The organism is Actinosynnema sp. NPDC050801 (assembly GCF_040673975.1).
Taxonomy (GTDB): Bacteria; Actinomycetota; Actinomycetes; order Mycobacteriales; family Pseudonocardiaceae; genus Actinosynnema.
Window position 1 is genome coordinate 1 of record NZ_JBFAQZ010000010.1, and the last position, 112,591, is coordinate 112,591.

Below are 112,591 nucleotides of genomic sequence, written 5' to 3' on the forward strand. Positions count from 1 at the left end.
GAGTTCAACGTTCAGAACAAGATCGACTGTTCTGAGCGTTGAACTCGGGGTACGCGAACGTAGGACACGCGCGACCTGAACGTAGGACACGCGCGTTCTGAAGGTACGACTCGCGGGTTCTGGAGGTAAGAGGGAAGGAGGGGTGGGGAGGAGGGGGAGGGGAAGGGGTTAGGGGAGGGCGCGGGAGAGGGAGAGGGCGAAGCGGGAGTCGGGGTCGGTCCACCAGTGGTGGAGGGCGAAGCCGGCGGCGGACAGTTCGCGCTCCACGCCCTCGCGGCGGAACTTGGCGGAGACCTCGGTGCGCAGTTCCTCGCCCTCGGCGAACTCGACGTCGAGGCCCAGGGCGGCGACGTGGGTCTTGACCGGGCGGAGCGCGCGCAGGCGCATCTCGATCCACTCCTCCTCGGCGTTCCAGAGGGCCACGTGCTCGAAGTCCGAAGGGGTGAAATCGGCATCGAGCTCGCGGTTCATCACGCGCAGCACGTTGCGGTTGAACTCCGCCGTCACGCCCTGCGCGTCGTCGTATGCACGCACCAGCACGTCGGGGTCCTTCACCAGGTCCGTGCCGAGCAGCAACCACTCCCCCGGCTCCAGCACGTCACGCACCGAGGTGAAGAACTTCTCCCGCTCCTCCGGGATCAGGTTGCCGATCGTCCCGCCCAGGAACGCCACCACCCGCGGCGGCGTGCCGGGCAGCAGGCCCAGGTGCTCGGTGAAGTCGCCGACCACCCCGTGCACCCGCAGGCCCGGGTACGAGGCCATGATCGCCTTCGCCGCCTCGGTCAACGCCGACGGCGACACGTCCAGCGGTACGAACTCGGTCAACGTGCCGTGCTCGCGCAACGCGCTGAGCAGCAGCCGCGTCTTCTCCGACGAGCCGGAACCCAGCTCGACCAACGAGTGCGCGCCCGTGAGCGACGCGATCTCCGCCGCCCGCGCCACCAGGATCTCCCGCTCCGCGCGGGTCGGGTAGTACTCGGGCAGCCGGGTGATCTCCTCGAACAGCTCGCTGCCGACCGCGTCGTAGAACCACTTCGGCGACACCCACTTCGGCCGGGCGGTCAGCCCCGCCTTCGCCTCGGCGCGCAGCGCGACCGCCGCGTCTTCCGGGGTCAGGTGCACGTCCAGCACGGGCTCGGTCATCCTCGTCCAATCGGTTGAACGTCCACAGTAGACACATCTGCCGTGACGACGTGCCCGTCGGGCACCTCCCGCCAGCGCGGGTCGTCGTCCAACGGCTCGGAGGCCAACGTCGCCGCACCGTCGCCCGCGCGCACCCACAACGAGTGGGTCCACGTCGTGCCGACGAGCACGGTTCCGTTGGTGAGCAACAGGTTCAGCCGCGATCCGGGTGCGGCGGCGGCCACTTCGGACACGACGGAGGCCAGTGCGGCGGCCGGCGCGGCGCCGGACGCGAGCCGGGACCGCACCAACGCCCACAGCAGTGCCGCGTCGGTCGGCGCGTCCAACGTCAGCAACGTCGCCACCGGCAACGTCGCGGCCACGTCCACCACCGACTCCGGCCAGTCGGCGACCCGGCCGTTGTGGCTGAACAGCCACTGCCCGTCGGTGAACGGCGCGCACGCGGTGTCGACCACCGGCATGCCGACCGTCGCCGACCGGACCGCGGCCAGCACCCCGCCGGACACCGTGACCCGGCTCAGCGCGAGCAGGTTCTCGTCCGACCAGATCGTGCCCGCACGGCGGTAGCGCAACGCCGGACCGCCCGGCGCCGGGTACCACCCGACGCCGTAGCCGTCCACGTTCACCGTGCCGCCGCCGCGCATGTCCCGCGGCGCGTACGACTGCCGGACCAACGAGTTCGGCGGGTCGTGCACGAGCGCGGTGACGGGCACGGCGGGGCCCAGGTAACCCAGGTGGCGGCACACCGTCAGGCCAACTCGTCCCGCGAGGCGTCCCGCGCGCAGCGGAAGCCGGCGAAGATCTGCCGCCGGATCGGGTAGTCCCAGTTCCGGAACGTCGAGCGCACCGCGGCCTGGTCGCTGCCGAACGACCCGCCCCGCAGCACCTTGTAGTCCGGGCCGAAGAACACCTGCGAGTACTCCTCGTACGGGAACACCTCGAACCCCGCGTAGCCGTGGAAGTCGGAGCTGGTCCACTCCCACACGTCACCGATGAGCTGGTGCACGCCCAACGCCGACGCGCCCGCCGGGTACGCCCCGACCGGCGCGGGCGCCAGGTGCCGCTGGTTCAGGTTCGCGTGCGCGTCGGTCGGGTCCTCGTCGCCCCACGGGTAGCGGCGGGACCGGCCGGTCCCCGGGTCGAACCGGGCCGCCTTCTCCCACTCCACCTCGGTGGGCAGCCGCTTGCCCGCCCACTTCGCGTACGCCTCGGCCTCGTAGTAGCAGACGTGCACCACCGGCTGGTCCTCGGCGATCGGCGCCGTGCGGCCGAACGCGGTGCGGTACCACCGGTCGCCGACCTGTTCCCAGAACCGGGGCGCGACCAGCGAGGCCTTCCGCACGTGCGCCCAGCCGGCCTCGCTCCACCACCGCGGGTCCCGGTAGCCGCCGTCGGCGATGAACGCCGCGTACGCGCCGTTGGTCACCGGCGTGGTGTCGATGAAGAACGGCTCGGTGACCACCTGGTGCGCCGGCCGTTCGTTGTCCAGCGCCCACGCCTCGGTGGACGTGCCCATGGTGAACGGGCCGCCGGGCACCAGCACCTCGGCCGGTCCGACCGGGCCGCCGCGCGGCGGCGGTGGCGCGTCCAGCACCGGCTCGCCGACGCGCAACTGGTGGGTGGCCAGCATGGTCTCGTCGTGCTGCTGCTCGTGCTGCACGATCATGCCGAACGCGAACGCGCCGTCGAGGAGCCGGTGGCCTTCCAGCGGGGTTCGCTCCAGCACGTCGAACACCTTGTCGCGGACCTCGCCGACGTACTTGCGCGCTTCGGCGGGCCCGAGCAGCGGCAGTTCCGGCCGGGCCGACCGGGCGTGCTTGAACGCGTCGTACAGCTCGTCGATGTCCGCGCGGACGGGCTCACGGCCGCCGACGTCGCGGACCAGCCACAGCTCTTCCTGGTTGCCGATGTGCGCGAGGTCCCACACCAGCGGTGACATCAGCTTGGAGTGCTGGCGGACGAGGTCGTGGTCGTCCACCGCGTCGGTGAGCAGCCTGCTGCGGTCGCGCGCCCTGGTGAGCTGGGCGGCGACCCGGTCGCGGATGCCCTCGGTGTGCGATGAGTCGGTGCTGGTCATGAACGGCCCCCTCCGGTCTTCTCAGCGAGCGTGCGGTGCAGTTCTTCGGCGATGGCCTCGGTCTGGCCGACCGACAGGTCGGTGTTGGACAGCGCGGCGCAGCCCAGCTCCACCACGTCGCGCGCCGCGCGGGCGAGCACCGGGTCGGCCAGGCCGTAGCGCGCGGCAGTGAGCCAGCGGTTCGCGACGGGTTCGCTCGCGGCGAGCGCGCCGTCCACCACCTGCGGCGTGCTGAACAACGCCGCCATCAGCACGACCGGAGGCAGCCACTGGCCGTGCGGTGGCGAGTCGAGGTAGCGGACCTCCAGGTACCCGCGCGGCCGGACCGGCGGGAACTGCAGGGTGAGGTGGTAGTCCAGGTCGTCGGCGGTGGGCGGCCGGTCGAGCGCGCCGCCCGCGACCCAGTCGGCGAACGTGAACGGGCGCGGTGGCAGCCAGTTCGACCCCGGCCTGCGCACCGCGATGACCGGCGTGTCGAGCACGCGCTTGGCCCAGGCGTCGGCCGGCCTCGCGCACACCGCCGCCGGCCGGGTGCGCACCGGGTCGGTGCCGTAGAGGGAGCGCATCCTCGCGCTGGCCCAGTCGGTTCGACGACCGTTGACGCCGGGGGAGTTGGCGAACAGGGCGGTCAGCACGGGGCCGAGCGCGTGCACCGCGGCCCAGCGCTTCGGCAGGTCCCGGGCCCAGCCGAAGTCCAGGCAGACCTGGAGGCCCGCGGTGCTGCACATCATCGTGATGCCATCGGGCCCGAGGGGGGCGAAGGCGTGTTCCATGGCCGCGTAGCGCGGGACCTGGAGCATCCGGCGCGGCGGGCGGAACGGGTCCGCGCCGTGCTGACCGAGCCGCAGACCGGCCGGTTCGAGCAGGTGCTGGAGGTGGTCGATGTCCGCCGCGACGGTCTTGAGCAGGTCGGTCAACGACTCGCGTGGCGGGGTGGATATCTCGACCTGGCCACCCGGTTCCACCGTCAGCGGGGTGCCGGAGGGCAGTGGCCGCTGGGGGCTGTCGGGGACGAGTGTCGGTGGTGCGTGGCGACCGAGCGCGGCCGCGAGGGTCTTCGCGTCGAGCGGTCGGGTGGGATCTTCGACGTGGTGGACGGTCCATTCCAATTCGACTCCGAACAGCCTCGGAGGTCCGTGCTTGAAGCAGACGGAGGCCACGTAGGCCTCGGCATCGGCTCTATCCCGGAACACCGCCGGGGTGGGCCCCGGAGGCGGGGCATTACGGACAGCAGTCACTGGTGGCACTCCCCGTGATCATTCTCGTCCGTTCGACGCTACACGCAGGCACCGACACTCGCAGCCAACCGAAAGCCTTACAGATCAACGACATGTCGACCACCGACCGCAGCCGCGACGGCCGGTCGGACGGAGCCCGACGGCGTTCCGGCCGCCGGTCGGTTGCTCCGAAGGGACGCCGCACGGGCTGCGCGCCGACGGGCCGGGTCGCGGGTGAACACCTCGTGGCGGCTCGGCAACCCGCCGCCGGCGCGCGAGCGGCGCACGTCCGCCCCGGCAACCGGACCCCGGCGGGCGGGCCGATCGGGCGAACGGGGGCTCAGGACCGCCGGTACTCGACGTCCACGTGCAGCACCCGGTCGTTGCCGACCACCTCGTCCAGGTCCCACGTGGTGGTCAGCCAGATGTCGCCCTCGCGGTCGACCTCGACCGTGCGCAGCCGCCCGTACGCGCCCTGGTAGAAGACCTCCTGCTCGACCAGCTCCGTGCCGTCGATGCGCATCCGGTAGAGCCGTTGACCGACCGTGGTCGCCACGAACACGTAGTCGTTGATGATCGTCAGACCGCTCGGCCCCGCGGCCGTGGTCGGCCACGTCGTCTTCGGCAGCTGGGTGCCCTCGCAGTACCCGACCGTGCCCTCGCAGCCCGGCCAGCCGTAGTTGCCGCCGCGCTCGACCAGGTTGACCTCGTCCCAGGAGTTGTTGCCGAACTCCGTCGCCCACAGCCTGCCCTGCGAGTCGAAGTCCAGGCCCTGCACGTTGCGGTGCCCGTAGCTCCAGATCGCCTTGCCCGGGAACGGGTTGTCCGGCGGGATCGACCCGTCCGGTCGGATGCGCAGGATCTTGCCCGCGTTGGTGTCCAGGTTCAGGCCGTGGCTGCCGTTCTGCGCGTCGCCGGTGGAGACGAACAGGTACCGGCCGTCCGGGCTGAACCGCAGCCGACCGCCGTTGTGGTAGCGGTTCTTGGGCATCCCGCCCAGGATCGTGGTCCAGCCGAAGAGCGTGTCGCCCACCAACCTGGCCCGCACGACCTGGTTGCCGCCCGCCGCGGTGTGGTAGACGAACACGTGCCCGTCGGTGGCGAAGGTGGGCGAGACCTCGATGCCCAGCACGCCGCCCTCGCCGTTGGTGCCCTGCGCGCCCGGCACCCGGCCGACGTCGATCCGCTCGCCGCCGGGGGTCAGGCGGTAGAGGGTGAACTGCTCCCGTTCGGACACCAGGGCCGAACCGTCGGGCAGGAACGCCGCGCCCCACGGCACGTCGGTGCCCTCGCGCAACGCGGTCACCGCGCCGGGGACCGGCTCGCCCGCCGGCGCCGTCCCGCCCGGTGCGGCGATGACCTCCTCGCTGAACGGCGAGAGGTTGCCCGCGGCGTCACGCGCCCGCACGGTGAACCGGTACCCGGTACCCGTGGTCAGGCCCGTGACGGTGGCGGACGGGCCGTCGGTCGTGACCGCCTGCGCGCCGTCGCGGTGCACCACGTAAGCGGTGACGCCGACGTTGTCCGCGGACGGCTCCCAGGCCAGGGACACGCTGGACGGGGACTTGCCGGTGGCGCGCAGCCGGCCGGGCGCGGTGGGCGCCTCGTTGTCCGGTGGCGCGGGGTCGGTGCGGACGACGACGCTGTTCCCCGCCGGCGAGACGTTGGGCGCGGCGTCGCGCGCGAAGACCGTCCAGTCGTACTCGGTGTCGGGGCGCAGGCCGGTGACGGTGGTGGCCAGGGTCGTGCCGGGCACGCTCGTCATGAGCTGACCGTGCTGGTAGACGTCGTAGCCGACCACGCCGACGTTGTCCGTGGCCGGCCTCCACGCCAACGACACGCTGGTCGCCGACTTGCCCGTGACGCGCAGGCTCCGCGGCGGGGTGGGCGGCTCGGTGTCGGCGGGTGCCGCGGCGAGGCGGTCGGGGGTCGGGCCGCCGTGCGCGGCGCCGGACGCGGTGAGCAGGGACAGCGCCGTCGCCGCGGCCACCACCAGCCGCCGTCGCGAGGTGTTCGAGCCGGCCGCGCGTGATCCCATGGGTCCTCCTCCGGCTACCGGTTGCGGTGGTGCTCGGCGCGACGGCGGAACTCCGCCCGCGAGGACGGCACGTCCAGCGCGATCCGGTCCAGCACCTCCGCCAGGCGGCGACCGTCGGGCAGGGTGAACGACGAGCGCAGCACGCCCGCGTGGCCGGCCGAGAACGGCACCAGGCGCACCGGCACGTCACCCCGGTCGGCGAGCGCGTCCCACTGGTCGGCCATGACCGCCTCGTCGCCGACGCGCACGTGCAGCACGGCCTCGTGCACGAAGAACCGCGCGGCGGTGTGCGGGAACCGGTCGAACCCGGTGCCGCCGCCGTCGTCACCGAGCGCCACGGCGTAGGCGGGTGTCCGCAGCGGCTCCGGGACGCACAACGTCTCGAACACCACGACGTCGCACTCGGCCGGGCTGTCCGCGATCTCCCCGGGTCGACGCCCGACGAGCCTGATCAGATCGATCAAGTCCGGTCCGTGCCGACTGCGGTCCACCGTGGACGGTCCACCCGACCAGCCTGATCCCGGCACCAGCCTCAGCGGCGGCCGGATGTCCTCACCTGCGGTCACGGTGCGCCACCGTAGTGACGTCGACCAGCGAGTTCGAGCGGAGACCGGGAACTCCACCCCAAAGTGGACGGGGCAAGCCGTACGTACTGATTGGATTTCGCCCGGCGGCCCTGACAACATCGACAGGTGCCCAGGGTGAGCCAGGACCACCTCGATGCCCGTCGCCGCCAGATCCTCGACGGCGCACGTGCGTGTTTCGCGCGTTTCGGCTACGAAGGAGCGACCGTGCGCCGCCTGGAAGAGGCTACCGGCCTGTCCAGGGGCGCGATCTTCCACCACTTCCGGGACAAGGAGTCGCTGTTCCTCGCCCTCGCCGAGGACGACGCGCTGCGCATGGCGGAGGTCGTCTCCCAACAGGGCCTCGTGCAGGTGATGCGCGACCTGCTGTACCCGCCCGACCCGAATGACGTCGAGCACCCGGCGGACTGGCTCGGCACCCGGCTGGAGGTGTCGCGGCGGCTGCGCACCGACCCGGAGTTCCGGGCCCGGTGGGCGGAGCGGTCGCGGCAGCTGACCGACGCGACCCGCCAGCGGCTGGAGCGCCAGCGCGAAGCGGGGAACCTGCGTGACGACGTGGACGTGGACGTGCTGACGTCGTTCCTGGAGCTGGTGCTGGAGGGCCTGGTGTCCCACCTGGCCATGGGCCTGCCCGCGGACGACCTCGAACCGGTGCTCGACCTCGTCGAGGAGAGCGTGCGCCGACACCGCCGGAAAGGCTGATGGGGCGGTACTACTGGGCCGCGGGCCTGGCCCGGCTGGCCGACGAGATGGTGGCCGTGGCGGTGGTGCTGCTGGCCCTGTCGCGCAGCGAGTCCACCGTGCTGTCGGGTGCGGTGATCGCCGCGTACACGGTGCCGTCGATCCTGTCCGGACCGCTGCTCGGCGCGTGGCTCGACCGGACCGGGCGGCCGGTGGCGGCGTTGGCGGCCAACCAGTTCACGCTCGCCGCGATGGCGGTGGCCATGGTGTTCGCGCCGGCGCCCTGGCTCGTTCCCGCCGCGTTCGTCGCGGGCATCACGCTGCCGATGACCAGCGGCGGGTTCACCAGCCTGGTCCCGCGCCTGGCCACCGACCTGCCCCGGGCCACCTCGCACGACGCCTTGCTGTTCAACGCGGCGGCGATCGGCGGACCGGGGCTGGCGGGCGTGCTGAGCACGGCCGCGTCGCCCGCCGTCGCGGTGGCCGTGGTGGCGGTGTTGTCGGCGGCGGGCGGGTTGTGCACGACGGCGCTGCGCGTGCCACCGCACCCACCGGCCGAACACCCGTCGCTGCGTGCGGCCATGAAGCAGGGCCTGCGGCACCTGGCCACCACTGCCCCGCTGCGCGGCGTGACCGTCGCGTCCGCGGTCGGGTACGGGTCGGTCGGCATGCTCACCACGGCGCTGCCACTGCACCTGGGAACCCTGGGTGTGGACGGGAACCAGGCCGGGATCGTCTGGGCGGCGTTCGAGGTCGGCTGCGTGGCGAGCATCCTCGCGGTGCGGCGGCGACTGCCCCGGTGGCGCCCCGAGCGGGTCGTGTTCACCACGGTCGCGCTGTACGGGGTGACGCTCGCGCTGTGGCCGCTCACCCCGCACTTCCCCGTGCTGCTCGGCCTTGCGCTGGTCAGCGGCCTGGCGCAGGGGCCGACCCTGACCGCCACGATCACCGCGCGGCAGCGGTACACGCCCGGCCCGCTGCTCGGGCAGGTCTCCACCACGGGCGCGAGCCTGAAGCTCGGCGCGTTCGCGGTGGGCGCGGCGGGCGGCGGCGCGCTGCTCACCGCGTGGCCGCCGGTGGCGGTGATCTTGCTGGTGGCGGTCGGCCAGCTCGTGGGATCGTCACTCGGAGCAGTCACCGCTAGGCCGACGCGGACCGCCGCGGTGACCCCATAGGATCGCCGCCATGGCTGACGCGCGACCTGCCCACGTGCACCGGGTGCGGGTGCGCCCGGTCGACTGCGACCGACAGGGGATCGTGCACGCCTCGCGCTACGCGGTCTTCTTCGAGTCCGCGATGGTGGAGACCCTGCGGTCGCTGCTCGGCTCCTACAAGGAGTTGGAGAAGCACGGCATCGACTTCGTGATGGCGGAGACCTCCATCCGGTACCTCCACCCGGCCCGGTTCGACGACCTGCTGCGGATCGCGGTGCGGGTGCGCACGCTCGGCACCACCACGTTGACCATGGGCTTCGACGCGGACGTGGACGGCACGCCGGTCGCCACCGGCTGGAACCGGTACGTCTCCTTCGGCACTCCGGAGCTGCGCACCACGCCCATCCCGGCCGACTTCCGCAAGGTGCTGGAACGCCGCCCGGCCACCGCGCGCCCGGCGGCTAGGTCCGCACCCGCGCCGCGGCGCTGACCGAGTGACCCGCGCCTGACCCCTCGGCGCGCGCCACGACCCGCCCGCGTTCGACGCGGATCGCGGTCTCGGTCTCGTCGCTCACCGACGGCACGCCGGCCGCGGCCGCCAACGCGCCGATCTCGTCGCACACCACCCGCAGGCGGGGCCACGCCGCGACCGGGAACGCCTGCCGCAGGCTCACGCACACCTGCGCCAACACCAGCCGTGCCAACGGGGCCAGCTCCCCCGGTGCGCCGGTCACCACCGCGAGCGTCACCCGCGCGCCGTTGCGCACCGCCTCCTCCACCGCGGCCAGGCGGTTGAGCCCGAGCACGACCACCACGCCGTCCTCGTCCGGCGTCACCTCCGAGCCCCGCACCAGGTCGACGACGGTCGGCGGCGCCCACGGCCGGTCCTGCTCGACCACCACCGCGCCGGGAGGCGCCGCCCACCAGTCGTTCAGCTCCAGGCCCGCGAGCCGTTCGCACGCGCTGATCACGTCGAACGGCTCCAGGAACCCGGGCGCGGCGGTGGCCATCCCGCTCGCGCCGTGCAGGGTGGCGAGCACGACCTCGGCCAGGCGGACCATCCTCATCGGCGGCGCGCCGGGTGGCGGCGCGACCGGGTCGACGGCTTCCATCGCGAGGCTGAGCAGCACCGCGTCCAGCTTCATCAACTGCGTGAACGGCCGGCGCGTCACCTCCTCGGCGGCCACCTCGGGCAGGAAGTCGCGGGCCAGCGGGTCGTGGGTGAGGGAGGTGACCCACGCGCGGGCCAGCGCGCCGAGTGCCTGCCGCCGGTCCGGTCCGCGTTGCGGGTCCGACGGCGCCACCGCGCGTTCGGCCAGGTCGGCCAGCACCGCGAAGTAGAGGGCGCGCTTGCCGGGGAAGTTCGAGTACACCGCGCCCCGGGTCAGCTCGGCGCGCTGCGCGATGGTGTCGATCTTGGCGTCCCGGAAGCCGCGTTCGGCGAACTCGGCGCGGGCCGCGTCCAGCACCCGTGCCCGGTTGCGCTCCTGGGTCTCCGCCCTGCTCAGCCGCACCGTCACGCTCCCCGTTTGCCAGGCGTCGGGTGGCCAAGATACCGTGACCATTCAGATGATGAGAACATCTGATGTCAACATTCGGAGGCCAGAGTTGACCGTTCCCGAGATCGACCCCACGAAGCCCGAGGTGCTGCTCGACCCGTTCACCGCCTACGGCGAGGCCCGCGAGCGCTGCCCCGTGGCGAAGATGCACCTGCCGGGCATGGGTGACATGTGGATCCTCACCCGGCACGAGGACGCCAAGGCGATGCTGGCCGACCCGCGCTTCGAGCTGAACGCGAACAGCTTCATGGGCCTGCCGGGCATCCCGGAGCACTGCAAGCCGTACCTGCGCACGATGTCGGAGATGAACGGCCCCGAGCACCTCCGGCTGCGCAGGCTGGCGGCGCCCGCGTTCACCGCGCGGCGGGCGGAGGAGTTCCGGCCGCGGATCGAGGCGATCGTGGCCGCGCTGCTCGACGCGCTGCCGGACGGCGACGCGGTCGACCTCATGGAGCACTTCGCCCGCCCGTTGCCGATGGACGTGATCTGCGAGCTGGTCGGCATCCCCGCCGAGCACCGGGCGCGGTGGCGCGAGTACGGCGTGGCCGTGGTGAGCGGTTACGGACCCGGGTTCCTCGCCGCGATCCCGGGCATCATCGAGGGCGCGATCGAGGCCGTCGAACTGCGCCGGACCTCACCGGGGGACGACCTGATCTCCCAGCTGCTGCGAGTGCGGGACGCCGACGGCGACCGGTTCACCGACGCGGAGCTGGTGACGCTGGTGTGGCAGCTGGTGATCGCCGGGCAGACGCCGACCAACCTCATCGTCAACGGCCTCGAAGCCCTGCTCACCCACCCCGACCAGCTCGCGGCGCTGCGGGCCGACCCGGGTCTGGTGCCGCGCGCGGTGGAGGAGCTGACCCGGTGGGTCGGCCCGCAGTTGCTCACCGTGCCCCGGTTCACCACGGAGGAGGTGACCTTCGGCGACGTGGTGATCGGCGAGGGCGAGCGGGTGATGACGGCGATCGTGTCGGCCAACCGCGACCCGCGCGTGTACACCGCGCCGGACGAGCTGGACGTCACGCGCGTGCCGTCGGCGGGCCACCTCGGCTACTCGCACGGCGCGCACTTCTGCCTCGGCGCCGCGTTCGCCCGGGTGCAGACGCAGGTGGCGCTCTCGGCCGTGCTGAAGCGGTTCCCGGACCTCGCACTGGCGGAGACGCCGCGCCGGACGCCGGACGGCGGCACGTGGCGGTTGGCCTCGCTGGTGGTCAGGGGCTGAAGACCCAGCCGAGGATCTCGTCCGCGATCGCCTCGACCGGCCGGCTGTCGGTGTCGAGCACGAGTTCCGCCGCCGCGGGCGCGGGCGTGGGGACGGCCAGGCGGCGCAGGTCTTCCTCGGGCAGGCCCCGGAGTTCGTCGCCGGGGATCGCGGGCCCCTTGCCCGCGCCACGCAGCAGCAGGCGCGCCACGAGCTCGTCCTGGCTCGCGTGCAGCCAGCACAACCTCGCGCCCGGCAGGAGGTCCGCGTGGTACTCCCCCGTGACGACCAGGTGCCGGGCGCCCGCGTCGAGGTAGACGCGCCGCACCGCGTCGAGTCGCCGGGCCTTGCCCGCCACGTCGAGCGGCGGCGTGGCGAAGGTGAGCTGGGCCAGGTCCAGGTATCCCGCCCTCGTGGTGGCGAAGAGCCGGCAGTAGACCTCCCAACCCACCGTCGACTTGCCCACCGCGCGCGGCCCGGCGATCCACAGGACGGTCACGCGATCCACCTCCCCCGGACCTCCGCGGCGATCGAGGCGGGGGTGCGCCCGTCGGTGTCCACGGTGAAGTCGGCGAAGTCGGTGGCGCGCTCCAGCTCCTCGGCCTCGTCGAGCACCCGGTCGACCTCCTCGGTGAGCCAACCGCGGCCGAGGAACCGGGTCCGCAGCTCGGCGCGCCGCACCCGCAACCGGCACAGCGTGATGTCGGCTCCGGGCAGGCGATCGGTGTACCGGCGGGCGTCTTCGGGTGTGTTGAGGAAGCCGGAGACGACGAGCGGGGAGCCCGTCAGCTCCGGCCACATCGCGCCCAGCGCGTCCGACTTGATCCGGTGGTTCTCCGGGTCGTCGTCGGTCGACGGGTAGCAGAGGCCGAGCTGGTCGGCGTCCACGTAGGAGGCGCGCTCCAGGAGGCGGTAGACCGCCCAGCCCACCGTCGACTTGCCGACGCCGGACGGGCCGAGGAGCCAGAGCACGGTGGTCATCGCGCGGGAGCCTATGCGGCCGGATCCCGCACGGCGATCGGTTTTCCGCGCCGCGACCGGCCGGGCTTGAACCTTTCTCGCGTTCACGCCACCGTGGTGGCATGCCGTCCACGGTGAAGAACGCGACGATGCTGTTCCTGGGGCGCACCGTCGTCCGGGCGCAGGCCCTGCTCGGCGATCCCGCCGCCCGGTTGCTCGGGCTCGACCCGACCCGCGACCCCTACCCCGTGTACGAGTCGGTGCGCGGGCAGGGCGTGCTGGTGAAGACCAGGATGGGGCTGTACCTCACCGCCTCGCACGAGTTGTGCTCGCAGTTGCTGCGCGACCCCGGTTTCGGGCCGCTGCCCGCGGGCGAGCTGTCCCCCGTCGACTCCTCCGTCCAGGCCGACGGGCGGCGGCTGGTCAACCCGGTCGAGGACTCGTTCCTGGTGCGCAACCCGCCCGACCACACCCGGTTGCGACGGCTGGTCGCGCCCTGGTTCACCCCGCGCGGTTTGCGCGCGCAGGCGGCGACCGTCGAGCGGGTCGTCGAGGAGTACCTGGACGAGGTGGCGGACCGGCGGACGTTCGACCTCGTCGGCGACTTCGCGGCCAGGGTGCCGATCCAGGTCATCGCCGACCTGCTCGGCGTGCCGGGCGCGGACCACGCGCCGTTCGCCCGGTGGGGCAGCGCGTTGGTCAACGCGCTCGACGGCGTGCGCGACCTGCGCGGGGTGCGGGCGTTGCAGGAGGCGCTGCGGGAGTTCGAGGCGTTCCTGGACGACCTGATCGAGCACCGGCGGCGCCACCCCGGCGGCGACGACATCGTGTCCGCGCTGGCCGCGCACGACGACCTGACCCGCGAGGACCTGATCGCCACCACGGAACTGCTGCTGGTGGCCGGGTTCGAGACCACGGTCAACCTGATCGGCAACTCGGTGCTCGCGGTGCTGGCCGATCCCGACGTGCGCGCCCGGCTGCTCGCCGACCCCGCGCACGCCGACGCCGTGGTGGAGGAGACGCTGCGCCACGACCCACCGGTGCAGTACACGGTGCGGGTGCCGTTCCGGTCGACCGAGGTCGCGGGCACCCGGCTGCCGAAGGGCACGCCGATCATGCTGATGCTCGCGGCGGCCAACCGCGACCCGGCGGTGTTCGCCGATCCGCACCGGTTCGACCCCGACCGCCCGGACGTGCGGGAGCACCTGGCGTTCTCGTCCGGCATCCACTTCTGCCTCGGTGCCGGACTGGCCCGGATGGAGGGCGCGGCGGCCCTGCGCGGTCTGTTCCGGCGCTTTCCGGACCTGAGGGCGGCGGGGCGGGTGCACCGCCGGCCTTCGCGCGTCATCAGGGGCGCGGCGAAGCTACCCGTTGCTACGAATGTGACAAAACAACACCCGATCGTGCAAACCATCAGCTGAGCCACAGGAATGTGGTGCATGCTGGTACCGCGCAACGACCCGCCGCACCGCCGCCGCGGCGGGTCGTTGCACCCTTTCCGCACTAATGCGGATTACCGCCGCTCACCGGCGCTCCGGCGACCACCTACGCGTTCTTTCGCGTCGTGGTCGAGCCGGGACCGCTCGACCTTTTCCAGGTTCGCCGAGGACCACTCCGCCAGTGTCGCGAACAACGGCGCGAGGCTGCGCCCGAGTTCGCTGATCTCGTACTCCACCCGGGGCGGGACTTCGGCGTAATAGGTGCGCACGACGAGCCCGTCGCGTTCCAGTTGGCGCAGCCGCTGGGTCAGCACCTTGGGCGTGATCGTGGTGATGAGGCGCGCCAACCCGACGAACCGCTGCCGCCCGTACTCGTTGAGCGCCCACAGGATCGGCGTCGTCCAGCGGCTGAACACGATGTCCACCACCGGCGAGATGGGGCAGGCCACCTCCGGATCGGCCGACCCCCTTGTGCCACCGGTCACACCAAGCCCCTTCCGCCGATACTTTCCTCTAGGTACCTACTACATCGATGAAACTAACGTCCCCGGTGCACGCGGAACTCGACATCGGGGAGTGATCATGATCGTGGTGACCGGGGCGACGGGCAACGTCGGGCGGACACTGGTGCGGGCGTTGGTCGAGGCAGGCGAGCAGGTGACCGCGGTGTCGCGCGGGGTCTCGGCGCGGGACATGCCCTCGGGTGTGCGCCACCTCAAGGCGGACCTGACGGAGCCGGCGAGCCTCACGCCCGCGTTCGAGGGCGCCGACGCGCTGTTCCTGCTGACGTCGGGCGACTTCACCGCCGCCGGCGGCAACGGCGCCGTGCTGGGCGACGTCCTCGACCTCGCCGGGGCCGGCGGGGTCCGGCGGGTCGTGCTGCTGTCCTCGCAGGGCGTCGGGACGGGGCGCCACTCGCCGGACCTGGAGGACGCCGTCACGCGCTCGGGCCTGGCGTGGACGGTGCTGCGGCCCGGCGGTTTCGACTCGAACGCCTTCGCGTGGGCCGGGACGATCCGCGAGCAGCGGGTGGCCGCCGCGCCGTTCGCCGACGTCGCGCTGCCCGCCGTCGACCCGGACGACATCGCCGAGGTCGCGGCCGCGGCGCTGCGGGAACCCGGGCACGGCGGCCGCACCTACGTGTTGACCGGGCCGGAGCAGATCTCGCCGCGGCGGCAGGTGGCGGCGATCGCGGACGCGCTGGGCGAGCCCGTCCGGTTCGTCGAGCAGACCCGGGACGAGGCCAGGGCGTCGATGCTCGCGTTCATGCCCGAGGTGATCGCCGACGCCACCCTCGCCATCCTGGGCGAGCCCACGGACGACGAGCGACGGGTGAGCCCGGACGTCGAACGGGTCCTCGGCCGCCCGGCCGGCTCCTTCGCCGACTGGGCGGCACGCCACGCCGCCGCCTTCAAGTGACCGCGCGGTGAGGGGCGCACTCCACGCGCCCCTCACCGAGGGGTCACGTCAGTCCACGCCCTGCATCAACCGGTGGATGGCCTTGGTCGCGATGATCAGCGCGACGCCGAGGCCGATCGCCACCGCGCCCAGCACGCCGAAGTACGCCACCGCGTTCTCGTCGCTGTACCAGCGCACCACGATCGCGCCGACACCCGAGCCCGCCGCCGTGGCCAGGAACCACAGGCCCATGGTCTGCGAGGCGAACGCGCGCGGCGCGAGCTTCGTCGTCACGGACAGACCCACCGGCGACAGGAGCAGCTCGCCGCAGGTCATGACCAGGTACATCAGCACCAGCCACAGGAAGCTCACCCGCACCGACGGGTCACCCTGGCCGGCGATCATCATCAGCAGGAACGACAGGCCGACCAGCAGCAGCGCGTAGCCGAACTTGCGCGGCGTCGACGGCTGGCGCTTGGCCAGCTTCACCCACAGCAGCGCGAACAGCGGCGCGATCGCGATGATCATCACCGGGTTGATCGACTGGACGAACGACGGCGGGAACGCCACGCCGAGGAACGTGGTGTCGACCCTGGTGTCGGCGAACGCGGCGATCACCGTGGCGCTCTGCTCGAACAGCAGCCAGAACATCGCCGCCGCGATGAACAGCGGGATGTAGCCGATCACCCGGGACCGCTCCACCGGCGTGGTGCGCGGGCTGCGGATCATCACCGCGAAGTAGCCGACCGGCAGCAGCACCGACAGCAGGCTGATCAGGTTGATGACACCCTCGGCGCCCAGCACGCCGAGCACCACCAGCAGCGCCACCACGGCCACCGAGCCCAGCGCGACGGCCGCGATCCGACCGATCACCCGGCCGCGCTCGGCCGCGGGCAGCGGGAACGGCGGCGCGGCGGCCGAGTCGCCCAGGCCGCGCCGACCGAGCCGGTACACGACCAGGCCCAGCGCCATGCCGACCGCCGCCGCGCCGAAGCCGAGGTGCCAGTCGTAGGTCTCGCCGAGGAAGCCGCACACCAGCGGCGCGAGGAAACCGCCGAGGTTGATCCCCATGTAGAAGATCGTGAAGCCCGAGTCGCGGCGCGGGTCGTCCCGGTCGTACAGCCCGCCGACCACCGTGGAGATGTTCGGCTTGAGCAGACCGGTGCCGAGCACGATCAGGATCAGGCCCGTGTAGACGCCCGCCACGCCGATCGGCAGCGCCAGCGCGACGTGCCCGAACATGATCAGCACGCCGCCGTGGAACACGGCCCGCTGCCCGCCGAGCACCCGGTCGGCCAGCCAGCCGCCCGCGACACCGGACATGTAGACCGAGGCGCCGTAGATGGCGACCAGCGACAGCGCGAAGCTCTTGTCGAGCCCGAGGCCGCCTTCGTCGGCGGTCTTGTACAGGTAGTAGGCGAGGATCGCCTTCATCCCGTAGTAGGAGAAGCGCTCCCAGAGTTCGGTGAAGAACAGCGTCGACAGTCCTCGGGGGTGCCCGAAGAAGCCCCGCTGCGGGCTGGAGACGGCGCTCGTGGCGCTCACTGGTTCCTCCTGTGTCAACGATGTCACCGCCGGCGTACCGGGTCACGCTACGCCGTACGGGTGTACTGGCCGAAATTCGCGTACGGCCGAGTGGCCCAGCGCACAGCCTCGGGGTGCGCTCCGGTTCAACCTTTGGTGCACTCGGGGGGTGGATCTGATCGAGGCTCACGGACGCGCGATGACGGAGTTCGACTCTCGGGTGCGGCAGGTGCGCCCCGAGCAGTGGGACTGGGGCACACCCTGCAAGGAGTGGTCGGTCCACGACCTGGTCAACCACCTGGTCCACGAGCAGCTGTGGGCACCCGAGCTGCTGGCCGGCTGCACGATCGAGCAGGTGGGCGACCGGTTCGACGGCGACCAGCTCGGCGACGACCCGCTGCACTCGTGGGTGCTGGCGGCGGCCGCGGCGCGCGAGGCGTGGATCGCGCCGAAGGCGCTGCTCAAGCCGGTGCACCTGAGCTACGGCAAGGCCACGTCGGTCGAGTACGGCTGGCAGATGACGTCCGACCTGGCCGTGCACGCCTGGGACCTGGCCCGCGCGATCGGGGTGGACGAGCGGATCGACCCGGACCTGGCCGAGGCGGTGCTGGACCACGTCGGGCGCGACGCCGAGTCGTGGGCGGCGAGCGGGGTGTTCGACCCGCCGGTGCCGGTGCCCGACGACGCGGACCCGCAGACCAGGCTGATCGCCCTCCTCGGTCGCACGCCGTAACGGGCGTCGCGGGCGGGTCCCACCGTGGGGAGAGCCCATCGGAAGCTCTCCCCGCGGCCCATTCCTTGGCACGGGCGGGGCCCCCGTGACCAAGCACCGTGGCGCACGCCCCGTCCCGCGCAGCTCCCCTACTACGCGGGACGGGGCGCACCTCCCCCTCGCAGCGTGCGGAGTCCCCGACGTCTCGACGCACAGGGCATTGATAGCCCACCGGGTGTTGTCAGCGGTCGGTCGGCCGCACCTGACAACACATCCCGGACAACGCGTCGGGTGCGGTCACGGACCGTTGACGCCGGGCTCCCAGCTCTCCGGCCGACCGCTCTCGGTCAGCAGCAGCTGCCAGTCGCCGAAGCCCATCGGCGCGTCGTGGTGCCACGGGAACCGACCTTCCGCGGTCGGCAGGATGATCTGCAGCGCGGCGAAGTCGCCCTTGCCGTAGAGCAGGAAGGCGCTGCCGAAGAACTCCGGGTAGAAGCCCTTGAAGACGCGCTCGAACGTGACCGGCACGCCGTCGAGGAAGTCGTAGTACAGCCTGCCCGGCACGAACCGCTCACCCCGGCGGGCCCGGTCGACGTAGGCGCGGATGAGCACCTGGGCGTGCTCGGGCGGCAGGCCCAGCACGACCGCCTCGGCGACGCCGAACCGGCGCCACGCGCCGACGGAGAACGCGTACCCGGCGCCCTCCTCGTCCTCGGGCACGGTGACCACGGCGTGGCCGTGCTGCTCGGCCTGCGCCAACAGCCAGTTGCGCAGGTTCAGGTCCTGGGCAGAGGGGGCGTTGGGGTTCGACACCCGGCCATTGTGCCCGTTGCTCCCGTCAAGCCCGCACAAGCCGCCGCGCCGGGTGCGGCGCATGGCACGACGGCTCCGCGCCGGCACCACCGACGCGGAGCCGCGCAACACTGGTGAGGGGTCAGCCGACCTCGGCCATCACCTCGTCGGTGACGTGGAATCTCACGCAGTGCGAACACGTTCCGCTAGGCGCCGACTTCCTCCGCCACCTCGTCGGTGACGTGGAATCTCACGCAGTGCGAACACGTTCCGCTACGCGCCGACTTCCTCCATCACCTCGTCGGTGACGTCGAAGTTCGCAAACACGTTCTGCACGTCGTCGCAGTCTTCGAGCGCGTCGATCAGCTTGAAGATCTTCCGCGCTCCCTCGACCTCCAGCTGCACGGTCACCGAGGGCAGGAAGTTCGCCTCCGCCGACTCGTAGTCGTACCCGGCGTCCTGCAGCGCCTTGCGCACCGCGACCAGGTCACCCGCCTCGGACACGACCTCGTAGCTCTCGCCCAGGTCGTTGACCTCCTCGGCGCCCGCGTCGAGCACGGCCATCAGCACGTCGTCCTCGGCCAGGTCACCCTTCGGCACGATCACCACGCCCTTGCGGGTGAACATGTAGGCCACCGAGCCGGGGTCGGCCATCGAGCCGCCGTTGCGGGTCATCGCGGTGCGGACCTCGGACGCGGCCCGGTTGCGGTTGTCGGTCAGGCACTCGACCAGCACCGCCACGCCGTTGGGCCCGTAGCCCTCGTACATGATGGTCTGCCAGTCCGCGCCGCCCGCCTCCTCACCACCGCCGCGCTTGCGGGCGCGCTCGATGTTGTCCAGCGGCACGGAGTTCTTCCGCGCCTTCTGGATGGCGTCGTACAGGGTCGGGTTGCCGTCGGGGTCGCTACCGCCGGTGCGGGCCGCCACCTCGATGTTCTTGATCAGCCGCGCGAAGAGCTTGCCGCGCTTGGCGTCGATTGCGGCCTTCTTGTGCTTGGTGGTCGCCCACTTTGAGTGGCCGCTCATTCGTCCTCCGTCAATACTCAGCCCGCGGCACGGACCATGTCCACGAATAGGCGGTGCACTCGCCCGTCACCGGTCAGTTCCGGGTGGAACGAGGTGGCGAGCACGTGCCCCTGCCGAACCGCGACGATCCTACCGGCGGCCCCTCCCGCGTCCTCCGATTCGGGCACCCGGGCGAGTACTTCCACGTCCGATCCCGCCGATTCCACCCACGGGGCGCGGATGAACACGGCGTGCACCTCGCCCACGTCGACGAAGTCGAGTTCGGCCTCGAAGGAATCGACCTGCCTGCCGAAGGCGTTGCGGCGCACCACGATGTCGAGACCGCCGAGCTGGTGCTGGTCCGGCCGCCCGTCCAGGACCCGGTCGGCCAGCAGGATCATCCCTGCGCACGACCCGTAGACGGGCATGCCGTCCTTGATGCGCGCGCGCAGCGGCTCCAGCAGGTCGAACGTGGCGAGCAGCCGGCTGATGGTCGTCGACTCGCCGCCCGGCAGCACCACGCCGTCGACCTCGGCCAGCTCCTCGGGCCGGCGGATCGGACGGGCGAGCACGTCGGCCTCGGCCAACGCGACGAGGTGCTCACGGACGTCGCCCTGCAGGGCGAGGACACCGACGACGGACACGGCTGGGCTTCCTCCTGGGTCAACTGCCACCAGCCTAGGTGACCGGGCCGGACGGGTGCTCGTGGCACCCGCCCGGCCGTTCGGTCTTCCCGCGGCGCGCCAGTCGCGCACCGCGACCCGCTCGTCGGCCTGGTGGGCCGCCGAACGACGGGCTCGGGCGGCTCGCCCGCACCGCGGCGGACGGCACGGCGAGCACTGGGAGGAGCCGGAACGCGATCCGCCCGACGGTCCGCCCGACCGGGGTCGGGCGGCGGGCGAAAATGGCCGGTCGGCCGAGCGGAATGCCGAATCGCGCCACGCCACTCCGGTGGCAACACGGCATTCATCGCGTTCACCGGTTTCCGGACACGGCTCGGGCGCCAGGCGTGCGATGACCCGTTGTAGCAGGTCCGGCAGCCGAACAGCCCGATTGGGGCATTCGACGGCGGCCGACTCGCGTGCTGCGCTCAAACCGTGACGGCGAAACGCTAGTGGCTCGCGGCGGGCTCGCGGAAATCGCTTGAGGAAGACTTGATGTAATCCTGTTCACAATGCCCGTGCAGGGCTCGGTCGAGGTCGTCCCAGATGTCCTCGACGTCCTCCAGGCCCACGCTCAGGCGCAGCAGGTTGGCGGGCACGCCGGACGCCTCGCGCGCGGTGTCGGGCACCAGCCGGTGGGTCAGCGCGGCGGGGTGCTCGATCAGCGAGTCGACCGAGCCGAGGCTCACCGCGGGCGTGACGAGCCGCAGCCTGCGCACCACGGCGGCCGGGTCCTCGCGGGTGGTGAACGCGAGCATCGCGCCCGGACCGCGCATCTGCGTGCCGAGCAGGCCGGCCGGGTCGGCGCCGGGCAGGCCCGGGTACCGCACCGGGCCCGTGCCGGGGTGCGCGTGGAGCCGTGCGGCCAGCTCGACCGCGCTCTTCTGCGCGGCCTCGACGCGCAGCGGCAGCGTGGCCAGGCCGCGGTGCATGAGGTAGCCGCCCAGCGGGTGCAGCACGGCCCCGGTGATGATCCGGACCTGGCGCAGCGGCCCGGCGTGCTCCTCGGCGCACGCCACCACGCCGCCGACCACGTCGCCGTGCCCGCCGAGGTACTTGGTGCCCGAGTGCAGCACGTAGGTCGCGCCGTGCGCCGCCGGGTTCTGCAGCACGGGTGTGGCGAACGTGTTGTCGACGACCACCGGCACGTCACCGGCCCCCGCGACGACGGCGGCGATGTCGAGCAGGTCCAGGTTGGGGTTGGCGGGCGTCTCCACCACGACGAGCCCGGTCTCGGCGGTGATCGCGTCGGCGACCCGGTCGGCCGCGGCGTACGTGGTGCGCACGCCGAGCAGGCCGGACGACAGCAGGTGGTCGGTGCCGCCGTAGATGGGGCGCACCGCGACCACGTGCGGCTTGCCGGTGAGCACGCACGCGGCCTGCACCACGGCGGTCACCGCGGCCATGCCGCTGCCGAACGCCACGGCGGCCGACGTGCCCTCCAGCGCGGCGAGGGCCTGCTCGAACCGGGCCACGGTCGGGTTGTGCAGCCGTGCGTAGACCGGCGAGGTGGCGTGCGCGGCGCCCTCGGCGAGGTGTTGCAGCGCGTCGCCGCCCTCGACCTGGTCGGGGATCGGGTAGGTGGTGGACAGGTCGATCGGCAGGGCGTGCACACCGAGGTCGGCGAGGTCGTCGCGCCCACCGTGCACCGCCGTCGTTCGCAACCGGGTCATGCGCGAATCTTGGACATATCGTCGGTCGTCGGGGGAAACTTCCGCAGGCTGTTCGGCGAGTGGAGGAGTTCGACGTGCTGGATTCGGTGGACGCGGCGATCGTGCAGGAGCTGCAGAAGGACGCTCGGTTGCCGAACAAGGACCTGGCCGACCGGGTCAACGTGGCCGCGTCCACGTGCGTGGTCCGGCACCGGTCGCTGCGCGAGCGCGGCGTGATCACCGGCTACCACGCCGAGGTCGACCTGACCGCGATGGGCCGGCCGGTGCAGGCGATCATCGCGGTCCGGGTCCGACCGCACACGAGGGCGATCGTGGAACCGTTCATGGACTACGTGCTGACGCTGCCCGAGGTGCTGGCGATGTCGCACGTGGCGGGACCGGAGGACTTCCTGGTGCACGTCGCCGTCGCCGACACGGCACACCTGCAACGCCTGGTCCTGGACCGCTTCACCACCCGCCGCGAGGTCAGCGAGGTGCAGACGAACCTGCTGTTCCAACACGTCCGCAAGCACACCGTGCCACCGACCGGCGGCGACCGGTGGTCGTGACGCGGGCCGGAGCCGCTTCCCCCGGCGACCGGACGCCGTGCACGGTGGAGGTGTCGGAGCCGCGCACCCGTTACCCCTGCCAGGGCCGCACGTTCCCCCAGTCCCACGTGGGCATCGGCTCGGCCGGGTTCCCCTGCGCGCCCGGCGTGGAGAAGATCACCGCCATCCGGGTGCCCCACTCCAGGTAGCCGACGAACGCCGAGCGGAACTCCGGGTCGCCCGGCAGGCCGACGTCGTCGGCGGTGTCGAGCAGGAGCGAGACCCACCGCCTGCGCTGCGGCTCGGTGATGCCCTTGCCGACGTGCCTGCCCACCATCCCCCGGTGCCCGCCGCGCGACGACGAGTAGGCCCGCGGTCCGCCGAAGACCTCGCCGAGCCAGTCCGCGACGTGGTGCGCGTGCTCGGGGTCCATGCCCGCGAACAGCGGCGCCAGCAGCTCGTCCTCGGGTACGCGCAGGTAGAAGGCGTGGAACAGCTTCTCGAACGCCTCCGCGCCGCCCGCCCACTCGTACAGCGTGGGCGTCGGCCTGCCGATGCCGACCGGCTCGTGCCGTCGCGGCGGTGACGCGTGCGCGGCGAAGTCCGCCAGTTCGGCGGTGAACGGGCCGAAGTGCGGCCCGGCGCGGAACCCCTCCGGGTCCGCCGCCCAGGTCAGCCGGGCGACGTGCTCCTCGCCGTCGCGGGTCAGCTCGAAGTCGTGGCACTCTGGCGCGGCGGCGAGGTGTGCGGCAGCACGGCGGTAGGCGGCCTCGAACGCCTCGGCGCGGTCGGCCGGCACGCGGTAGCGGGTGTACTCGATGATCACCCCGGCAGTCGAACACCTGTGGCAGCCGCCCACAAGTGCGCCGTCGAGCCCGCTCGGTGAACATGTGTTAACAATGACCATGGGGACCGAAGCGTTGCGTGACCTCCTCGACGGCAGGTGGGCGTCGGTGCGCCGCCGTTCGCTGGACCTGCTCGGCGAGCTCAAACCCGCGGCCGACCTGGAGCGCGAGGAGTACCGGGCCTGGGTGCTGGAGCAGCTGCACGCGTTGGCCGACGGCGGCCACCCGTTGATCGGGTTCCCCGCCGCGTACGGCGGCCGGGACGACGTGGGCGGCTCGGTGGTGGCGTTCGAGGTGCTCGGGTTCGGCGACCTGTCGCTGATGGTCAAGGCGGGCGTGCAGTGGGGCCTGTTCGGCGGCGCGGTGCAGGCGCTGGGCACGGCCGAGCACCACGACCGGTACCTGCCCGCGATCATGGGCATGGACCTGCCGGGTTGCTTCGCGATGACCGAGACCGGGCACGGGTCGGACGTGCAGCACCTGCGCACCACGGCGACCTACGACCCGGACACCGAGGAGTTCGTCGTGCACACGCCGGACCCTTCGGCGCGCAAGGACTACATCGGCAACGCGGCCCGTGACGGGCGGATGGCCGTGGTGTTCGCGCAGTTGGTCACCGGCGGTGTGACGCACGGCGTGCACGCGGTCCTCGTGCCGATCCGGGACGCCTCCGGCGCGCCGATGCCGGGCGTGCGGATCGAGGACTGCGGGCCGAAGGCGGGCCTCAACGGCGTGGACAACGGGCGGCTGTGGTTCGACCGCGTGCGCGTGCCCCGGGCGAACCTGCTCAACCGGTACGGCGACGTCGCGCCGGACGGCACGTACACCAGCCCGGTCGAGGGCGACGGCCGCCGGTTCTTCACCATGCTCGGCACGTTGGTGCGCGGGCGGATCAGCGTCGCGGGCGGCGCGGGGAGCGCGACCAAGAAGGCGCTGGCGGTGGCCGTCCGGTACGGCGACGCGCGGCGCCAGTTCACCCGGCCCGACACCGGCGCCGAGGTCGTGGTGCTCGACTACCTGGCGCACCAGCGGCGGCTGCTGCCCGCGCTGGCCACGTCGTACGCGCTGCACTTCGCGCAGGAGGAGCTGGTGTCGGCCCTGCACGACGTGGCCGACGACCGGCAGCAGCGGGAGCTGGAGTCGCGGGCGGCCGGGTTGAAGGCGGTGGCGACCTGGCACGCCACGCGGACCATCCAGACGTGCCGGGAGGCGTGCGGCGGCGCCGGGTACCTGTCGGAGAACCTGATCGCCGGGCTCAAGGCGGACACCGACGTGTTCACCACCTTCGAGGGCGACAACACGGTGCTGCTGCAACTGGTCGCGAAGGGCCTGCTGACCAGCTACCGCGACCACGTAGGCGACCTGGACCCGTGGGGCATGGCGAGGTTCGTGGCCGACCAGGCGGTAGGCGTGGTGATCGAGCGGACGGCGGCGCGCGCGATCATCGACCGGCTGGTGTCGGGCAGTTCGGACGCGCTGCTGGACCGGGGCTGGCAGGTGCGCCAGTTCGAGGACCGCGAGAAGCACGTGCTGGAGGGGTTGGCGCGGCGGTTGCGGCGCGCGTCCCGGGACGACGCGTTCGACGTGTTCAACGCCGCGCAGGACCACGTGCTGCACGCCGCACGGGTGCACGTGGACCGGGTGGTGCTGGAGGCGTTCGTGGCGGCGGTGGACCGGTGCGACGACCCGGAGGCGACGACCCTGCTGGACCAGGTGTGCGACCTGTACGCGTTGAGCACGATCGAGGCGGACCGGGCGTGGTTCCTGGAGCACGGCAGGCTCACGCCGCAGCGGGCCAAGGCGGTGTCGCAGGCGGTGAACGAGCTGTGCGGCCGGCTCCGCCCGCACGCCCGAGCCCTCGTGGACGCCTTCGGGATCCCGGAGACGTGGCTCACCGCACCGATCGCCCGCTGAGAGGAGTTGAATGGTGCTCATGGACGACAGCGCTCAAATCAGCCTCGGACTTGCCCGGTACGTGCAGGCGGTGGCCGAGGAGATCGGCGTGCCGCCCGAAGGCACGGAGTTCGAGGTCAGCGACACGGCCACCGCGTACCTGGGCCTGGAGGGGCCGGGACGTGACCTGATGCTGCTGTGGAACGAGCAGCGCGGCTGGTCGATCGCGGTGGAGACCGACCCGACCGAGAAGCCGCTCATCATCGCGCACCTCGGCCGGCCGCTCGTGCCCCCGCCGAACGCGGTGGCGCGGTTCGTGGACGACGTGCTGGCGGGCAGGGAGAGCGGCGCCGAGCCCGAGTTCGGCGCGGTGTCGGACCGCCACCGGCTCGCGGACCGGCTGAGCGCCTACCTGTAACCGATCACGATTCGCGGCCGGTGACCTTCGACCAGAACGAGCGCTTGCGCGGCTCGGTCCCGGCCGCCTGCTCGTGCTGTGCGGGCCGCGGTGCGGGCCGCGGGTTCGGCGCGGGAGGTCGGGTGATCGGCGACGGCAGCGAGTCGGGCTCGCCGATCACCGGCGGCGCGGCGCTCCACAGGCCGGCCTCCTCGTCCGCGTCGAGCAGGTACCGCCGATCGCCGTCACCGGCATCAGCACGCGGACCGGACGAGGGGGCGGACCTGGCGTCCGCCACCCCCGGGTCAACCGCCTGCGAGTGCCTGAACTGGCCGCGGCCTGCGCCCATGCCCCCGCCACCGGCTGGGAATGGTCGACCGGCCGTCGGTGGCGCCGCGGCCTGCGGGTGCACGAACTGACCGGCGGGCGGGACGCCGAGGAATCCCCCGGCCACGCGACCGGGTCGATCCGGCCCACCGGCCTGCGGTGGCGTCGCGTCCTGAGGTGTGGTCGCGGCCTGCGGTGGCACCGCGGCCTGCGGGTGGACGAACTGGCCGGTCTGACCCCCGCCGGGCTGCAAATAGTCGGGCGGGTTCTGCCCGGGCCCGGGAACCGGCCCGACCCGGTAGTCCGGCGCCGGGAATCCCCGCGGTGGCGTGCGGTCGGGGTCGTCATGCGTGGACACCACGTACCTCCCCTACGAGTGTGCCGACACGATTACGCTACGCGAGCCGGTGGCGTCCGGGGAGGGAGAACTGGTGCCGACCAGTGTGGTGGGGCTGGTGCTGTTCCTGATCCTGCTCGCGCCGGGCTTCGCGTTCGTGCTGCGCCAGGAGCGGGTGCGGTCCGGTCGCACGCAGTCGGCGTTCCGGGAGACCACCACCGTGGCGCTGGTGAGCGTGGTGGCCAACGGCGCCGTGCTCGCGCTGTTCGCGGTGCTGCGCATCGCGTTCCCGTCGTGGACACCGGACGTCGGCGCGATCGTGCGGACACCCCAGCGGTACGCGGTCGAGCACTACGCGCAGCTGCTGGGCTGGGGCATCGGGATGTTGGCAGTGGCGACGCTGGTGGCGTTCCTGGCCGGTGGTCGGCGGGTCAGGGAGCACGAGTCGAGCGTCTCGGCGTGGACGCTGCTGTTCACCGCGCACCCCGGCGCCGCGGTCTTCGTCGGCTGCGTGCTGGACGACGGGTCGTACGTGGCCGGTCGGCTGCTGTCGTTCAGCCGGGCGGCCGAGGACGTGGCCGATCGCGAGCTGACGCTCACCGGTCCGATCACCTACCGCGCACCGGAGAAGACCGGGACCTCCGTGCTGCCCGACGTGGGCGCGACGGCGATCAGCGCCCGCCGGATCGTGCTGCTGAACGTGTCGTACCTGTCCGAGGCCGCTTAGGGCACGCCGGCGAGCCGCAGGCAGGCGGTCGTCACGGCGGCCAGCACGACCGCCACCACGAACGGCGCCTTGCGCCAGGCCGCCACCCCGCCCACCAGCACGCCGATCGGCAGGGCGAGGCCCGCGAAGCCCTGCCCCTTGGTCAGCGAGGCCGTGACGACCAGGGCGAACAGCAGCACGGTCGCCGAGGTGGACATCAGCAGCTCGACCCGGGCGGACAGCCGGACGCGGTCGCGCAGCAGCGGTCCGGCCAGGCGGAACGCGTAGGTGCCCGCGGCGAGCACCAGTACGGCGGTCAGCGTCACGTCTTCACCCCCTGTCGTGCGGTGATCAGCAGGCCGCCCAGGGCGAACAGCACCGGGACGCCCGCGGGCAGCAGCGGCGTGGTGGCCAGCGCGATCGCGGCGCCGAGCAGCGCGGCGTGCCGGGTGGCCCGGTCCTTGAGCGCGGGCAGCAGGAGCGCGAGCAGCGCCGCCGGGAACGCCGCGTCGAGCCCGAACGCGTTGGGGTCGCCGATGTTGCGGCCGATCAGCGCGCCCGCGAGCACGGCGGCGTTCCAGGCGATGAACAGGGCGACGCCGCACGACCAGTAGGCGGCCTTGGCCTTGCGCGGGTCGCTCTGGGCCAGCGCGAACGCGGTCGTCTCGTCGATCAGCAGGTGGCTGCCGACGAGCCGGTGGAGCAGGCCCCTGCCCAGCACGTGGCCGACCGCCAGGCCGAACGGCAGGTGGCGGACGTTGAGCAGGAGGCCGGCGAGCACCGCGGCGGCCGGGCTGCCGCCGGCGGCCACCACCCCGACCGCCATGAACTGCGAGCCGCCCGCGAAGACCAGCAGCGACATCACCACGGGCAACCACCACGGCAGACCCGCGCCGGTGGAGATCGCCCCGAACGACGCTCCGCTGACCGCGGCGCCGGCGGCCACCGCGGCGACGTCACGCAGCAGCCGAGAATCCAATGTTCGCCATGTCGAACGCATCGTCTTCTACGATGAACAGTAAGAAGGCGTTCGTCAAGCCGAACGATTGGACTGTCATGTCGAACACAGGCGCTCCGCTGGAGGTCATCGCCGCCTCGCTGCGACGGGAGCGCGAGCGCGTCGGGCTGTCGTTGAGCGAGCTGGCCAAGCGGGCGGGCATCGCGAAGTCCACGCTGTCCCAGCTGGAGTCGGCGAGCGGCAACCCGAGCGTGGAGACGCTGTGGGCGCTCGGCGTGGCGTTGGGCGTGCCGTTCTCGCGGCTGGTCGACCCGCCGACACCCCGCGTCCGCGTGATCCGCGCGGGCGAGGGACCGGCCATCTACTCGGAACGCGCCAACTACACCGCGACCCTGCTGGCGTCCTGCCCACCGGGCGCCCGGCGCGACATCTACATGCTCCAACTGGAACCGGGCCCGGCCCGCGAGTCCGAGCCGCACATGCCGGGGACCCTGGAACACGTGATCGTCAGCAGTGGCCGCATGCTCGCCGGCCCGCAGACCGAGCCGGTCGAACTGGGCCCCGGCGACTACGTGCTCTACCCCGGCGACATCCCGCACACGGCCCAGGCACTCGAACGGGGGACGACCGCCCTGCTGGTCTCGGAGCACGTGTAGAACGCACGTTCGAGCGATCCAGTCGGTCCGCCGAACGGCCGATAGATCTTGCATGCAGACAGCAACCGCCCCACCTATAGTCGACGACATGAGCGAGCGCGACACGAAGCCGGTCCACATCCGCAACGTGCCCGCCGACGTGGTCGACATCCTCCAGTCCCGCGCCGGCGCTCGCGGGATGTCGCTCACCGCCTACCTCCGGAACCACCTGGTGGACATGGCTGCCAAACCCACCATGGAGGAGTGGGTCCAGGCCGCCACCGATCGCGACTGGGGAGTCACCAGCGAGACGATCCAGCGGACCATCAGCGAGATCCGCGAGGAGGAAAGGTGACGGCCATCGACATCGTCGTCGACTGCTCGGCGCTCATCGAGGTCGTGGCGGGCAAGGCGCCCGACCGGATGCTCCTGCGGCGACTGTCGAATGCGACCGCGGCGGCACCGGTCCTGCTCGATGTGGAAGCGATGCAGGTCTTGCGCCGGATGGAGCGCAGGGAGGAGCTGTCCAGCGAGCAGGCCGGCACAGCGTTCTCGTTCATCTGCACCGCGCCGGTCGAGCGGTTCGCCCTCCAGGGACTGGTCGAGCGCGCTTGGAGCCTGCGCGAATCGATCAGCACGAATGACTCGTTCTACGTCGCCCTCGCCGAGCGGTTGGGCGTGCCCTTGGTGACCACCGACGCGAAGTTGGCCGGTTCGAACGGGCATCAGGTCGACATCGACGTGTACCCCGTCTCCTGACACGGCCGCGGCCCGCCGGGAGTCCGGCGGGCCGCGGTCACGTCGGGGACTACCAGCCGCGCTCGGCCAGGCGGTGGGGCTCGGGGATCTCGTCCACGTTGATGCCGACCATCGCCTCGCCCAGGCCGCGCGACACCTTCGCGATCACGTCCGGGTCGTCGTAGAAGGTCGTCGCCTTCACGATCGCCTCCGCGCGCTGCGCCGGGTTGCCGGACTTGAAGATGCCCGACCCGACGAACACGCCCTCGGCGCCCAGCTGCATCATCATCGCCGCGTCGGCGGGGGTGGCGATGCCGCCCGCGGTGAACAGGACGACCGGCAGCTTGCCGGCCTCCGCCACCTCGCGGACCAGCTCGTACGGCGCCTGGAGCTCCTTCGCCGCGACGTACAGCTCGTCGGTCGGCAGGTTCTGCAGCCGCAGGAGCTCGGCGCGGATCTTGCGCATGTGCGTGGTGGCGTTGGAGACGTCGCCGGTGCCGGCCTCGCCCTTGGAGCGGATCATCGCCGCGCCCTCGGTGATGCGGCGCAGCGCCTCGCCCAGGTTGGTCGCACCGCACACGAACGGCACGGTGAACTGCCACTTGTCGATGTGGTTGGCGTAGTCGGCAGGGGTCAGCACCTCGGACTCGTCGACGTAGTCCACACCGAGGGACTGCAACACCTGCGCCTCGACGAAGTGGCCGATGCGGGCCTTGGCCATCACCGGGATGGAGACGGCCTCGATGATGCCGTCGATCATGTCCGGGTCGCTCATCCGGGACACGCCGCCCTGCGCGCGGATGTCGGCGGGCACCCGCTCCAGCGCCATGACGGCCACGGCGCCGGCGTCCTCGGCGATCTTGGCCTGCTCGGCGTTGACCACGTCCATGATCACGCCGCCCTTGAGCATCTCCGCCATGCCCCGCTTGACGCGGGAAGTGCCGGTGACCTGGGTGCCGGCGTCGGGTGAAGTGGTCACGACCAGCCTTTCTCGAAGTAGGGGGCGAACACCACCCATGGTACGGCCGACGTGGACCGCCGAAGCATGCCAATCAGGCACGTTCTCGGCAGGCCACTTCCACTTCCTTCGCAGGTAGTGGCGCACGCCACCCGCCGCAACGGCGGCACGGCCACCGACGGCGCGGTGACCGGCGTCCACCGTGGTGACGGCCGCCGACCGGATTCCTCCTGCCGGGTTGGGTGTGGCCGTTTGGGGTTGTCCCCCGCGCCACACGGGTGTGAGATCGGACACTAAATACTTGTGGAGGGTGGGTCCTATGGGCAGCAAACACTCCGACAACGGCCACTCGGCAGGCGCGGTCGCTGTGGACGACCCGGCCAAGGTCCGCAACGTCGTGCTGGTCGGCCCGTCCGGCTCCGGCAAGACGACGCTCGCCGAGGCCCTGCTCGCCAGCACCGGCGTGCTGACCCGACCGGGATCGGTCACCGAGGGCAACACGGTGTGCGACCACGACCCCGCCGCGGTCCGCCAGCAGCGGTCGGTCGGTCTCGCGGTCGCCCCGGTCCAGCACGGGGACATCAAGATCAACCTCATCGACACGCCCGGCTACGCGGACTTCGTCGGCGAGCTGCGGGCCGGTCTGCGCGCGGCCGACGCGGCGCTGTTCGTGGTCAGCGCGGCGGAAGGCGTCGACCCGGCCACCGTGGCGCTGTGGGAGGAGTGCGCGATGGTGGGCATGCCGCGCGCGGTCGTGGTCGCCCGCACCGACCACCAGCGCGCCGACGTGCTGAACGAGATCGCCTCGTGCCAGGCGGCGTTCGGCGCGGGCGTGGTTCCGCTGTACCTGCCGCTCCCGGACGAGCCCGACGGCCTGGTCAACCTGCTCGTCACCGACGACCCCCGCTTCGAGGAGCAGCGCAACGCGCTCATCGAGGGGATCATCGCGGAGAGCGAGGACGAGACCCTGATGGACCGCTACCTCGGCGGCGAGGAGATCGACCAGGCGACGCTCATCGCGGACCTGGAGACGGCGGTCGCGCGCGGCTCGTTCCACCCGGTGATGCCGGTGTGCGCGCTGAGCGGCCTCGGCCTGCCCGAGCTGCTCGACGGCATCGCCCGAGCGTTCCCCTCCCCCCTGGAACACCCGCTGCCCGAGGTGACCGGCGTGGACGGCATCCCGCAGCCCCGCATGGAGGCCGACCCGAACGGCCCGCTGGTGGCCGAGGTCGTCCGCACGGCGGTCGACTCGTACGTGGGCCGCGTCTCGCTGGTGCGCGTGTTCTCCGGGACGCTGCGCCCCGAAAGGCCGGTGCACGTGTCCGGGCACGGCATGGCCGATCGCGGTCACGAGGACCACGACGTGGACGAACGGGTGGCGCACGTCTACTCGCCGCTGGGCGCGAACCTGCGCGAGGTGCCGTACTGCGTGGCGGGCGACCTGTGCGCGTTGACCAAGCTCGGCTCCGCCGAGACCGGCGACACGGTGTCCGCGCCGGAGAAGCCGCTGCTGGTGGCGCCGTGGGAGATGCCGGAACCGCTGCTGCCGGTCGCCGTCGTCCCGCGCAGCCGCAGCGACGAGGACAACCTGGCGCGCAACCTCGGCAAGCTGGTGGCGGGCGACCCGACGCTGCGGCTGGAGCGCAACGCCGAGACCCACCAGCTGGTGTTGTGGTGCATGGGAGAGGCGCACGCGGACGTCGTGCTGGCCCGGCTGCGCGCGGGCGGCGCGGAGGTCGACACCGAGCCGGTGCGGGTGGCGTTGCGCGAGACGTTCGGAGGCGAGGCCAGGGGCCACGGGCGGCACGTGAAGCAGTCCGGCGGCCACGGCCAGTACGCGGTGTGCGACATCGTGGTCGAGCCGCTGCCGCGCGGGTCCGGCTTCGAGTTCGTGGACAAGATCGTCGGCGGCGCCGTGCCGCACCAGTTCATCCCGAGCGTCGAGAAGGGCGTGCGGGCGCAGCTCGAACGGGGGCTGCAGGGCGGGCACCCGGTGGTGGACATCCGCGTGACGCTGGTGGACGGCAAGGCGCACTCGGTCGACTCGTCGGACGCCGCGTTCCAGACCGCGGGCGCGCTGGCGCTCAAGGAGGCCGCCGCCAACGGCAAGACCGTGCTGCTCGAACCCCTGGACGAGGTGAGCGTGCGGCTGCCGGACGACCACCTCGGCACCGTGCTGGGCGACCTGTCCGGCCGGCGTGGCCGGGTGCTCGGCACCGAGGCGGAGAGCCCCGGCTACACGGTGATCCGCGCCGAGGTGCCCGCCACCGAACTGCTCCGGTACGCGGTGGAGCTGCGCTCGCTCACCTCGGGCACCGGCACCTACACGCGTCGGTTCAGCCGCTACGACCCCCTCCCCCAGGCACTGGCGGCGGCTCAGGCGAAGTAGCGATCACGATCAGCGGACGGGCCGGGCCGGATCTCGAACAGGCCCGGCTCGACCTCGACCGAGTCCTGCTCGACCCGCTCGCGCAGGTGCGGCGGCCAGGTGGTCGCGCGCGACCACCGGATACCGTCCAACACCACCCCGGACAGGTCGACCTCGCGCAGGTCGACGCCGGTCAGGTCGTCGAGCGCCTCCTGGATCGCCTCGAACTCCAGGTCTACGGTCGGAACCGGGTCGTCCGGCGTCCACGTCCAGCACGTCCGCCAGGCGCGACGTCACCTCGCCGTGCCTGGCCGGGATCAGCACCTCGCGCACCAACCGCTCGTGCGGCTCGAACCTCATGGCCGCTCCCCCATGAGCTCGGCCAGCCTGCGCCTGGCCTTCTTCAGGCTCGCCCGCACGGCGGCCGACTCAATCTTCAGCTGACCGGCGATCTCCGCCGCGTCGGCCAGCCGCGCGCCCTGCCACAGCAAGGAAGGCGACCAACCGCGCCAGGTCCGCCCGGTAGTAGGCGCTGAACCCGGCGACCACCTCGGTGGTCGACGCGTCGAGCAGCCGTTCACGCTCGTCCATGCTTCTCCTGCCGCGACAACGCCACCACCGCGCGCAGTCGCAGCCACAGGCCGACCAGGGACATGCCCCGCACGACGACCGCGGTCGCCAACGCCACCAGCATCGGATCCATCCCGGCGCCTTCCCTCGTGATCGAGTGTCACGAGTAAGAGCGCCGAGCACACGTCAGCGTGAACTATTCGTCGTCACTTGGGCCCGGGTGATCCGCCGGTGTCGGATCACCCGGCACCGGTTGCCTCAGGTGTTCTGCGGGAAACCCAGGTTGACCCCGCCGTGCGACGGGTCCAGCCACCGGCCGGTGACCACCTTGGTGCGGGTGAAGAAGTGCACGCCCTCGGGGCCGTACGCGTGCGAGTCGCCGAACAGCGAGTCCTTCCACCCGCCGAACGAGTAGTAGGCCACCGGCACCGGGATGGGCACGTTCACGCCCACCATGCCCACCTCGACCTCGTTCTGGAACCGCCGCGCCGCGCCGCCGTCGTTGGTGAAGATCGCGGTGCCGTTGCCGTACGGGTTGGCGTTGACCACATCGAGCGCGTCGTCGTACGCCGGCACCCGCAGCACCGACAGCACCGGCCCGAAGATCTCGTCGCGGTAGATCGACATGTCCGTACCGACGTGGTCGAACAGCGTCGGCCCGAGCCAGAACCCCTCGGACGCACCGTCGATTGCATGCAGTCGACCGTCTACGACCAGCGAGGCGCCTTCGGTTTGTCCATTGTCTACATAAGACAGCACACGATCGCGGTGCGCGCCCGTCACCAAAGGGCCCATCTCGCAGCCGGCACGGCGGCCGTCGCCGACATGCAGGTCTCGGATGCGATCCGCGATCTTCGAGACCAACTCGTCGCCGACCGGGTCGACCGCGACGACCACCGAGATCGCCATGCACCGCTCGCCCGCCGAGCCGAACCCGGCCGACACCGCCGCGTCCGCCGCCAGGTCGAGGTCCGCGTCCGGCAGCACGACCATGTGGTTCTTCGCACCGCCCAACGCCTGCACGCGCTTGCCGTGCCGCGTACCGGTCTCGTAGACGTACCGCGCGATGGGCGTCGACCCGACGAACGACACCGCCTTCACGTCCGGGTGCTCCAGGATCCGGTCGACCGCCACCTTGTCGCCGTGCACCACGTTCAGCACGCCGTCGGGCAACCCGGCCTCAGCGAACAGCTCCGCGATGAAGTTCGCCGCCGAGGGGTCCTTCTCCGACGGCTTGAGCACCACCGCGTTGCCGCACGCGATCGCGTTGGGCACGAACCACAGCGGCACCATGGCGGGGAAGTTGAACGGCGAGATCACCCCGACCACGCCCAGCGGCTGCTGGATCGAGTAGACGTCGACCCGGGTGGAGGCGTTCTCGCTGAACCCGCCCTTGAGCAGGTGCGGGATGCCGCACGCGAACTCCACGGACTCCAGCGCGCGCTGCACCTCCCCCGCCGCGTCGGACAGCACCTTGCCGTGCTCGGCGGTGACGATCGCGGCCAGGTCGCCCTTGCGGGCGTTGAGCAGCTCGCGGAACGCGAACATCACGTTCGACCGCTGCGCCAGCGACGCGTTGCGCCACGAGGCGAACGCCTCGCGCGCCGCCGTCACCGCCGCGTCCACGGTGGACTCGTCGGCGAAGTCGACCCGGCCGGCCACCTGCCCCGTCGCCGGGTCGTACACGTCGCCGTAGCGCGCGCTGTCGCCACTCCACGGCTTGCCACCGATCCAGTGGCCGACCTTCTTGGGCACGATCGTGTTCACAGCACGTCCTCCAGGATGCCGAGGGCTTCCTCGACCTCGTCCTCGGTCAGCGTCATCGGCGGGGCGAGGCGGATCACGTTGCCGTACAGGCCGCCCTTGCCCACCAGAAGCCCCCGTTCCCGCGTGCCCTCCAGCACCGCGACCGCCCGCGCCGGGTCCGGCGAGCCGTCCGGGCCGACCAGCTCGATGCCGACCATGAGGCCCTTGCCCCGCACGTCGCCCACGGCGGGGCGGTCCGCCGCGATGTCGCGCAACCCGTCGATCAGCCGTTCGCCCAGCTTGGCGGCGTTGGCCTGGAGGTCGTGGTCGAGCAGGTAGTCCACCGTGGCCAGGGCGCCCGCCGTGGCGATCGGGTTGCCGCCGAACGTGGACAGTGAGTGGGCTTTGAGGCAGTCCATCAGGTCGCCGCGCGCGACCACGCCACCGATCGCCAGGCCGTTGCCCAGGCCCTTCGCGAACGTCATCGCGTCCGGCGTCACGCCGTGCGCCTGGATGCCCCAGAAGTGCTCGCCGGTGCGGCCCCAACCGGTCTGCACCTCGTCCGACACGAACAGGATGCCGTACTCGTCCAGCACCTCCTTGAACGCGCCGAACAAGCCGTCCGGCGGCGACGAGAACCCGCCGACGCCCTGGATCGGCTCGGCGATCATGCACGCCACGTCGCCCGCGGTCGTCGTCTCGATCACCTCGCGCAGGTCCGCCACGCACGCCTTGACGTAGTCGGCGTCGGACAGGTCCTTGAACGGGCTGCGGTACCGGTAGCCACCGTGCACCCAGCTGACCTTCACCGGGCTGAGCGAGGACGCCGACCAGCCGCGGTTGCCGGTGATCGCCACGGTGGCGAACGCGCGGCCGTGGTAGGAGTTGCGCAGCGCGAGGACCTGGTCGCTGCGGCGGTACTGGGTGGCCAGCATGAGCGCCGTCTCGTTGGCCTCGGTGCCGGAATTGGTGAAGAACACCTTGGCGTCCTGGATCCCGGACAGCTCGGCGATCTTCTCGGCCAGCTCGACCTGCGAGCGGATCAGGTAGAGGGTGGAGCTGTGCAGCACGCCGGTCGAGAGCTGGGCCCGGATCGCCTCGGAGATCTCGGCGACGTCGTAGCCGACCGCGTTGGTCAGGATGCCGGCGAAGAAGTCCAGGTAGGTGCGGCCCTCGCGGTCGGTGACGCGGCGTCCGCTCGCGCTCGCCAGCTCGATCGGCCGTTCGTAGTAGAGGGCCATCCAGTCGGGCATCACCGCGCGGTGCCGGGCCAGCAACTCCTCGTGTCCCATCGCGTCCTCCGGTCGTAGGTCCCTGCGAGGAGTGTGGTCGGCGGTGCCGGGGGCCGCCATGGACAACCTGTACCCCTTTGCCGCCCGGCGCATTACGTTGTGTCCATGTACCCCACGGTGGCCGAAGCGCTCGCCCTGCCCGTGGTCCGGCGCGGCAAGCCGGCCGTGGTCGCCGGGGCCGCCGGGATGGGCCGCCGGGTGCGGTGGGTGCACGTCGCCGAGGTGGCCGACATCGCGCACCTGCTGCGCGGTGGCGAACTGGTGCTGACCACCGGCATCGCGCTGCCCGACGACCCGGACGGGTTGCGCCGCTACGTCGCCGACCTCGCGTCGGTGGGCGCGTCCGGGCTGGTGGTGGAGCTGGTGCGGCGGTGGAGCGACGAGGTGCCCGGTGCGTTGGTGGCCGCCGCCGAGCAGCACGAGCTGCCGCTGGTCACGCTGGCCGAGGAGACCCGGTTCGTGTCCGTGACCGAGGCCGTGGTGTCGCTGATCGTGGACGCCCAGCTCGCCGAGCTGCGGGCGGCCGAGCAGGTGCACGAGGCGTTCACCGCGTTGACCGTGGCCGGCGCGGAGCCCGCCGAGGTGCTGCGCGAGGTGGCCCGCACCGCCGGGCTGCCGGTGGTGCTGGAGACGTTGGGGCACGAGGTGCTGGCCTACGACGCGGCGGGGCAGGACCCGACCGCGCTGCTGGCCGACTGGGGCCAGCGGTCACGGGCGGTGGCCGTGTCGGAGCGCACCGCCTACCACGCGCAGGCCGGGTGGCTGGTGACGGTGGTCGGCGCGCGGGGCGCGGACTGGGGTCGGCTGGTGCTGCTGTCACCGGAGGCGCCGCCGCACCGGCACGTCGTGGTGGCCGAACGCGCCGCGTCGGCGTTGGCCGTGCACCGGCTGGTGGCGCGGGACCGCGAGTCGTTGGAACGGCAGACGCACCGCACGTTGCTCACCGAGCTGCTCGGGCAGCCGCCGCACGACCTGCCGACGCGTGCGGCCGCGCTCGGTGTGCCGTTGGAACGGCGTCAGCTCGTGGGGGTGGCGATCCGGCCGGGCACGGCGACCGCACCCGCGCAGGCGCTGGCCTCGCAGGAGGTGTTGCGCGACCTGGCCGAGGCGACGGCGTTGGCGGCGCGGCGGGTGCCCGTGCCCGCGCTCGTCGGCGTGGTGGACGACACGAGCGTGCGGGCGTTGCTGTCACTGCCGCCGCAGGCCGGTTTGGACGGTGTGCTGCGGCGGTTGGCGCGGGAGGTGCACCGGCGGGCGGCGGCGACGCAGCACGCGCTGCCCGTGGTGGTGGCCGTCGGCACGACCGTGAGCGCGCTGCCGGACGTGCGGCGGTCGTTGGGCGAGGCGGCGCACGTGGCGGGTGCGGCGCTGCGGTCACCCGGGACGCGGCTGTACCACCGGCTGGACGACGTGCGGCTGCGCGGGCTGCTGCACCTGCTGCGCGAGGACGAGCGGGTGGTGGCGTTCGCGGACCGCGAGCTGGGGCCGCTGCTGTCGCGTGACGCGAACCAGGGCACCCGGCTGGTGGAGCTGTTGCGGTGCTTCTGCGAGCACGGCGGCAACAAGTCCGCCGCGGCGGCCGCCGCGCACCTCTCCCGGACCGCGTACTACCAGCAGTTGAGCCGGATCGAGCAGGTGCTCGGGGTGTCCCTGGAGGACCCGGAGTCGGTGCTCTCGCTGTACGTGGCGTTGTTGGTGCAGGACATGGGCGAGCGGGACCCTCAGCTGCCCCGCCCGCCCACGTCGACGGCCTAGCCGAGCGGCATCGGCACCGGCAGCTTGTCCAGCTCCGCGAGGTCGGGCCCCTGCGCCGGACCCGTGACCGGGGGCGGTACGAGCGGGAGCGCCGGGGGCGTGGGCAGGGCGCGGGCCTGCGGTGCGAGGACGTCGTCGGCCTGCGGCAGCCCGGGCGCGGCCGGGGCCTTGAGCGCGGCGGGGGCGGCCACCTGCGGCGCCTTGACCTCCGACGCGCCACCGGGGAGCGGCGCGGGCAGCTGCACGGCCTGACCGCTGAGCAGGTCGGTCGCGGGCTTGGTGACGTCGATGCCGACCTCGGGGGCGTTGCGGATCTTGCCGTCCATGATCTCCGTGGGTGCCTCGGCTGCGGACGCGGCGGACGCGAGCAGCGGCGAGGTACCAACGGCGAGCAGGGCGGCGGCACGCAGGAGTCCGCGCGTGCGGTATCCAGACACGGTTTTCCTAACCTGGTTGGGGACCTGCAAGTTGACCTCCTACGCATCGACCACCAGACCCCCCACCCTTGACCGCTCGATCAGGTGACTGACGCTCCGTAAACCTGGGCCACTCGATCGAGTCACACTGGCTGTGTGACCGAGTTACCCAACCGCGTGGGCGGACCGGTGCACGGTCCGGTCGTGCAGGCCGGCGCCATCCACGGCGGCGTCCACGTCCACCCGCCCCGCCCGCCCCGATCAACCAACTACCGCCCGCCGTGCCGCACTTCGTCGGCCGTGCGCACGCCCTGGACTTCCTGTCCGCGCAGGTGGACCGGCAGTCCACCCTGCTGATCACCTCGATCGGGGGCACCGCGGGCATCGGGAAGACGACCTTGGCCGTCTACTGGGGCGATCGGGCACCCCGAGGCCGAGTCGGTGCGCGAGCGGTGGTGAGAGCCCCGCGGGTCCGGGGTCGGGGTACCGGAACCGCGGGGCCGCCCGCCCCCGTGGCGGATCGGGTGCCGCGCGGGCCCGTGTCGGGGAGACGAGGTGCGACACGGGCCCGCGGCGGTTTCTTCCCCCCGTGGCCGCTAGGGGTTGGTGACCCCCAGCGCGTAGTTGCCGGAGCCGCTGTACGCGTGCACGCGATACCGGTAGTAGCCGGGTGTGCCGTTGTAGTTCACGGTCTCGCTCGCGCCGGGGCTGTCGCCCTTCGCCACGACGGCCCACGAGCTGCCGTTCCACTTCTGCAGGTAGAGGTCGAAGTCGGCGCCGCTCGGGCCAGCCAGGCAGCCGACGTGCGCACCGGACACCGTGGACTGGTAGTAGCTGTTGTTCGGCTGGTACGCCTGCCCGCCCGCGGCCAGGGAGCCGTTGTGGGTGGTCTCGGAGTTGTCGCAGCCGGTGGGCGGGTCGGGGTCGCCGCCGCCGGAGGTGATCAGGGTCAGGCCGTAGACCTGGAGGATCTCGTTGACCGGCTGGAAGTACGTGGTGCCGCCGGTGCGGCAGTTGCCCGAACCGCCGGAGGTCACGCCCTGCGCCTGGGTGCCCGCCAGCAGCGAGCCGCCCGAGTCGCCGGGCTCCGCGCACACGGTGGTCTGGATCAGACCGCTCACCGTGCCCTGCGGGTAGGTCACCGACGAGTTGCGGGCCTGGATGGTGCCGCAGTGCCAACCGGTGGTGGAACCGGACCGGCACACCGTCGAACCGACCGGCGCGTCCTGGGAGCCCGCGACCGACACCGTGCCGCCGGAGTAGTTGTTGACCAGCCCGCGCGGCGTGTTGCCCGCCGCGACCTGCACCCACGCGTAGTCGTTGCCGGGGAAGCTGGAGCCGCGGAACGTGCCGCTCGGGTTGGACGTCGACGCGCCGGTCGAGCCGCAGTGCCCGGCGGTGACGAACCCGCCGTTGACCGAGAAGCCGACCGAGCAGCGCGTGCCGCTGCCGATGTTGTAGGCGTTGCCGCCGATCACGTCGATCAGGGGACGGGGCGCCTCGGTGGTGGCCACGTACCGGACCGCGGCGGCGTCGACGCCGGACGACGCGGCGAACGCGCGTGCGGCGGCGAGCTCCCCGGGCCGGGACTTGACCACGACGGTGTTCGTCGGCAGGTCCACGTACCAGCCGGGCACCGACCGCGGCGCCTTGGCCACGTTCGCGTCCAACGCCGCCTTCACCGCGTCCAGGTCGCCCTCGCTGCGCTGGACGAGCTTGGTGCGCACGCCGCCCTGGTCCGCGTCGGACACGCGGGTCACGCCGACGGTCAGCGTGCCGGAGGAGTCGATCCACGCGCCGCCGAACGAGCGGTCCAGCCGCTTGCGCAGGGCACGCGCGGCGTCGGCGGAGCGCTCGTCGGCGGCCAGCCGGGCACGCGCCTGGTCGGCGTCCAGGCCGAGGTCGCGCTGGATCGAGGACAGGACCTCCGCGTCCTGGCCGGCAGGGGCGGCCTGGGCGGTGGCTGTCGCGCCGGCGGGGGTCAGGAGTCCCGCCGCGACGAGCGCCGCGGCGAGCGCCAGTGGTCTCAACAGTGCTGACATGGGGAAATCTCCTCAAGGGAGGCAGGGATTCCCAGTGAAGGTAGGACCGCCGGCCCGGTCGCGGTAATACCGCTTAGGTCATAAGACGCAGTGATGGCCACCCGGCCGACGACGGACATCGCTTCGGCGACAACCGCCGGCCGGGTCGACGGCCGGACCGGTCGGCGACGGGTGTCCGGGGCTTCGGGCGGAGGTCGAGGGCGTGCGAAGGCCGAACGCCAAGGGCGGGGTGCGAGGTGCGGGGTGCAAGGTCGGGCCGACACCTGGTGCGGGCTCAGGCCGACACCTGGTGCGGGGTCGGGCCGACACCTGGTGCGGGGTCAGACCGGCGCGTGGTGCGGGATCGCGCCGTACTCGGGGTGACCCGGCAGCCAGCCCGTGTAGCGCGGGTTGCGTTCGGCGGTCTCCCGGTAGGCCTCGGCGGCGTACCGCAGCACCTGCGGGCCGAACGCGGCGGCCGGGCCCTCGGGGTCCCAGCCGATCAGGTGCCGCCACCGCAGCGGCGCGCCCGCCAGCGGCATCGAGACCAGGCCCGGGGTGCGGCGGAACGTCGGCTGGCACAGCGCGACCGCGTCACCGGACGAGGCCAGCTCGATGCAGCTGTTGATGTCGACCTCGTACATGGTGCGCGGGGTGAAGCCCGCCCGGCTGCACGCGGCCACGAAGCAGTCGCCGAAGCACCCGTCGCCCGGCACGACCGCCCACTGCATGTCCCTCAACGCACCCAGCTCCACCTCCTCCAGCAGCGTGAACGGGTGGTCCTCCGGCATCAGCACGAACACCGGGTCGACCGCGATCACGTGCCACGTCAGCCCGTGCTCCGACGGCGGCGGCGCGTCACCGCACACGCCGACCAGCACGTAGTCGAGCCGACCGGCGGCGACCATGGCGGACAGCTCCCGCCCCGACCAGGACACCTGCGTGGAGACGTGCGCGCCGGCGTGCGCCTCCGTCAGCCGGTGCACCAGCCCGCCGAGCATCGGGCCGTTCACCGCGCCCACCCGGTACCGGTCGCCGGGCACGTCGTCGTCCACCAGGCGCAGCGCGTCCTCCTGTAACCGGGAGAACGCGGGCAGCAGCACGCGCGCCCGCTCCAGCACCAGTTCGCCCAGCGTGGTGGGCCGGGCGCCCTTGTGGTCGCGCTCGAAGAGCTTGCCGCCGAGCAGGGACTCGATCCGGTTCAGCTGGGCCGTGAGGGCGGGTTGCGCCAGGCCCAGGAGGGAGGACGCCTTCGACAGGCTGCCCGCGTCCGCGATCGCGCAGACGACCCGCAGGTGCCGCAGTTCCAGCTTCATCCACCGGACGGTAGGTCACCGTCCACCACCAGTCGAGGGTCGGCCGGAGGTGCGCGCGACGGCCCGGACCAGCGACTCCGGAGGTCCGCGGACCGGCCCGGACCAGCGGCTGGAGTGGCAATGGACAGAGTGTGCCCTGATCATGTCAAGCGTGGACACTTTGACACTGCCCAGGCGCGCGGGCCGACCGGAGGATGCCGGGATGGAAATCGCGCCGAACCGCGCGTACGAAGGGTGTTTCACGAGCGTAACAGGGAAGTGACCGATGGCCCTTGACTCCGCAACCCAGGTCACAGCCGATCCCGACGGCCGCGTCGAGCTGCGTGATCACTCCGCGATCGCGGACAGCCCGCACTACAACTCCGACCTGGCGCCGGTGCCGCTGGAGCGGCGCACCTGGTCCACGTACAACTTCTTCGCGCTCTGGATGGGCATGGCGCACAACATCCCCAGCTACACGCTGGCCGCGTCGCTGGTGGCGTTGGGGATGGACTGGCTGCAGGCGTTCCTGACCATCACCCTGGGCAACCTGATCGTGCTGGTCCCGATGCTGCTCAACAGCCACGCGGGCACGAAGTACGGCATCCCGTTCCCGGTGTTCGCCCGCGCGTTCTACGGCATCCGGGGCGCGAACCTGGTGGCGTTGCTGCGGGCGTTCATCGCGTGCGCGTGGTTCGGCATCCAGACGTGGGTCGGCGGCAAGGCGCTGCACGTGATCGTGGGCAGGCTCGCGGGCGACGGGTGGGTGGACGCGCCGGTCGTGCTGGGTCAGGTGTGGACGCTGTGGCTGTGCTTCCTGGCGTTCTGGGTGGTGCAGATGCTGATCATCTGGCGTGGCATGGAGGCGATCCGCCGGTTCGAGAACTGGACCGCGCCGCTGGTCAGCGTCGGCTTCCTGGTGCTGCTCGGTTACGTGGCGGTGAAGGCGGGCGGGTTCGGCCCGATCCTGTCCGAGCCGTCCAAGCTCGGCTGGGGCGCGGACTTCTGGAAGGTGTTCTTCCCGTCGTTGATGGGCATGATCGCGTTCTGGTCCACGCTGTCGCTGAACATGCCGGACTTCACCCGCTTCGGCGGCAGCCAGCGCAAGCAGGTCGTCGGCCAGCTGCTCGGCCTGCCGACCACGATGTCGTTCATCGCCATCGTGGCGATCCTGACCACCTCCGGCGCGATGGCGCTGTACGGCGAGGCGATCTGGGACCCGGCGGAGCTGGCCAGCCGGTTCGACAGCACCGCGGTGGTGCTGGTGGCGCTGGTGGCGCTGGTGCTGGCGACGGTGTCGGCGAACCTCGCGGCGAACGTGGTGAGCCCGTCCTACGACTTCTCCAACGCGTTCCCGAAGAAGATCACCTTCGCGGTGGGCGGCCTGATCACCGGCGTGATCGGCATCCTGATCCAGCCCTGGCGGCTGATCTCCGACCCGGGCATCTACATCTTCGCCTGGCTCGGCTTCTACGGCGGCCTGCTGGCGTCCGTGGCGGGCGTGTTCGTCGCCGGCTACTGGATCCTGGCCAGGACGCGGCTGGAGCTGCCGGACCTCTACCTGGCCGGGCGGGGCGCGTACTGGTTCAAGGCGGGCTGGAACTGGCGGGCCGTGGCGGCCACGCTGGTGGGCTCGGTGCTCGCGGTCGGCGGCGCCTACAACGGGCCGTTCCCGGCCGACGGCCTGATCCCGTTCCTCAAGCCGCTCTACGACTACAACTGGGTCGTCGGCCTGGTCGGCGGCATGCTCGTCTACCTGGCGCTGGCGCCACGGAGGGAGAACGCGTGAGCAAGATCATCCGAGCAGGTCTGGTGCAGCAGAAGTGGACCGGCGACAAGGAGTCGATGATCGCGAACGCGGTCGAGGCGGTCCGCTCCGCCGCGTCGCAGGGCGCGCAGGTGGTGTGCCTGCAGGAGTTGTTCTACGGGCCGTACTTCTGCCAGGTGCAGGACGCGGACTACTACTCCTACACCGAGGGCATCCCCGACGGCCCGACCACCGACCTGATGTGCGAGTTGGCCGGGCAGCTCGGCGTGGTGCTCGTCGTGCCGATGTACGAGGAGGAGCAGCCGGGCATCTACTACAACACCGCCGCGGTGATCGACGCGGACGGCACCTACCTCGGCAAGCACCGCAAGAACCACATCCCGCAGGTCAAGGGGTTCTGGGAGAAGTTCTACTTCAAACCGGGCAACCTGGGCTACCCGGTGTTCGACACCGCCGTGGGCAAGGTGGGCGTCTACATCTGCTACGAGCGGCACTTCCCGGAGGGCTGGCGGGCGCTCGGGCTGAACGGCGCGCAGATCGTGTTCAACCCGTCGGCGACCAGCCGGGGCCTGTCGGAGTACCTGTGGCGGCTGGAGCAGACCGCGGCGGCCGTGGCGAACGAGTACTACGTGGGCACGATCAACCGGGTGGGCGTGGAACCGCTGGGTGACAACGACTTCTACGGCCAGTCGTACTTCGCCGACCCGCGCGGCCAACTGGTCGGCGAGGCGGCGTCCGACACGGAGGAGGAGGTCGTGGTCCGCGACCTCGACATGGACCTGCTGGCCGAGGTCCGCAACCTCTGGGCGTTCTACCGCGACCGCCGTCCCGACACCTACGAAGGGCTGGTCCGGCCGTGAGCACCCTGATCAAGGGCGGCAGGGTGGTCAACGCCACCGGCGCCGTCACGGCCGACGTGCTGGTGGACGGCGAGAAGATCGTCGCGCTGCTGGCGCCGGGCTTCCCGGTGCAGGCCGACGAGACGATCGACGCCGCGGGCAAGTACGTGATCCCCGGCGGCATCGACGGGCACACGCACATGGAGATGCCGTTCGGCGGCACGTTCTCCGCGGACACGTTCGAGACCGGCACGATCGCGGCGGCCTGGGGCGGCACCACCACGATCATCGACTTCGCCGTGCAGCCCAAGGGTTCTTCGCTGCTGTCCACCCTGGACAAGTGGCACGCCAAGGCGGACGGCCGGTGCGCGGTCGACTACGGGTTCCACATGATCGTCTCCGACGTCACCGACACGTCGTTGAAGGAGATGGAGTCCTGCATCGACGCGGGCGTGAACACGTTCAAGATGTTCATGGCCTACCCCGGTGTCTTCTACGCGACCGACGGCGAGATCCTGCGCGCCATGCAGAAGGCCCGGGAGACCGGCGCGACGATCATGATGCACGCGGAGAACGGCATCGCGATCGACCAGCTGGTCGCGCAGGCGCTCGCGCAGGGCCGCACGGACCCCGTCGAGCACGGCCTGACCCGGCCCGCCGAGCTGGAGGGCGAGGCCACGTCCCGCGCCATCGCGCTGGCCAAGGTCACCGGGTCGCCGCTGTACATCGTGCACCTGTCCGCCGCGCAGGCGTTGGACGCGGTGACGAAGGCGCGCGACACCGGGCAGAACGTGTTCGCCGAGACGTGCCCGCAGTACCTGTACCTGTCGCTGGAGGACATGGCGAAGCCGGACTTCGAGGGCTCGAAGTACGTCGCCTCTCCCCCGCTGCGGCCCAAGGAGCACCAGTCCGAGCTGTGGCGGGGCCTGCGCACCAACGACCTGTCGGTGGTCTCGACCGACCACTGCCCGTTCTGCTTCAAGGACCAGAAGGAGCTCGGGCGCGGCGACTTCTCCAAGATCCCCAACGGGATGCCGGGCGTGGAGCACCGGATGGACCTGCTGCACCAGGGCGTGGTCAAGGGCGAGATCAGCCTGGAGCGGTGGGTGGAGATCAGCTCCACCACGCCCGCGCGGATGTTCGGCCTGTACCCCCGCAAGGGTGTCATCGCGCCCGGAGCGGACGCCGACGTCGTGGTGTACGACCCGTCGGCGCGACAGGTCATCTCGGCGGCCACGCACCACATGAACGTCGACTACTCGGCGTATGAGGGCATGGAGATCACCGGCAAGGTCGACACGGTGCTCTCGCGCGGCCGGGTGGTCGTGGACGCGGGCGGTTTCCACGGCGCGGCCGGGCACGGGGAGTTCCTGTCCCGCGAGCTGAACCAGTACCTGGTGTAGGGGGCGGCAGTGGACTTCGGTGTGGTGCTCCAGACGGATCCGCCCGCGCGGGACGTGGTGGCGACGATGAAGGCCGCGGAGGACAACGGCTTCCGGTACGGCTGGACGTTCGACTCGGTGGTGCTGTGGCAGGAGCCGTTCGTCATCTACTCGCAGGTGTTGGCGGCGACCAAGGACCTGGTGGTCGGCCCCATGGTGACCAACCCGAGCACCAGGGACTGGTCGGTGACCGCGTCGCTGTTCGCCACGTTGAACGACATGTTCGGCAACCGCACGGTGTGCGGCATCGGGAGGGGCGACTCGGCCCGCCGGGTGATCGGGCAGAAACCCGCGACGCTGTCCACCCTGGGCCGCGCCATGACGGTGATCAAGGAGCTGGCCGAGGGGCGGGAGGTCGAGCACCACGGCACGCCGGTGCGCATACCGTGGGTGCACGACGGCAAGCTGGAGATGTGGATGGCCGCCTACGGGCCCAGGGCGTTGCGGCTGGTCGGCGAGCAGGCGGACGGGTTCATCCTGCAGACCGCGGACGTGGACATCGCGCGGTGGACGATCGGGTCGGTGCGCGAGGCGGCGGTGGCCGCGGGCCGCGACCCGTCGTCGATCACGATCTGCGTGGCCGCGCCCGCGTACGTGGGCGCGGACCTGCCGCACCAGCGCGACCAGCTGCGCTGGTTCGGCGGGATGGTCGGCAACCACGTGGCCGACCTGGTCGCGCGGTACGGCGACACGGGCGCGGTGCCGGCCGCGCTGACCGACTACATCAAGGGCCGCGAGGGCTACGACTACTCCCACCACGGCAAGGCGGGCAACCGGTCGGCCGACTTCGTGCCGGACTCGATCGTGGACCGGTTCTGCCTGCTCGGCCCGGCGTCCGCGCACGTGGACCGGTTGCAGGAGCTGCGGGAGCTCGGCGTGGACAACTTCGCGCTGTACCTGATGCACGACGACAAGGACGAGACGCTCGCGTCCTATGGCGACGAGGTGATCGGCCGGGTGTGACCCGATCGGGGGGTGTTCCGGGTGACCGGCGCACCCCCCGACCCCGGCGTTCCCCGATTGTCGTACCCCGTTGCTAGCGTCGCCGCATGACCCTTCCGACCGCTGCCGAAGAGGCCCGTTTCTGGGCGATGCTGGAGAACGCGTGGGCCACGCTCGGGCCCGGCCCGAACGAGGTGCGGCGCGCGTTGGCCAAGCGCGACGTGACCGCGGAGGCCTTCGAGGAGGCCGCCGAGCTGGAGGAGCACCTGCCGGCGGTGCTGCGGGCGCTGGTGGCGGCCTCCGCCGACCTGTCCGCCGAGGAGCTGACCGCGCTGGACCGGGTGGCCGAGCGCAAGCTGTACGAGATCGACCGGGCCGACGTGCAGGAGGTCACCGACGGCTCGGACGACGGCTTCCTCTACGCCCGCGGTTTCGTCCTCGTCCTGGGCCAGGAGTTCTACGAGGCCGTGGCCCGCGATCCGCGCGTGGCGGTGCCGGACGCCGAGTGCGAGGTGTTCTGCTACTTCTTCGCGCGGCTGCACGCCGACCGGTTCGGGGATCACCCGGACACGGGGTCGGGGATCTCCCGGGAATCGGTCTCGAACCCGGCGGGGTGGCCGAGGTAGCCGGTACCGTCGCGGGTGTGATCGACTTCGAGAAGCAGTCCGTCTTCAAGCTGGCGCCGTGCGCGCCCGAGGACATCGCGTCGCAGGTGTCGCCGATCCTGATCCAGGGCGAGCAGATCGTGTCGAGCTTCAAGACCGTGCGGGACTTCGTGGTGTTCACCAACAAGCGGGTGATCGCGGTGAACGTCCAGGGCATGACCGGCCGCAAGAAGGACTTCACGTCGCTGCCCTACAGCCGGGTGCAGGCGTTCTCCATCGAGACCGCGGGAACCTTCGACATGGACGCCGAGCTCGACCTGTGGTTCAGCGGCCTGGGTCAGGTGCGGCTGGAGTTCAAGGGCCACGCCGACGTGCGGCTGCTCGGGCAGATGATCGCGACGTTCATCCTCTGAGACGCCGCCGACCCGGGCGGCGCGGTCCGCCTCCTCGGGCCGTTCCACCGGCTGGTCGTGACTCGGCGGGTTCGCGGTCGCACGACCGGGAACCCGCCGGCCCACACCCCGATCCGGTCCACACCCGGCCCGGGCGGAACACCCGGGTTCACGCCACCTAGCCCCGCACGACGGCGAAGTGGCCGAGCCCGCCCGCGGCGACGGCGGACACGCCGGCGATCGCGGTCCGCACCGGCACGGTCGACCGGCACTCGTCCGACAACGGGATCCCGTCGCAGACGCCGGTCGTGCCGTTGCCCAGGTCCCCGGTCACGGAGTTGCGGCCCCACGCCCACACCGAGCCGTCCGCTTGGACGGCGAACGCGGTGCCGTGGGCACCCTCGATCGCGACGGCCCCGGTCAGCCCGGAGACCCGCACGGGGACCGCCTGCCGGCAGCGCGTGCCGGGGTCGGCGCAGACGGTGCCGGTGCCGAGCGCGCCCCAGTAGTCGGTGCCCCAGGCCCACACCCGGCCGTCCGCGGTGGCGGCGTACCCGACCTCCAGGCCACCGCCGATGGTGACGACGTCGGTCAGGTCGGCGACCGGGGTCGGGCTGACCTTGCCCGTGTGCGGTACGCCCGTGCCCGATTCGCCGTCGTAGTTGCGGCCCCACGCCCACGCCGTGCCGTCCGAGCGCAACGCGTACGCGGTCCGCCCCATGCCTGCCGCGGCGATCGCGATGAACGCGGTGCCTTCCGGCCGCGGCAACGCCACCCGCACCGGCGTGCCGGACCCGCAGTGCGGATCGGGCGGGCAGGTGCCGTCGCCCAGCGCCCCCAAGGAGCTGTCGCCCCAGGCCCAGACCGTGCCGTCGGACTTGAGCGCGTAGCCCGTGGCGCTGATCGCGGCGATCGCCGTCACGCCGGTGAGGCCGCGCACCGGCACCGGGACGTTCGAGTCGAGGCCGTACCAGTCCTGGCCGAGTTGGCCGTACTCGCCCTCGCCCCAGGCCCACACGGTGCCGTCGGACCTCAGCGCGTACCCGGTGCCGTCCCCGGCGGCGGCGATCGCGGTCACGCCGGTCAACCCGGTGACCGGGAGGGGCACCGTCGACGTGCCGCCGAAGACGCCGGTACCGAGCGCCCCGGCCTCGTTGTCGCCCCACGCCAGGACCGTGCCGTCGGACTTGAGCGCGTAGGCGACACCCTGGCCGGCGGCCACGTCGGTGATCCCGGACAGCCACGGGCGGCGGGACGGGGTCGAGCCGTAGCGCAGGTGGCCGCCCCAGCCGTGCACGCAGTCGGCCGTGCAGGGCGGCGGCGTGGCGAAGAAGCCCGCGAGGTCGACGACCAGGTCGGTCGAGCCGGCGTTGTTGTACAGGGCCATCCGCGCGTCGCCGCCGATCGCGACCACCGCGCCGTTCGCCGTGTCCTGCCCCGGCGACAGGTTCAGGTTCGACGCGGTCGGCCGGGTCGTGCCCGACCGGTACGCCGTGACGTGCGTCGCCGCCGTCACGTTGGTGCCGGTCAGGTTCACCACGGCGGCGACCGAGGAGAGCGGGATCCGGGTGCCCAGGTCGACCACCCTGGTCTGGCCCGCACCGAGAGGACCGCCCGCCTCACGCGTGTCCGCAGCACGGATCGGCGACACCGGGAAGAACCGGTGGCCGCGGTCGCCCGCGTAGTAGCCGGCCAGGTCCACGACCAGGTGCGTGGCGCCCGCGTTGTTGTAGAGGGAGATCCGGCGGTCGGTGCCCAACGCGACCGTCACGAGGTTCGAGCCGGTCTGGCCCGGCACCAGGTTCAGGTTCGACACCACGGGCCGCGTCGCGCCCGACGGGTGCGCGATCACGTGCGTCGTGGCGGTCGGTTCGGTGCCGGTCAGGGTGAACGTCACCGAGGTGGCCGAGGCGGGCACGTGCGCGGACAGGTCGACCTCGCGTGACGCGCGGGGCCCGAGGGCCGTGGTCGTGCGGGTGTCCAGCACGCGCGTCGGCGGCGTCGTGGTGAACCGCGACGCGTCGTCGGTGGTGTAGTACCCGGCCACGTCCGCGATCAGGTGCACCGTGCCCGCGTTGTTGTACAGGTGCAGCAGCCGCTGCCCGGCCGGCAGCGCGACGGTGACCAGGTTGGCCCTGGTCTCGCCCACGCCCAGGTTCAGGCTCGAGTTGGCCGGCTGGTCGTGCTGCGCCGCGGCGATCTTGACGTACGTGGCCGCCGTCGGCTCCGTGCCGGTCAGGTTGAACACCACCGCGGTGGCCGAGGCCGGCACGTGCGCGGACAGGTCGAGGGTCAGCCGGCTCTGGATCGGGCCGGCCGCGCCCCCGGTGCCGTCGCGGGTGTCCAGCACCCGGCGCGGCGCCACCGGGACGAACGTCGCGCCCTCGTCCACGGCCCGCGGGTTCACCGACCGGGCACCCGCGGACTGGCCCGCCACCGGCCGACCGGCCGGATCAGCCTGTGCCGCAACGGGTTGCACCCCGAGCACGGCCACCGCACACACCGACAACGCCACACGCCAACGCACGGTGTTCCCCCCAGGATCTCCGATGAGCCGGATCACCTTAAGCCGGCGGGTGTCCGAACGCGACACACCCACCGTTCGCGTGACGAGCCGATCACTCCGGGCGGGGTCGGGCTCAGCCCGGCACGACGGCGAAGTGACCGAGCCGCAGCTGCCCGCGGGAACGGGAACGCGATACACCGATCGGCCGTGCGACCGACGTGTCACGCCTGCTCGGGCACCGCGTTCCAGATCGCCTCGAACATCTCCCGCGGGATCGGCTTGATCGGGTCGTCGTGGGGGTCGAGCGGCTCGTCGGTGAGACAGCCGTAGGCGTCCTCCATCACCCGCCACGAGTACCGGTGCATGCCGCCGGCCGAGGGGAGCTCGATCTGCCGGATCGTGATCAGCTCGCCGTCGTACTCCACGGTCTCGTAGAGCGCACGGGCGCCCTCGTCCACCCAGCCCTCGGCGTCCACGAACTCGAAGCACGCGCGCGGCCGGTCGGAGGCCTCCAGCGCGCGGTAGAAGGCGACCACGTCGTCCAACCGGCTCGATATCCCGATCATCGGACCGAACGGGTCGTGCCGTCCCACTCGACCAGCGCGCCGGGCAGCACCTCGGCCAGCTGCACCGGGTACACCGTCGCGTCGGTCGACGCCAGTTCCGCGGCCGACCACCACCGGTGTCGGCGGATGGTCTGCTGCTCGATCTCGTTGAACCGCGAGGTGTCCACGTCGACTCCCTCCACCCTTGCCACGAAGAACCACTCGACCGCCGCGTAGTTCAAGCCGTCGAAGGCGAACACGGCGTGCCGCTTCCACACCGGACCGAGCAGCTCGTCGCCGGAGACCTCGACACCGGTCTCCTCGAACAGCTCCCGCGCCGCCGCGGTCCGGACGTCCTCCCCGGGCTCGACCCCGCCGCCGACGGTGAACCAGAACAGCTCGTCCGGCCGGTTGGGGTCGATGCCCTCGAACAACAGCACCCGGTCCTCGGCGTCCAGCAGCACGACCCGCGCGGACACGCGCTGGGTCAACGCGGACGCCTCGGCGTCACCGCCGGGTTCGGCGATCTCGAAGTAGGACGGCGTGGGCGCGGTGCCCGCGAGCCGGAGCCACCGCACGGACCTCCGCCTGCGCAGCGCCAACGTGTCGCGCACGGCGTCGTTGTGCACCCGCCGCGCCAGCACCACCCGCTGCTCGGCGTCGGACAGCTCGGCCGCCAGCTCGGGTTCCCACATCGACCGGTCCAGCCCCTCCAGCAACGCCGACAGCCGGTTCTCGGCCGCTTCCCGGTCCGACCGCGTCGACCGCTCGGCCCGGTCCGCCGCCGCGCGCAACTCCGGTTTGCCGCACACCGCGGCCACCGCCCGGGTCACCACCGCCCGTCGCGCCAGGGCCGCGTCGAGGGCCGCCCAGGCCGCGTCCGTGCGCACGTGCAGCCGGTCGAGCCGGTTCGCCGTGCCGAGCGTCCACGGCCCGACCAGCACCGCCAGCGCGAGCAGCACCAGGAACGTCGTCGCGACGCCGGAACTGGTCACGCCTCACCCACCCGACGCGGGTCCGCGGCCATGGCGCTCTCGTACACCCGCAGCACCTGGTGCGCGACGATCGACCAGTCGAACATCATCACGCGCTGCCGCGCGGCGTCCACGTAGTCCGCCCGGCGCGCCGGATCGGTCAGCAGCTCGCGCAGCGCCGCGGCCAGCGCGGCCGGGTCGCCGACCGGGGTCAGCACGCCCGCCTTGCCGTCGTCCAGCACGCGCCGGAACGCGTCCAGGTCGCCCGCCACCACCGCGGCGCCCGCCGACATGGCCTCGGTCAGGATGATGCCGAAGCTCTCGCCACCGGTGTTGGGCGCGCAGTAGACGTCGACGCTGCGCAGGGCGCGCGCCTTGGTCTCGTCGTCCACCATGCCCAGGAACACCATCCGGGACGCCAGCTCCGGCCCCGCCTGCTTGCGCAGCTCGTCGGAGTCGCCGCGCCCGACCACCAGCAGCCGCACGTCGGGCAGGTCGAGCAGGCGCAACGCGTCGAGCAGCACCGGCATGCCCTTGCGCGGCTCGGTGAACCGGCCGACGAAGCCGACCGTGCCGCCGGGGCGCGGGTAGCCCTCCAGGGGTGTCGCGTCGGCGAAGAACCCGACGTCCACACCGTTGGGGATCTCCACCGCGTCGCCGCCGAGGTGCTCCACCTGGACCCGTCGGGCCAGCGCGGACACCGCGATCCGGGCCGTGATCTTCTCCAGGAACGGCTGCAGCACCGCCTGGAACGCCGACAGCATCTTCGACCGCGGCGTGGACGTGTGGAAGGTGGCCACGATCGGGCCGTCGGCGACCATCAGCGCCAGCATCGACAACGACGGCGCGGTCGGCTCGTGCAGGTGCAGCACGTCGAAGTCGTGCTCGGCGATCCAGCGCCGGACGCGGGTGAAGGACACCGGTCCGAACGACAGTCTCGCCACCGAACCGTTGTACGGTATGCCGACCGCGCGGCCGGCCGAAGTGACGAATTCCGGCATCGGCGTGTCGTCGTCGGCGGGCGCCAGCACCTCCACCTCGTGCCCGAGGCCCCGCAGTGCCCGGGCCAGGTCGACCACGTGCGCCTGCACCCCTCCCGGCACGTCGAAGGAGTACGGGCAGACGATGCCGACCTTCACGCGGATTCCCCCCGGCGGGCCAGCACCCGGCGCAGCGCCTTCTGCCTGCTCTCCGGCAGGTCGGCCAGCCACAGCTGCTGCATCATGTGCCAGTCGGTGGGGTGGGCGGCGATGTCGGCGGCGAACACGTCGGCGATCTGCTGGGTCGCCGCGGGCACGCCCGCCGTGCCCGACACCCGGATCGGCGGGTGCAGCCGGATGACCCAGCCGTCCTCGGTGAACCACAGGCCCGCCGGGATCAGCGCCGCGCCGGTGGTCGCGGCCAGGTGCGCCGGACCGGCGGGCATCAGGGTGCGCTCGCCGAAGAACGTCACGGGCACGCCGCCCGCGGTCAGGTCGCGGTCGGCGAGCAGGCAGACGACCCGGTTGGCGCGCAGCCGGTCGGCGAGCACCAGCGCCGGGTTGCGGTCGCCGCCGGTCAGCGGCACCACCTCGAAGCCGAGGCTCTCCCGGAACGCGATGAACCGCCGGTACAGCGACTCGGGCTTGAGCCGCTCGGCGACGGTGGTGAACGTGCCGCAGTGCCCGACCAGCCAGACGCCCGCCATGTCCCAGTTGCCGCAGTGCGGCAGCGCGATGACGGCGCCGCGCCCCTCGGCCAGCGCCGCGTCCAGGTTCTCGACGCCGCTCATCGTCCGGTGGAGTTCGGCGTAGGCGTCCTTCAGGTCCAGCGACGGCATCCGGAACGCCTCGCGCCAGTAGCGGGCGTAGGAGCGCACGGCCAGCCGGACCAGCTCGTCCAGCTCCGCCTCGCCGGCCCGGGGCACGACCCGGCGCAGGTTCGCCCGCAGCTGCCCCACGCCGGCGCCGCCGCGCCTGGCCGCCCGGTCGGCGACCGCGTCGAACAGCACCCGCGCCGCCTGCTCCGGCAGCAACCGCACCAGCCGCCAGCCGGCCGCGTAGCCGAGGTCGGCCAACCGGTGCTTCACGTCGCGGGCCTTCACGTCCCGAGCTCCTTCGCGGCGCGGCTCACGGCCAGGACGCGCTGCACGACGGTGATCGTCACGAGCGCGGCGAGCAGGTACGACGTCACCGGCAGCACGTAGGGCACGCCCAGCCCGTGCAGGCCGACTCCGACCAGGGCCAGGATGAACCGCTCGGCGCGTTCGGCCAGCCCGCCGTCGGCGGAGAGCCCGGACGCCTCGGCGCGTGCCTTCACGTACGAGGTGACCTGGGCGCCGACCAGCGAGACCAGGGTCGCCGCGGCCAGCCCGTGCTCGTCCGCGCCGAACGCCCACCAGGCGATGGCGGCGAACAGCGCGCCGTCCGCGATCCGGTCGCAGCTCGCGTCCAGCACGGCGCCGAACTTGGTGCCGCCTCCCTGCGCGCGCGCCATCGCGCCGTCGATGAGGTCGAACAGCACGAACGCGGTCACCAGGGCCGCGCCCGTGAACAGCTGCCCGCGCGGGATGAACCACAGCGAGGCGGCGACGGAACCGACGGTGCCCAGCACCGTGACGGCGTTCGGGGTGAGGCCGCGGCGCAGCAGCCACGCCCCGATCGGATCGGTGACGCGCGAAACCGACGCGCGGGCGAAGATGTTCAGCATGGGGTGGCGGGGCACCTACCGACGGGGACGGAGTGGTCCTCGGCAGCGTAACCGCCCAGCTCAGCCGAGCTTGCGGTGGTCCCTGGAGATCTGCGCCAGCAGGTCCTCCAACGCATCACCACGCACCGCCAGCCGTTCCAGCCTGCCGAACAGGGCCAGGTACTCGCGGACGTCGTGCGGGTCGGTGATGGTCGCGTTGCCGGTCAGCACGCTCAACGTCACCACCCGCTCGTCGTAGACCTGGAACCCGTGCAGGGCCACCAGGTTCGCGTCCGTCGTCCACGGCACCACGCCGAGCTGCACGTTTGGTCTTCGCATGATCTGCACGAGGTGGTCGATCTGCTCGCACATCAGGTCGGCCGACCCCATGCGCCAGCGCAGCGCGCTCTCCGCGAGCAGGAACACGAACCGCTTGCCCAGGTCGTCCATGCGGGCCCGGCGGCTGCGCAGGGTGGCGACGGCGGTGTCCTGCTCGTGCGACGGTGTCGTGTCGAGCACCACCCGCAGGTAGTTCTCGCTCTGCAACAGCGCGGGCACACCCGCGTTCTGGAAGAAGCGGCTGGTGGTGGCGCGGGCCTCGATGCGGGCCACGGTCTGCTGGTGCCGGTGCGCCCCCCGGTGCAGCACCACGCGGCGGGTCTCCGCCTCGGCGTGCAACTGGCGGGCCAACTCGACCAGCTCGACCCTGGTCTCCCTGGTCGCGGACAGTTCGGCGACCAGGCGCTCCACGTCGGTCACGGAGGGGAGGAGCATGCCGTTCTCGATCTTCGACAGCTTGGACTGGCTCATCCCGGTAGCGCGCGCCGTGGCCGTGCCGGTCATCTTGGCCTCGGTGCGCAGCCTTCGTAACTCGCGCGAGAGCCGTTCTCGGGCCAGCCGCGAACGCTCAGGTGCGGTCATGCAACGCACCGTATCGACGCTCACCCCTCTTGACGATCGGCCAGGAAGGTGTTGCCGCCCCGTCCACGACCCCCGGATGGTGATCTCAAGCACGGTCGGTGACGCCGGGCGGGACGCACATGCATCCGGATGTGCAGGTGCGTTTGCGTCGGACCCCAGGGCCGCAGGTCAGCGCGCCACGAGGGGGGTCCGCACGCCCGGAACGGGCCTGCGGCCGCCCCGGCGGCGGGTCAGAAGTCGACCCGCAGCACGATCAGGTCGTTCTGCACCAATCTGATCTCGACGCCGGTGATGGCGGACCGGGTCAGCTCGGTGGTCGCGATCGGCCGGGTGGTGGAACCGGGACCGGCCGTCCAGGTCGCGACCCGCACGGCGGTGCCGTCGGCCGCGACCACGTGCAGGGAGTAGGCGAAGACCGGCGGCGGCGGGCCGTCCGGCACGGCGTAGGAGCACAGCACCTCGATCCGGGTGCCCCACGGCTCCTCCACCAGCCGCATCCTGGCCGTCACCGGGCTGGGCACGGTCTGGTGCATCGCCACCTCGGGCACGGGCGGCGGCACGTCGGAGCCCATCGAGGCGTCGGGGGCGGCGGGTCGCAGGACCAGCGCGACCACCGCCCCCGTCAACGCCGCGCCGACCAGGGCCGCGGCCACCCGCACCCGGGCACGCCGCCGACGTGACCGCTCGGCGGCCACCAGGCCGGGCAGCACCGTCACGGGCAGCTCGTCGGCCTCCGGCTCCGGCCCGAGCAGGTCGAGCGCCCGGTCACGCGGCACGGCCGAGAGGATGCCGGGCACGCCCGCGAAGGACGCCACGTCACCCGAGCACTCCGGGCACCCGGGCAGGTGCCCCTCGAACTCCCGCCGTTCGCCGGGCGACAGCGAACCCAGGACGTACGCGGCGGCCCAGTCCCGGTACGGATCGACTGGCGAGCTCAACGTCCGGTGACCCCTTTCTCCTGCAGCGCCAGCCGCAGCGCTCGCAGACCGTAGTGCAGCCGGGACTTCACGGTCCCCTCCGGGAGGTCCAGCGCGACGGCGAGCTCGGCGACCGACTGACCCATGTAGTACGCACGCACGATCACCGTGCGGTGCTCGGGCGTCAACTGGGTGAGCACATCGGCGACCAGCCAAGCGTCCAGGGCCGAGTCGCTGGGGTCGGACCGGGCCCGCTCGGGCGGCCGGGCGGACCCGACCTCCCAGCGGGCGCGGGCGCTGCGCCGCTCGTCGATCACCACGTTGCGCGCCACCGTGTAGAGCCACGCGCGGGCCGCCGTCGGGCCTTGTTCGAGCACCTTGGGGTTGCGCCACGCACGCAGGAGCGCTTCCTGCACCACGTCGCGGGACAGCTCGTCGTCCCCGGTCAGCCGGCGCACGTACCGCCACAGGGCGGGCGCGTGCTCGTCGTGGAGGGAGCGCAGCAGGGCGTTGTGACTGTCGTTGATCGCGCACCTCCTTGGCTAGTCGTGCGGCAGCGGTGCTCCGGCGGCGGCCGGTGGGGTCGCACTCGGGAACGAGGGCGTGCGCTTCGCGAGGAACGCCGCCGTGCCCTCGCGCATGTCGTCGGTGTGGAACGCCGCGCGGAACGCGTCGAGCTCGGCGGCCAGCCCGGCGGCGACGGTGGCGCCGTTCGAGGCGTTCACCGCGGTCTTGGCCAGCGACACCGCCGTGGCCGAGTTGCCCGCGATCCGACCGAGCACCGCCCGTGCGGCGGCAAGCATCTCATCACGGTCGTCGAAGACCGCGGTGACGAGCCCGAGCCGCAGCGCTTCCGGCGCGTCGACGTGCCTGCCGGTGTAGATCAGCTCCCGTGCGGTCGCGGGACCGACGAGGCGTTGCAGCCGGACGCACCCGCCGAAGCCGGGGATGAGGCCGAGCACGACCTCCGGCTGGCCGAACACCGAGCGCCGGGTCGCGTAGGCGAAGTCGCACGCGAGCACCAGCTCGCAGCCACCGCCGAGCGCGTACCCGTCGACGCACGCGACCACCGGGCACGACACCTCCTCCAGCAGCCGGGTGACGCGCTGGCCGAGCGCGCCGAACCGCTCGCCCTCCGCCGGCGTCATCGCGGCCATCTCGCGGATGTCCGCGCCCGCGACGAACGCCGGGCCGGGCGCTCCGGTGAGGATGATCCCGCGTGGCGCCCGTCCGGTGAGGACCCCGGACAGGAAGTGGTCGAGTTCGGCGAGGACCCGGCCGGACAACGCGTTGCGCGCCGTCGGCCGGGACACGGTGACCGTCGTGACACCGTCCTGTTCGCCGATGAGCAAGGTCGAGTAGTCCACGGAGTCTCCTCACGAGTCCCAGATGGCGCCGAACGCGGGCACGCCCCGCGCCTCCAGCTCCTCCACGACGTGCCAGGTCGTCTTCTTGTTCGAGATGCAGATCACCGCCTCGGCGTCGAACTCCCGGTGCGCGCGCAGGGCCAGTTCGACCAGGTCGGGTTTGCCGTCGCGGACGGTGTCCCAGACCAGCGCGTCCGGTTGCACGGCCTCGATCTCGTCCACCAGCTCGTCGCCGTAGGTGTCGCGCGGCGTGCGGGTGGACCACACCAGGCGCGACGGCGTCTCCCGCGACAGCAGGTGGGGCAGGCACGGACCGATGCCACTGCCGGTGGCCACCCACACCACCCTGGTGAACAGCTTGTCGATGTTGCCGACACCGGCGGTGGGGACGCCCTTGACCCACAGGTGCGTCGGCAGGTCGTCGATCAGCGAGCCGGTCCAGTCACCCGCGCGGGAGATGGTGAGCCGGAACCCGGTGCGGCCGGGCGTCGGCACGTTCGCGAACGAGTGCCACTCCAGCAGCGGGTTGCGGCTCACGGCGGTCGAGGAACCGGCGAACGGCGTCACGCCGTGGTCGAACGACACGAGCGCGACGTGGCGTGACGGCCGGGAGATCCGCACCGGCACGCGACGCAGGCGCGTCCACGGCAGCACGACGCTCGCGACCACCAGCAGGAGCAGCCAGAACTGGGTCGAGCCGACGAAACCCGGCTGCCGGGACGCGTGCACGGCGAACAGGGCCAGCACGGTCCAGCCGGCGAACCGGTGCACGCGCTCGAACACGTCGTGCCGCCGGGCGCGCAGGGCGGGCAGGGCGAACACGACCATGGCGGTCAGCAGGCCGAGGATCGTCCACGTGAGGGGGTCGGCCAGGACCCAGGCCAGCACCGCGAACCAGGCGGTGGCGCACAGCGCGGCGCCGACGTGCAGGCCACCGAAGTGGTAGACCTTGCCCAACGTCCAGCGGACCCGCAGCGGCCACGTCGTCGGCGCGCTCGTGGCGAGGCGGAACAGCAGGTTGATCACGTGCTGCTGGCGGACCAGGACGGCCAGGGCGACGTTGACCACGACCAGGTCCGCGAGCGCCGCCGCGGAGTCCACACCGAACGACGCGACCACGTTGGCCACGACCACGGCGGCGGCGAGTCGGTTGTGGTGGGTGAACGGGCGCCTCCTGAGCCTGAGCTGCCACGGCGGCGGGTCGGTGCGCGTGGTGGTCATGCGACCGTCACCAGCGACGACAGCGCGGCCCGGTCCACTTTGCCCCGTTCGGTCAGCGGCAGGTCGTCCACCGCGATGACCAGCGACGGCACGCAGTAGTACGGCAGGGCGCGCGCGACCGCGTCCCGGGCCGCGTCGGGCGCGACGGTGGCGGGGCTGACGAACCCGACGAGCCTGCCCTCGTGCAGCACGGTCGTCGCACGGGTGCAGCCGGGCGTCGTCTCCAGCGCCGACGTGACCGCGTCCAGCTCGACCCGGAAGCCGCGGACCTTGACCTGGTCGTCGGTGCGGCCGTGGTGCTCCAGCTCGCCTTCCGGCGTCCACCGGACCAGGTCACGGGTGCGGAACATCAGGTGGTCGCCGCCGAGGAAGGGGTCGGGGCGGTAGCGCTGGGCGGTCAGCACGTCGTTGCCCAGGTAGCCCGCCGTGACGCAGGCGCCGCCCGCCCACATCTCGCCGACCTCGCCGATCCGGCACGGCCGCAGGTCCTGGTCGAGCACGTAGACCGTGGTGTTGGGCACCGGGCGACCGATGGTCAGCCTGCCCACCCGCGGGTCGTAGCGCTGCACGGTGTTGACGATCGTGACCTCGGTGGGGCCGCAGGCGTTGTGGAACGCCGCCCGTGCGGACCAGGCGTCGGCCAGGGGCTTGGGGCAGCGCTCGCCCGCCACGGCGACCGCGCGCACGTCGGGGCACGCGTCGGGGTCCACTGTGGACAGGACGCCGGGGGTGGCGATGAGGACGGTGGCGGTGCTCGCCGCCGCCCCGATGTCGCGGCCGCGCAGGACGGACGTGGCGCCGTGGGCGAGGGCGCCGAAGATCTCCCAGACCGCCATGTCGAACGCGATGTTGAGCAGCTGCGCGACCCGGTCGCCCGGTCGGATGCCCAGGTTGCCGGGTGCGGTGAGCAGGACGTTGCACAGGTTGGCGTGGGTGACGCGGACGCCGTTGGGGACGCCGGTCGTGCCGGAGGTGAAGATGACGACGGCGGTGTCGCCGTGCTCGGTGCGGGGTGGGCCGACGCGGCGGTCCGGGAGGGTGTCGAGGGTCAGGACCGCGGGTGCGGTGAGTGCGGGCGCGTGCTCGCGGGTGGTGAGGACCACGTGGATGTCCGCGGTGCGCACGACGTGGTCGAGGTGGGGACGCGGGGTGATCCGGACGTCCTGGGGCACGTACGCCGCGCCGACCTTCAGCACGGCGAGGATGCCGACGACCAGGTGGATCGACCGGGTTAAGAAGAGGCCGACGTGATCGCCGGGGCGCACGCCCGCGTCGAGGAGCGCGGCGGCGGCGACGTTCGCGCGGTGGTCGAGTTCGCCGTAGGTCAGGCAATCGCCCTCGTGCTCGACCGCGCGCGCGTGAGGCGACCGTGCCGCGTGGTGCTCGAAGGCTTGGTGGATCCGGTGGTGCGGTGGGGTGGCGCGCGGCCCGCCACCGAATCGTCGGAACAGCGGACGATCGTCCGGGGGCAGGCCTTGCACAGCGGAGGGCTCGGTCATGGCCGTCACAGGGTGTGCACCTCTCGTCAGCCGGGCGCGGTCACCCGGTCTGAACGAGACAGCCCCGCCGTCCGTTCAAGCCGAACGGACAAAAGTTGAACTTTCTCCAATCCGCGAGTCGAACACCCGGCGCCCGCGTGTCGAACACTCAGGACCCACGTGTCGAACACTCAAGCCCCGCGAGTCGAACGCCCAGGACCCGCGTGTCGAACGCTCAGGTACTCCGGATTCGACACTCGGGTCGGGGCCGGCGGTACCCGAGCGTGGAACTCGGGGGACGCGAAGGTTCGACTCGCGGGTTCTGGAGGTTCGACTCGCGGGTTCTGGAGGTTCGACTCGCGGGTTCTGGAGGTTCGACTCGCGGGTTCTGGAGGTTCGACTCGCGGGTCAGGAGGTGGTGGTCCAGGCGTCGGCGAGGAGTTGGCGGGTCTCGCCGAGCAGTTGCGGCAGGACCTTCGTGTGGCCGATCACCGGCATGAAGTTCGCGTCACCGCCCCAGCGCGGCACGACGTGCTGGTGCAGGTGGGCCGCGATGCCCGCGCCCGCCACCACGCCCTGGTTCATGCCGATGTTGAACCCGTGCGGGTTCGCGGCCTGGCGCATCACCCGCATCGCCTTGCGGGTGAACTCGGCGAACTCGGCCGTCTCCGCCACGGTCAGGTCCGTGTAGTCGGGCACGTGCCGGTACGGCAGCACCATCAGGTGCCCCGGGTTGTACGGGTACAGGTTCAGCACCGCGAACACCAGCTCGCCGCGCGCCAGGATCAGGCCCTCGGCGTCGTCCAGCCCGATCACCCGGCAGAACGGGCACCCCTCGGGCTCGTCGCCGACGGCCTTGCCCTCACCGCGCACGTACGAGAGGCGGTGCGGGGTCCACAGCCGCTGCAACGCGTCGTCGACCCCGACCCCGTCCTGCTCCTCGTACTCGTTGGTCACTGGACCAGTTCCGCGGTGGGCGACGCGTTCTCGCGCCGCGCCACCCAGTCCACGACCGTCTCGACCGCCCGCTCGACCGGCACGCCGTTGATCTGCGTGCCGTCGCGGAACCGGAACGACACCGCGCCCTGCTCCACGTCCTTGCCGCCCGCGAGCAGCATGAACGGCACCTTCTGCGTGGTGTGGTTGCGGATCTTCTTCTGCATCCGGTCGTCGGAGGCGTCCACCTCCACCCGGATGCCCTTCGCCTTGAGCTGCTTCGCCACCGCCGACAGGTGGTCGACGTGCTCGTCCGCGATCGGGATGCCCACCACCTGCACGGGCGCCAGCCACGCCGGGAACGCGCCCGCGTAGTGCTCGGTCAGCACGCCGAAGAACCGCTCGATCGAGCCGAACAACGCGCGGTGGATCATGACCGGCCGCTGCCGGGTGCCGTCCGGGCCGGTGTACTCCAGCTCGAACCGCTCGGGCAGGTTGAAGTCCACCTGGATGGTCGACATCTGCCACGTGCGGCCCAGCGCATCCCTGGCCTGCACGGAGATCTTCGGCCCGTAGAACGCCGCGCCGCCCGGGTCGGGCACCAGCTCCAGGCCGGAGTCCTCGGCCGCGACGCGCAGCGCCTCCGTGGCCTTCTCCCAGATCTCGTCGGAGCCGACGGACTTCTCCGGGTTGCGGGTGGACAGCTCCAGGTAGAAGTCGTCCAAGCCGTAGTCGCGCAGCAACCCGAGCACGAAGGACAGCAGTGACTTCAGCTCGTCCTGGACCTGGTCGGGCGTGCAGAAGATGTGCGCGTCGTCCTGCGTCATGCCGCGCACCCGGGTGAGGCCGTGGATCACGCCGGACTTCTCGTACCGGTACACGCCGCCGAACTCGAACATGCGCAGCGGCAGCTCGCGGTAGGACCGCCCGCGTGACTTGAAGATCAGGTCGTGGAACGGGCAGTTCATCGGCTTGAGGTAGTAGTCCTGGCCGGGCTTGCGCAGCTTGCCGTCCTCGTCGTACTCGGCGTCGAGGTGCATCGCCGGGTACATGCCGTCCTTGTACCAGTCGAGGTGGCCGGACGTCTCGAACAGGTTGCCCTTGGTGATGTGCGGCGAGTAGACGAACTCGTAGCCCTCTTCGGAGTGCCGGGCGCGCGAGTAGTCCTCCATGGCCCTGCGGATGACCCCGCCACGCGGGTGGAACACCGCGAGGCCCGAGCCGATCTCGTCCGGGAAGCTGAACAGGTCCAGCTCGACGCCCAGCTTGCGGTGGTCGCGCCGCTCGGCCTCGGCCAGCAGCTCCAGGTGCGCGTCCAGCGCCTCCTGCGACTCCCACGCCGTGCCGTAGATGCGCTGCAGCTGCGGGTTCTTCTCGTTGCCGCGCCAGTACGCGGCGGCGACGCGGGTCAGCTTGAACGCCGGGATGTGCTTGGTCGTCGGCACGTGCGGGCCGCGGCACAGGTCGCCCCACACGCGTTCGCCGGAACGCGGGTCGAGGTTGTCGTAGATCGTCAGCTCACCGCCGCCGACCTCCATGATCTCCGAGGAGTCGACAGCGGTGTCGGACAATTCGGCTTTGATGTCCACGAGTTCCAGCTTGAACGGCTCGGCGGCCAGCTCGGCCTTGGCGGCGTCGACCGACTCGACCACGCGCCGGTTGAACCGCTGCGCGCCCTTGATGATCGCCTTCATGCGCTTCTCCAGCGCCTGGAGGTCTTCGGGCGTGAACGGCTTGTCGACCCGGAAGTCGTAGTAGAAGCCGTCCTTGACCGGCGGGCCGATGCCCAGCTTGGCCTCGGGGAACTGCTGCTGCACGGCCTGCGCCAGCACGTGGGCGGCGGAGTGCCGGATGACGCTGCGGCCGTCCGCGGTGTCGGCGGCGACCGCCTCGACCTCCACGTCGACCTGCGGCGTCCAGGACAGGTCGCGCAGGTGGCCCTCGGGGTCGCGCACGACCACGACGGCGTCGGAGCCCTTGCCCGGTAGCCCCGCCTCGCGCACCGCCGTCCCCGCGGTGGTCCCCGCCGGCACCACCACGCGTGGTGGGATCGGGGCGGCTGCGGGGCGCGGTAGGGACACGGTGACTCCTCGGTGTGTGGTACGTCCTTCGCCGGAGATGTTATCGGTGCTCACCGACTCCTTTTCCGGCGCACCGGGTCGACCGGGTCCGGCCCACCGCGAGCACCCGGTCGGGTCGCCCGTCAGCCGCGGATCAGGGCGGGCAGCGCGTCGACCGAGGTCACGGCCCGTCCGGTGGTGCGCTGGTAGCGGCGGACGAGGTCGCGCAGGCGCACGTGGTGGCCGAGCCGGCGTTCGGCGGTGAGCAGCGGGTTGCGGCGCGGGGGTGGGAAGGTCGCCGCCAGGTCGGCGAGCAGTGCCGGGCGGTCGACGCCGGCGGTCTTGAGCACCCAGGCGACGCCCGGGTCGAGGGCGGTGAGGGCGAGGGCCAGGTGCTCGGGGCGGTGCTCGCGTTCGCGCCGGGCCAGGGCGAGGCGCAGCGAGGCCGAGTAGGAGGCCTGCGCGTCGAGGCCGAGGGGTGGGTCGAGGCGGGCGCAGCGCCTGCGCGCGCGGGCCGCGCCAAACGGCAGCAGCGGTTCCCGGCCGGCGGGGCGGTCCAGCGCCGGTGCGCCACCCCGGCCCAGCAGGCGGTCGAGGTCGACGCCCAGCGGCGCGAGCACGACCCGGTCGGCCGCACCGCCCGCGCCGAGCGGCGCCGCGAGGTGCGCGGCGTCCCGGATCGCGGAGGGGGTCGCGCCGTGGCGACGCAGGACGGCGACGAGCGGGGCGTCGGTGCGCGGGCCGTCGGCTCCCAGGGCGTCGGCTCCCGGGGCGTCGGTGCGCGGGCCGTCGGTGCGCGGCTGGTCGGCCGGTGATCCGGTGGCGAGGGCGGCCAGGAGGTGTTCGCTGCCCGTGCGCGGGTGGCCCAGGTCCCGTGCCAGCGCGAGCGCGCGGCCGATGGTGCGGTTCAGGTCGGGGTGGTCGCCTCGGAACACCGGTCAGTCCTCTCGGCCGTACTTGCGGTGGACGGTCTGCTTGGTCACGCCCAGGCGGGTGGCGATGTCGCGCCACGACCAGCCGGCCCGGCGCGCGGCGGCGACGTGCTCGGCTTCCAGCTGTTCGACCAGGCGTCGCAGGCGGGCCACGGCGCGCAGCCCGGCGTCCGGGTCGGCGCCGTGCGCGTCCGGGTCGAGATCGGCGATCGCAGCCATGTCGTCAACATATGCTGACGCCCCGGCGGGCGTCAACACATGCTGACGCCAGGGGTTCACAGCGGACCTACAGCCGACCATCAGGATCCCCTCAGGTCGATCACGCACCATGGCGGTCACCAGCACGGGAGAGCAGGAGTCCGCCATGTCAGACCCGAACCGACCACCGCACGACAACCCCGACCCACCGGACCGGACTCCCCCACCACCGGCCGCCGGGCAAGGGCCGGCCGACGCCACCACGCCCATGGCCACCCCGGCACCCGGCGCGGCCGCCACGACACCCGCGTCCCCCGGCACCGAGCCCACCGCCGGCCAGGCCGCCGCGGCCCCCGGCGGACCGATCGCCCAGCCCGGCGGAACCCCCGACGCACCGGCCGCCCAGCCCACCGCGCCCACCGCGCCCGGCGAGCGGGCCGCGGCACCGGCCGAACCGGCCGGCACCCCACCGGCACCGGGCGCGCCCCACCCAGGCCACCACCCGACGCCACCGGGCAGGGGCGCGGCGGTCGGGCGGGTCGTCAAGCACCGGGCCACCCAGCTGGTCGCCGTCGGCCTGCTCGGGCTCGTGCTGGGCGGCGGGATCGTGGCGCTGGCCGACCGCGACCACCACCACCGCTACGGCGTCGGCGCCGAACGGCCCGGTCACTCGCGGTTGGACGAGCGCGGCGACCAGGGTGATCGGGGCCACCGGGGCGAGCGGCCCGACCGAGGCGAGCGCGGCCCCGACCGGGTGCCCGGACCGGACTTCGAGCGCTGAGCTCAGGACAGGAAGCCGCGCAGCAGCAGGGCCGTGCCGTCCAGGTGCTCGGCCATCGCCCGCCGCGCGGCCTCCGGGTCGCCCGCCACGATGTGCGTGACGATCAGCTCGTGCTGGTCGTTGGAGTGCGCCAGGTTCGGCGGCAGCAGCGGTATCCGGTCCAGCAGCGCGTTGACCCTGGTGCGGGCGTCGGCGACGGCCGCGGTGAGCGACGCGGAGCCGGTCGCCTCGGCGATCGCCAGGTGCAGCCGCGAGTCCTTGCGCCGGTAGGAGTCCACCGACGCGTCACGGCACTCGGTCAGCCGCGCCACCAGGTTGCGCCGCTCGACCGGACCGAGCGCCCGGCCCGCCGCGCACTCCGCCGCGCCCGTCTCCACCGCCGCGCGCAACGTCAACGCGTCCGCCAGCTCCACCGGGTCGACCCGCCGGTCGGGCGCGGGCACCGGCAGCGGCGAGTTCACGAACGTCCCGCCGTACCGGCCGCGCCGCGACTCGACGTACCCGGCGTCCTGCAACGACCGGATCGCCTCGCGCAACGTCACCCGGCTGACGCCCAACCGGGTCGCCAGGTCGCGTTCCGCGGGCAACCGCTCCCCCGGCCCCACCACACCGAGCCGGATCGCCTGCATGAGCCGTTCCACGGTCTCCTCGAACGCGTTGCCCGCCCGCACCGGCCGGAACAACGCGTCCGGCAACGGCATCACAGCGGTGTCACGTAGGCACCGGCGATGCCGCCGTCCACCAGGAAGTTCGACGCGGTGATGAACGACGAGTCGTCACTGGCCAGGAACGCCACCGCGGCCGCGATCTCCTCCGGCTCGGCGAACCGGCCCAGCGGCACGTGCACCAACCGCCGCGCGGCCCGCTCCGGGTCCTTCGCGAACAGCTCGCGCAACAGCGGCGTGTTCACCGGTCCGGGTGACAGCGCGTTGACCCGCACTCCTTGCCGGGCGAACTGCACGCCCAGCTCGCGGCTCATCGCCAGCACACCGCCCTTGGACGCCGTGTACGAGATCTGGGAGGTCGCCGCGCCCATCGTCGCCACGAACGACGCCGTGTTGATCACCGATCCGCGACCCCGCTCCAGCATGTGCGGGATCGCGTACTTGCAGCACAGGTACACCGACGTCAGGTTGACCTTCTGCACCCGGTCCCACGCCTCGATGCCCGTGGTCAGGATCGAGTCGTCGTCCGGCGGCGAGATGCCCGCGTTGTTGAAGGCGACGTCCACCGAGCCGTAGGTGTCCACAGTGGTCTGGTACAGCGCCGACACCTGCTCCTCGTCGGTCACGTCGACCGGCACGAACAGCCCGCCCACCTCGTCCGCCGCCGCCTTGCCCGTGTCGGCGTCGACATCGGCGACGACGACCCGCGCGCCCTCCGACGCCAGCCGCCGCACCGAGGCCAGCCCGATGCCGCTGCCACCGCCGGTGACCACGGCAACCCGGCCCTCAAGTCGCACAACCATGTCTCTCCCAATCAGTGAGCGATGAAGACGTTCTTGGTCTCGGTGAACGAGTCGAGGGCGTCCGGCCCCAGCTCACGTCCCAACCCGGACTGCTTGAACCCGCCGAACGGGGTCCAGTACCGCACCGACGAGTGCGAGTTGACCGACAGGTTCCCCGCCTCGACGGCACGCGACACGCGCAGTGCCCGCCCCACGTCCCGGGTCCAGATCGACCCCGACAGGCCGTAGGCGCTGTCGTTGGCCAGCCGCACCGCGTCCTCCTCGTCGGTGAACGGCAGCACGGCCACCACCGGCCCGAAGATCTCCTCCACGGCCGCGCGGTCACCGGGCGCGACGGGGGCGAGGACCGTCGGGGGGAACCAGAAGCCGGCGCCCTCGGGCGCGGAGCCGCGGAACGCCACCGGCGCGTCGGACGGCACGTAGGACGCGACCTTCTCCCGGTGCGCGGCGGAGATCAGCGGTCCCATCTCGGTCGCCTCGTCGCCCGGTTCGCCGACCACGACCCCCTTGACCGCGGGCTCCAGCAACTCCATGAACCGGTCGTACACCGACGCCTGGACCAGGATCCGGGACCGGGCGCAGCAGTCCTGACCGGCGTTGTCGAACACCCCGTACGGCGCGGTGGCGGCGGCGCGCTCCAAGTCGGCGTCGGCGAACACGACGTTGGCCGACTTGCCGCCCAGCTCCAGCGTCACCCGCTTCACCTGCTCGGCGCAGCCCGCCATGATCTGCTTGCCGACCCGGGTGGACCCGGTGAACACGACCTTGCGCACGTCGGGGTGCGTGACGAACCGCTGCCCCACCACCGGTCCGGCGCCCGGCAGCACCTGGAACACGTCCGGTGGGATCCCGGCCTCCAAGGCCAGCTCGGCCAACCGCAACGCGGTCAACGGCGTCAGCTCGGCGGGCTTGAGCACCACCGTGTTCCCGGCCGCCAGCGCGGGCGCGAAGCCCCACGCGGCGATCGGCATCGGGAAGTTCCACGGCACGATCACGCCCACGACGCCCACGGGCTCGTGGAACGTGACGTTCAGCCCGCCCGGCACCGGGATCTGCTTGCCGAACAACCGTTCCGGCGCGGCAGAGTAGTAGTGCAGCACGTCCCGCACGTTCCCGGCTTCCCACCGGGCGTTGCCGATGGTGTGCCCGGCGTTGAGCACCTCCAGCGCCGCCAGCTCCTCCAGCGCGCCGTCGACCGCCTCGGCGAAGCGCCGCAGGAGTCGGGCCCGGTCACCCGGCGCGACCGCGCGCCACCCGGGCAACGCCGCCGACGCGCGGGCGATCGCCGCGTCGGTCTCCTCCGCCGTCGCCAGGGGCACCGAGCGGACCACCTCCTCGGTGGCCGGGTTGATCACGTCGAACGCGGTCACTTCACTCCCCTGTCCACTGCGGCCCTGTCTGATGTGGCCCGGTCGGACGCGGCGCCGACGAGCGCGGCGAACAACCGGTCGTCCTCGCTGTCGGCCTCCGGGTGGGACTGCACGCCGAGCGCGAACCGTGTGCCCGGCAGCTCCACCGCCTCCACGGTGCCGTCCGGCGCGCCCGCGACCACCCGCAGGCCATCGCCGAGCACGTCCAGCGCCTGGTGGTGGTGGCAGTACACGGTGGTCGCCAGGCCGACGATCCCAGCCAGCGCCGAACCGGGCGCGACCGCGATCCCGGTGTGCCCGTAAACGCCGGGCGCCGGGTTGTGGCCGTCCACGTGCTGCACGAGGGTGCCGCCCAGGGCCACGTTGAGCACCTGCATCCCCCGGCACACCGCGAGCAGCGGCAGGTCCAGCTTCAGCGCCGCGCGGGCCAGGTCCAGCTCGACCCGGTCCCGCTCCGGCCGCGCCGGTCCGGTGCGCGGGTCGCGCGGCCGCCCGTACAGCTCAGGGTCGATGTCCGCGCCGCCCGCCAGCACCAGGCCGTCGAGGAAGGCGGCGCTGTCGGCGTCCCACGTGCCGACCGGCGGCAGCAGCACCGGGTTGCCGCCCGCCCGCACCACCGAGTCGAGGTAGTCGCGGTGCAGCACCGCCGCCTCCACGTCCCAGACGCCGAACCTCACGCGTTCCAGGTAGGTGCTGACCCCGATGAGGGGCCGTGCCCTAGAGCCGTTCGAAACCACGGATCCGCTCCCAGTCCGTCACCGACTTCTCGAACGCGGCCAGCTCCACCCGGGCCGCGTTGAGGTAGTGCTCGACCACGTCCTGGCCGAACGCCTCCCGGGCGAGTTCGCTCTTGGCCAGCAGGGACGCGGCGTCGCGCAGCGTGGCGGGCACCGTGGGCCGGTCGGAGGCGTAGGCGTTGCCGACGAACTCCTCCTCCAGCGGCAGCTCGTTGTCCACGCCGTGCAGACCGGCCGCGATCAGCGCGGCCACGGCCAGGTACGGGTTGACGTCGGCGCCGGGCACCCGGTTCTCGAACCGCAGCGACTGGCCGTGCCCGACCACGCGCAGCGCGCACGTCCGGTTGTCCTTGCCCCACGCCACCGCGGTCGGCGCGAAGCTGCCCTCCGCGAACCGCTTGTAGGAGTTGATGTTCGGGGCCAGGAAGTAGGTCAGCTCGCGCAGCGCGGCCAGCTGCCCGGCCATGAAGTGCTCCATGAGCTTGGACATGCCGTGCCCCTCGGCGAACACCGGCTCGCCGTCGGCCGAGCGCAGGCTGAGGTGGACGTGGCAGGAGCTGCCCTCGCGCTCGTCGTACTTGGCCATGAACGTCAGCGACCTGCCCTGCTGCGCCGCGATCTCCTTGGCGCCGTTCTTGTAGATGCTGTGGTTGTCGCAGGTCGCCAGCGCCTCGGTGTAGCGGAACGCGATCTCGTGCTGGCCGGGGTTGCACTCGCCCTTGGCCGACTCGACCACCATGCCGGCACCGGTCATGTGGTTGCGGATGGCGCGCAGCAGCGGCTCGACGCGCGCGGTGCCCAGCAGCGAGTAGTCCACGTTGTACTGGTTGGCCGGGGTGAGGCCGCGGTAGCCGCGGTCCCAGGCGTCCTCGTAGGTGTTGTCGAAGACGATGAACTCCAGCTCCGTGCCGACGAACGCGCTCAGTCCCCGTTCGGCGAGCCGGTCGAGCTGGCGCTTGAGGATCTGCCGCGGCGAGGCCACCACCGGCTCGCCGTCCTCCCAGACCAGGTCGCACATGACCAGCGCGGTGCCCTCCTGCCACGGCACGCGGCGCAGCGTGGACAGGTCCGGCTTCATCACGAAGTCGCCGTAGCCGCTCTCCCACGACGACATGGCGTAGCCGCCGACGGTGTTCATCTCCACGTCGACGGCCAGCAGGTAGTTGCAGCCCTCGGCGGAGTTCGGCAGGACCTCGTCCAGGAAGTAGCGCGCGGCGCAGCGCTTGCCCTGGAGGCGGCCCTGCATGTCGACGACGGCGACCAGCACCGTGTCGACCTCCCCGGCGTCCACGAGCACGCGCAACTCCTCCACGGCGAGCATCCGCAGTACCTCCCAAAGGTATGTCAGCGAGCCATTGGACACCTCATCTTGACACCTTCGAGTGAAGGCCGCCACACCCTCCGGCGGCACGTTGGCGACGTACTCCCTGTTGACACGATCCGGTGACGCGCGCCACTCTCCCCTGCAAAGGAGCGCGACTGACCCATTAGGGAGCGCAGATGGCCAAACACGTCGAGTACGAGAAGGTGGGCAGCGAGTACCTGGAGCACCGGCAGCTCAAGCGGGGCGCGGCCGGCTGGGTGTTGTTGGCGGGTCTGGGTGTTTCGTACGTCATCTCCGGCGACTTCGCCGGGTGGAACTTCGGGCTCGCCCAGGGCGGCTGGGGCGGGCTGCTGGTCGCGACGATCCTGATGGGCGCCATGTACACGTGCATGGTGTTCGGCCTGGCGGAGCTGGCCGCCGCGCTGCCCGTGGCCGGCGCCGGGTACGGCTTCGCGCGCCGCGCGCTGGGACCGCTGGGCGGTTTCGCGACCGGCATCGCGATCCTGGTCGAGTACGCCATCGCGCCCGCCGCGATCGTCGTGTTCATCGGCGACTACGTCCAGGCGCTCGGGCTGTTCGGGCTCACCAGCTCGTGGCCGGTGTACCTGGTCTGCTACCTGATCTTCGTCGGCGTGCACCTGTACGGCGTCGGCGAGGCGTTGCGGCTGATGTTCGTCATCACCGGTGTCGCGGTGCTCGCGCTGATCGCCTTCGTCGTCGGGATGATCCCGAAGTTCGACTCGGCCAAGCTGTTCGACATCGGGGACGGCAGCTTCCTGCCGTTCGGGTTCACCGGTGCCCTCGGCGCGCTGGTGTTCGCGATCTGGTTCTTCCTGGCGGTCGAGGGCGTGCCGCTGGCGGCGGAGGAGGCGCGCGACCCGAAGAAGGACATGCCGCGCGGCATCATCGGCGCGATGCTGGCGCTGCTGGTGTTCGCGGCGGCCATCCTGGTGTTCGCACCGGGTGGCGCGGGCTCGGCGGCGTTGATGTCGTCCGGCAACCCGCTGCCCGAGGCGGTGCGCGCGGCCTACGGCGGCGACAACGCGCTCGCGCGGATCGTGAACTACGTGGGCCTGGCCGGGCTGGTGGCGTCGTTCTTCTCGATCATCTTCGCGTACTCGCGGCAGCTGTTCGCGCTGTCGCGCGCGGGGTACCTGCCGCGTTGGCTGTCGAAGACCGGCAAGCGCAAGACGCCGTACCTGGCGTTGATCGTGCCCGGCACCATCGGGTTCATCCTCGCGGCGATCCTGAAGAGCGGCGCGACGCTGATCAACGTCGCGGTGTTCGGCGCGGCGCTGTCGTACGTGCTGATGATGGTGGCGCACATCGTGCTGCGCGTGCGCGAGCCCGGGTTGGAGCGCCCGTACCGGACGCCGGGCGGCGTCTTCACGACCGGGGTGGCCCTGGTGCTCGCGGTGGCGGCGGTCGTGGCGACGTTCATCGTGGACGAGCTGGCCGCCGGGATCACCGCGGGCATCGTCGTGGTGGCGCTGGCGTACTTCTGGTTCTACAGCCGGCACCACCTCGTGGCCGCCGCGCCGGAGGAGGAGTTCGCCGCCATCGCGCAGGCGGAGGAGGAGTTGAAGGACTGACCGGCGCGTCGGGTGGCGGTGGACGCCGCCACCCGACGTGATTGCGGTTCCACCGATCGTGTACGGCAAGTCTTTCCGCACGTGGGAACCCCTTGACAGCAGGGGTTCCACCGACGACGGAAGGACGATCATGAAACGCAGGACGTTCACGGTCGGTGCGGCGGTCGCCGCGCTGCTGTTCACCACCGCGCCCGCGATGGCCGCGCCGACCTTCGAAGACCGGGTTCTGGCTCTGACGAACGGGGAACGGTCCGCCGCGGGCTGCCCCGCCCTCGCCGCCAACGCCCAACTCGCCGCGGCGGCCAAGCGGCACAGCGACGACATGGCGCGCACGGGGAACTTCAGCCACACCGGCACGGACGGCAGCACGGCGGCGCAACGCGTCACCGATGCGGGGTATCACTTCCGGCTGATGGCGGAGAACATCGCCGCCGGCCAGGGGACCGCCGAGGAGGTCGTGAGCGCCTGGATGAGCAGCGCGAGCCACCGGGCCAACATCGTGAACTGCGAGCTGCGCGAACTCGGCGTGGCGCACGCCGTGGACGGCGGCAACAAGGCCTACTGGACGCAGGACTTCGGCGTCACGGGGTGACCGGCCGGCGCAACGTCGAGACGGTCTCGACGACGCTGCCCCCGCCGAGCAGCTCGGCGCCGACCACCTTCGTCAACATCCCCTGGACCTCCACCAGCAACCCGCGACGCCCGGCGAAGGCAGCCAGGTTCACCGGGGTGCCCTCGGTGAAGGCGATCTCCTCCAGGCCGGGCAGACCGGCGATCGGCGCCGGCGCCCGCACGTCCCGCGTGGAGCTGACCGTCAGCCGTTCCAACCGCGACAGACCGGCCAACGGCCGCAGGTCACGACGGTGTTCGACCGCAGGGTCAGCGTGAGGATCCGGACCTGCGGCGGCACGAAGTCGAGCGGGCCGGGCGGCGCGGCGCACGACACCCGTTGCCCGTGCTTGAGGTGGCGCAGGCCGCGGGCCATGTCGGGGTCGCACGGCTTCGATCGCGGCGAGCCGTTCGTGCTCCGGTGATCGGCGGTACTCGGTGTCCACGATCGGCTGGACCCGCTCGACCACGGCGTCGGTGAACTGCTCGCCCATCCGTCGCAGCTTGCGCTGATACCCGCGCCCACAGCCCCGCACCCGCCGTCGTCGACCGGTGCGAGGCCCCTGGCGAGGGTCGACGGCAGGCGGGAGGCCCGGTGGAGATGTGCTCCCGGGCGACGCCCCTGGCAGGATCGGGGCGTGAGTGACATTCAACGTGTTGGAGTGGTGGGATCGGGCCTGATGGGCTCCGGCATCGCCGAGGTCTGCGCGCGGGCCGGGCTGGACGTGCTGGTGGCCGAGGTCAGCCCGGACGCCACGGAGGCCGCGCGGGGGCGGATCGCCTCTTCGCTCGGCCGGGGGGTGCGCAGCGGCAAGCTGTCCGCCGAGGACCGGGACGCCGCACTGGAGCGCCTGCGGTTCACCACCGACCTCGCCGACCTCGCCGACCGGAACCTGGTCGTGGAGGCCGTCGCGGAGAACGAGCAGGTCAAGACCGAGGTGTTCGCGGCGCTGGACAAGGTCGTCGTCGACCGGGACGCGCTCTTCGCGTCGAACACCTCGTCGATCCCGATCATGAAGCTGGGCATGGCCACCACCCGCCCCGAGCAGGTCATCGGCGTGCACTTCTTCAACCCGGTGCCGGTGTTGAAGCTGGTGGAACTGGTGCCGTCGCTGCTGACCGGCGAGCAGACCAAGGCCAGGGCCGAGGCGTTCGTGACCGACGTGCTGCACAAGGAGGTCATCCGCTCGCAGGACCGGGCCGGGTTCGTGGTCAACGCCCTGCTGATCCCCTACCTGCTGTCGTCGATCCGGATGCTGGAGTCCGGGTTCGCCAGCGCGGAGGACATCGACAACGGCATGGTGCTCGGCTGCGCGCACCCGATGGGTCCGCTGCGCCTGACCGACCTGATCGGCCTGGACACCACCAAGGCGATCGCCGAGTCGATGTACGAGGAGTTCAAGGAGCCGCTGTACTCGCCACCGCCGTTGCTGCTGCGCATGGTGGACGCGGGGCTGCTGGGCAAGAAGAGCGGGCGCGGGTTCCACAACTACGCGTCCTGAGCCGACCTCACGCCCGACCGGGCGTTCGCGGGGCCGTCGATCCGGGTGATCGGCGGCCCCGTTCGCCGTGGGGGCGACATACCACACGACCGGTGCGGCAGTCACGCCGACAACTCGGGCGAGCAATTCACAGAACACGTCTTGAATGGCCGGACGGCAATAGCGGGCAAACGTGCGACCGTACCCCAGGCAGACGCCGGGACAAAATGCCACGATCCGTCATCGGACTTCGTCCCGCGATTAGTGCGAAAGACTGACAGAGGTCTAGTCAATAGGCCGTTCGGAGTAGTCTTGATTACCGTGCCCAGCCGGGGGGCTACTGATCGACAGGACCGTGAACTGCCTTTAGAGTGCCCTACGTCACGCTACGGCCGCCTGGTGGACAAGATTGCTTCGCCTAGCGTAACTTTCGACTCGCCCCCCACGAGGAGAACCCCGCCTTGGACCCTCAAAAAGTATCCATACGCGATTTCACGGGCCGACAGCTCAGCGCCCTCCTACATTCTTTGGGCATCACGCAGAACATCGTAAAATCCGGAGGATTGCTCGCGGACGCGCTCGGTCCCGGAGGCCTGCGACCGGTTTCCACCAGCCCGGCCTGGCCTTCCGACGTCGCCGACGACCACACCCCCGTCGAGTTCTCCACGGCGTTCGCCGCGGGCGAGGCCCCGATCGTCCGCACCATCGTCGAACCCACCGCGACCAGGCCTTCCCGTGCTGCCAACACGGCGGCGGCGCTCGCCGCGCTGGACCGGATGAGGCAACGCGAGAACCTGGACACCCGCCGTTTCGACGCGGTGCGCGACCTGTTCCTGCCCCAACATTCCGAACGCGACTTCACGTTCTGGTATTCGTTGGTTTTCCGGCCGGACGAAGCGCCGGCGGTGAAGGTCTACTTCAACCCGGAAGTGCGCGGCGAGGCCGCTGCCGAGGGCTTGGTGCGCGAAGCGCTGGACCGGACCGGTTTCGCCGCCGGTTTCCCGGTCCTGCGCGCCAACGCGGTGACCCGGCCCGGACTCGACAGGTATTCCTTCTTCGCGCTCGACCTGGTCGAACAACGACGGGCCCGGGTGAAGCTCTACATCTCCCACCACGCGGCGGATGTAACGGACGTCACGCGGGCGGCGAAGGCGGCGCGAGGCGTCGATGTGGACAGGGTGCCCGATTTCTGCCTGCTCACCGGCGGCAACACCGGAACGTTCGACAAGCGCCCGCTCATTTCCAGCTACACGTTCCTGGACGGCGACGCCGAGGCACCGAGCGGCTATTCCCTCTACGTGCCGATCCGCGACTACGTGGCCGACGACGAGGAGGCCCGCAGGCGGGTGCTCGCGATCATGGCCAAGTACGACCTGGACCCGACGCAGTTCGACAGCGCGCTGCGCACCATCGCCCGGCGACCGCTGGACGAGGGTGTCGGCCTGATCGCCCACGTGTCGCTGCGCATGGGCAGGCCGCGCCCCGGCATCACCGTGTACCTCTCCTCCGAGGCCTACGACGTGGCCTCACCCCGCTCGATCAGCCTGGCAGGCTAGGAGTCACCCATGCCCACCATGGAGCCGTACCGCATCAAGGTCGTGGAACCCATCCCGATCACCACGCGCGCGCACCGCGAGCGGGCGCTGGCCGCGGCCGGGTACAACCCGTTCAACCTCGCCGCCACCGACGTGACGATCGACCTGCTCAGCGACTCGGGCACCGGCGCCCTGTCGGCCGAGCAGCAGGCGGCGAGCCTGCGCGGTGACGAGACCTACGCGGGTGCGCGCTCCTACTACCGGTTCCGCGACGTGGTGCACGACCTGACCGGCTACCCGCACGCCTACCCCGTGCACCAGGGGCGCGCGGCCGAGCGGATCCTGTTCACCGCGCTGCTCAAGCCGGGTCAGGTCAGCGTCAGCAACACGCACTTCGACACCACGCGCGCGAACGTCGAGATCCTCGGCGGTCAGGCCGTCGACCTGCCGTGCCAGGCCGCCAAGGACCTCGACGACGACGCGCCGTTCAAGGGCGACATCGACCTGGACGCGCTGGAAGCCATCCTGTCCGGGCCGCGGGACGTCGCGATCGTGCTGCTCACCATCACCAACAACGGTGGTGGTGGGCAGCCCGTGTCGATGGGCAACATCAAGGCGGCGGGTGAGATCGCACGCCGCCACGGCGTCCCGTTCTTCCTCGACGCGGCACGCTTCGCGGAGAACGCGTGGCTGGTCACGCAGCGGGAACCCGGCTACGAGCACCGCACACCGCGACAGGTCGCGGAGGAGGCGTTCAGCCTGGCCGACGGGTGCGTGGCGAGCCTGAAGAAGGACGCCATCGTCCACATGGGCGGGTTGCTCGCGGTCCGCGACCCGGAGCTGGCCGCCAAGTGCGAGCTGCTGCTGATCGCGACCGAGGGCTTCCGCACCTACGGCGGTCTCGCCGGCCGCGACCTTGAGATGCTGGCACAGGGCCTGCTGGAGGTGACCGACCCGGAGTACCTGCGGGCACGGGCCGACGCCACCGCGTACGTGGCGGAGCTGGCGCAGGCGGCGGGGGTGGACAGCGTGCGGCCGACCGGCGTGCACGCGGTGTACCTCAACGCCGGGCGCCTGCTGCGGCACCTGCCGCCGGGCAGGTTCCCGGGGTTCGCGCTGGCCACCGAGCTGTACCTGGCGGGTGGCATCCGGTGCGCCGAGCTCGGCTCGCTGTACCTGGGTGAGCTGGACGACGAGGGTGAGCTGCTCAAGCCCGCGCCGTACGAGCTGGTCCGCCTCGCCATCCCGCGGCGGGTCTACACGCAGAGCCACCTGGAGTACGTCGGCGAGACGCTGGCGGAGATCGCGAAGGACCCGGAACGGGTGCCCGGGTACCGGCTGACGCACGTGCCGAAGTTGTTGCGGCACTTCAACTGCCGGCTCGAACCGGTGGTGTAGGCGGGACGGGTGACCGGTTCCGGTCACCCGCCGTCCCGGTCGGCGGTGGCGTCGCGGCGTTCCCGGTCGACGACGACCCGCCGTCGACCGACCCGCCGGTCCGCGGGCCCTAGGCCATCGCGTCGAGCCGGTCCATGGTGTGCTTGATCAGGCTCACCAGGACGGTCTTGGCAGACTCGCGGTCCCGCGCGTCGCACAGCACGAGCGGGATGGCGGCGTCGACGTCCAACGCCCGCCGCACCTCCTCGACCTCGTAGTTGTGCGCGCCCTCGAAGCAGTTCACCGCGATGATGAACGGGATGCCGCGCCGCTCGAAGAAGTCGATCGACGGGAAGCTGCTGTCCAACCGCCTCGTGTCGACCAGGATCACCGCGCCGATCGCGCCGTAGGCCAGCTCGTCCCACATGAACCAGAACCGGTTCTGCCCCGGGGTGCCGAACAGGTACAGCACCACCTCCGGGTTGATGGTGATGCGGCCGAAGTCGAGGGCGACCGTGGTCGTCTCCTTGGCCTCCAGGCCCAGCACGTCGTCGACGCCGACACCGGCCTCGGTGAGCAGCTCCTCTGTGTGCAGCGGGGGTATCTCGCTGACCGCGTTGACCATCGTCGTCTTCCCGGTGCCGAAACCGCCGGCGATGACGATCTTCACTGGGGTGGGTACGAGGAGCTCCCCACCCGGCCGCTCAGATTCCACGGACACCATCCAACACCGCCTGGAGCAGGTTCCGGTCCGGCACCTGCGGGACTCGGGAGGGGTCTCGGATCACGACGTCACCGCGTTGGATGAGATCGCTCAACAGCACCTTGACGACCACGAGCGGAACGTCGAGGTACGCGGCGACCTCCGCCACCGAGAGCGGGCGCCGGCACAGCTCCATGATCTCCATGTGCTCGACCGACAACGCGTCCGGGTCCGAGGGCGACGGCATCGCGCGCACCTGCGTGACCAGGTGCAGCTCCGGCCGCAGCGGACGGGTCCGTCCCCGCACCATCGCGTACGGGCGGACCAGCGGACCCGCGGCCTCGTCGTACCACCAGTCCTCGCGGCCGGCCATCAGGAGGACCTTCGGGCGGCCGGCAGGCTCGCCGAGGCCGTGCCGCGCGGCGCCGAGGACAGGTACGTGCCGACCCGCTTGACGAGCATGTTCATCTCGTAGGCGATCATGCCCATGTCGGAGTCCTCTTCGCCGAGCACGGCCAGGCAGGCGCCGTGGCCGGCCGCGGTGACGAAGAGGTAGGCGTGCTCCATCTCCACGATGGTCTGCCGCACCGCGCCGCCGCCGAAGTGCCGCCCCGTGCCGCGGGCCAGGCTCTGGAACGCCGACGCCATCGCGGACAGGTGGTCCGAGTCGTCCTTCGAGAGCCCGGGCGAACGGCCCAGCAGCAGACCGTCGGCCGAGAGGACCACCGCGTGTCGAGCTCCGACCACCCGCCCGACCAGGTCCTCCAACAACCAGTTCAGTTCGTTGTGCTGGCTGGTCATGTCGTTCATCGGGTTGCCTTTCCGGTTTCCAGTCGTCCGGCCACTGCTGCTGATCAGGGTTCGAGGTCGCCGGAGGGTGTCCGGCGCGCGTCGCGTGTGCCCCGTTGGAACGCCGACAAGCCCTTGCGGACCCTTTCGGCGGACTGCTCGGGATCGACCTCGGGGAGCGGTTCGGGCGAAGGGTGGAAATCGTTGCGCACCAACTGCGGCGCCAGGTTCTGCTGACGGCGCCTGCGTGGCAGTTCGGGTCGGTCGGCGGTGGCGGCGGCGGCCGACTCCGGCTCATCCGCGGGCCACTCGGACGTGGCCCGCTTCCGCTGCGGCAGTTCGAGCTCGCCGCTGCGCTGCGACAGGTCCAGCCCGCCGCTCACTCGTTCGACCTCGGGAAGGGGATCCGAGTTGGCCGCGGCCTCGGCCTGGGCCCAGAAGCCTTCGAGGTCTCGGGAACTGTCGGGAAACCTGGCGTCTCGCACTGAGTCGTCGCCCTGCTCCGGGATGTCGTGGAAGGAGCGGCGCGGCAGCTGCCGGGTCTCGGCCGGCTCCGTCGCCGTGGTGGGGCCCGCGACGATCGCGGACGGGATGAGGACCAGCGCCAACGTGCCGCCGTAGGGCGATTCGCGCAGCTCGACGTGGATGCCGCGACGGGCGGCCAGCCGGGCTACCACGAACAGGCCCAGGCGCGACTCGCCGCGCAGGCGCATCGCGTCGAACTCCGGCGGGTCGGCCAGCATCGCGTTGTGCTGCTCGCGGTCCTCGGGGTTGATGCCCAGGCCGTGGTCCTCGATCTCGACCACGATGCCCTGGGGCACCTCGCTGGCGTGCACCTGCACCTGGGACCGGGGCGAGGAGAACGCGGTGGCGTTGTCGACGAGCTCGGCGATCAGGTGGATGGTGTCCGCGACGGCCGCGCCGACCAGCGCGGTGTCGGGCACCGGGTTGACCTTGACCCGGACGTACTGCTCGGTCTCGGCGACACCGGCGCGGAGCACGTCGAGCAGGCGCACCGGCTTGCGCCACTGCCTGCCCGGCTGCTCGCCCGCGAGGATGATCAGGTTCTCCGCGTTGCGGCGGGCGCGGGTGGCGAGGTGGTCGAGCTGGAACAGCGCGTCGAGCTGCTCGGGGTTCTCCTCCTCGCGCTCCAGCTTGTCCAGGATCTTGAGCTGGCGGTGCACCAGGCCCTGGTTGCGGTGCGCGATGTCGAGGAAGACGCGGTTCACGCCCTCGCGGGCCTGGCTCTCCTTCACCGCCGCGGCGACGGCGGTGTACTGGGCGGCGTTGAACGCGTCGGCCACCTGGCCGATCTCGTCGCTGCCGTAGTCCAGCGGCGGCACCTCGACCTCGACGTCGACGTGCTTGCCCTCGCGGAGCCGGTCGACGATGTCGGGCAGCCGTTCGTGCGCCAGGGTCAGCGAGTCCTTCTTCAGCGCCGCGAGGCGGGTGATCAGGGCGCGGTTGACCAGGCGGTTCGACGTGCGGATCGCGATGAGGATGCCGATGATCACGGCGAGCAGCGCGACCAGGCTGCCGATCAGCACGGTGCGGAACTTGCTCTCACCGCGGGCCATGGTGACGCCCACCGCGCTGGAGGCCTGCTCGCTCACCAGCGCCGTCAGCTCGTCGGAGATCGGGCCGCTGACGTTCTGCCACTCCTGCAACGACCCGGCGTTGGACGGCTTCGGGCCGTTCTGGATCAGCTTGCCCTCGAACTCGATCAGCCGCTTCCACTGGTCGCCCTCGATCATGAACTGGTAGTGCTCGCGCACCTCGGGCCGGGCGTAGGGGGCGATCGAGTCGTACGAGGAGTGGTAGGCGCCGACGAGGTTGGCGAACTCGATGTGCTCCTCGGGCGTGAACTGCCCGGAGGCCAGGGCGCTGGACGCGAGCGACGTGGCGCGGGACATCCAGTCGGCGGCCTTGAAGTACTCGGTGGCGGTGATGGCGCCCTTGACCGACTCGTGGTCGGGCACCACCCGCGCCTGCACGCTGAACAGCGCGTCACCGGCGTCCAGGAGGCTGTTGTAGTAGGTGTAGATCTCGGACTTCGACGCGCGGTCCGATTCGAGGGCGGTGCGGCGCTGCGGCAGCTGGTCCAGCAGCACGTTCAGCGCGTTGATCTTCTCGACGATCTCCTGCGGCGCCTGGGCGGCCAGCTCGTCGAACGCCGCGCGCATCTCGTCGACCGCGCGGTCGGTCTCCTGCTGCTGGGCCTGCAGGTCACTGGTGCCGCGGTCGGGCTGGCTGAGCGCGGTCATGCTCAGCTCGCGCTCCCTCTGGAGCGCGGCGAAGGTCTGGACCGCCGGGATCGACGCGTCCTTCACGCCGGAGGCGACCGCGCGGAGGTAGAAGCCGTCGAACAGCGTGTACGACGAGAACAGCGCCCACATGATGAGCAGGACGATGCTGGGGACGACGACGACACCGGTGAGTCGTGAACGGATCGTCTTGTAGTTCGTCTCCGTGGTGCTCTTCTGCTTCACAGCGCTCCGCAGCCTCGTCCGTTGCCAGGTCAGGCGCAGCACTAGTACCGCTGCCTCTTCTTCACCCGATCGGCGACGGAACGGTAACACTCGAAGATCATTATTACGAAGAGACAGCGATCACTTGCACCACGCGACGATGAGGTTACCCAGTCGAGTGATCCCACCAACAGGGGGCCACTGTGAACTTCTCGACACCGGCCCCCTGTCTTTCACGGCTTCGGGACCGAAACGGCGTCGTACGTCGTCGTGGGCGTGGGCGGTGTGGTGAAGCGGGCGTTCGGCAGGTACAGCCGGCCCGCGAACGAGGCGACCGTCGTCGGCACGTCGAACCGCGAATCGGTGATCTTGGTCACGAGCGCGCCCTGGGACGCGTCCCTGACCAGCGAAAACACCGCCACCGCGTTCAGGCGGTTCTGCACGACGTAGAGCGTGCGGCCCTCGACCAGCAGCCCGTCGCCGTTGGTCAGCACCTCGCCGCCCAGGTCGACGAGGGTCGTGCGACCCGTGCGCGGGTCGACCCGGTGGAGTTGGCCGGTGTTGCTCTGGACGATCAGCAGGGCTTTGCCGTCGGGCGTCTCGGCGATCCCGTTGGCGTTGTTCACGCCCGGAGTGAGCACGAAGTCACCGGTGAGTGGAATCGCGGTGTGGGAGTCGGGCAACGCGCCGTGCCGGCCGAACGGGACGCGATAGAGCAGCGCCTTGCGCGAGTCGGTGAAGTACGCGGCCTCATCGGTGATCACGACATCGTTGACGAAAGTGTTCGTATCGGCGGCGAACTCGTAGGACTTGAGGATCACTCCCGTTCGCGCGTCGACAACGCGCCCGTCACCGCCCGCGCCACCCGCCACGAACAGCCTCTTGCGCCGATCGACCTTCAGCCCGACCGACGCCGTCCCCGGCCCCTGGCTGAACACCTCGCCGCGCCCGGTGCGGAGGTCGACGCGGAACAGGTCGCCGTCGGCGCGGGACCCGAAGTACGCGGTCGGCGCCGAGCCGATCCCGATGCCCTCCGGCAGGAAGCCGTCGGGCAGGGGGAACTCGGTGGGGAACGGGTGTGCTTGCGCTGCGGTGGCGGGCGCGGCGGTGATGAGGGAAACCCCCAACACCACGGCGGCCAGCGCACCGAGTGTGCGAGACATGACCACACTCCTTCTCGACTCGTCGAGCGTTCGCTCGCGAGGCGACCCGGAGTGTTCCGCAGCGCCGGAGGCGCGGTGAAGGTCGTCGCCGGCGGGGGTGGCACTTCTACAGCAAATCGACAGGGTCGGCGGGGCCGGGAAGATGCGGTCGCCGTGGACCGCCGGCCTCGACCCCGCGAATGATCACCCGCCCGTGGTCTTTCATCGGCGAGAAAGCGTGACTTACCAGGCAAAATAGGACATCGGTTGCCTCGTCACGCTTTCTGGACCGACGGTACCGATTCGTACCTGCACTATTCCAGGGAAGTTCGAATTCCGAGTTACACGATGGGGTCAATTCCGAGCTTGCGACCCGTGCCGACTTGTCTGCAACCGCCCCGATCGAGCATGCTGCATGTGCACATAATCGTGCCCGGCTCTGTCGCAGAGCCGGGCACTGTGTGGTAGGGGTAATCGATCGGCGTTTAGCAGGCGTGCTTGAAGATCACTATTCCCACCACATGGATGACGAGGCGTTGACGTCGCACCGACTGAGGGTGGACTCAACGTCTGTCGGCTCAGCCGACGCGGTGGCCGTACCTACCAGTGCGGTCGCCGCCGTCATCACTGCGATGGTCACCAGGACCCTGGAGAAAACTCGCCACCTGGTTCGCTCGATAGTGTTATGTGCCTTCACGGCCGGGAATCCTTGCACACTCACGAACCGGCACTGTCCCACCGGGACCGTCACGGCAAGCGGGCGAAGCTGGTTGCGTTAGGTGATCATGCAACGTCAGGCACATGGAACAGGCTCACGGCACGCCGCGTTTTGGGTCTCGACGCGCGGCAAACCCATCCGTTCGAGCGACCTAATTCCCTCTAATGGGTGACAATCCCTCAACCCCATCGGGCGTGTGAGGAGCAGGCACATCGGGCTCGCTCCACTCGGCCAGTTGGGCGCTGATGCTGTGAGCCCTGGGGTCGCCCAAGCCGCTGTACAACTCGCGGGCCAGGCTCCAGCACCGGCGTGCTTCCTCGTGCACGCCCCGACGCCAGTGGATCTGCGCCATCATGTCCAGGGCCGTCGCCAGTCGAAGCGGGTCGTGGGCTCGACGACAGAGGTCCACGGCGCGCTCGGCGTAGAAGGAGGCGTTCTCCAGATCGCCGAGGTCGCGGTGCACGGAGGCCGCCGTGGTGGCAGCCTGCCCTTCGAGGGCCGGCCCGCGGGCCTTGCTCAACATGGACATCGCCTGGTGGGCGTGCCCCAACGCACCGGAGTGGTCGCCCAGGGCGTGGTAGGCGTTGGCCAGCGATGCCAGGGCCACGCCGGCGCCGGCCTCGTCGTTCAGGCGATCCCGCAACGACCGCGTCAAGTGCAACTGGACCACGGCATCGTGCAGCCTCCCGGCTTGGAGCATGGCGTCGCCGATGCGCTGCAGCACGCTGGCTTCCAAGGTCACGTCATCCGCCTGCCGCGCGACCGCCAAGGCCCGGTTCAGCACCTCCAACGCGCCCAGGACGTCGCCGGCCATGGAGCGCCGTTCGCCGATGTTGCGCAGCACCGTCGCCTGTCCGCGCAGGTGCCCGATTTCGAGCAGGATGTCGTACGAGAGCCGGTAGCACTCGTCGGCCTGCGGGTATTCGTAGAAACGCGCGTAGGTGAGCCCGAGGTTGCACAGCAGGCTTCCCTCACCGGCCCGGTCGCCCGAGGACCGGGCACTCCGGACGGCCGCCTGCGACCCCTGTAATACCTCGTCCTTGAACCCCAGGCGCATCATGATCTCGCCAACGGCGTTCAACAGGCGCCAGACGTGGTCGTGGAAGTCGTTCGACGCCGCGAAATCGATCACGACCGCGAGCTCGGCGCGTTCCCGGGCGCACCAGTCCAGTGCCGCTTCCGGATCTTCGAACACCGAAGGCGCCACGCCCTCGGAGAGTTCCAACAGCGGCACGCCCTCCTTGTTCGCGAACACCATGCGGTCGGCGTTGTTGCCGGTGTGCAGGAACCAGTCGAGCATTCGCCGCGCCGCCCGGCGTCGTTCCTCCGCTCCCTCGTCGCGGCCCACGCGCTCGGCCGCGTAGTCGCGCAGCAGGTCGTGGAAGGCGTACCGGTCACCCTCTCTGGGCTCCAGCAGCCTGGCCCACACCAGCGCTTCGAGCTGCGGCCGGACCTCGGCGAGCGGGAGACCGGTCAACGCCGCGGCCACCCCGATCTGGAAGACCAGACCCGGGTACAACCCCAGCAGGCGGAACAGGCGGCGCACCGGCGGACTCAACACCTCGTACGAGCAGTCGATGGCCGCGCGCGGCGACACCACGACCTGGGATCCGTTCGCGTCGAGGTCGAGGAGCGCCCCGCGCTCGCGGAACTGGACCACGAAGTCGCTGATCGGCTTCCCGCGCTGCGCGGCCACGTACTCCCCGATCAGCCCGAGCGTCAGCGGGATGCCCCCTGCCTGCACCGCGAGCCGCTCCACCGCGTCCGGCTCGGCCTCCGCACGAGCCCCGAGGCGGTCGTGCAGCCACTGCCTCGCCAAGCCGATCTCCAGCGGGGACACGGTGAAGCAGCGCGCCCCGTAGCGCAGGCTGAGGTCGCTGAGCCGTCCGCGACTCGTGACGACCACGACCGACCCGGTGAGCAGCGGGAGCAGGCCTTCGACGTGTCCGGCGTCGGCGGCGTTGTCCAGGATGACGAGGAGCCGACGGGTCGAGAGGACGTCGCGCAGCTTCGCGCGCCGGGCCCGGGTGGTGGGAGGGCAGTCGGCGGGGGTGACCCCGACCGCGTCGAGCAGTCCCGCGACGACCTCCTCTTCGGTCATCGAAGGGCCCTCGCCGAAGCCATTGAGGTTGACGAACCACAAGCCCTGCGGGAACCGGCCCTTCACCCGGTGCGCCCAGTGCACGGCGAGGGTGGTCTTGCCGACCCCCGGCTGCCCGTCCAGCGCGATCAGGCGCGACCGGTGGCCGTCCGCCAGGAGCGCGTCCAACTCGGACAGCAGGTCCTCGTGACCGGTGAAGCCGTCGATGTCGTAGGGCAGGTACATCGGCACGGTGCGCTGCGGCGCACCGCGCGCGGGCACCGGCCGAGGACTGCCGTTCAGCAGTTCGTCGTGGAACCTGCGCAGCTCGTCGGCCCGTTCCGGGAAGTCGGCCGCCCTGGCGCGGCGGTGGTAGTCCAGGAAGTACTGGACCGCCTCTTCCCTGCGCTCCAAGGCGTACAACGCCTGGAGGCGGCGCTTGGCCAGCAGCACGTCCGCGTCGTACTCGATCTGTGCCGCCTTGACCAGGCGCAGCACCTCCTCGTACTCGCCCAACTGGTGGCGGCCGTAGATCAGGGCGTTGTTGGCCTGCAACCACTCGTCCCGACCGACCACGCGGCGCCAGTCGTCGGCGCGGTCGGTGTCGAGGTCCGCCAGCGGCTCGTCCCAGAGTTCCAGCGCCGACTCCAGCAGCTCGCAGGCGCGCTCCCGCTCGCCCGACTTCCCCAGCCGACGCGCCTCTCCCACGATCCGCTGGAACGCGTGGAAATCGACGGTCGCGGGGTCGGCGATCAATCGGTACGCCCCGTCCTCCGTCCTGAGTTGCGCCGGCAGGTCGTGCAGCTTGAGGGCATTGCGTATTCGTGTCGAGTACGTGGACAGCGTGGCCGCGGGATCACGCGGCGCCTTGCCGTCCGGCCACACCCATTCCGCCAAAGTGCGGACCGGCACGGCTTTGCCGACGTACATCAGCAGCACCGCGAGAACACCGCGTTCCTTTGGCGTTCCCCAGTCGTGGCTGAAACCGTCGGCCACCCGCACGCGTGTCCGTCCGAGGATCTTGAAATCCATGGTCACCAGCGCCACCCCTCGCTGGAGGCAATGATTCACGTTTGAGTCTGCCCGTACACACCTACTCGATCCAGCTCTCCATCACGTTCCGATACCTCGATGTGACAATGCGTAGTCCGGTCGGCCTAGCCCGGTGGAGTCCGAAAGGTTTTTGAAAGGTGCGTGCGGCTCACACTTGGTGCTCGCAAGTGCGAGTCCGCGTCCGTAATGATCTCCACAACCACCCGGAGCACGGCTTTCAGCCTTCCGTATGCGCGGTGAACCGGATTCGACAGCGGCCGCTCCCAGGCTGGGGACACCTCCGGCGGGAAACGCCCGCTCGGATCGCCGAGGAGGTACGCATGGAGTTCCCTGATGTGGTGGTGGTCGGTCTCGGCTTCACCGGGTTGCCCACGGCGGTGGCGGCGGCGGAAGCAGGCCTGCGGGTCCTCGGTCTGGACAGCTCACCGCGGCGCATCGACGACGTGGTCGGCGTCCGACCCGGTTGCGGGCTGGGCACCGTGCCGGAAGAGGTGCTGAGCGACGTGCTGGCGACGGGGCGGTTGGTCGTTCGCGACGTCGCCGACGGCTTGCCGGCCGCGAAGGTGCACGTGCTGTGCCTTCCGACCCCGCCCGAACCGCGCGGCGGGGTGGACATCCGCCCCTTGATCCACTCGGTGCACGCGGTCGCGGAGGTGCTGCGTCCGGGTGATCTGGTGATCGTCCAGAGCACGTGCCCCCCGGGAACCGTCGACCAGTCCCTGGTGCCGGCACTGGAGCGGCTCTCCGGCTTGCGCGCCGGCACGGACTTCCACGTCGCCACGGCCCCGATGCGGATCGACCCGGGCAACCGGACGCACCAACTCGCCGCCATCCCTCGCGTCGTAGGCGGCCACACCGCCCGGTGCGCGGCTCAAGCCACCCAGTTCCTGTCCTCGATCGCGCACCAGGTCGTCACCGTGACCACGAGCTGCGCGGCAGAGTTGGCCAAGGTCTTCGAGAACGCCTTCCGGCTGGTCAACATCTCGTTGGTGAACGAGTTGGCGGTCGTCTGCCGGGCGTACGGGGTCGACGTGGCGGAAGTGCTGCGCGCCGCGGGCACCAAGCCGTTCGGGTTCCTCGGGCACCAACCGAGCGCGGGCGCGGGAGGCGACTGCGTGCCCGTCTCGGCGCGCTTCCTCTCCACCGCCGCACGCCGCCGCGGCACGCTCACCCCGCTGATCGACGCCGCCTTGGCCGTCAACGACGCGATGCCCGCGCACACGGTCGACCGGTTGCGCGAGGCGGCCACGCGGGTGACCCGGAAACCCCTGTGCGACAGCAAGGTCCTCGTGCTGGGCGTGACCTACAAGCCCGACACCCCGAACGTGCGCCAGTCGGCGGCGGTGGCGGTGCTGGAGGAACTGCGCCGGGAGACCGCGGTCGACTACCACGACCCCTATGTGGCGGAGCTCGTCCTGTCCGACGGAGCCGAGCTCCGCAGCAGGGACATCGGGGATCTCGGAGGTGTCGACTTCGCGGTCGTCATGACTCCGCACCGCGTCTACGAGGACCTGCGCGGGTTGGGCGTGCCGGTCTTCGACTGCTCGACCGGCGAGCCGCGCCTGGTTCCCGAACGCCTCCGGTCCGCGGCATGACGAACCACTGGATCAGGGGCCCGATCGGGCAGGACGCCGAACGACGGGTGACGGTGCCCGGTTGTCGGACCGTCCTGGTGATGGTGCCGCACCTCGTCGCGGGCACGCGGCTGATCTCCGACGTGGTGCCGCTCCTGTTCAACGACCCCCGGGTGCAGGTGGTGTTCTCGGTCACCGACACCGGGCAGTGGTGGCATGGCACCGAGGAGTACGTGCGCGGGCAGGGAGGGGTCGTCGTGCCCTGGCACCAGGCGACCCAGCACGACTTCGACCTGGTGCTGGCCGCGGCCCACAACGACCTGGACCAGGCTCGCGGGCCGATCGTGCTGCTGCCGCACGGAGCGGGCAACCTGGCGTCGCGCAAGTACAGCAGGCACGCGGGACGCGCCGCCCTGCCGCACGCCGGGCTGAGCCGTGAGTCGCTCGTCCGGCGCGGCCGGATCCTCCCCGCAGTGATCGGCCTGACGCACGAGGACGAGTTGGCCGCGTTGCGCACGTCCTGCCCGGAAGCACTGGGAAGCGCTTCCGTGGTCGGGGATCCCTGCCTCGACCGGATGGTGGCCAGCCTCCCGTTCCGGTCCCGCTACCGCGAGGCGCTGGCGGTGCGCGAGGAGCAGCTCCTGGTCACGGTGAGTTCGACCTGGGCGCCCGACTCGGCCTTCGGCAGTGACCTGTCGTTGTGCCGCGCGTTGCTCGACGAGCTGCCGCGGGCGAGGTACAGGGTCGCGCTGGTACTGCACCCGAACGTCTGGGCGGTCCACGGGCGGTGGCAGGTGCGGGCTTGGTTGCACGACTGCATCGAAGACGGGTTGTTGGTGATCCCGCCCGAGGAGGGCTGGCGGGGCACCATCATCGCCAGTGACAGCGTGGTGGGAGATCACGGCTCCACCACCCAGTACGCCGCGGCGATCGGCAAACCGGTGGTGCTGGCGTCCTTCCCCGAGGCGAACGTCCGCAGCGGCAGCCTCGCGGACGCGGTCCGCGAACGCGTGCCGATGCTGGACCGAGGTCGGCCGTTGCTGCCCCAGGTCGCCGCGGCCCGCGCCGGGAACGCGGCGGGGGTGGCCGAGTTGATGTCATCACGACCGGGTCGGGCCTCGGCGGCCCTGCGCACGATCATGTACCGCTTGATGGGGTTGCGGGAGCCCGATCGGGCCGCCACCACCGCGGCGGTGCCCGCTCCAGCTCGCCTCCACCTGGAGCACACGTGATCGCGTGGCTGGTCGTCGACGGCGCGGGTGTCGGCGTGCACCGCCTCGTCTTCGGCACCGGGTCCGGCAGCCTCGACCAACTCCTGATCGGCGAGGTGGGCCGCGCCGACCCCGCCGTGCTCGGATTGGCCGACCTGGTGATCGAGCCGACTCACCGGTCGAGCCGCGCGAGTCTGGTGGTGATCGTGGCGGCCCTCGGGTTCCCCGAGCCGCCGAGCAGTCGCTGCGCCTCGCGGTAGCGTTCGCGTGCTGCGGGGAGGTCGCCCCCGGACTCGGCGACCTCCCCGAGCACCACCAGGATCTCCGCCTCGTAGAACGGTGAACCGAAGCCCCGGACCACTTCCAACGCCGTGCGCAGGTGCCCCTCGGCCTCGGCGGTGTGCCCCCGGCCCACCTCGATCGCGGCGACGGACATCAGGCACCTGGCCTCTCCGGCGCGATCACCGTGCCGTTTCATGGAGTCGGCCGCGGCGGCCAGCTCCGCCATCGCGTCATCGTCGCGGCCCAGTTCGGCCAGCACCTCTCCGATCCGGCGGGTGCACAGCGCCTCGGCCCGTGGCGATCCGATGTGCCGGCGGATCTCCCTCGCACGCACCAAGAGGTCCAAGGCCCGTTGCAGGTCACCTGCACCCTGCGCCACGCCGCCGAGTTCGGTCAGCGCGACGGCGACACCCTGGCTGTCCCCGTCTTGCTCCGCTATGGCCAGCGCACGCGTTCCCTCCCGCTCGGCGTCCTGGAACCGGTGCAGGCTCCCGTAGGTGAACGCCAACTGCGCCCTCAGCTTGGCCTCCGCTGCCCGGTTGCCGCACCGCACGGCCGCCGGCACGCCGAGTTCGTGCATCGCCAGCCAGTCGTCGTAGTGCCGCAGGTGGAGGAACAACCCCCACATCGCCTCGCAGAACTGCCAGACCTGCTCGTCGAAACCCAGGTTGTCGGCGATGCGGCAGACCTCGCGCAGGTTGACCCGTTCCTCCTCCAGCCACACCAGCGCTTCGCGCGCGGTCGGGAACGAGGACCGCCGGTCGTGGAAGCGCGTGTTGACCCGGTGGCGGGTCGGGCGCAGGGCCAGGTCCGCGTCCACCAAGCGGTCCAGGTACCACTCCACCATGCGTCGAAGGGCAGCGTCGCGCTCCTCGTGCGAGGCCCAGTCGGCGTGCCGGCGGGCGTGCAGCCGCAGCAGGTCGTGGAACCGGAACCGCTCGTCCCCGACCTCGGTCAGGAGGTTCTTCTCGACGAGTTCGCCCAACACGGGCTCGACCTCCGGCCGCGGCTCGCCCGCCATCGCGGCCGCGGCTTCGGCGTCGAAGGTCGGCCCGGGGTGCAGGGCGCACAGGCGGTAGACGCGGGCGTGATCGGGTGGCAGGTCCGTGTACGACAGGTCGAAGACCGCCTCGACCGACACGCCGTCGTCCACCGCCAGGGTCGCCAGGCGTTCCGCGCGCAGCGAGCCTGCCTCTTTCGACAGCGACCGACGTGGGTGGGTCGACAGGCGCGCACCGATCACGGACAGCGCGATGGGCAGCCCCGCGCAGAGCCGGGCCAGTTCCCGAGCGGCAGAAGGTTCCGACGTGACGCGCGAGCCCACGGCGCGTTCGAGCAGTTCCAGCGACGCGTCTTCGTCGAACGACTCGACCTCCACGAACCTGGCGCCGTCCACCGCCAGTCCGCCCAACCGCCAGCGGCTGGTGACCACGACCGCACTGCGCGGCGAGGTGGGGAGCAGCGGGCGCACCTGTGCCGCGGAGATCGCGTTGTCCAGCAGCAGCGCCACTTGCCGGTCGGCGGTGAGGGTGCGGAACGTCGCCTGTCTTCGGGCGAGCCCCGACGGGATGTCGCTTCCCGGTACGCCCAGCGCCAGGAGGAACCACTCGAGGACTTCCTCCGGCGTTGTCGGTGCCCCGAGGTGGTGGATGCCAAGGTCCGCGTACAACTGGCCGTCTGGGAAGCGCTTGCGGGTGTCGTGCAGCCACCGCAAGGCCAACGAGGTCTTTCCCACGCCGCCCGGGCCGCTGACCACCACGACCGGCGCCTCGTCCGCCTCCAGCCAGCCGTCGAGCGCCGCCAGTTCCCGACGCCGGCTCGTGAACAGCTTCGGCGCGGGCGGCAGTTGGTAGGGGATCACCGGTTCCGCGCGCGGGGTGTTGAAGTGCACCGCTCCGACGGTTCCGGCTTGGACCACCGGACCGTAAGCCGTGCCCGCCACCACGTTCTCCCTGCTGTGCTTCACAGGCCCCCTCCCTGTACAACGCGTGACTTGAGTGTCACAGAAATGACATCGGTCGCCGGGTGACCGTCGGGGTGGTCTCATAGCTCCGTTTGGCCGCCGGCCTCGGACCGACCACAGCCCGGATAACGAAGGAGTAACGCCCGGGTCGTCGACCGCGGGCGGCACGTATGCCCCTTTGCACCGCCCAGGAAGGTCGGGCGCTCCCGCGTGCCCATGACGAGGTGGCATACCGATGACGCGAAGGCGGATCACAACGGCTCCCCCACGACGCCGGAACCCGTCATGACCGGAGATGGCTGGACGAACGCACCTGTCGGACTGGGTGCGGAGAACCGCATCACGGTGGCGGGTTGCCGTGTGGTGCTCGTGGTGGTGCCGCACGTCGTCGCGGGCACCCGACTGGTGGACCTGCTGCCGTTGATCGAATCCGATCAACGGGTGCAGGTGCTGTTCACCGTCCAGGGATCCGTGCACGGCACGGCGGAGTTCACCCACCGGTTGGGCGGTCACGTGCTGCCGTGGGACCAGGCGACGCGACAACGGTTCGACCTCGTGCTGGCAGCGGGATTCCGCGGCGTGGACCAGGTGCACGGCCCGGTTCTCGTGGTGCCGCACGGGGCCGGCGCGCTGAAGTCGAGGCTGCGGCCCCGACGGGCGAACGCGCTCGCCGGACACGGCCTGACCCGCGAGCAGTTGATCCGCGACGGGCGCGTCGTCCCGCACGCCCTCGTGCTGTCGCACCACGACGAACTGCGGGTGCTGCGGGAGTCGTGCCCCGAAGCGGAACCCGTGGCCGTGGTCGCGGGCGACATCTGCCTCGACCGGATGGTGGCGAGCGTCCCGCACCGCGAGCGCTACCGCCGAGCGCTGGGCGTCGCTCCGCACGAGCGGCTGGCGGTGATCAGCTCGACGTGGACACCACACTCGACGTTCGGGGCGCACCTCGGCCTGTACCGACGCCTGCTGGACGCCGGACACCCCGTGGCGGCAGTGCTCCACCCGAACACCTGGAGCGTGCACGGGGCCAGGCAGGTGCGCGCGTGGCTGCCAGACGGGCTGATCGTCATCCCGCCGGAAGAGGGCTGGCGAGCCGCGATCATCGCGGCCGATGTGGTGATCGGCGACCACGGCTCCTGCACGCAGTACGCGGCGGCGCTCGGCAAGCGGATGCTCCTCGTGCCGTTGGCGGAAGGCCTGCTGCGCGAAGGGAGCCCGGCGGACCTCACGTACCGAGGAGCACCGCTGATCGACCCCGGCCGGCCCGCGCTCGACGAAGCGACGGACGTACCGGGACTCGTCGAGGCGATCAGTTCCCGCCCGGGTGAGGCCGGCGCGGTCCTGCGCCACACCATGTACCGCCTCATGGGGTTGGCCGAACCCGCGCAACCGGTCTCCCTGGCGCCGGTTCCGGCGCTCCGGGTACCCAAATGACCCGTGGGTCGGCAAGCGGGCGGACGGGACCCGCGACCTCCGTCCGGAGCGAGTGGGACCGGAAGTTAGGGGTGGAGCGAGATAACGAAAAGGTAACGGTCAGGTCGCGGACCGGATGCGGTACGTATGCCACTGTGTCCACCGCCCACCGGCGGTCGGGGTTCAACGCACACATGCGCGTACCTACGACGAGGTGACACATCCATGACGCGAAACCAGGGGCGGCACCGCTTCTCCCGGCGCACGAAGTTGACTGCCGGCGTGACCGGGTTGGCGCTCACGATCGGCCTGGCCGTCGCGATCAGCACCACCGGCGATCAGGGCACCGCCCAGGCGGACGGGGCCGACATCTCCCTGTTCGTCGACATCACGAAGCAGCAGCGCAACGTCCGGGCTCCCCAGCCGCAGCGGGGCGCGAGCACCGGCACGTTCACCGTGGACTGCGGCCGCAACGAGAACGGCCACTTCAACCCGGACAACTTCATCGCGCAGCCGGGGGTCCGCAACGGGGCCGAGCACCTGCACGACTACGTGGGCAACGTGTCGACCGACGCCGACTCGACCAACGAGAGCCTGCTGGAAGCGGACACCACCTGCAAGAACGGTGACAAGTCGGCCTACTTCTGGCCGGTGGTCCGGATCGACCGCGAGGACGAGGAGGAGGAGCCGGGCCGGCCCGCCGACGCCGAGGTCGAGTGCCCGGACGTGCAGCGCAAGCTGCGCAACGTGCCGCGCCAGGCCAAGGCGGAGGTGGACCGCAACCTCCAGGCGATGAAGGACCAGATCGCCGAGGCCAACCAGAAGCTCAAGGCGGCGGCGAACGTCGACGACCCGAACTTCGTCAACAACACCGTCCTGGGGCCGTTGCGGGACAAGCGGACCGCGGCGATCGACCGCATCACCATCGCCATCGACCGGGTCGCCGAACGGCCGCGCGGGCTCAAGAGGCTCGCGCCGTGCACGGTCAAGGACGGCGACGCCAACGACGCCCGGGTCGCCGAGGCGGCCCAGGAGGCGGAGGCGGACGCACCGGAGAAGGGTGACGGCAAGAGCGCCAGCGACGAGAACGAGCTGCCCGGCAACGAGGGCGAGATCCAGCGGCCCGAGGTCGTGGACATCACCTTCCGCGGCAGCCCCGTCGGCAAGGTCGAGGCGATGCCGCAGTTCCTGCGCGTCCTCTACGGCGACGCGAAGGTCTCCACGAACGGCCCGAAGAACGCCCGCAAGTCGTGGACCTGCACCGGGTTCGAGGACAAGGTGCTGATGGACAAGTACCCGATCTGCCCGGAGGGCAGCAAGGTCAAGCGCATCCACGACTTCGCCAGCTGCTGGGACGGCAAGAACACCGACAGCGCCAACCACCGCGACCACATCGCCTACCCGAACGACAACGGCAAGTGCCCGCGTGGCTTCAAGGCCGTGCCGCAGCTGCGGATCAGCCTGACCTACAACATCCCGCGCGACGTCCAGGTCGCCGGCCAGTACGCGGTCGACGCCTTCCCGCAGGAGGAGCACAACCCGTTCTCCGACCACGACGACTTCGCGAACGTCATGTCCGAGCAGATCATGAACCGCCTGGTGCAGTGCGTGAACACCGGCCGCCGGTGCAAGGAGTGACGATGATCCAGGCGAACTTCGCGTCCGGTGTGGACGAACTGCGCGCCACCGAGGACGTGCACCGGCTGCTCGACCGCCTCACGGTGGTGGAGGACGCCACGCTCGTGCACGCGGACTGCCCGGACCACCTCGTGCGGGTCGGCGTGCGCGGTGACCGCGGGGCGATGCTGTTCACCGACGTGATCACCGGTTCGTGGGCCAGCCTCGGCGAGGGCCCCCGCCAACGCCCCCGGTACGCCGGGGTCAACTTCCCCACCCACTGCGAGATCCCGGTCGCCGACCTCGCCGTCGCGATCGAGGAGTTCCTCGCCACCGGACAGCGTCCGACGCTCGTCCCGTGGCAGCAGGTGAGGTGAGGAAGACGCCATCCCCGATCCGCGCGGCGGCGGGTCGGGGATGGCCCCTCTCCGGGTTCAGCCCGCCTGGAGGGCGAGGTACAGGTCCACCCGTTCGGTGAAGTCCGAGAGGTCGACCCCCAGCAGGTCTTCGACCCGTCCCACCCGGTAGCGCAAGGTGTTCACGTGGACGTGCAGCCGTGCGGCCGCCGTGGTCCACGAGCCGGAGCAGTCGAGGAACACCCGCAGCGTGCCCACGAGGTCCGAACCGTGCTCGGCGTCGTAGTCCAGCACCGGGCCCAGGAGCCGCCGGCGCAGCGAGCGGCGCAGCTCCTCGGGCACACCGGCCAGCAGCAGCTGGTGCAGCGCGATCTCTTCCCCCGCCACCACGCAGGTCCGCCCGGTCCGCCGTTCGCCCAGCCGCCGGGCGTGCGACGCCTCCTCCGCCGCGCCACGCAGCCCGGCGTGACCCACCGGTGACGAGATGCCGACCAGGACCCTGGTCGAGCGCAGACCCGGTTCGAGCGTCCGCAACGCCGTCCGGACCCCTTCCGCCCACGACCCGGACGGCACGAGCGCGTACACCTCCGCGCCGGCGGCGGCCACCAGGAACGTCGGCGCGACCGACGCCAGCACCTCCTCCACCAGCGCGACGGCCTGCTCGACCCGCCCGTCCGACACCGACGCCGCCAGCACCCGCAGCGGGGCGTCCGGGTCCCAGCCGACCGCGGCGATCCGCGCGGCGACCTCACCGCCGGTGAGCACCTGCCGCACCAGGGGCCCGGCCGCCCGGTTCTCGATCTCCCGCCCCTGCAGGACCCGCGCCCGCTCCACGCCGACCAAATCGGCCAGCTCGGCGGCGACCTCGTCGTGCGTCCGGTCGCCGGAGACCACGAGGATCCACGAGGTGAGCCGGGAACCCCCGCGCGCGGACACCGGCAGCAACGTCACGCCGCGCACCGCCCTGGGCAGCCGGTCGGCCAGCAGGAACTCCCGCACCAACGCCTCGGCCCCGGGCAGTTCGGGCCCGGCGACGACGTGACCGGTGCAGGCCAGCACCCAGCACGGCGCGTCCAGCTCCGCCGCGCCCGCGGCCACCAGCTCGGCCAACCCACCGCCTTCGACGACCACGGTGAGCAGCCGCCGGTGCCTGCCGAGCAGCGCGCCCGCGTCGCCGACCCGTTCGGCCGCGAGCTCGGTCACCACGCGCTCGGTGATGACCGCGAACGACAGGTCGACCGGTACCTGCAACAGCGGCACGCCGTGCCGTTCGCAGGCCTTGACCAGCGCCCCGGGCAATTCGCCGACATCGGGTGGGCTGGCCGCCAACGCGGCGACTCCCGACGCCGCCAAGGAAGCGACAAACTTTTCACAATCGGCCGCGGTCCGGTGCCACAACAGCCCGGAGAGCACCAGCTCGCCACCGGACAGGTAGCGGGCGGGATCCGGTAGTTCGGTGCCGTAGAGCCTGGTCACCGGCCTGTCCAGCGACTCGGCGCCGCGGACGAGGCGAAGCCGGAGTTCGGGCATCCCGAGCAGGCTCCGAACCAGCAACACGCGCGCCTCCTCCCCGTCATCCCGGCGGTTTACCTTCGTCCGATCGTGTTTGTAGGAAAGCACAAATCCCCTCGCTGTAGGAGCCTGGGATTCATGCGCCGCCGCCGTAGCCGATCACCGTCCCGGGTCTGTGTACTGGCTCACACACCGCGCACTCCAGCCACCGAGGTAGCCGATGGATTTCCTCCGCCCCGACACCCTCGCCGAGGCGCTCGTGCTCAAGGCGCAACGCCCGGACGCCGTGCCCATCGCGGGCGGCACGGACGTGATGGTGGAGCTGAACTTCGACCACCGCCGCCCGGCGGCCCTGCTCGACCTGACCCGGATCGCCGAACTCCGCTCCTGGGACGCGGACGACGCCGACGGCGGCACGGTGCGCATCGGCTCCGGCGTCCCGTACACCCGGATCATCGACGAGTTGGGCGAGCGCCTGCCCGGGCTCGCGATGGCCTCCCGCACGGTCGGTTCGCCGCAGATCCGCAACCGCGGCACGGTCGGCGGCAACCTGGGCGCCGCGTCACCCGCCGGTGACACGCACCCGGTGCTGCTCGTCGCCGACGCCACCGTGGAGGCCGCCTCCACCAGGGGCACCCGGCTCATCCCGGCCACCGACTTCTACCTGGGCGTGAAGCGCAACGCGCTGGAGCCGGACGAGCTGATCACGGCGGTCCACGTGCCGGTCGCCCGGGCGCCCCAGCAGTTCTCCAAGGTCGGCACGCGCAACGCCATGGTGATCGCGGTGTGCTCGTTCGCCATCGCCCTGCACCCGGAGCAGCACCGGGTCGGCGCGGCGGTCGGGAGTGCCGCGCCCACGCCGCGGCGTGCGTCGGCGGCCGAGGAGTTCCTGTCCGCCGAGCTGACCTCCACCGACCAGTGGGAGTCGCCGAAACCGCTGCTCGACTCGGTGAAGCGGCGGTTCGGCGAACTCGTGGCGGAGGCCGCGAGCCCGATCGACGACGTGCGCGGCTCGGCCGCCTACCGCAAGCACGCCCTCTCCGTGCTGGCCCGCCGCACGCTCGACTGGGCCTGGCGCGACTACTCCGAGAAGGTGGCCTGACCATGCGCGTGAACGTGACGGTGAACGGCGAGCAGAAGCAAGCCGACGACGTGTGGGAGGGCGAGAGCCTGTTGTTCCTGCTGCGCGAGCGGCTCGGCCTGCCGGGCTCCAAGAACGCCTGCGAGCAGGGCGAGTGCGGCTCGTGCACGGTGTACCTGGACAACACGCCGGTGTGCTCCTGCCTGGTGGCCGCGGGCCAGGTGCAGGACCGCGAGGTGTGGACGGTGGAGGGGATCGCCCGGAAGGACCCGGCTCACGCGGACGATCGGCTCGACCCCGTCCAGGCGGCGTTCGTGGACGCGGGCGCGGTGCAGTGCGGGTTCTGCACGCCCGGCCTGGTGGTCGCCGCGCACGACCTGCTCGACCGGGTGCCGCGGCCCAGCGACCCGGAGATCCGCGAGGCGCTGGCCGGGAACCTGTGCCGCTGCACCGGCTACGAGAAGATCCTCGACGCCGTGCGCCTGGCCGCGACCCGCAAGGCGGACCCCGAGGGCGCGGCGCGATGACGCCGACCGTCCTCGACGGCGTCGCGATCGCCACGGTGGACGCCGCGGGCACCGAGCACGCGTTCGGCCACGTCGTCATCGAGAACGGCCGGATCACCGCCGTGGGACCCGGCCAGGCGCCCAGGCCGACCGGCCCGCACACGTGGGTCGACGGCAGCGGCTGCCTCGTCACGCCCGGCCTGGTCAACACCCACCACCACCTCTACCAGTGGGCCACCCGGGGCATCGCCCAGGACGCCACGCTGTTCGAGTGGTTGACCGCGCTGTACCCGGTGTGGCGCGGCCTGGACGCGGAGATCACGCACTCGGCGGCCTCCGCCGGGCTGGCGCGGCTCGCGACCACCGGGTGCACGACCGCCGCCGACCACCACTACGTCCACCCGCGCGAGGGCGGCGACCAGTTCGGCGCCCTGGTCGAGGCGGGCAGGCGCATCGGCATCCGACTGCACGCCGTCCGCGGCTCGATGGACCGCGGCCGGTCGCACGGCGGTCTCCCGCCGGACAACCTGGTCGAGGACACCGAAGCCGCGCTCGTCGCCACCGAACGGGCGGTCGTCGACCACCACGACCCGGGCCCGGACGCCCTGGTCCGGGTGGCCGTCGGACCGTGCTCGCCGTTCTCCGTCAGCGCCGAGCTGATGACCGGTGCGGCCGAACTGGCCCGCGCCCGCGGCGTCCGGCTGCACACCCACCTCGCCGAGACCGTCGACGAGGAGGAGCAGTGCCAGGCCGAGTACGGCTGCACGCCCACCGAGTACGCCGAACGCCTCGGCTGGCTCGGCGACGACGTGTGGCTCGCGCACACCGTGCACCTGTCGCCCGCGGCGGTGAAGCGGCTGGGCGCGACCGGCACCGGCAGCGCGCACTGCCCCACGTCCAACGGCCGGCTGGGCACCGGCATCGCCCCCGTCCGCGACCTGCTCGACGCGGGTGCGCCGGTCGGCCTCGGCGTGGACGGCGCGGCCTCCAACGAGTCCGCCGGGATGGTCGAGGAGCTGCACCAGGCCCTGCTCCAGGCCCGGCAGCGCGGCGGTCCCAAGGCGTTGGACGCCCGCGAGGCGCTGTGGATGGGCACCATGGGCGGCGCGCGCTGCCTCGGCCGTGAGGCGGAGATCGGTTCGATCGAACCGGGCAAGCTCGCCGACCTCGCGGTGTGGCGCCTCGACGGTCTCGACCACGCGGGCATCGACGACCCGGTGGCCGCCCTGGTGCTCGGCCCGCTGCCGAAGCTCAAGCTCCTGGTGGTGGGCGGCCGGACCGTGGTGGACGACGGCGAGCTGCGCACCGCCTCCGAAACCGACCTCGCGCGCGACCTGCGTGCCGCCGCCGAGCGACTGAAGGGGACGCGATGAGCCTCACCCCCGCCGAACTGACCTCCGCCGTGCCCGGCGGCATCGGTTCCAGCCCGCAGCGGCCCGACGGGAACCTCAAGGTGCGCGGCGAGTTCGCCTACGCCTCGGACCTGTGGCACGAGGACATGATCTGGGGCACGACCCTGCGCAGCCCGCACCCCTACGCGCGGATCGTCTCGGTCGACCTGACCGAGGCGCTGAAGGTGCCCGGCGTGTACGCCGTGCTCACGCACCAGGACGTGCCCGGGCTGAACAGGTACGGGTTGGAGCACAAGGACCAGCCGGTGCTCGCCGAGGACGTCGTGCGCTACCAGGGCGAACCGGTCGCGCTGGTCGGCGCGGACCACCCGGAGACCGCGCAGCGCGCCATGAAGCGCATCAAGGTCGAGTACGAGGTGCTCAGGCCCGTCGTGGACATGGAGACCGCGCCCGACGACACGCCCCTGCACCCCGGCGGCAACCTGGTGCGGCACGTGCCCGTGCGGCGTGGCGACCAGCACGCGACGGCCGAGGTGGTGGTCACCGGTCGGTACGAGGTCGGCATGCAGGACCAGGCGTTCCTCGGTCCCGAGTCCGGCCTGGCCGTGCCCGCCGAGGACGGCGGCGTGGACCTCTACGTCGCCACGCAGTGGCTGCACGTCGACCAGGGCCAGGTCGCGGCGGCGCTCGGCCTGCCGCTGGAGCAGGTGCGGCTGACGCTGTCCGGTGTCGGCGGCGCGTTCGGCGGGCGGGAGGACCTGTCCATGCAGGTGCACGCGTGCCTGCTGGCGCGGCACACGGGCAAGCCCACCAAGATGGTCTACAACCGCGAGGAGTCGTTCTACGGCCACGTGCACCGGCACCCGGCGGTGCTGTACTACGAGCACGGCGCGGACCGCACCGGCAAGCTGGTGTACGTCAGGGCGCGCATCCACCTCGACGGCGGCGCGTACGCCTCCAGCACCTCCGCCGTGGTGGCGAACGCGGCGACGCTCGGCGTCGGCCCCTACGACGTGGACAACGTGACCGTCGACTGCTGGGGCGTCTACACGAACAACCCGCCGTGCGGCGCGATGCGCGGGTTCGGCGCGGTGCAGGCGGGTTTCGCCTACGAGTCGCAGATGGACAAGCTCGCCGAGGCGCTGGGCATGGACCCGGTGGACGTGCGGGTCGTCAACGCGATGAGCGAGGGCTCGGTCATGCCGACCGGGCAGGTGGTCGACTCCGCCGCGCCGGTCGCGCAGCTGCTGAAGCTGGTGAAGGACAAGCCGATGCCGCCGCTGCCTACCGCGGTCGACCTGCGCGACATGCCGGGTGGCGTCTCCAACACCACGCACGGCGAAGGTGTGGTGCGCGGCGTGGGGTACGCCGTGGGCATCAAGAACATCTGCTTCTCCGAGGGCTACGACGACTACTCCACCGCCCGGGTCCGATTGCAGGTCATCAACGGCGAACCGGCCGCGCTGGCGCACACCGCGGCGGCCGAGGTGGGTCAGGGCCTCGTGACGATCATGCAGCAGATCGTGCGCACCGAACTCGGTGTGGAGCGGGTGACGATCCTGCCGATGGACACCAGCATCGGCAACGGCGGCTCCACCTCCGCGTCCCGCCAGACCTACGTGACCGGCGGCGCGGTGAAGGCCGCGTGCGCGGCCGTGCGCGAGGAGCTGGCCAAGCTCGCCGGCGGCCGCGACCTGTCGACCCTGGACCTGGCCGACCTGCTGGGCGACGAGGTGATCGACGAGACCGTGGAGTGGCGGCACCGCGCGACCGAACCCATCGACCCGGAGACCGGGCAGGGCAACGCGCACGTGCAGTACGGGTTCGCCGCGCACCGGGCCGTGGTGGACGTGGACGTGGAGCTGGGCCTGGTGAAGGTGGTCGGGCTGGACTGCGCGCAGGACGTCGGCAAGGCGCTCAACCCGCAGGCCGTGCTGGGCCAGATCCAGGGCGGTTCGGCGCAGGGCCTCGGCCTCGCGGTGATGGAGGAGATCCAGATCTCGGGCGGCAAGGTGCGCAACCCGTCGTTCACCGACTACCTCATCCCGACCGTGCTCGACATGCCACCGATGAGCATCGACGTGCTGGAACTCGCCGACCCGAACGCGCCCTACGGTGTGCGCGGCGTCGGTGAGCCGCCCACCATCTCGTCCACGCCGGCCATCGTCGCGGCCATCCGCGCCGCCACCGGCCTGGCCCTGACCCGCGTGCCCGTGCGACCCGAGCACATCACCGGCACCTGATCCCCGCGCGAACCACCCGGGCCACGGCCGCCGTGGCGCGTTCGCGCACGCCCCGAGGAGCACCCCATGACCACGTCCCTGTCCCCCGACCACGCCTGGCTGCGCGCGTCGATCGACCTCGCCACCCGCAACGTCGCCGCCGGCGGCGGCCCGTTCGGCGCGGTCGTCATCCGGGCCGGCGAGGTGATCGCGACCGGCACCAACCAGGTCACCCCCACGCTCGACCCGACCGCGCACGCCGAGGTGGTCGCCATCCGGGCGGCCTGCCAGGCCATCGGCGACTTCCGGCTCACCGGCTGCGTGCTGGTGTCGTCGTGCGAGCCGTGCCCGCTGTGCCTGTCCGCCGCCCTGTGGGCACGGGTGGACCGGGTCGTCTACGCCGCCGACCGGCACGACGCCGCCGCGGCCGGGTTCGACGACCGCGAGTTCTACGAGTTGTTCGGCAGGCCGCGCGAGACGTGGAACCTGCCGGTGCACCAGGTCTCCACGGGCGTGGACGACGCGCCGTTCACCGCGTGGCTGTCCCGGACCGACCGCGTCGACTACTAGGCGGACGGGCCCCGGAAGGAGACACCGCGGCAGGCGCCCGAACCCCGGGAGACGACCGGGCCCGGTCGTCTCCCGGGGAGATCGATCACCGGGTCTCCGTCCCGGAACGCGACACCAGCAGTCCCCGCTCGTAGGCCACCGCGACGGCGGCGGCGCGGTCCTTCACGCCCAGCTTGGCGTAGACGTGCACCAGGTGCGTCTTCACGGTCGCCTCGCTGATGAAGAGCTTCGCCGCCGCCTCGCGGTTCGTGCACCCGCGCGCGATCAGCGCCAGCACCTCCACCTCCCGGTCGCTCAACGGCTCCGCCGCGGGCTGCCGCACCTGACCCACCAGGCGGGTCGCCACGGACGGCGACAGCACCGCCTCTCCCCTGGCCGCCGAACGCACCGCCCGGAACAGCTCGTCGCGCGGCGTGTCCTTCAACAGGTACCCGGTGGCGCCCGCCTTGATCGCCGGCAGCACGTCGCTGTCCGTGTCGTACGTGGTCAGCACCAACACCCTGGTCGGGCAGCCGCGCAACCGCTCGATGGCGGTGACGCCGTCCACACCGGGCATCCGCAGGTCCATCAGCACGACGTCCGGCAGCAGTGCCCGCACCACCGTCACCGCCTCCGCGCCGTCCGCCGCCTCACCCACCACGTCGACGTCACCGGCGCCCGCGAGCATCCCGCGCAGCCCGTCGCGCACCACGGGGTGGTCGTCCACGATCACCACGCGGATCACCTGGCCACCTCGGCCGGGATCGCGGGCACCGACGCGGACACCGCCGTGCCGCCGCCCGGCTCGGACTCCACCACCAGCGCTCCCGCCAGGCGCGACACCCGTTGGCGCATGCCCACCAGCCCGAACCCGTCCGTGCGCACCTCCGGGTCGAACCCGGCGCCGTCGTCACGCACGTCCAACGTCACCACGTCCTCCATGTACGACAACGTCAACCCGACACGTGAAGCGCGCGCGTGCTTGGCGACGTTGGACAGCGCCTCCTGGGCGGCACGCAGCAACGTGACCTCCACCTCGGGGTGCAGAGCGCGCGCCGCGCCCGTCGTGTGGAGCGACGCGGCCACCCCCGTCTGGTCCGCCCACCCCGCCGTGACCTCGGCCAACGCGTCCGGCAGGTTCGCGTCCACCAGCGCGGGCGGCCGCAGGGCGTGCACCGAACGACGGGCCTCGGCCAGGTTCTCCCGCGCCAGCCGCAACGCCGTCTCGACGTGCCGCGGCGGGTTCTCGTCGGCCTGGAGCTGGGTGATGATGCCGGTGAACCCCTGGGCGAGCGTGTCGTGGATCTCCCGCGCCAACCGCTGCCGTTCGTCCAGCACACCGGCCTCGCGCGCCTGGATGAGCAACTGGGCGTGCAGTCCCGCGTTCTCCTCCATCATCGCCTCCATCTGGGCGACCATCTCCTTGCGGCGCCGTGACTGCTCGGAGGTGACGTGGCCGAGCGCGGTGAACGTGCAGGCGATGATCACGATGAACACGACGATGATCAGGTACACCACGATCGGCCCCCACTCCGCCGGCGGGAGGCCCCCGTACAACGACGTCGCCGCGAGCACGCCGGTGGCCGACACCCCGGCGAGCTTCCACCGGCCGGGCAGCACGTCCACGGCGTAGATGTACCCGGCGAAGGAGAAGAACCCGAACAGCGGGTCGCGCAGCCCCAGCAGGCCGTACGCGACCAGGATGCCGACGAAGAACACCGCCATCAGACCGGTCCGGGAGCGCCAGCCCGGGTGCAGCGTGTACCACCACAGCATCCACAGGCCGGTCGCCGCCGCGATGCCCACGTTGACCGCGGTGGTCGACGCGGGGTCCGTCCCGACCACCAGGTACATGGCGGTCGTCAGCACCAGCACGAAGTACGGGATGGCGCGCCCGGCGACGTCCAGCCGCCGTTCCCACGTGTCCAGCACGTCCATCGCGCGCACCTCGCTACTCCCAGCGGAACGACTTCGCGGCGACCGTACCCGCTGCCAGCGTGACCAGGGTGAGGACGCCGAGGTGCACCGGATCCGGCGCGACGCCCAACCACGACTCCTGCAGGGCACCGACGCCCGGCGGCAGGTACTCGCCGATGGTGTTGAGGAGGTCGGGCAGCAGGAACCGGGGCAGGTACACGCCGCCGAAGAACATGACCAGCATGAACACCACGGTCGCCCACCCGCCCGCGGACCGCGCGGTCGGCGCCCAGGCCGCGACCAGCAGACCGAGCGCGGACAGCGACAGCATGCCGAGCAGGCACGTCACGAAGAACCCGAGCGGGTGGTGCGGCAGGTCGATGCCGAACACCGCCCGGGCCACGACCATGAGCAGCACGATCGAGATCGCGCCCGCGATCACGTTGACGAGCACCTGCGCCACCAGCAGGCGCGCCGGGTGGACCGGGGTGGTGGAGAAGCGGCGCAGCACGCCCTTCTCGCGGTAGGTGGCCACCGTGGCGGGCAGCTTGTTCAGCCCCAGGAACGCCAGCGTGACCACCACCAGCGACGACATGTAGGCGTCGATGAACCGCTGGTCGGCGAAGTTCGGGTCGGGCGTGCGCAGCGCGGGGATCGCGCCGAGCACCAGCAGCAGGATGGTCGGGAAGAGGACGGCGAACACGACCATGCTCGGCTCGCGCAGGAACAGCTTCCACTCGGTGGTGACGATCTTCAGCATGCTGCTACTCCGTGAAGGTGCGGCCGGTGAGGCGGATGAAGGCGTCGTCCAGGCCCGCCTGCTCGATGCGCAGGTCGGCGGCGACGATCTGGTTGCGGGCGAGCACGGACGTGACGGCGTGCAGCAGGTTGCCCGTGCCGGTCACGACGAGCTGCGGCCCGTGCCGCTCGACGTGCGCGACCTCGGGCAGCTCTTCCAGCAGCGCGACGTCGAACGGGGTGGCGGGCCGGAACCGGACCCGCTGCTCACCGTCCACCCGGGACACCAGCCCGGCCGGGCTGTCGACCGCGACGAGCCTGCCGCCGTCGATCAGCGCGATCCGGTCGCACAGCCGTTCGGCCTCTTCCATGAAGTGCGTGACCAGGACGACCGTGACGCCGGCGTCGCGGACCTGCTCGACCAGGCTCCACGTGTCGCGGCGGGCCTGCGGGTCCAGGCCGGTGGTGAGCTCGTCCAGCACGGCGACCTTGGGCTTGCCGATCAGCGCCAGCGCGATGGAGACGCGCTGCTTCTGGCCGCCGGAGAGCTTGCGGTACTCGGTCTTGGCGCGATCGGCCAGGCCGAGGCGTGCCAGCAGCTCCCGCCAGTCCGCCGGGTCGCGGTAGAAGGAGGCGTAGAGGTCGAGGGCCTCGCCGACCCGGATCCGGTCGGGCAGCTCGCTCTGTTGCAGCTGCACGCCCAGCCGGGTCCGGAGCTTCACCCGATCGCGTTGCGGGTCGAGGCCGTCGACACGGATCGTGCCGCCGTCCGGGGTGCGCAGGCCCTCCACGCACTCGACGGTCGTGGTCTTCCCCGCCCCGTTCGGGCCGAGGATGCCGAAGATCTCCCCCTCGTCGACGGTGAACGACACACCGTCCACCGCGACCTTCCGGTCGTACCTCTTGACGAGGTCGACCACTTCGATGATTGCCATGCCACCAGCGTCGTCGCGGCGGCGTTCATCCGGATCGCACGGCGGGCCAGACCTCGCATCAACCGATCGGTTGATCTTCCCGTAGACCACCCTGAGCCACCTCGGGGTGCACCTGAGCGTTGAACTCGGGGGTCCTGAACGTAGGACACGCGCGACGCGAACGTAGGACACGCGCGTTCTGAACGTAGGACACGCGGGGGTTGGGGGTTGGGCTCGCGCGGGGGTCAGGGGTGCAGGCCGTGCAGGACTTGGGTGACCAGGGCGGTGACGACCTCGGCGTTGTGGGAGTTGTCGCCCGGGCGGAGGGTGCGGGCGGCGGCCTCGACGGCGCCGTGGATCAGGGTGGCGCGCAGGGCGGGTGACGGGACGCCCGCCTCGGTGAGCGCGTCGGTCAGAGGGGCCAGGAGCTTCTCGTGCTCGGCGCGGATCCGGGTGCGGGCGGCCTCGGGCAGCGCGTGGGCGGAGAGGGCGACCACGGCGCTGTGGCTGCCGTCGGCGATGATCTCCAGCTCGGTGCGGAGGTAGGCCTCGACCTTGGCCCGCACGCCGTCGACCGAGCGCACCGCCTCGACCAGCTTGCGACCCCACTCGGGCAGCTCGTCGGACACGATCGCGGCGACCAGCTCCTCGCGGGAGCGGAAGTACTCGTACAGGCTCGGCCGCGACAGACCGACCCGACGCGCCAGCGACGCGAGGGTCAACGCGTCCGCGCCCTCCGAGGCCACGATGTCACGCCCGGCGTCCAGCAGGTCCCGCAGCCGGTTCGCGCGGTGCTGCGCCAGCGTGTCGGCGCTGATCCTGGGCACCCACCGAATCCTAGCCCTTGCGTTACCTACGCGCCGTTGGAACACTTCCCTACACAGCGTCGGGAACCACGGAGGTGTCGGGTGTTCATCGCGACCAACCGCTTGTTCGTCCCCGCCGAGCGCGCCGAGGAGTTCGAGGCGCACTTCAGGAGCAACATGCGCACCTACCTGCCCGGCGTGCCCGGCCTGCGCCGCAGCACGCTGCTGCGCCCGACCCGCCCCGACCAGCCGTACGTGTCGGTCAACGAGTTCGACACCGAGGACGACTTCCGCGCCTGGGTGGCGTCGGACTCCTTCAGAGAGGCGCACCGGCGCAACGCCGGCATCGCGCGCCACGTGACGGGCAACGCCGTGGAGACCTTCCACCACTCGGAGGATCTCCTGCTCGCCCCGTGACCGCCGGTCGACCGCTGATCACATCGCCGACCGACCTCCGGCCGACCGCGGGTCGACCGCCCGTCAGGGAATGGTGATCGTCCTCATCCGCTCCACCTCGTCGGTCTGGGAGGCGACCACGTCGTTGGCCATCTCCTCGACCCGCACGTCGGTGCCCGAGGACAGCAGCTCGACCGCCATCTGCACCGCGCCCTCGTGGTGGGCGATCATCAACTTCAGGAACAGCCGGTCGAAGTCCGCACCGCGGGCCGCTTCGAGCGCGGCCAACTGCTCGTCGGTGGCCATGCCGGGCATCGACCCGTGGTCCACTTCCGGCAGGTCGGCGCTGTGGCCGTGCGCGGGCGCGCTCTCCGCGTACTGCCGCTGCCACTGCTTCATCCCGCTGATCTCGGGCCCCTGCGTGTCGTGGATGCGCGACGCGAGGCCGCGCACCGTCTCGTTCTGCGCGCGTTCCGGCGCGAGCGCGGTCATGGTCAGCGCCTGCTCGTGGTGGACGATCATGCGGGCCACGTACTCCAGGTCCGCCTCGCTCGGCGCGACCCACCGATCGGTGCCGAAGTCCTCCGGCGCCAGGGTCTGCGCTTGCTCACCGGGCCCTTGTGGCGCGATGATCGGAGGCTGGTCGGGCGATTGCGCCGTGCAGCCCGCCAGGACGGCCGCCAGCACCGCGACGAACACGATCCGCATCCCACTACCCCCTAGAACCACCGGTCGGCCGCCAACGTACCCGGCGGTCCCACGACTCGGAAGTCGGAGGATTCCCGACGAATGGGTCTGTCCTTAGCGTTGCGAACGGGTGATACTGCGGACCCTGCACTGGGTTGGAAGGGGAACCTGAAGTGGAAGTACGCGATTTGACCCGCCGGCGCAGAACGCCGGCCGCGGTCTTGGGGGCGTTCGCGCTGAGCCTGTCGGTCGTGGCCTGGGCACCTCAGGCGACCGCGGCACCGGACGACGCCGACCTGGCCGGTCTGTCCGAGACCCAACTGTCGAGCCAGGAGCAGCCGGCCACCGGCCTCCCCGGCGTCGACGAGATCCGCAACAGCCGCAACGTCAAGCACCTGGCGAACCTCCCGAAGCCGGCGCCCTTCACCGCCTCTTCGACGTGGTCGGACCTGGCGTTCCAGAACGGTTACGCGTTCGACGGCAACTACGACGGCTTCGTCATCTACGACGTGCGCAACCCGCACAAGCCGTCCATCGTGAGCACGGTCTGGTGCCCGGGCTCGCAGAACGACATCTCGGTCAAGGACAACCTGCTCTTCCTGTCCACCGACTCCTCGCGCAGTGACAACTCCTGCGCCAGCACGCCGCTCTCCGCGACCAACAAGAACGCGTGGGAGGGCATCAAGATCTTCGACATCAGCGACAAGAAGAACCCGAGGTACGTCGCCGCGGTCGAGACCAAGTGCGGTTCGCACACGCACACGCTGGTGCCGGACAAGAAGGGCAAGAACGCCTACCTGTACGTCTCGTCGTACGGCCCCAACGACACCTTCCCCGACTGCAAGACGCCGCACGACCTGATCTCCATCGTCAAGGTCCCGCTCAAGGACCCGGCGTCGGCGTCGGTGCTGTCGGAGACCGTGCTGTTCCCGGACGGCGGCAACCCCGGCCGTGAGGGCACGATCGAGGACGGCTACGTCCGCGCCACCTCCGGCTGCCACGACATCACCGTGTACCCGTCGAAGGACCTCGCGGCCGGCGCCTGCATGGGTGACGGCGTGCTGTGGGACATCTCCGACCGGGAGAGGCCCCGCGAGATCAGCCGCGTGCAGGACAACGTGAACTTCGCGTTCTGGCACTCGGCCACCTTCAACAACGCGGGCACCAAGGTCGTCTTCACCGACGAGCTCGGCGGCGGCAGCGCCCCGACCTGCAACGAGAAGATCGGTCCGACCCGCGGTGCGGACGGCATCTACGACATCACCGGTCACGGTGACGGTCGCAAGCTGGAGTTCCGCTCGTACTACAAGATCTCCCGGGCCCAGGGCGACACCGAGAACTGCGTGGCGCACAACGGCTCGCTGATCCCCGTGCAGGGTCGCGACATCATGGTGCAGGCGTGGTACCAGGGCGGCATCTCGATCTGGGACTTCACCGACTCCCGCAACCCCAAGGAGATCGGCTGGTTCGAGCGCGGTCCGCTGCCCAACGGCGCCGGCGGCGGCTCGTGGTCGGCGTACTACTACAACGGCTACATCTTCTCCTCCGACATGGCCAAGGGCTTCGACGTCCTCGACATCCGCGACCCGCGGACCATGACGGCGAAGCTCGTCCGCGTCGGCGAGCTGAACGTGCAGACGCAGGGCTCGTACCGGGACCTGTTCCCGCGCTAGCCCCAGGCGGTCCGACGACCGCCCGGACGCAGAAGGGGCCCGCCGCGCACCAGCGGCGGGCCCCTTTTCGTCCGCCCGGCGGTACGGACACTGCATATTCCCCCTTTTAGGACCGCATTTTCGCGGTTCGGTACTCCTTGGTGGTGAATTCGTCCGCACCGCGTCCTACTCCGCGTAGGATCGGAGCCGATTCCTCTTCACGAATTCCTCGCGAGGAGTATTCCCATGCCGGACATGACCCTCTACCGGGGTGAGCGCGACAATGTCTGGCCGGCACCCGCCGTGCGTCTCATCTGGGGCGGCATGACCATTCGGGATCCGTGGCCGGGCGCGCGACTGCCGAACCAGGCGGCCACCGGCGCGTGGTCGGCGCTCTCGCGGGCGATCAGCACCTGCGGCAACGACCGGGCGGAGTTCTCCCGGACCCTGCGGGCGGCGGGCGTCTCCTACGGCCTGAACTTCACCCGCACGCCCGGCCCGGTCGAGTCGGAATCCGACCACCACTACGTGGTCACCATCCACCACGCCCGCACGTTCCTGCTGCGCTACGGCGGCGTCGGCGGCTGGACGCTGGGCGACGAGGTGCCCTGGGTGACCGATCCGACCGCGGCCGACCAGGATTACGTGGTGCTGAACGGACCGCAGGTGAGCCGGTCGACGGTATTGGGCTACGGCCATTTCGCCGACACCCCGGAAGTCACCCTGTTCACCGACGTGCCGACCGGGTGGGTGACTTCCGTGAACGGTCAGCCGATCGGCGCGCGCGGGGTGCGCGTGCTGACCGATTCGGCGTTGTCGGAAGCCGAACGGCTCAGGTTGACGAAATTGCGCCGGCCTTAGACGATGTCTCACGTGGTTTGAGCGGCGTGTCATGATCTTGGATCGTGGTCGATCGGTTGTCGTTGCGGTTGGTGCCGGATGAGTTGTGGGTGTTGGCGGAGCCGTTGATCCCGAGGTTCAGGGCGCGTCCGCAGGGTGGCGGGACGGCACCGGTGGACGATCGGGCGGTGTTCACCGCGATCGTCTACGTGCTGACCAGTGGGTGCGGGTGGCGGGAGTTGCCGCCGTCGTTCGGGGTCACCGTGCCGACCGCGCATCGCCGGTTCACCGAGTGGACGAAGGCGGCGTTGTGGCGGCGGCTGCACCAAGCCGTGCTGGACGAACTCGGCTCGCGTGGGGAGGTCGACTGGTCGCGGGCGATCCTGGACGCCGCCTCGGTCCGGGCGAAAAAAGGGGCGACATGACCGGTCCGAACCCGGTCGATCGCGGTAAGCCGGGCTCGAAGATCCACGTCGTGTCCGACCGGGCCGGTCTGCCGTTGGCGGTCGGGGTGTCGGCGGCCAACCTGCATGACAGCCAGGCGCTCAAAACCATGCTGATGGCCATCCCGCGCATCCGCTCGCGGCGAGGCCCGCGCCGTTTCCGCCCTGCGAAGCTGCACGCCGACAAGGCCTACGACATCGACCACCTCCGCCGGTGGTTACGACACCGCGGCACTGCCCCGCGCATCGCCCGCAAGGGCGTCGACTCCTCCGACCGGCTTGGTCGCCACCGTTGGGTCGTGGAACGCACGATCTCCTGGCTGACCGGCTACCGGCGCCTGACCATCCGCTACGAACGCCACGCCGACAACTACTGCGCCTTCGCCACCCTCGCCGCAACGCTGACCTGCTTCAAACGACTCACCAAAACCGCCACGTGAGACGTCGTCTTAGCGCTCCGGGGTCATGCGCCGTCGAACAGGTGGGCCGGTCGGCCCTCTTCCAGGCGGACCTGGTCGAAGACCACTTCGCAGCCGGTGCCGACCGGTGACTGGACCTCCAGCCCGACGCGCACCGGGCCGTCCAGGGCGAACTGGCGCCGCAACCGCCACGTCACGCCGTCGTGCGACGAGTGGAAGGCGTACCCGCCGTCGAGGCTGCTGATCCGCAACCACGCGGTGTCGCCGTCGACGGCCGGGCCCACGGCGTCGTCGGACCGTGGGCCGTGCCGGAGCTCACAGGTCCGCCGCCCGGGTCACGCCTCGACGACCATCAGCCGGTCGGCCGCGAAGTCGAGTGCGACGGTCGTGCCGGGAGGGAAGTCGGCCGCGCGGTTGGAGGGCTGGTCGACCCGCACGACCTGGTCGCCGCCGTCGAGCCGGACCGAAAGCCTGGTCACCGACCCGAGGAAGCTCTGCGTGAGCACGTTGCCGACCAGCGCGCCGCCGACCTGGCCGCGGTGCGGGGCGATGCCGATGTCCTCCGGCCGCACGATCACCTTCACCTCGCCGGCCAACCCGGCGGCCGCGGCGGTGTCCAGCCGGTACGGGCCCAGCCGCACGCCGCCTGCCTCGGCGGTGCCGTGCACCGCGTTGGTCACGCCGACGAACTGGGCCACGAACGCGGAGGCGGGCTGCCGGTACACGACGGCGGGCGTGTCCAGCTGCTCCAGCCTGCCCTGCGACATCACGCCGACCCGGTCGGAGACGGCCAACGCCTCCTCCTGGTCGTGCGTGACGAACAGGGTGGTCATGCCCAGTTCGGTCTGGATGCGCCGGATCTCGTCGCGCAGGTTCACCCGCACCTTGGCGTCCAGCGCGGACAGCGGCTCGTCCAGCAGCAGCACCCGCGGCCGGATCGCCAGCGCACGGGCCAGCGCCACGCGTTGCTGCTGGCCGCCGGACAGCTGGTGCGGGTACCGCTTGCCGAGGTGGGCCAGCCCGACCAGCTCCAGCAGTTCGGCGACCCGCCCGGCCCGGTCCGGCGCCTTGCGCAGCCGCGGGCCGAACGCGACGTTCTGCGTCACGGTCATGTTCGGGAACAGGCTGTAGGCCTGGAACACCATGCCCATGTCCCGCTTGTTCGCGGGCACTCCGGTGATGTCGCGACCGTCCACCAGGACGGTGCCCGAGTCGGCCGTCTCGAACCCGGCGACGATGCGCAACGCGGTCGTCTTGCCGCAGCCGCTGGGCCCGAGCAGGCTGACCAACTCGCCCTCGGCGAGTTCCAGGTCGAGCCCGTCGAGCGCGGTCTGGCCGCCGAACGACTTGCGCAGCCCGGCCAGTCGCAGGTACCCCATGTCAGCCTTCCTCGACGGCGGTGCCGCGCCGCCGCCTGCCGATGAACGAGAGCAGGAACAACAGCACGAACGCGAACAGCAGGCTCAGCAGCGACACCGCGATCGACACGCCCGCGTCGCGCTTGCCGAGCAGGTTGACCCGCACCTGCAACGTGTCGAAGTTCAGCAGCGACGCGATGGTGAACTCGCCGAGCACCAACGCCACCGACAGCAGCGACGCGCCGAGCAGCGCGGTGCGGATGTTGGGCACCACGACCCGCAGCAGCACCGTGCCCCAGGACGCGCCGAGGCCGCGGGCCGCCTCCGCCAGCGTCTTCAGGTCGATCGCGGACAGCCCCGCGTCGATCGCGCGGTAGGCGAACGGCAGCACCAGCACCGCGTAGGCGAACGTCAGCGTCAACGGCGAGTCGCCGAGGAAGTAGTTCACCCACGCGTACAGCGGCGCCATGCCCACGACCAGCACGATCGCCGGGATCGCCACCGGCAGCAGGCAGAGGAACTCGACCAGCCTGCGCAGCCCGGGCAGGCGCAGCCGGATCCAGGTCATGGTCGGCACCAGCAGCACCAGCACGACCAGCGAGCTGGTCACCGCGAGCTGCACCGACACCAGGATCGCCTCGACCAGGTCCGGGTCGTCCACGATCGCCGACCACGACGCGAGGCCGCGCGTGCCGCCGGCACCTCGGGTGGAGAACTCCGCCATCGCGACCAGCGGCAGCAGGAAGAACACGCCGAGCGCCAGCAGGATCACGAACCGGGCCACAGCGCGCTTGCCAGACCCGGGCGGCCTGGTCACCGCTGCCATCGGGCGAACCTCCGCTGCAACAGCGCGTACGAGCCCATCGCCACGCCGACCACCACGACCATGCCCAGGCCGAGCGCCTTGCCGAGGTTCTCCTGCCCCAGCAACACCTCACCGGTCAGGAAGCCCCGGATCTGCAACGGCACGATCGGACTGCCCTGCGACACCAGCGCCGCCGCCGTGGCGTAGGCCGAGAACGCGTTGGCGAACAGCAGCAGCAGCGCGCCCAGGAACGCGGGCAGCAGGAGCGGGCCGCCGACGTGCCGCCAGTAGGTCCACGACGAGCCGCCGAGGCTGTCCACCGCCTCCCGCCACTGCGGGCGCAGGCCGTCCAGCGCGGGCAGGAACACGATCACCATCAGCGGGATCTGGAAGAACGTGTAGACCAGGATCAGGCCGGGCAGTTCGAACAGCCACGCG

General features: G+C 71.6%; 111 protein-coding genes and 1 pseudogene (1 of these 112 cut by a window edge). 43 read left to right on the top strand and 69 right to left on the bottom strand.

Annotated features, from left to right (window positions below; genetic code table 11):
• Positions 1–168: 168 nt before the first annotated feature.
• The 6 genes from egtD to AB0K14_RS22425 all read right to left on the bottom strand — a co-directional run bounded on the left by egtD (position 169) and on the right by AB0K14_RS22425 (position 7,041).
• Entirely contained in the window at positions 169–1,143 is a 975-nt protein-coding gene (gene egtD / locus AB0K14_RS22400; protein ID WP_360466058.1) for an L-histidine N(alpha)-methyltransferase, read from the bottom strand.
• Positions 1,140–1,889 (bottom strand): ergothioneine biosynthesis protein EgtC, encoded by a 750-nt coding sequence (gene egtC, locus AB0K14_RS22405; RefSeq protein WP_360466055.1) that lies wholly within the window; start codon positions 1,887–1,889, stop codon positions 1,140–1,142. Before egtC ends, egtD begins: the two co-directional genes overlap by 4 nt.
• A 2-nt stretch (positions 1,890–1,891) precedes the next feature.
• A complete protein-coding gene (gene egtB / locus AB0K14_RS22410) occupies positions 1,892–3,220 on the bottom strand; it encodes an ergothioneine biosynthesis protein EgtB (protein ID WP_360466052.1) in 1,329 nt (442 codons plus the stop codon).
• Complete coding sequence (egtA, locus tag AB0K14_RS22415) at positions 3,217–4,467, bottom strand: ergothioneine biosynthesis glutamate--cysteine ligase EgtA (protein ID WP_364338600.1); 1,251 nt, start codon at positions 4,465–4,467, stop codon at positions 3,217–3,219. Before egtA ends, egtB begins: the two co-directional genes overlap by 4 nt.
• A gap of 310 nt (positions 4,468–4,777) precedes the next feature.
• Entirely contained in the window at positions 4,778–6,475 is a 1,698-nt protein-coding gene (locus AB0K14_RS22420; RefSeq protein WP_360466046.1) for a PQQ-dependent sugar dehydrogenase, read from the bottom strand.
• A gap of 14 nt (positions 6,476–6,489) precedes the next feature.
• Positions 6,490–7,041 (bottom strand): Scr1 family TA system antitoxin-like transcriptional regulator, encoded by a 552-nt coding sequence (locus AB0K14_RS22425; protein WP_360466043.1) that lies wholly within the window; start codon positions 7,039–7,041, stop codon positions 6,490–6,492.
• 126 nt (positions 7,042–7,167) lie between these two features.
• On the opposite strand from AB0K14_RS22425, the gene AB0K14_RS22430 reads away from it, so the two are divergent.
• From AB0K14_RS22430 to AB0K14_RS22440, 3 genes are read left to right on the top strand one after another with little or no spacing between them, the layout of a single operon-like run.
• Positions 7,168–7,761, top strand: a complete 594-nt coding sequence (locus AB0K14_RS22430) for a helix-turn-helix domain-containing protein (protein WP_360466040.1) — start codon at positions 7,168–7,170, stop codon at positions 7,759–7,761.
• Positions 7,761–8,915 carry an MFS transporter gene (locus AB0K14_RS22435; RefSeq protein ID WP_360466038.1) on the top strand — a complete coding sequence of 385 codons (1,155 nt, stop codon included), beginning with the start codon at positions 7,761–7,763 and terminating at the stop codon, positions 8,913–8,915. The genes AB0K14_RS22430 and AB0K14_RS22435 overlap by 1 nt, the downstream gene beginning before the upstream one ends.
• Before the next feature lie 10 nt (positions 8,916–8,925).
• A complete protein-coding gene (locus tag AB0K14_RS22440; protein WP_360466035.1) occupies positions 8,926–9,384 on the top strand; it encodes a thioesterase family protein in 459 nt (152 codons plus the stop codon).
• On the opposite strand, the gene AB0K14_RS22445 is transcribed toward AB0K14_RS22440, so the two are convergent.
• Complete coding sequence (locus tag AB0K14_RS22445) at positions 9,356–10,408, bottom strand: TetR/AcrR family transcriptional regulator (RefSeq protein WP_360466032.1); 1,053 nt, start codon at positions 10,406–10,408, stop codon at positions 9,356–9,358. The genes AB0K14_RS22440 and AB0K14_RS22445 overlap by 29 nt on opposite strands.
• A 58-nt stretch (positions 10,409–10,466) precedes the next feature.
• Here AB0K14_RS22445 and AB0K14_RS22450 point away from each other — a divergent pair, with 58 nt between their 5' ends.
• Positions 10,467–11,675: a cytochrome P450 gene (locus AB0K14_RS22450; RefSeq protein WP_360466029.1), complete on the top strand. Its 1,209-nt coding sequence runs from the start codon at positions 10,467–10,469 to the stop codon at positions 11,673–11,675.
• On the opposite strand, the gene AB0K14_RS22455 is transcribed toward AB0K14_RS22450, so the two are convergent.
• Both AB0K14_RS22455 and AB0K14_RS22460 read right to left on the bottom strand, forming a co-directional pair.
• Positions 11,665–12,153 carry a hypothetical protein gene (locus AB0K14_RS22455; protein WP_360466026.1) on the bottom strand — a complete coding sequence of 163 codons (489 nt, stop codon included), beginning with the start codon at positions 12,151–12,153 and terminating at the stop codon, positions 11,665–11,667. The genes AB0K14_RS22450 and AB0K14_RS22455 overlap by 11 nt on opposite strands.
• Positions 12,150–12,635 carry an AAA family ATPase gene (locus AB0K14_RS22460; protein WP_360466023.1) on the bottom strand — a complete coding sequence of 162 codons (486 nt, stop codon included), beginning with the start codon at positions 12,633–12,635 and terminating at the stop codon, positions 12,150–12,152. The genes AB0K14_RS22455 and AB0K14_RS22460 overlap by 4 nt, the downstream gene beginning before the upstream one ends.
• Positions 12,636–12,736: 101 nt before the next feature.
• Between AB0K14_RS22460 and AB0K14_RS22465 the strand changes: the two genes are divergently transcribed.
• The gene (locus tag AB0K14_RS22465) at positions 12,737–14,035 is read left to right on the top strand and encodes a cytochrome P450 (protein ID WP_360466020.1); all 1,299 of its coding nucleotides are present in this window, start codon (positions 12,737–12,739) and stop codon (positions 14,033–14,035) included.
• Between the two features lie 92 nt (positions 14,036–14,127).
• Here the strand turns inward: AB0K14_RS22465 and AB0K14_RS22470 are convergent, their stop codons facing one another.
• Positions 14,128–14,538 carry a helix-turn-helix domain-containing protein gene (locus AB0K14_RS22470; protein ID WP_360466017.1) on the bottom strand — a complete coding sequence of 137 codons (411 nt, stop codon included), beginning with the start codon at positions 14,536–14,538 and terminating at the stop codon, positions 14,128–14,130.
• Between the two features lie 97 nt (positions 14,539–14,635).
• On the opposite strand from AB0K14_RS22470, the gene AB0K14_RS22475 reads away from it, so the two are divergent.
• Positions 14,636–15,472: an NAD(P)H-binding protein gene (locus AB0K14_RS22475; RefSeq protein WP_360466014.1), complete on the top strand. Its 837-nt coding sequence runs from the start codon at positions 14,636–14,638 to the stop codon at positions 15,470–15,472.
• 48 nt (positions 15,473–15,520) lie between these two features.
• On the opposite strand, the gene AB0K14_RS22480 is transcribed toward AB0K14_RS22475, so the two are convergent.
• The gene (locus AB0K14_RS22480) at positions 15,521–16,996 is read right to left on the bottom strand and encodes a peptide MFS transporter (protein ID WP_364338606.1); all 1,476 of its coding nucleotides are present in this window, start codon (positions 16,994–16,996) and stop codon (positions 15,521–15,523) included.
• A 178-nt stretch (positions 16,997–17,174) separates the two neighbouring features.
• On the opposite strand from AB0K14_RS22480, the gene AB0K14_RS22485 reads away from it, so the two are divergent.
• Positions 17,175–17,708 carry a TIGR03086 family metal-binding protein gene (locus AB0K14_RS22485; RefSeq protein WP_360457104.1) on the top strand — a complete coding sequence of 178 codons (534 nt, stop codon included), beginning with the start codon at positions 17,175–17,177 and terminating at the stop codon, positions 17,706–17,708.
• A gap of 276 nt (positions 17,709–17,984) precedes the next feature.
• Here AB0K14_RS22485 and AB0K14_RS22490 read toward each other — a convergent pair whose 3' ends face one another.
• The 4 genes from AB0K14_RS22490 to AB0K14_RS22505 form a co-directional block, all read right to left on the bottom strand.
• Positions 17,985–18,500: a DUF4262 domain-containing protein gene (locus AB0K14_RS22490; protein ID WP_360457101.1), complete on the bottom strand. Its 516-nt coding sequence runs from the start codon at positions 18,498–18,500 to the stop codon at positions 17,985–17,987.
• A gap of 252 nt (positions 18,501–18,752) precedes the next feature.
• A complete protein-coding gene (locus AB0K14_RS22495) occupies positions 18,753–19,505 on the bottom strand; it encodes a YebC/PmpR family DNA-binding transcriptional regulator (protein WP_360457098.1) in 753 nt (250 codons plus the stop codon).
• A gap of 17 nt (positions 19,506–19,522) precedes the next feature.
• Positions 19,523–20,128, bottom strand: coding sequence for a pyridoxal 5'-phosphate synthase glutaminase subunit PdxT (gene pdxT / locus AB0K14_RS22500; RefSeq protein ID WP_360457095.1), 606 nt, complete (start codon positions 20,126–20,128; stop codon positions 19,523–19,525).
• Between the two features lie 467 nt (positions 20,129–20,595).
• Positions 20,596–21,819, bottom strand: a complete 1,224-nt coding sequence (locus tag AB0K14_RS22505; protein ID WP_360457092.1) for an aminotransferase class I/II-fold pyridoxal phosphate-dependent enzyme — start codon at positions 21,817–21,819, stop codon at positions 20,596–20,598.
• A 74-nt stretch (positions 21,820–21,893) separates the two neighbouring features.
• Between AB0K14_RS22505 and AB0K14_RS22510 the strand changes: the two genes are divergently transcribed.
• On the top strand, positions 21,894–22,367 hold the full coding sequence (locus AB0K14_RS22510; RefSeq protein WP_360457089.1) for an Lrp/AsnC family transcriptional regulator: 474 nt from the start codon (positions 21,894–21,896) through the stop codon (positions 22,365–22,367).
• Positions 22,368–22,437: 70 nt separating this feature from the next.
• Here the strand turns inward: AB0K14_RS22510 and AB0K14_RS22515 are convergent, their stop codons facing one another.
• A complete protein-coding gene (locus tag AB0K14_RS22515) occupies positions 22,438–23,172 on the bottom strand; it encodes a group II truncated hemoglobin (protein ID WP_360457086.1) in 735 nt (244 codons plus the stop codon).
• A 73-nt stretch (positions 23,173–23,245) separates the two neighbouring features.
• Here AB0K14_RS22515 and AB0K14_RS22520 point away from each other — a divergent pair, with 73 nt between their 5' ends.
• Entirely contained in the window at positions 23,246–25,105 is a 1,860-nt protein-coding gene (locus tag AB0K14_RS22520; RefSeq protein WP_360457083.1) for an acyl-CoA dehydrogenase, read from the top strand.
• 10 nt (positions 25,106–25,115) lie between these two features.
• Positions 25,116–25,502: a DUF6292 family protein gene (locus AB0K14_RS22525; protein WP_360457080.1), complete on the top strand. Its 387-nt coding sequence runs from the start codon at positions 25,116–25,118 to the stop codon at positions 25,500–25,502.
• Between the two features lie 4 nt (positions 25,503–25,506).
• On the opposite strand, the gene AB0K14_RS22530 is transcribed toward AB0K14_RS22525, so the two are convergent.
• Entirely contained in the window at positions 25,507–26,166 is a 660-nt protein-coding gene (locus AB0K14_RS22530; RefSeq protein WP_360457077.1) for a hypothetical protein, read from the bottom strand.
• Positions 26,167–26,239: 73 nt separating this feature from the next.
• Here AB0K14_RS22530 and AB0K14_RS22535 point away from each other — a divergent pair, with 73 nt between their 5' ends.
• Positions 26,240–26,872: a DUF6338 family protein gene (locus tag AB0K14_RS22535; RefSeq protein ID WP_360457074.1), complete on the top strand. Its 633-nt coding sequence runs from the start codon at positions 26,240–26,242 to the stop codon at positions 26,870–26,872.
• On the opposite strand, the gene AB0K14_RS22540 is transcribed toward AB0K14_RS22535, so the two are convergent.
• Together AB0K14_RS22540 and AB0K14_RS22545 are read right to left on the bottom strand one after the other, a co-directional pair.
• Positions 26,869–27,177 carry an AzlD domain-containing protein gene (locus AB0K14_RS22540; protein WP_360457072.1) on the bottom strand — a complete coding sequence of 103 codons (309 nt, stop codon included), beginning with the start codon at positions 27,175–27,177 and terminating at the stop codon, positions 26,869–26,871. The genes AB0K14_RS22535 and AB0K14_RS22540 overlap by 4 nt on opposite strands.
• Complete coding sequence (locus AB0K14_RS22545; RefSeq protein ID WP_360457069.1) at positions 27,174–27,851, bottom strand: AzlC family ABC transporter permease; 678 nt, start codon at positions 27,849–27,851, stop codon at positions 27,174–27,176. The genes AB0K14_RS22540 and AB0K14_RS22545 overlap by 4 nt, the downstream gene beginning before the upstream one ends.
• Positions 27,852–27,907: 56 nt before the next feature.
• Between AB0K14_RS22545 and AB0K14_RS22550 the strand changes: the two genes are divergently transcribed.
• The 3 genes from AB0K14_RS22550 to AB0K14_RS22560 all read left to right on the top strand — a co-directional run bounded on the left by AB0K14_RS22550 (position 27,908) and on the right by AB0K14_RS22560 (position 29,203).
• Positions 27,908–28,465: an XRE family transcriptional regulator gene (locus AB0K14_RS22550; RefSeq protein ID WP_360457066.1), complete on the top strand. Its 558-nt coding sequence runs from the start codon at positions 27,908–27,910 to the stop codon at positions 28,463–28,465.
• Between the two features lie 88 nt (positions 28,466–28,553).
• Complete coding sequence (locus AB0K14_RS22555; RefSeq protein ID WP_360457063.1) at positions 28,554–28,799, top strand: antitoxin; 246 nt, start codon at positions 28,554–28,556, stop codon at positions 28,797–28,799.
• A complete protein-coding gene (locus tag AB0K14_RS22560) occupies positions 28,796–29,203 on the top strand; it encodes a type II toxin-antitoxin system VapC family toxin (protein WP_360457061.1) in 408 nt (135 codons plus the stop codon). The genes AB0K14_RS22555 and AB0K14_RS22560 overlap by 4 nt, the downstream gene beginning before the upstream one ends.
• A 49-nt stretch (positions 29,204–29,252) precedes the next feature.
• On the opposite strand, the gene pdxS is transcribed toward AB0K14_RS22560, so the two are convergent.
• Entirely contained in the window at positions 29,253–30,161 is a 909-nt protein-coding gene (gene pdxS, locus AB0K14_RS22565; RefSeq protein ID WP_360457058.1) for a pyridoxal 5'-phosphate synthase lyase subunit PdxS, read from the bottom strand.
• Positions 30,162–30,459: 298 nt separating this feature from the next.
• On the opposite strand from pdxS, the gene AB0K14_RS22570 reads away from it, so the two are divergent.
• A complete protein-coding gene (locus AB0K14_RS22570; protein WP_360457055.1) occupies positions 30,460–32,529 on the top strand; it encodes an elongation factor G-like protein EF-G2 in 2,070 nt (689 codons plus the stop codon).
• Here AB0K14_RS22570 and AB0K14_RS22575 read toward each other — a convergent pair.
• The 5 genes from AB0K14_RS22575 to AB0K14_RS22595 form a co-directional block, all read right to left on the bottom strand.
• Positions 32,517–32,663 carry a hypothetical protein gene (locus tag AB0K14_RS22575; protein WP_360457052.1) on the bottom strand — a complete coding sequence of 49 codons (147 nt, stop codon included), beginning with the start codon at positions 32,661–32,663 and terminating at the stop codon, positions 32,517–32,519. The two genes, AB0K14_RS22570 and AB0K14_RS22575, sit on opposite strands and share 13 nt — an antisense overlap.
• A gap of 201 nt (positions 32,664–32,864) precedes the next feature.
• Positions 32,865–32,999 (bottom strand): hypothetical protein, encoded by a 135-nt coding sequence (locus tag AB0K14_RS22580; protein ID WP_360457048.1) that lies wholly within the window; start codon positions 32,997–32,999, stop codon positions 32,865–32,867.
• A gap of 86 nt (positions 33,000–33,085) precedes the next feature.
• Entirely contained in the window at positions 33,086–33,211 is a 126-nt protein-coding gene (locus AB0K14_RS22585; protein WP_360457045.1) for a hypothetical protein, read from the bottom strand.
• A 125-nt stretch (positions 33,212–33,336) separates the two neighbouring features.
• Positions 33,337–34,833: a CoA-acylating methylmalonate-semialdehyde dehydrogenase gene (locus tag AB0K14_RS22590; protein WP_360457176.1), complete on the bottom strand. Its 1,497-nt coding sequence runs from the start codon at positions 34,831–34,833 to the stop codon at positions 33,337–33,339.
• Positions 34,834–34,841: 8 nt separating this feature from the next.
• Complete coding sequence (locus tag AB0K14_RS22595) at positions 34,842–36,116, bottom strand: aspartate aminotransferase family protein (RefSeq protein ID WP_360457042.1); 1,275 nt, start codon at positions 36,114–36,116, stop codon at positions 34,842–34,844.
• A 105-nt stretch (positions 36,117–36,221) separates the two neighbouring features.
• On the opposite strand from AB0K14_RS22595, the gene AB0K14_RS22600 reads away from it, so the two are divergent.
• Complete coding sequence (locus AB0K14_RS22600) at positions 36,222–37,871, top strand: PucR family transcriptional regulator ligand-binding domain-containing protein (RefSeq protein ID WP_360457039.1); 1,650 nt, start codon at positions 36,222–36,224, stop codon at positions 37,869–37,871.
• On the opposite strand, the gene AB0K14_RS22605 is transcribed toward AB0K14_RS22600, so the two are convergent.
• The 3 genes from AB0K14_RS22605 to AB0K14_RS22615 all read right to left on the bottom strand — a co-directional run bounded on the left by AB0K14_RS22605 (position 37,868) and on the right by AB0K14_RS22615 (position 41,624).
• The gene (locus AB0K14_RS22605; RefSeq protein WP_360457036.1) at positions 37,868–38,308 is read right to left on the bottom strand and encodes a hypothetical protein; all 441 of its coding nucleotides are present in this window, start codon (positions 38,306–38,308) and stop codon (positions 37,868–37,870) included. The genes AB0K14_RS22600 and AB0K14_RS22605 overlap by 4 nt on opposite strands.
• Positions 38,309–38,883: 575 nt before the next feature.
• Positions 38,884–40,329, bottom strand: a complete 1,446-nt coding sequence (locus AB0K14_RS22610; RefSeq protein WP_360457033.1) for a S1 family peptidase — start codon at positions 40,327–40,329, stop codon at positions 38,884–38,886.
• Between the two features lie 320 nt (positions 40,330–40,649).
• A complete protein-coding gene (locus AB0K14_RS22615) occupies positions 40,650–41,624 on the bottom strand; it encodes a LysR family transcriptional regulator (protein WP_360457030.1) in 975 nt (324 codons plus the stop codon).
• A 265-nt stretch (positions 41,625–41,889) separates the two neighbouring features.
• On the opposite strand from AB0K14_RS22615, the gene AB0K14_RS22620 reads away from it, so the two are divergent.
• The 6 genes from AB0K14_RS22620 (at position 41,890) to AB0K14_RS22645 (ending at position 47,612) form a co-directional block, all read left to right on the top strand.
• The gene (locus tag AB0K14_RS22620; protein WP_360457027.1) at positions 41,890–43,392 is read left to right on the top strand and encodes an NCS1 family nucleobase:cation symporter-1; all 1,503 of its coding nucleotides are present in this window, start codon (positions 41,890–41,892) and stop codon (positions 43,390–43,392) included.
• Positions 43,389–44,231: a nitrilase-related carbon-nitrogen hydrolase gene (locus tag AB0K14_RS22625; RefSeq protein WP_360457025.1), complete on the top strand. Its 843-nt coding sequence runs from the start codon at positions 43,389–43,391 to the stop codon at positions 44,229–44,231. The genes AB0K14_RS22620 and AB0K14_RS22625 overlap by 4 nt, the downstream gene beginning before the upstream one ends.
• Positions 44,228–45,613, top strand: coding sequence for a dihydropyrimidinase (gene hydA, locus AB0K14_RS22630; protein ID WP_360457022.1), 1,386 nt, complete (start codon positions 44,228–44,230; stop codon positions 45,611–45,613). Before AB0K14_RS22625 ends, hydA begins: the two co-directional genes overlap by 4 nt.
• Positions 45,614–45,622: 9 nt before the next feature.
• Positions 45,623–46,615 carry a TIGR03842 family LLM class F420-dependent oxidoreductase gene (locus AB0K14_RS22635; RefSeq protein WP_360457019.1) on the top strand — a complete coding sequence of 331 codons (993 nt, stop codon included), beginning with the start codon at positions 45,623–45,625 and terminating at the stop codon, positions 46,613–46,615.
• A gap of 86 nt (positions 46,616–46,701) precedes the next feature.
• A complete protein-coding gene (locus AB0K14_RS22640) occupies positions 46,702–47,220 on the top strand; it encodes a DUF4240 domain-containing protein (RefSeq protein WP_360457016.1) in 519 nt (172 codons plus the stop codon).
• Positions 47,221–47,237: 17 nt separating this feature from the next.
• Positions 47,238–47,612, top strand: coding sequence for a PH domain-containing protein (locus AB0K14_RS22645; protein ID WP_360457013.1), 375 nt, complete (start codon positions 47,238–47,240; stop codon positions 47,610–47,612).
• 157 nt (positions 47,613–47,769) lie between these two features.
• On the opposite strand, the gene AB0K14_RS22650 is transcribed toward AB0K14_RS22645, so the two are convergent.
• The 16 genes from AB0K14_RS22650 to AB0K14_RS22725 all read right to left on the bottom strand — a co-directional run bounded on the left by AB0K14_RS22650 (position 47,770) and on the right by AB0K14_RS22725 (position 64,334).
• Complete coding sequence (locus tag AB0K14_RS22650) at positions 47,770–50,118, bottom strand: hypothetical protein (RefSeq protein WP_360457010.1); 2,349 nt, start codon at positions 50,116–50,118, stop codon at positions 47,770–47,772.
• A 200-nt stretch (positions 50,119–50,318) separates the two neighbouring features.
• Positions 50,319–50,663, bottom strand: a complete 345-nt coding sequence (locus AB0K14_RS22655) for a hypothetical protein (RefSeq protein WP_360457007.1) — start codon at positions 50,661–50,663, stop codon at positions 50,319–50,321.
• The gene (locus AB0K14_RS22660; protein WP_360457005.1) at positions 50,660–51,637 is read right to left on the bottom strand and encodes an NUDIX domain-containing protein; all 978 of its coding nucleotides are present in this window, start codon (positions 51,635–51,637) and stop codon (positions 50,660–50,662) included. Before AB0K14_RS22660 ends, AB0K14_RS22655 begins: the two co-directional genes overlap by 4 nt.
• Entirely contained in the window at positions 51,634–52,755 is a 1,122-nt protein-coding gene (locus AB0K14_RS22665) for a glycosyltransferase family 4 protein (RefSeq protein WP_360457003.1), read from the bottom strand. Before AB0K14_RS22665 ends, AB0K14_RS22660 begins: the two co-directional genes overlap by 4 nt.
• On the bottom strand, positions 52,752–53,684 hold the full coding sequence (locus AB0K14_RS22670) for a phosphatidylinositol mannoside acyltransferase (RefSeq protein ID WP_360457173.1): 933 nt from the start codon (positions 53,682–53,684) through the stop codon (positions 52,752–52,754). The genes AB0K14_RS22665 and AB0K14_RS22670 overlap by 4 nt, the downstream gene beginning before the upstream one ends.
• Positions 53,685–53,695: 11 nt before the next feature.
• On the bottom strand, positions 53,696–54,304 hold the full coding sequence (gene pgsA, locus AB0K14_RS22675) for a phosphatidylinositol phosphate synthase (protein ID WP_360457000.1): 609 nt from the start codon (positions 54,302–54,304) through the stop codon (positions 53,696–53,698).
• Between the two features lie 60 nt (positions 54,305–54,364).
• Entirely contained in the window at positions 54,365–55,204 is an 840-nt protein-coding gene (locus AB0K14_RS22680) for a helix-turn-helix transcriptional regulator (RefSeq protein ID WP_360456998.1), read from the bottom strand.
• A 230-nt stretch (positions 55,205–55,434) separates the two neighbouring features.
• A complete protein-coding gene (locus AB0K14_RS22685; protein ID WP_360456995.1) occupies positions 55,435–56,142 on the bottom strand; it encodes a zf-HC2 domain-containing protein in 708 nt (235 codons plus the stop codon).
• On the bottom strand, positions 56,139–56,648 hold the full coding sequence (locus AB0K14_RS22690) for a sigma-70 family RNA polymerase sigma factor (protein ID WP_360457170.1): 510 nt from the start codon (positions 56,646–56,648) through the stop codon (positions 56,139–56,141). The genes AB0K14_RS22685 and AB0K14_RS22690 overlap by 4 nt, the downstream gene beginning before the upstream one ends.
• Positions 56,649–56,663: 15 nt before the next feature.
• Positions 56,664–57,488 carry an enoyl-CoA hydratase-related protein gene (locus AB0K14_RS22695; protein WP_360456992.1) on the bottom strand — a complete coding sequence of 275 codons (825 nt, stop codon included), beginning with the start codon at positions 57,486–57,488 and terminating at the stop codon, positions 56,664–56,666.
• Positions 57,489–57,497: 9 nt separating this feature from the next.
• Positions 57,498–58,709 carry a hypothetical protein gene (locus AB0K14_RS22700; protein WP_360456989.1) on the bottom strand — a complete coding sequence of 404 codons (1,212 nt, stop codon included), beginning with the start codon at positions 58,707–58,709 and terminating at the stop codon, positions 57,498–57,500.
• Positions 58,706–60,208: an amino acid adenylation domain-containing protein gene (locus AB0K14_RS22705; protein ID WP_360456986.1), complete on the bottom strand. Its 1,503-nt coding sequence runs from the start codon at positions 60,206–60,208 to the stop codon at positions 58,706–58,708. Before AB0K14_RS22705 ends, AB0K14_RS22700 begins: the two co-directional genes overlap by 4 nt.
• A gap of 387 nt (positions 60,209–60,595) precedes the next feature.
• Positions 60,596–61,144, bottom strand: coding sequence for an HIT domain-containing protein (locus AB0K14_RS22710; RefSeq protein ID WP_360456983.1), 549 nt, complete (start codon positions 61,142–61,144; stop codon positions 60,596–60,598).
• Positions 61,141–63,204, bottom strand: coding sequence for a threonine--tRNA ligase (gene thrS, locus AB0K14_RS22715; protein ID WP_360456980.1), 2,064 nt, complete (start codon positions 63,202–63,204; stop codon positions 61,141–61,143). Before thrS ends, AB0K14_RS22710 begins: the two co-directional genes overlap by 4 nt.
• Positions 63,205–63,326: 122 nt before the next feature.
• Positions 63,327–64,118 carry a Clp protease N-terminal domain-containing protein gene (locus AB0K14_RS22720; protein WP_360456977.1) on the bottom strand — a complete coding sequence of 264 codons (792 nt, stop codon included), beginning with the start codon at positions 64,116–64,118 and terminating at the stop codon, positions 63,327–63,329.
• A gap of 3 nt (positions 64,119–64,121) precedes the next feature.
• A complete protein-coding gene (locus AB0K14_RS22725) occupies positions 64,122–64,334 on the bottom strand; it encodes a helix-turn-helix domain-containing protein (RefSeq protein ID WP_360456973.1) in 213 nt (70 codons plus the stop codon).
• A 145-nt stretch (positions 64,335–64,479) separates the two neighbouring features.
• Here AB0K14_RS22725 and AB0K14_RS22730 point away from each other — a divergent pair, with 145 nt between their 5' ends.
• Entirely contained in the window at positions 64,480–65,094 is a 615-nt protein-coding gene (locus AB0K14_RS22730; protein WP_360456970.1) for a hypothetical protein, read from the top strand.
• Positions 65,095–65,096: 2 nt separating this feature from the next.
• On the opposite strand, the gene AB0K14_RS22735 is transcribed toward AB0K14_RS22730, so the two are convergent.
• From AB0K14_RS22735 to AB0K14_RS22755, 5 genes are read right to left on the bottom strand one after another with little or no spacing between them, the layout of a single operon-like run.
• Positions 65,097–65,795: an FCD domain-containing protein gene (locus AB0K14_RS22735; RefSeq protein WP_360456967.1), complete on the bottom strand. Its 699-nt coding sequence runs from the start codon at positions 65,793–65,795 to the stop codon at positions 65,097–65,099.
• Positions 65,795–66,562: a 3-oxoacyl-ACP reductase gene (locus tag AB0K14_RS22740; protein WP_360456964.1), complete on the bottom strand. Its 768-nt coding sequence runs from the start codon at positions 66,560–66,562 to the stop codon at positions 65,795–65,797. The genes AB0K14_RS22735 and AB0K14_RS22740 overlap by 1 nt, the downstream gene beginning before the upstream one ends.
• An 11-nt stretch (positions 66,563–66,573) precedes the next feature.
• Positions 66,574–67,932: an aldehyde dehydrogenase family protein gene (locus tag AB0K14_RS22745; RefSeq protein WP_360456961.1), complete on the bottom strand. Its 1,359-nt coding sequence runs from the start codon at positions 67,930–67,932 to the stop codon at positions 66,574–66,576.
• Positions 67,929–68,669, bottom strand: a complete 741-nt coding sequence (locus AB0K14_RS22750; protein ID WP_360456958.1) for a gamma-glutamyl-gamma-aminobutyrate hydrolase family protein — start codon at positions 68,667–68,669, stop codon at positions 67,929–67,931. The genes AB0K14_RS22745 and AB0K14_RS22750 overlap by 4 nt, the downstream gene beginning before the upstream one ends.
• Positions 68,650–69,990 carry a glutamine synthetase family protein gene (locus AB0K14_RS22755; RefSeq protein ID WP_360456955.1) on the bottom strand — a complete coding sequence of 447 codons (1,341 nt, stop codon included), beginning with the start codon at positions 69,988–69,990 and terminating at the stop codon, positions 68,650–68,652. Before AB0K14_RS22755 ends, AB0K14_RS22750 begins: the two co-directional genes overlap by 20 nt.
• Positions 69,991–70,169: 179 nt before the next feature.
• On the opposite strand from AB0K14_RS22755, the gene eat reads away from it, so the two are divergent.
• Both eat and AB0K14_RS22765 read left to right on the top strand, forming a co-directional pair.
• On the top strand, positions 70,170–71,585 hold the full coding sequence (gene eat / locus AB0K14_RS22760) for an ethanolamine permease (RefSeq protein WP_360456952.1): 1,416 nt from the start codon (positions 70,170–70,172) through the stop codon (positions 71,583–71,585).
• A 130-nt stretch (positions 71,586–71,715) separates the two neighbouring features.
• Positions 71,716–72,177, top strand: a complete 462-nt coding sequence (locus AB0K14_RS22765; RefSeq protein ID WP_360456949.1) for a CAP domain-containing protein — start codon at positions 71,716–71,718, stop codon at positions 72,175–72,177.
• Here the strand turns inward: AB0K14_RS22765 and AB0K14_RS22770 are convergent.
• Both AB0K14_RS22770 and AB0K14_RS22775 read right to left on the bottom strand, forming a co-directional pair.
• Complete coding sequence (locus AB0K14_RS22770) at positions 72,167–72,430, bottom strand: hypothetical protein (protein ID WP_360456946.1); 264 nt, start codon at positions 72,428–72,430, stop codon at positions 72,167–72,169. The two genes, AB0K14_RS22765 and AB0K14_RS22770, sit on opposite strands and share 11 nt — an antisense overlap.
• A complete protein-coding gene (locus AB0K14_RS22775; protein ID WP_360456943.1) occupies positions 72,400–72,570 on the bottom strand; it encodes a hypothetical protein in 171 nt (56 codons plus the stop codon). Before AB0K14_RS22775 ends, AB0K14_RS22770 begins: the two co-directional genes overlap by 31 nt.
• Positions 72,571–72,832: 262 nt before the next feature.
• Here AB0K14_RS22775 and AB0K14_RS22780 point away from each other — a divergent pair, with 262 nt between their 5' ends.
• The 3 genes from AB0K14_RS22780 to AB0K14_RS22790 all read left to right on the top strand — a co-directional run bounded on the left by AB0K14_RS22780 (position 72,833) and on the right by AB0K14_RS22790 (position 76,608).
• A complete protein-coding gene (locus AB0K14_RS22780; RefSeq protein ID WP_360456940.1) occupies positions 72,833–73,696 on the top strand; it encodes a 3-hydroxybutyryl-CoA dehydrogenase in 864 nt (287 codons plus the stop codon).
• Between the two features lie 506 nt (positions 73,697–74,202).
• On the top strand, positions 74,203–75,231 hold the full coding sequence (locus AB0K14_RS22785) for a tryptophan dimethylallyltransferase family protein (protein WP_360456938.1): 1,029 nt from the start codon (positions 74,203–74,205) through the stop codon (positions 75,229–75,231).
• 9 nt (positions 75,232–75,240) lie between these two features.
• Positions 75,241–76,608, top strand: a complete 1,368-nt coding sequence (locus tag AB0K14_RS22790) for a tryptophanase (protein WP_360456935.1) — start codon at positions 75,241–75,243, stop codon at positions 76,606–76,608.
• 109 nt (positions 76,609–76,717) lie between these two features.
• Here the strand turns inward: AB0K14_RS22790 and AB0K14_RS22795 are convergent, their stop codons facing one another.
• The 6 genes from AB0K14_RS22795 to AB0K14_RS22820 form a co-directional block, all read right to left on the bottom strand.
• Positions 76,718–77,311 carry an ATP/GTP-binding protein gene (locus AB0K14_RS22795; RefSeq protein ID WP_360456932.1) on the bottom strand — a complete coding sequence of 198 codons (594 nt, stop codon included), beginning with the start codon at positions 77,309–77,311 and terminating at the stop codon, positions 76,718–76,720.
• On the bottom strand, positions 77,292–77,663 hold the full coding sequence (locus AB0K14_RS22800; RefSeq protein WP_053718070.1) for a DUF742 domain-containing protein: 372 nt from the start codon (positions 77,661–77,663) through the stop codon (positions 77,292–77,294). Before AB0K14_RS22800 ends, AB0K14_RS22795 begins: the two co-directional genes overlap by 20 nt.
• Positions 77,663–78,100, bottom strand: coding sequence for a roadblock/LC7 domain-containing protein (locus tag AB0K14_RS22805; RefSeq protein ID WP_360456929.1), 438 nt, complete (start codon positions 78,098–78,100; stop codon positions 77,663–77,665). Before AB0K14_RS22805 ends, AB0K14_RS22800 begins: the two co-directional genes overlap by 1 nt.
• 44 nt (positions 78,101–78,144) lie before the next feature.
• Entirely contained in the window at positions 78,145–80,568 is a 2,424-nt protein-coding gene (locus AB0K14_RS22810; protein WP_360456926.1) for a sensor histidine kinase, read from the bottom strand.
• Between the two features lie 212 nt (positions 80,569–80,780).
• A complete protein-coding gene (locus tag AB0K14_RS22815; protein WP_360456923.1) occupies positions 80,781–81,710 on the bottom strand; it encodes a superoxide dismutase in 930 nt (309 codons plus the stop codon).
• A gap of 848 nt (positions 81,711–82,558) precedes the next feature.
• Positions 82,559–85,519 carry a BTAD domain-containing putative transcriptional regulator gene (locus AB0K14_RS22820; RefSeq protein WP_360457167.1) on the bottom strand — a complete coding sequence of 987 codons (2,961 nt, stop codon included), beginning with the start codon at positions 85,517–85,519 and terminating at the stop codon, positions 82,559–82,561.
• Between the two features lie 341 nt (positions 85,520–85,860).
• Here AB0K14_RS22820 and AB0K14_RS22825 point away from each other — a divergent pair, with 341 nt between their 5' ends.
• From AB0K14_RS22825 to AB0K14_RS22835, 3 genes are read left to right on the top strand one after another with little or no spacing between them, the layout of a single operon-like run.
• Complete coding sequence (locus AB0K14_RS22825) at positions 85,861–87,135, top strand: nucleotide sugar dehydrogenase (protein WP_360456920.1); 1,275 nt, start codon at positions 85,861–85,863, stop codon at positions 87,133–87,135.
• On the top strand, positions 87,132–88,346 hold the full coding sequence (locus tag AB0K14_RS22830) for a hypothetical protein (protein WP_360456918.1): 1,215 nt from the start codon (positions 87,132–87,134) through the stop codon (positions 88,344–88,346). Before AB0K14_RS22825 ends, AB0K14_RS22830 begins: the two co-directional genes overlap by 4 nt.
• Entirely contained in the window at positions 88,343–88,585 is a 243-nt protein-coding gene (locus tag AB0K14_RS22835; protein ID WP_360456915.1) for a hypothetical protein, read from the top strand. The genes AB0K14_RS22830 and AB0K14_RS22835 overlap by 4 nt, the downstream gene beginning before the upstream one ends.
• Here the strand turns inward: AB0K14_RS22835 and AB0K14_RS22840 are convergent.
• Entirely contained in the window at positions 88,498–90,573 is a 2,076-nt protein-coding gene (locus AB0K14_RS22840) for a tetratricopeptide repeat protein (protein WP_360456912.1), read from the bottom strand. The two genes, AB0K14_RS22835 and AB0K14_RS22840, sit on opposite strands and share 88 nt — an antisense overlap.
• Before the next feature lie 282 nt (positions 90,574–90,855).
• Between AB0K14_RS22840 and AB0K14_RS22845 the strand changes: the two genes are divergently transcribed.
• The 3 genes from AB0K14_RS22845 (at position 90,856) to AB0K14_RS22855 (ending at position 93,977) form a co-directional block, all read left to right on the top strand.
• Entirely contained in the window at positions 90,856–92,004 is a 1,149-nt protein-coding gene (locus AB0K14_RS22845; protein WP_360456909.1) for a hypothetical protein, read from the top strand.
• Positions 92,005–92,208: 204 nt separating this feature from the next.
• Positions 92,209–93,621 (top strand): DUF1996 domain-containing protein, encoded by a 1,413-nt coding sequence (locus AB0K14_RS22850; protein WP_360456906.1) that lies wholly within the window; start codon positions 92,209–92,211, stop codon positions 93,619–93,621.
• 2 nt (positions 93,622–93,623) lie between these two features.
• Complete coding sequence (locus tag AB0K14_RS22855; protein ID WP_360456903.1) at positions 93,624–93,977, top strand: Imm1 family immunity protein; 354 nt, start codon at positions 93,624–93,626, stop codon at positions 93,975–93,977.
• A 57-nt stretch (positions 93,978–94,034) separates the two neighbouring features.
• On the opposite strand, the gene AB0K14_RS22860 is transcribed toward AB0K14_RS22855, so the two are convergent.
• Entirely contained in the window at positions 94,035–95,513 is a 1,479-nt protein-coding gene (locus AB0K14_RS22860; protein WP_360456900.1) for a PucR family transcriptional regulator ligand-binding domain-containing protein, read from the bottom strand.
• A 175-nt stretch (positions 95,514–95,688) separates the two neighbouring features.
• Here AB0K14_RS22860 and AB0K14_RS22865 point away from each other — a divergent pair, with 175 nt between their 5' ends.
• From AB0K14_RS22865 to AB0K14_RS22885, 5 genes are all read left to right on the top strand, one after another.
• On the top strand, positions 95,689–96,570 hold the full coding sequence (locus AB0K14_RS22865) for a xanthine dehydrogenase family protein subunit M (RefSeq protein ID WP_360456898.1): 882 nt from the start codon (positions 95,689–95,691) through the stop codon (positions 96,568–96,570).
• 2 nt (positions 96,571–96,572) lie between these two features.
• Entirely contained in the window at positions 96,573–97,076 is a 504-nt protein-coding gene (locus tag AB0K14_RS22870; protein ID WP_360456895.1) for a (2Fe-2S)-binding protein, read from the top strand.
• Complete coding sequence (locus tag AB0K14_RS22875) at positions 97,073–98,428, top strand: 8-oxoguanine deaminase (RefSeq protein ID WP_360456893.1); 1,356 nt, start codon at positions 97,073–97,075, stop codon at positions 98,426–98,428. The genes AB0K14_RS22870 and AB0K14_RS22875 overlap by 4 nt, the downstream gene beginning before the upstream one ends.
• Entirely contained in the window at positions 98,425–100,650 is a 2,226-nt protein-coding gene (locus tag AB0K14_RS22880) for a molybdopterin cofactor-binding domain-containing protein (protein WP_360456890.1), read from the top strand. Before AB0K14_RS22875 ends, AB0K14_RS22880 begins: the two co-directional genes overlap by 4 nt.
• 66 nt (positions 100,651–100,716) lie before the next feature.
• Positions 100,717–101,199, top strand: coding sequence for a nucleoside deaminase (locus AB0K14_RS22885; RefSeq protein WP_360456887.1), 483 nt, complete (start codon positions 100,717–100,719; stop codon positions 101,197–101,199).
• Between the two features lie 85 nt (positions 101,200–101,284).
• Here AB0K14_RS22885 and AB0K14_RS22890 read toward each other — a convergent pair whose 3' ends face one another.
• The 5 genes from AB0K14_RS22890 to AB0K14_RS22910 form a co-directional block, all read right to left on the bottom strand.
• The gene (locus AB0K14_RS22890; RefSeq protein WP_360456884.1) at positions 101,285–101,923 is read right to left on the bottom strand and encodes a response regulator transcription factor; all 639 of its coding nucleotides are present in this window, start codon (positions 101,921–101,923) and stop codon (positions 101,285–101,287) included.
• On the bottom strand, positions 101,920–103,116 hold the full coding sequence (locus tag AB0K14_RS22895; protein WP_360456881.1) for a sensor histidine kinase: 1,197 nt from the start codon (positions 103,114–103,116) through the stop codon (positions 101,920–101,922). The genes AB0K14_RS22890 and AB0K14_RS22895 overlap by 4 nt, the downstream gene beginning before the upstream one ends.
• 13 nt (positions 103,117–103,129) lie before the next feature.
• Positions 103,130–103,855: an ABC transporter permease gene (locus AB0K14_RS22900; protein ID WP_360456878.1), complete on the bottom strand. Its 726-nt coding sequence runs from the start codon at positions 103,853–103,855 to the stop codon at positions 103,130–103,132.
• A 4-nt stretch (positions 103,856–103,859) separates the two neighbouring features.
• The gene (locus AB0K14_RS22905; protein ID WP_360456875.1) at positions 103,860–104,768 is read right to left on the bottom strand and encodes an ABC transporter ATP-binding protein; all 909 of its coding nucleotides are present in this window, start codon (positions 104,766–104,768) and stop codon (positions 103,860–103,862) included.
• 224 nt (positions 104,769–104,992) lie between these two features.
• Positions 104,993–105,574: a helix-turn-helix domain-containing protein gene (locus AB0K14_RS22910; protein WP_360456872.1), complete on the bottom strand. Its 582-nt coding sequence runs from the start codon at positions 105,572–105,574 to the stop codon at positions 104,993–104,995.
• Between the two features lie 81 nt (positions 105,575–105,655).
• Between AB0K14_RS22910 and AB0K14_RS22915 the strand changes: the two genes are divergently transcribed.
• Entirely contained in the window at positions 105,656–105,970 is a 315-nt protein-coding gene (locus AB0K14_RS22915) for an antibiotic biosynthesis monooxygenase (RefSeq protein ID WP_360456869.1), read from the top strand.
• A gap of 63 nt (positions 105,971–106,033) precedes the next feature.
• On the opposite strand, the gene AB0K14_RS22920 is transcribed toward AB0K14_RS22915, so the two are convergent.
• Positions 106,034–106,657 carry a DUF305 domain-containing protein gene (locus AB0K14_RS22920; protein ID WP_360456866.1) on the bottom strand — a complete coding sequence of 208 codons (624 nt, stop codon included), beginning with the start codon at positions 106,655–106,657 and terminating at the stop codon, positions 106,034–106,036.
• A 299-nt stretch (positions 106,658–106,956) separates the two neighbouring features.
• On the opposite strand from AB0K14_RS22920, the gene AB0K14_RS22925 reads away from it, so the two are divergent.
• The 3 genes from AB0K14_RS22925 to AB0K14_RS22935 all read left to right on the top strand — a co-directional run bounded on the left by AB0K14_RS22925 (position 106,957) and on the right by AB0K14_RS22935 (position 110,011).
• Positions 106,957–108,309: a hypothetical protein gene (locus AB0K14_RS22925; protein WP_360457164.1), complete on the top strand. Its 1,353-nt coding sequence runs from the start codon at positions 106,957–106,959 to the stop codon at positions 108,307–108,309.
• 225 nt (positions 108,310–108,534) lie between these two features.
• On the top strand, positions 108,535–109,149 hold the full coding sequence (locus tag AB0K14_RS22930; protein ID WP_360456863.1) for a hypothetical protein: 615 nt from the start codon (positions 108,535–108,537) through the stop codon (positions 109,147–109,149).
• Between the two features lie 56 nt (positions 109,150–109,205).
• A protein-coding gene (locus tag AB0K14_RS22935) for an IS5 family transposase (RefSeq protein ID WP_360457161.1) occupies positions 109,206–110,011 on the top strand; the annotation gives its coding sequence in 2 pieces (ribosomal slippage) (positions 109,206–109,542 and positions 109,542–110,011; 807 coding nt in all).
• A gap of 23 nt (positions 110,012–110,034) precedes the next feature.
• Here AB0K14_RS22935 and AB0K14_RS22940 read toward each other — a convergent pair.
• The 4 genes and pseudogenes from AB0K14_RS22940 to AB0K14_RS22955 all read right to left on the bottom strand — a co-directional run.
• Positions 110,035–110,277 (bottom strand): annotated as a pseudogene (locus AB0K14_RS22940) (DUF1349 domain-containing protein); the annotation flags it as partial.
• 48 nt (positions 110,278–110,325) lie between these two features.
• Complete coding sequence (locus AB0K14_RS22945) at positions 110,326–111,369, bottom strand: ABC transporter ATP-binding protein (protein WP_360456860.1); 1,044 nt, start codon at positions 111,367–111,369, stop codon at positions 110,326–110,328.
• A 1-nt stretch (position 111,370) separates the two neighbouring features.
• A complete protein-coding gene (locus tag AB0K14_RS22950) occupies positions 111,371–112,174 on the bottom strand; it encodes an ABC transporter permease subunit (protein ID WP_360456857.1) in 804 nt (267 codons plus the stop codon).
• A protein-coding gene (locus AB0K14_RS22955; RefSeq protein WP_360456854.1) for an ABC transporter permease crosses the window boundary here: on the bottom strand, positions 112,162–112,591 show its 3' portion. It continues 500 nt past the right edge of the window; only the last 430 of its 930 coding nucleotides appear in the window; its start codon lies off the right edge, out of view; its stop codon occupies positions 112,162–112,164. Before AB0K14_RS22955 ends, AB0K14_RS22950 begins: the two co-directional genes overlap by 13 nt.

What these genes read in the sequence shown, in the direction of transcription:
- egtD (WP_360466058.1), bottom strand. Translation starts at nt 1,143, where the DNA reads ATGACCGAGCCCGTGCTGGACGTGCACCTGACCCCGGAAGACGCGGCG.
- egtB (WP_360466052.1), bottom strand. Translation starts at nt 3,220, where the DNA reads ATGACCAGCACCGACTCATCGCACACCGAGGGCATCCGCGACCGGGTC.
- AB0K14_RS22420 (WP_360466046.1), bottom strand. Translation starts at nt 6,475, where the DNA reads ATGGGATCACGCGCGGCCGGCTCGAACACCTCGCGACGGCGGCTGGTG.
- AB0K14_RS22435 (WP_360466038.1), top strand. Translation starts at nt 7,761, where the DNA reads ATGGGGCGGTACTACTGGGCCGCGGGCCTGGCCCGGCTGGCCGACGAG.
- AB0K14_RS22440 (WP_360466035.1), top strand. Translation starts at nt 8,926, where the DNA reads ATGGCTGACGCGCGACCTGCCCACGTGCACCGGGTGCGGGTGCGCCCG.
- AB0K14_RS22450 (WP_360466029.1), top strand. Translation starts at nt 10,467, where the DNA reads ATGAGAACATCTGATGTCAACATTCGGAGGCCAGAGTTGACCGTTCCC.
- AB0K14_RS22460 (WP_360466023.1), bottom strand. Translation starts at nt 12,635, where the DNA reads ATGACCACCGTGCTCTGGCTCCTCGGCCCGTCCGGCGTCGGCAAGTCG.
- AB0K14_RS22465 (WP_360466020.1), top strand. Translation starts at nt 12,737, where the DNA reads ATGCCGTCCACGGTGAAGAACGCGACGATGCTGTTCCTGGGGCGCACC.
- AB0K14_RS22475 (WP_360466014.1), top strand. Translation starts at nt 14,636, where the DNA reads ATGATCGTGGTGACCGGGGCGACGGGCAACGTCGGGCGGACACTGGTG.
- AB0K14_RS22485 (WP_360457104.1), top strand. Translation starts at nt 17,175, where the DNA reads ATGACGGAGTTCGACTCTCGGGTGCGGCAGGTGCGCCCCGAGCAGTGG.
- AB0K14_RS22495 (WP_360457098.1), bottom strand. Translation starts at nt 19,505, where the DNA reads ATGAGCGGCCACTCAAAGTGGGCGACCACCAAGCACAAGAAGGCCGCA.
- AB0K14_RS22505 (WP_360457092.1), bottom strand. Translation starts at nt 21,819, where the DNA reads ATGACCCGGTTGCGAACGACGGCGGTGCACGGTGGGCGCGACGACCTC.
- AB0K14_RS22520 (WP_360457083.1), top strand. Translation starts at nt 23,246, where the DNA reads ATGACCATGGGGACCGAAGCGTTGCGTGACCTCCTCGACGGCAGGTGG.
- AB0K14_RS22525 (WP_360457080.1), top strand. Translation starts at nt 25,116, where the DNA reads ATGGTGCTCATGGACGACAGCGCTCAAATCAGCCTCGGACTTGCCCGG.
- AB0K14_RS22545 (WP_360457069.1), bottom strand. Translation starts at nt 27,851, where the DNA reads ATGCGTTCGACATGGCGAACATTGGATTCTCGGCTGCTGCGTGACGTC.
- AB0K14_RS22550 (WP_360457066.1), top strand. Translation starts at nt 27,908, where the DNA reads ATGTCGAACACAGGCGCTCCGCTGGAGGTCATCGCCGCCTCGCTGCGA.
- AB0K14_RS22555 (WP_360457063.1), top strand. Translation starts at nt 28,554, where the DNA reads ATGAGCGAGCGCGACACGAAGCCGGTCCACATCCGCAACGTGCCCGCC.
- AB0K14_RS22570 (WP_360457055.1), top strand. Translation starts at nt 30,460, where the DNA reads ATGGGCAGCAAACACTCCGACAACGGCCACTCGGCAGGCGCGGTCGCT.
- AB0K14_RS22585 (WP_360457045.1), bottom strand. Translation starts at nt 33,211, where the DNA reads ATGGATCCGATGCTGGTGGCGTTGGCGACCGCGGTCGTCGTGCGGGGC.
- AB0K14_RS22595 (WP_360457042.1), bottom strand. Translation starts at nt 36,116, where the DNA reads ATGGGACACGAGGAGTTGCTGGCCCGGCACCGCGCGGTGATGCCCGAC.
- AB0K14_RS22600 (WP_360457039.1), top strand. Translation starts at nt 36,222, where the DNA reads ATGTACCCCACGGTGGCCGAAGCGCTCGCCCTGCCCGTGGTCCGGCGC.
- AB0K14_RS22610 (WP_360457033.1), bottom strand. Translation starts at nt 40,329, where the DNA reads ATGTCAGCACTGTTGAGACCACTGGCGCTCGCCGCGGCGCTCGTCGCG.
- AB0K14_RS22615 (WP_360457030.1), bottom strand. Translation starts at nt 41,624, where the DNA reads ATGAAGCTGGAACTGCGGCACCTGCGGGTCGTCTGCGCGATCGCGGAC.
- AB0K14_RS22620 (WP_360457027.1), top strand. Translation starts at nt 41,890, where the DNA reads ATGGCCCTTGACTCCGCAACCCAGGTCACAGCCGATCCCGACGGCCGC.
- AB0K14_RS22640 (WP_360457016.1), top strand. Translation starts at nt 46,702, where the DNA reads ATGACCCTTCCGACCGCTGCCGAAGAGGCCCGTTTCTGGGCGATGCTG.
- AB0K14_RS22655 (WP_360457007.1), bottom strand. Translation starts at nt 50,663, where the DNA reads ATGATCGGGATATCGAGCCGGTTGGACGACGTGGTCGCCTTCTACCGC.
- pgsA (WP_360457000.1), bottom strand. Translation starts at nt 54,304, where the DNA reads ATGCTGAACATCTTCGCCCGCGCGTCGGTTTCGCGCGTCACCGATCCG.
- AB0K14_RS22680 (WP_360456998.1), bottom strand. Translation starts at nt 55,204, where the DNA reads ATGACCGCACCTGAGCGTTCGCGGCTGGCCCGAGAACGGCTCTCGCGC.
- AB0K14_RS22700 (WP_360456989.1), bottom strand. Translation starts at nt 58,709, where the DNA reads ATGACCACCACGCGCACCGACCCGCCGCCGTGGCAGCTCAGGCTCAGG.
- AB0K14_RS22705 (WP_360456986.1), bottom strand. Translation starts at nt 60,208, where the DNA reads ATGACCGAGCCCTCCGCTGTGCAAGGCCTGCCCCCGGACGATCGTCCG.
- AB0K14_RS22725 (WP_360456973.1), bottom strand. Translation starts at nt 64,334, where the DNA reads ATGGCTGCGATCGCCGATCTCGACCCGGACGCGCACGGCGCCGACCCG.
- AB0K14_RS22730 (WP_360456970.1), top strand. Translation starts at nt 64,480, where the DNA reads ATGTCAGACCCGAACCGACCACCGCACGACAACCCCGACCCACCGGAC.
- AB0K14_RS22735 (WP_360456967.1), bottom strand. Translation starts at nt 65,795, where the DNA reads ATGCCGTTGCCGGACGCGTTGTTCCGGCCGGTGCGGGCGGGCAACGCG.
- AB0K14_RS22740 (WP_360456964.1), bottom strand. Translation starts at nt 66,562, where the DNA reads ATGGTTGTGCGACTTGAGGGCCGGGTTGCCGTGGTCACCGGCGGTGGC.
- AB0K14_RS22755 (WP_360456955.1), bottom strand. Translation starts at nt 69,990, where the DNA reads ATGCTCGCCGTGGAGGAGTTGCGCGTGCTCGTGGACGCCGGGGAGGTC.
- eat (WP_360456952.1), top strand. Translation starts at nt 70,170, where the DNA reads ATGGCCAAACACGTCGAGTACGAGAAGGTGGGCAGCGAGTACCTGGAG.
- AB0K14_RS22765 (WP_360456949.1), top strand. Translation starts at nt 71,716, where the DNA reads ATGAAACGCAGGACGTTCACGGTCGGTGCGGCGGTCGCCGCGCTGCTG.
- AB0K14_RS22775 (WP_360456943.1), bottom strand. Translation starts at nt 72,570, where the DNA reads ATGGCCCGCGGCCTGCGCCACCTCAAGCACGGGCAACGGGTGTCGTGC.
- AB0K14_RS22790 (WP_360456935.1), top strand. Translation starts at nt 75,241, where the DNA reads ATGCCCACCATGGAGCCGTACCGCATCAAGGTCGTGGAACCCATCCCG.
- AB0K14_RS22795 (WP_360456932.1), bottom strand. Translation starts at nt 77,311, where the DNA reads ATGGTGTCCGTGGAATCTGAGCGGCCGGGTGGGGAGCTCCTCGTACCC.
- AB0K14_RS22800 (WP_053718070.1), bottom strand. Translation starts at nt 77,663, where the DNA reads ATGGCCGGCCGCGAGGACTGGTGGTACGACGAGGCCGCGGGTCCGCTG.
- AB0K14_RS22805 (WP_360456929.1), bottom strand. Translation starts at nt 78,100, where the DNA reads ATGAACGACATGACCAGCCAGCACAACGAACTGAACTGGTTGTTGGAG.
- AB0K14_RS22815 (WP_360456923.1), bottom strand. Translation starts at nt 81,710, where the DNA reads ATGTCTCGCACACTCGGTGCGCTGGCCGCCGTGGTGTTGGGGGTTTCC.
- AB0K14_RS22820 (WP_360457167.1), bottom strand. Translation starts at nt 85,519, where the DNA reads ATGGATTTCAAGATCCTCGGACGGACACGCGTGCGGGTGGCCGACGGT.
- AB0K14_RS22825 (WP_360456920.1), top strand. Translation starts at nt 85,861, where the DNA reads ATGGAGTTCCCTGATGTGGTGGTGGTCGGTCTCGGCTTCACCGGGTTG.
- AB0K14_RS22830 (WP_360456918.1), top strand. Translation starts at nt 87,132, where the DNA reads ATGACGAACCACTGGATCAGGGGCCCGATCGGGCAGGACGCCGAACGA.
- AB0K14_RS22845 (WP_360456909.1), top strand. Translation starts at nt 90,856, where the DNA reads ATGACCGGAGATGGCTGGACGAACGCACCTGTCGGACTGGGTGCGGAG.
- AB0K14_RS22850 (WP_360456906.1), top strand. Translation starts at nt 92,209, where the DNA reads ATGACGCGAAACCAGGGGCGGCACCGCTTCTCCCGGCGCACGAAGTTG.
- AB0K14_RS22855 (WP_360456903.1), top strand. Translation starts at nt 93,624, where the DNA reads ATGATCCAGGCGAACTTCGCGTCCGGTGTGGACGAACTGCGCGCCACC.
- AB0K14_RS22865 (WP_360456898.1), top strand. Translation starts at nt 95,689, where the DNA reads ATGGATTTCCTCCGCCCCGACACCCTCGCCGAGGCGCTCGTGCTCAAG.
- AB0K14_RS22870 (WP_360456895.1), top strand. Translation starts at nt 96,573, where the DNA reads ATGCGCGTGAACGTGACGGTGAACGGCGAGCAGAAGCAAGCCGACGAC.
- AB0K14_RS22875 (WP_360456893.1), top strand. Translation starts at nt 97,073, where the DNA reads ATGACGCCGACCGTCCTCGACGGCGTCGCGATCGCCACGGTGGACGCC.
- AB0K14_RS22880 (WP_360456890.1), top strand. Translation starts at nt 98,425, where the DNA reads ATGAGCCTCACCCCCGCCGAACTGACCTCCGCCGTGCCCGGCGGCATC.
- AB0K14_RS22885 (WP_360456887.1), top strand. Translation starts at nt 100,717, where the DNA reads ATGACCACGTCCCTGTCCCCCGACCACGCCTGGCTGCGCGCGTCGATC.
- AB0K14_RS22895 (WP_360456881.1), bottom strand. Translation starts at nt 103,116, where the DNA reads ATGGACGTGCTGGACACGTGGGAACGGCGGCTGGACGTCGCCGGGCGC.
- AB0K14_RS22900 (WP_360456878.1), bottom strand. Translation starts at nt 103,855, where the DNA reads ATGCTGAAGATCGTCACCACCGAGTGGAAGCTGTTCCTGCGCGAGCCG.
- AB0K14_RS22905 (WP_360456875.1), bottom strand. Translation starts at nt 104,768, where the DNA reads ATGGCAATCATCGAAGTGGTCGACCTCGTCAAGAGGTACGACCGGAAG.
- AB0K14_RS22920 (WP_360456866.1), bottom strand. Translation starts at nt 106,657, where the DNA reads ATGCGGATCGTGTTCGTCGCGGTGCTGGCGGCCGTCCTGGCGGGCTGC.
- AB0K14_RS22930 (WP_360456863.1), top strand. Translation starts at nt 108,535, where the DNA reads ATGCCGGACATGACCCTCTACCGGGGTGAGCGCGACAATGTCTGGCCG.
- AB0K14_RS22945 (WP_360456860.1), bottom strand. Translation starts at nt 111,369, where the DNA reads ATGGGGTACCTGCGACTGGCCGGGCTGCGCAAGTCGTTCGGCGGCCAG.
- AB0K14_RS22950 (WP_360456857.1), bottom strand. Translation starts at nt 112,174, where the DNA reads ATGGCAGCGGTGACCAGGCCGCCCGGGTCTGGCAAGCGCGCTGTGGCC.